Origin of the sequence: Paenibacillus sp. EKM206P (assembly GCF_011066155.1) — a bacterium.
GTDB lineage: Bacteria > Bacillota > Bacilli > Paenibacillales > Paenibacillaceae > Paenibacillus > Paenibacillus polymyxa_D.
On sequence record NZ_JAAMNQ010000002.1, the window covers coordinates 287675 to 403017 of the forward strand.

The following is a 115343-nucleotide window of genomic DNA, read 5'->3' on the forward strand; positions in this document are numbered from 1 at the left end:
GGTATCCGGCCTGGAGTATTCCGATTGCTCAAGGCTCAACTGCGCAGCTCTTTCAGCAAAAGAAGGGGGACCTACAGCGCAAATATTTCCCGCGTTTGGTGCTGTCTGCACCGGAACAGTTTGATGCGATTTGGAATGAATACACTACTGAATTCAACAAGCTGGATGTAAAGGCGTATGAGGAGTTGATCACGAAGGAGGTTGCCAAAAAAATCGAAAATCCCGGTAAAAAATAAAGGAGGAAGCAGCTATGGGCCACTCGTCACCACCACCTGTCACGATCTCCCCGGATCATTTTCCGCCCTCGCGGCGAACCGGCTTTAGGGGATTTATGCACAAGCTGAATCAGCAACGGGCACTAGTATGGATGTCCGTCCCTTTTTTAATCTGGCTGTTCATCTTCAAGTATTTGCCCATCTGGGGCTGGACGATTGCCTTTCAGGATTTTAAGCCTGCCCGCAAGTTGCTCGATCAGCAATGGGTTGGATTAAAGCATTTCCATTTTCTGTTTCAGGATGAACACTTTCTGCGGGTCATGCGCAATACGCTGGCGATGAGCTTTATTAATTTGGTGTTGGGCTTTGTCACCGCTATAACACTAGCAATTTTGCTGAATGAGCTTCGTCAGCTCGTATTTAAGCGGGTGGTACAGACGATCAGCTATCTACCGCATTTTATTTCGTGGGTGGTCGCGGCCAGCATCATTAGTACGGCGCTATCTGCGGATGGCGGCATCATCAATGAGGTGCTGATGTGGCTGGGATTGATTAAAGAGCCTATTCTGTGGCTGGGCGAAGGAAGCTATTTCTGGGGCATTCTCGGTGCATCGGAGGTATGGAAAAATGTCGGCTGGAATACCATCATTTATTTGGCCGCGATGACGATGATTGATCCCTCGCAGTATGAAGCGGCTGAGATGGATGGAGCAGGGCGTTTTCAGCGGATTTGGCATGTGACATTACCCGGATTGAAGCCTGTATTTATCATCCTGCTCATTATGAACATCGGCAATCTGCTGGAATCCGGCTTTGAGCCGCAATACTTACTGGGCAACGGTATGAACGTGGATTACTCGGAGAATCTGGATATTTTTGTGCTGAAATATGGTATCCAGATGGGTAATTTCTCGCTTTCCATTGCTGCCGGGATGTTCAAAACGGTGGTCAGCTTCATCTTACTGTTTAGCGCCAATCATATTGCGAAGCGGTTAGGGGAGGAGAGGTTGTTCTGAAAAAGGAGTGAGTTATGGTGAGGGACGGCCGCTTCGCATGCGGATTGTTCTTCCGATCGCTGTTATCCCCGTATTTTCTTATTGGAATAAAGATCATAGGTTAAAATCCGGGGATAAAGGCGAACGCTCCGCTTCTTCAGAACAATTCCGCCCGCTCCGCTGCTACCCGCCGTAAAGTCACTTTTTTTGAGAACTGAGGGTAGTGGCAAGGGGGGAGCTTAGGGAAGGCGCGTGACTCGCGCTTCCATGGGTAAATGCGCCATGATGGTTGGCTCAGCTTCGCTTTCGCTTGTTTTTAGGACTGCTAGTGGTGGTGATAACAGAAGGTGCGAGCTCATCCATACTACGGGTGCAGGTCAGTGGATTTTTAACAGGCCGCTTCGCTGACCTCATTAACTGCTTGAAAAATAACTTTTCTAATAACAACTGACATTAACAAAATAATTGACACAAACTACAACTCATATCACAGCACCAACAACGGCTCCAATATCAATGATCCTACCCATCGTATGGATTACATGCCTGGGTGCTTAAGCTATTTTTTAGAAAGGAGCGGAAGTCATGGGTAAAGGAAAGGCCGTACACGGGCGATTTCGGGCCCCCTCGGATCGGATTTTTGATGCGTGCAATATTCTGTTTATGCTCTGCCTGATGGTGTTCACGCTGTATCCGTTCTTGAATACGCTGGCGGTTTCGTTGAATGAAGCGAATGATTCGATACGGGGCGGGATTTATTTGTGGCCACGTGAATTCACGTGGAGTAATTATGAATTTGTGTTCAAGGAAGCAACGATTTTCCATGCTACGCTGATTTCTGTATTACGTACGGTTGCGGGCACGGTGACTTCGGTGTTTTGCTGCGCGATGGTGGCGTACACGATCAGCCGGCCGGAATATGTGCTGCGTAAATTTGTTTCGATTGCTTTTATTTTAACGATGTATTTTAGCGGTGGACTGATTCCGAACTTTCTCCTGATTCGTGAGCTTGGGATGCTGGGGACTTTCTGGGTGTATGTTGTGCCGGGATTGATTGGGGTGTTTAATGTGATTGTTATTCGCTCCTTTATTGAGGGATTGCCGGAAGGGATTTTGGAGTCGGCGCGTATTGACGGGGCTGGGGAGTTTTCCACTTTTATGCGCATCGTTTTACCGCTGTGTGTTCCCGTGCTAGCGACGGTGTCGCTGTTTACAGCAGTCGCGCAATGGAATTCCTGGTTCGATGTGTTTTTGTACAATTCGTCATATGAACAATGGAGCACTCTTCAATATGAGTTGATGAAAATACTGCAAAATTCCAACACGTCTGTTAACACTCAGGACTATGCGAGCCAATTCGCTGGTTCGGAAAATCTAGCGAAGTCGGTCACGCCTACCTCAATTCGGGCCACGATGACGATTGTCGCTTCAGTGCCTATTATTTTAGTTTATCCCTTTTTGCAAAAATACTTTGTGAAGGGTATGACCTTGGGCGGTGTCAAAGGATAGTAAATGAAAACCAATGGTGCCAAATACCAATTCCAAAAAATCGGAGTACGGGAGGGATTGCTTTGCGGTCATGTTGGGTTAAGCCTTTTTGTCTGGTACTGGCTGGAGCGCTGTTGTTATCGCCTGTCGGTTGGTGGGGGGCGTCTGTACTAAAGGCAGCTCCGTCTATAGAACATTCCCCGCCCGTTTCGGATACGGTGCTGTCAGCGGGTAATATCCATAAGACCATTGGAACGTATGGATTTGAGCAAGGAAACAGCGACGGCTGGAAACCCCGGGGAACTTATACCCAAATTGCATCTGTCACGGAAGCAGCATATGGCGGCACGCACAGTCTGAAGGCAACCGCCCGCACAGCGGCTTGGAACGGGGCGGAGCTGGATGTGAAGTCGCTATTGCAGCCGGATGTAGAGTATGAAATTAGTGGCTATGTGAAGCTAGATGGTCATTCTGCGGTTCCGAGCATGGTTAAACTTACAGTGGAGCAGCAGCCGACAGACGGGACTACGACATGGAAGACGGTAGCGCAGACGGAGACGGCGGATACATCGTGGATTAAACTTCAGGGGAAATATACTTTTACCGGGGGGATGGATGCATTGAAGCTGTATGTGGAAAGCTCGAATCCCGCGCAGGCCTACTATGTGGATGAGGTAGAAATAACACAGGTATCGAAGACGCCAACGGAGCCGGCCCATGGTATCGTATCCGGGTTTGAAGAGGGTACGGCTCAAGGATGGGTGTCCCGTATGGGAGCCGAGACCGTGCAGGTTTCGGATGCCGATGCACGAAGCGGCTCATACAGTCTGCTGACAACAGGCAGACAAAAGACATATGCCGGACCGAAGCTGGATGTGACTGCTACGATGCAAAAGGGCAGCCGATATACGGTCAGTGCCTGGGTGAAGCTGGCGCCGGGTGAGCAGCCTGCCAAGGTGAGGCTCAGCGTGCAGCGTGATCACCAAGGGAATAGTTCGTATGAAACTGTTGTAGGCGACACGGCTACTACGACAGGGGGATGGATGCATTTATCTGGTACGTATACGCTCGCGCATGATGCAGACACTGTTTCTATGTATTTGGAAACGGCAGAAGGAACGTCTTCCTTTTATATGGATGATTTCGAACTGTCACTTGTACCACCACTGGCTATTGAAAAGGACATTCCTTCTTTGCATGGATTATATGGGGGACAGTTCAGCATCGGCACGGCGATTGAAGCTTTTCAGACCGAAGGGGCTTACGGAGAGTTGGTACAGAAGCATTTTAACAGCGTCGTTGCAGGGAATGCGATGAAGCCAATCTCCTTACAACCGTCCGAGGGACAGTTCCATTGGGAGGAAGCAGACCAAATTGTGCAGTTTGCTAGACAGCACGGACTAGAGATTCGCTTCCATACCTTGGTGTGGCATAACCAAACTGGGGATTGGATGTTCAAGGATAAGAATGGACAGCCGATGACACCGACTGCTGAAAATAAAAAGCTTTTGCTGGATCGGCTGGAGACGCATATTCGCGCTGTTGCAGCGCGGTATAAAAATGTCATCACCGATTGGGATGTGGTGAATGAGGTCATTGATCCTGATCAGCCGGGTGGCATGCGCCGCAGCAAGTGGTATCAGATTACCGGTACGGATTATATTGAAAAAGCATTCCGTGTCACGAGGGAAGCGGCGGGCCCGAACGCACGACTATTCATTAACGATTACAACACGCATGAGCCGAAGAAACGGGATTTTCTGTACAATTTGGTACGTGATCTGCTCGCTAAAGGTGTACCGATTGACGGGGTAGGCCACCAATCGCATATCCGCCTAGAGTTTCCCGCTATTAGCGAGATTGAGCAGTCCATCGAAAAGTTTGCTTCGCTTGGTCTGGATAATCAGATTACCGAGCTGGATATGGGTCTTTATTCCAATGACACAGATCGCTATGAAACGATTCCAGAATCTATGCTGATCCGGCAGGCTCACCGCTATCGGGCGCTGTTCGATATGTTTTCAAGGCAGCAGGATCATATCAGCAATGTGACGATTTGGGGTACGGATGATGGAAATACGTGGCTCAGCACGTTTCCAATAGCCCGGCTGGATAAGCCGCTATTATTCGACGAACAGTTAAAGGCCAAATATGCCTATTGGGCACTTGCTGATTCGTCCAAAGTCCCGCCGTTGCCAGCAGGGAATAACGAATAAATGGTTTGAATACATGCCGGCCTTTGTTATCTCACCTGAACGCAATGGCGGTTTTACGGAAGTATGGATTGGCATGTATGCTGTATCGAACGTCCGCTTATACAAGCATAAAAGCAGGCTGTCCTTTACATTTCACATGTGAAGGACAGCCTGCTTTGTTATCGTAAAGGAATCGCGGTTTATTCCAAGTTAGCGTGTTGGCCAAACATAGATTCGGAGGTCAGCTTGCGCAGCTCCATCGTTCTGAGTACCAGTGCATCACCGTACAACAGCAGGGTTTGCTCAAACAATGAGCCCATAGGCTGAATCGTCTGGTAATCCTTGTTGGAAGGATCCTTGGGTGCACCGGGCAGCTTGACGATGATATTGGCCAGTTTGCCGATGGTAGACTCGGGGGACGTGGTTAGAAGCGCCAGAGAGGCCCCGAGTTTCTTTGCTTTTTCTGCCATGGAGATCAGGCTTTTGGTTTCGCCAGAGCCTGAACCAATAATGAGCAGGTCGCCCTCGCCCAAGCCGGGAGTTACGGTTTCACCCACCACGTAAGCTTGAATTTCCATGTGCATCAGTCGCATCGCCAGCGAGCGAATCATGAACCCTGAGCGGCCCGCACCTGCCACGAATACCTTATTCGCAGCGTTGATGGAGTGGATCAGCTGTTCCGATTCCGCATCGCTGATCAACTGTGGAACCCATTGTAGCTCGTTGAGTACCTCAGATAAATATTGAGAGGTTTCCATTGGGGTTAACCTTGTTTGATGAGCTGTTGCATTTGGGAAGCTACAGCCTTTTTGTCGTCCTCGCCAGTGATACCACCGCCGACGATAACCAGATCCGGTTGAGCCTTCACGACTTCAGCCAATGTGCTCAGCTTAATACCGCCAGCCACGGCAGTTTTGGAGTTTTTCACGACTTGTTTGACGGTTTGCAGTGCTTCGAATGGGCTCTGTCCTTCAGCTTGCAGATCGTAGCCTGTATGCACACAGATGTAGTCAACGCCAAGGGCGTCGATTTCTTTCGCACGTTGCTCAAGGTTTTTAACACCGATCATGTCCACCAGGATTTTTTTGCCGCCTTGTTTTTTGGCTTCTTCTACTGCACCTTTGATTGTTGCATCTTCAGCTACAGCCAAAATCGTAACGATATCTGCACCAGCCTCGGAAGCTTTTAGCACTTCATAGCCCCCTGCATCCATAACCTTCAGGTCAGCCAGCACTTTCAGATTCGGGAATGCTTCTTTCATTGCTTTTACTGCATGAAGTCCTTCATTGATGACAATCGGCGTACCGATTTCTACGATATCAATATACGACTCTACTTCTTTTACCAATGCAATCCCTTGTGGGATATCTACTAAGTCTAAAGCCAATTGAAGTTCCATGTTATTAACTTCACTCCTTAAGTGAATTTGTATTTGATGAACAGGTACATGCTCTGTTGAGTATCACTCTATACTTTGGTTTCATGCACAGGTTTGATTGTAAGGCCCCGGTATCCGGTTGAAAAGTACGCACTAATTCGTAACGTAGTTACCCCCACGATACTATAGCACCATAAAAACTATCCACTAGAGAGCCTATACTTTGTCTTTTTTAGTATTATTTCTATAAGGAGAGTCAACTATTCGTAACCGAGGATTTTGCAAAAATCCCATAAGCGACTGGAATCGAATTTTGCAAAATCCATAACCGTACACAGCAATGTAAGGTTGCAAAAAAAAAGAAGATAGCGATGATTGAATTGACTTCAAGTTAGGTTTTGACTATATTTGCAATATACGGTATGCAAAAATGGAGGCTAGCAGCATAACTGCCCTGAAAAATAGCCATTGGGCTAGGGGTAACCGCAATTTTCAGGCTAGGGAGGCGGGGTCTAATGGAAGAGGTCTTGAACCAAAGGGAAGCCATTTATTTGTTGTCGGACAGTCACGAACTCGATAAAGCTTGTGAGTTGTTTAGACTCAGCTACACACATAATGATTGGGATGAAGCGAACAGAGTAGCAGACTTTCTGCATACGTTGGCTGAAAACCTGTATCACACCCAACTGAGAAATGCTGCAGACGGCAAGTATGAGACATTGGACACCAAACACCCGCTAGTGTTTTATTATGCTTACAGTTATCTGGCGAAGTCTATTTACTATCAGAATATGGGCAAGTATGAGGAAGCTAGAAACTATATTATGAAGTATAGCGAAATGGGCTGGTTTATGGGGCTGGATCAGAGCGGTCACGAAGAAGTAGAGAGATTCCGGTTCCTCGCCAAGGCCAATTTATTTACGATTGAGTTACTTTCGGGGAGAAGGGAACTTTTGCCTGAGTACGTTCAATTTCTTCATGACAATGAAGAGGAGTTACTTCCAGGATTGGTTGGTATTGCGGAAGCGGCTAACTTGAATAATTGGAATATAGACGACCTGCTGAACGATTTTGCTGATGATATTAAAATATTTGAAGGTTATGAAGATAGAGCAAACCGCGTATATTATCTAAAACTGGTCAACCAATTGGCCATTTACCATTTCAAGAAGAAGCAGTACTCCGTTGCCTTAAATTATGTTCTTGATTCTCTGCAATTCTCTGCCAATGTAGAAGTGGATGCCAATTTCAGGACATTGGTTGCTCTGTTTGAGACTTATCGAGATTGGGCAACACCATCACAGCAAGAGCAATACCAAACCATTTTATTAAGGGGGCTTCATGCTGAAAAAGGCATTAATCTCGGTAACTATGGCCTTGGCGTCTCTTAGTATTGCTCTTCCGGTGGGAAATATTTGGGAAGGGTTAGACCCTGTGATTCCTTCAAATCATGGTGTTTTTTCTTTTTCTTATCCTGCTTGAGTTTCAGATTTAGATCCTTAAGCCCGATAGGCCTTTTGTACATAAAGGGAGCACACTTTTACGCATTTTGCGATCCGTGTGCTCCCTTTTTTATGCCAAAATTTATTTTACGACATACGAAGTCAGGCTATTGGCCAGATGTTGCATCGTTTCACTCGCCTTTTGCATACGGTCCATCACTTCAGTGAAAGAGCCTACCAGAGTCGCCTGCTCTTGAGAAGAAGAAACAATTTGCTCAATTTCCTGCTCCATTTGATGAATGGAGTTCTGTACATCCTTAAGGGCCCCTTCAATATCGACCGTCGCCTTTTTGGATTCTACGGATAGCTTGCGCACCTCTTGAGCGACGACACCAAAGCCTGCTCCTGCTTCTCCGACACGCGCGGCCTCAATCGCTGCATTCAATCCAAGCAGGTTGGTTTGATCGGAAATTTCCTTGATGAACACAGCTACCTGATTGATTTTACCCGAGTTTTGCACAGCGATTTGGGTGTTTTTCAAAATTTGTTCACTGGTTGCCTGAAGTTCCTCGGAATGAGCTGCTACATGCTGTACCATATCAATGAGCTGCTCGGTGATGGAGCGGTTCTCGGATACGAATTGATCCAGTTGATTTTTGTTAGTCAAATTATAAGAGGCCGCAAATGCTGCAATGACTTCACCTTTCTCGTCCAATACAGGAATACTGACCATATCCAGAGGAAAACCTAGAATTTCAGCAGGAATGTGGGTCAGGCTGGTCTCACGTCCATTTTTAAGCATGGCAAAATTCTTATAGTCCTCGAGTAGCTCCGAGCCTGTTTCAAAGCCGAGGTCCATACCCTCCGATTGGGTATACATAAGGACATGAGTTCGGTCGAAGAGAGCAAGGGTCACTTTCTCACGCATGATCTGTTGTATGTAGGGAATGGCTGCAATTAATGCATCTATTGTATTCAAATAGATAACCTACCTTTCTTTACTAGGTATATTTTTTATAGTCTCGTATATAGTTGTCGGTCTAAAGATGGATAAAAGTTATAAAGATATTGAATCTTTAAGGAAGTGAAAGCATCAGAAAAAAAGGCATACCATTTCCATTACGAAACGATATGCCTTCTATTTAATCTGAACGTGTCAGTGCTGCGTATAGGTAGTTCACTTGCCGCGTTGCTCGAACAGTTGTGCGATTTCCACAATAACCTTGGTAGCGAGCACCATGTTGTCCACCGACACATATTCAAACTTACCGTGGTAGTTCTCCCCACCTGTAAAAATATTCGGTGTAGGCAGTCCCATGTAGGATAGCTGTGAACCGTCTGTACCGCCACGGATCGGCTTGATAATGGGTTCGATATTCAGCTTTGTCATTGCTTCATAAGCGACATCGACGATATGCTTGACTGGCTCTATTTTCTCTTTCATGTTGTAATATTGATCTCTCAGCTCCAGCGCAATACGGTTTTCTCCATATGCGGCCTGCAGCTCTTTGACTACATTTGTTAAATAAGCTTTCCGGTTTTCAAAGCTCTCGCGGTCAAAATCACGGATAATATAGTACAGTTTAGCTTGTTCTGCGGTGCCTGTAGAATCCAAGAGATGATAGAAGCCATCATATCCGTCTGTATATTCCGGGGCTTCGTTTGCAGGTAACCGACTGTGCAGCTCCATAGCGATTTTGGCAGCGTGAATCATTTTGTTTTTAGCCGTACCAGGATGCACATTCACACCGTGAATGGTAATATGGGCGGCTGCGGCGTTAAAGCTCTCATACTCCAGTTCTCCGAGCGGTCCGCCGTCTACCGTATAGGCATATTCAGCGCCAAAAGCGGCTACATCAAAGCGTTCCGGTCCTCTCCCAATCTCTTCGTCCGGTGTAAAAGCAACGCGAATTTTGCCATGTTGAATTTCTGGATGGTCAATCAGGTAGTGGATAGCTGTCATGATTTCTGCGATCCCGGCTTTGTTGTCTGCACCGAGCAGGGTGGTACCATCTGTTGTGATCAGGGTGTGGCCTTTATATTGAGTCAGTTCGGGAAACTCACGTGGAGAAAGAACCACACCAAGCGAAGCATTCAGCGTGATATCGCCCCCATCATAGTTTTCCGTCAATTGCGGCTTTACCCCTGCACCAGTCAGTTCGGTAGCCGTATCGAGGTGAGCGAGAAAACCGATGACGGGAACCACTTTATCCGTATTGGAAGGAAGGGTTGCCATCACATAACCATGATCATCAATGGTTACGTCTGTCATACCAATGGCTTTCAATTCGTCCACCAAAAGGTTGCCCAATGTAAGCTGTCCAGGTGTAGTGGGGCAAGTGTGGCTGCTTTCATCAGATTGGGTATCTACCTGAACATATGTAGTCAGGCGGTCAATCAGTTCCTGTTTCATGTGGATATCCTCCTTGGTGTCATTTCTATTATGGTAGGTATTTTATCATGATTAGGCTTATAATATGAAAAAAATGGTTGAACCTTTTGGGGATAATAGTAAAATAAAAGTAAAAATAGAGTAAAATCTTAAAGGAGTCTGCAATGCCTACGTTAAAAGATATCGCCCAGGAGGCAGAGGTTTCGATATCCACGGTCTCCCGAGTGCTAAATTATGATGAGACACTGTCTGTATCAGAGGAAACGCGGCGCAAAATTTTTGAGGTTGCCGAGCGTATGAAATATACGACTGTTAAACGTAAAAATGGCGGTATTGGTCGTCAGCCCCGCAAGAAGGCGGAGGGACCCATCCGGTTGGGTATGGTGCACTGGTTTAGCGTGTACGAGGAACTGGAAGACCCTTATTATCTGTCTATCCGGTTTGGCGTGGAAAAAGAGTGCCGCCAAAGCGGGGCACAGCTGGAGCGTATTTTCAGAAGAGAGGACCTGACTGCGCTGAAGGCGTCATCCGAAGGGCTGCATGGGCTGATCGTGCTGGGGCATTTTAGCAGCGAAGAGGTAGAACGTATGCTGGAACTGCCCATTCCTTGCGTTTTTCTGGATCATTCGGTAGAGCGCACAGGGGCAGACTATGTGGTCATTGACCTTGCTCGCGCTACAGCTGATGCACTGGATTATTTGATGGGCGCAGGCCATCGTCACATCGGATATGTTGGCATGGGCAAGGATGAGCAGTCCCATGATTCCGAACGAGTCGAGCTAGATGCCCGCTATGAGACATTTTTGCGGTATCAGGAACAGCACAGGCTGTGCACGTCAAATGATATTCATGTGTGCGGCGGAACGGCGGCAGACGGCTTCCGTGCGATGGAAGCGGCTATTCTGGCAGGACTCGAAAATCTGCCTACAGCTTTCTTTGTTGCGAGCGATTCGGTGGCTATTGGGGTGTTAAAGGCACTGGAGCGGCATCACCTTGCGGTGCCGGAACGGATCTCCATTGTTGGCTTCAATGATATTCCGACAGCGGAATATTTGACCCCATCTCTGTCAACGGTCAAAACACATACCGAACTGATGGGAGAAACGGGTGTTCAGTTCTTGCTGCATACGGTACGCAACGGTCCCAACGAGGTAGGGCGCAAGGTCATCATTCCGACCGAGCTAATGATTCGCAACAGCAGTGCGCCGCTACATACCGATGCCCAATAAAATCAACGTTATGGATTTGGACAGCCCTGCCTTCCGGGGCTGTTTTTTTGATTGTAAAAAGATACAAAAATGGATTGACAATTGTCTTGTAAATGCTTACATTTAACATATATTTATTTTACTAAGTTTTACTCATTATTTTTACTCAAATATTTTACTATGGTATAAGAGTGAAAAATAAAAGGTTGAGGTGACTGCCCATGCGTACCATTTTGCCGTTGAATGACCAATGGTTTTACCTTCCTGAATATGTCGAGAGCGAAGTAAGCGCAGGCATTGATGCGAGTCGGTATGAGCCAGTTCAGCTGCCGCACACGAATGTAGAGCTGCCGTACAATTATTTTGACGACAAGGCATTTCAGTTTATTTCTACGTATAAAAGAGAGCTGGACATTCCGGCAGATGCCAAAGGTAAGCGAGTGTATGTTGATTTTGAAGGAGTCATGACCTATGCCCAGGTATATCTAAACGGGGTAAAAGCGGGGGAGCATAAAGGTGGATATACACCGTTCAGCGTTGAATTGACCGAACTTGCCGAGTATGGTGGCTCCAATGTGCTCACGGTCATTGTCGATTCCACGGAACGGGACGACATCCCTCCCTTTGGGGCAGTCATCGACTATCTGACCTACGGCGGTATTTACCGCGAAGTGCAGCTGCGAATAGTGGAGCCTGTACACCTCGGAACGGTATTCGTTCAGACACCGGAGCCGCTTGCGGCAAATAAGGCGGTGCGCTTAGTCGTGGAGCTGGAGGGCATCGGCGATCAGCAGGACGACTTGACGGTCGCGCTGCAACTGCTGGACGGAGCGAGCGTGAAGGCGGAGACCGAGCTGACAGCGGTGACGGCGGCAGAAGTAACGCTGGAGCTGAAAGAGCTGGGCGACCTGCAGCTTTGGGATATAGATGATCCCAAGCTATATGAAGCGAAGCTGACGCTGCTACGAGGCGGAGAAGCGTTGGATCAGGTGACCGTGCGCTTTGGCTTCCGCGAGGCTGAATTTCAGCCGGACGGTTTTTACTTGAACGGGCGGAAGATCAAGCTGCTCGGCCTGAACCGTCACCAGTCCTATCCGTACGTTGGCTATGCCATGCCCAAAAGAGCGCAGCGTCGTGATGCAGATGTGCTCAAGGAGGAGCTGGGGCTGAATATGGTACGGACATCCCATTACCCTCAGTCCCGTCATTTTCTAGACCGCTGTGATGAGATCGGATTGCTCGTTTTCGAAGAGATTCCGGGTTGGCAGCATATTGGCGGTGAAGCGTGGAAGGACCAGGCGGTGAGGGACGTAGAGGACATGATTATCCGTGATCGTAATCATCCCTCCATCGTCATCTGGGGCGTACGAATTAATGAGTCGCAGGATGACCATGATCTGTACACGCGTACCAATGAGCTGGCACGAAAGCTAGATCCGACCCGTGCTACGGGTGGTGTGCGTTATATTGTAGGCAGTGAGCTGCTGGAAGACGTATATACGATAAATGATTTTGTTCATGATGGTGGGCACAAAAAATATTTGGCGAAGGAAATCCGCAATTTTGATACGTATGACGATACAGAAGGCGTAGATGGCGAAACGACAGGCTTGCGCCAGCCTTCTCTCGTTACAAAGCTGGATCATCCGGTCCCTTATCTGGTAACGGAATATAACGGGCATATGTACCCGACCAAGCGTTTTGACCAGGAGGAACGGGTAATGGAGCATGCACTACGCCATACGCGGGTCCAAAATGCTTCCTATGCCGATGAGGGCATTGCCGGAGCGATTGGCTGGTGTGCTTTTGACTATAACACGCATGCTGATTTTGGTTCCGGTGATAAAATCTGCTACCACGGTGTCATGGATATGTTCCGCCTGCCTAAATTTGCAGCGAGCGTGTACCGGAGCCAGAAGAACGTCGAACAGGAAGTCGTTATGGAGCCGGTCACTTACTGGTCGCGTGGCGAGCGGAATATCGGAGGCATCGTGCCGCTGGTCGTGTTCACCAATTGCGATGAGGTGGAGTTCATCTACGGTCATGAGCGCAAAGGTGTTTATCGTCCGAACCGAGAGAAGTACCCAGCGCTTCCTCACCCCCCTGTCGTGATCGACGAGTTGACAGGCCACTGGGGCATGAAGTGGGAAGACGCTGTATTCATTGGGTACGTAAATGGGCAAGAAGTAATACGTAGATACTATTCACGTAATCCGGTGCCGACAGAGCTGCGCGTAGCTGCAGATGATACAGTGCTGGAAGCCGGCGATTGGGATGTCACTCGAGTGGTAGTCGATGCTCTGGACGAATACGGCAATGTATTGCCGTTCTATGCAGATCCCGTTTCGGTGGAGGTCGAGGGAGTGGGTGAATTGATCGGTCCTTCGAGCTTATCTCTGATTGGAGGACGTATTGCATTCTGGATTCGGTCGAAGGGGGAGGCTGGACAAATTCGTGTGAAGGTTTCTGCGCCTTCCCGTTTCGGTCCGCAGGAATTGAGCCTTCACGTGCAATAATGAAGCAAAGGCAACATACAATCCTACTAGCCACTTTTTATAACGTTTGAGCCTTCCATTATTTAAAAAAGGAGTTGTCCGCAGATTCTGTAAAGGATCTGAGAGGGCAACTCTTTTTTACATATATAGGGTACGTTAATCTATGAGTCTTTTAAATTGTGTCTTATTACTGAGTCACTTAACGTTACGTTCATAGATTGGAAGCATAGAATACACTATCAAAAGCAAGGGAGGTGAAAACTATGGCGATTCTTTTACCTTCGCAATTCTACAATCTTGCTGCTGGTGTGGGTAAGTCCTTTTTTGAAAACCTGAGAGGCGGTAATAATGCTACAATTACCGTGAATAATACGGGTGCCAATCCGGTTGATCTTGTGGTTACCCGTGTCAATGCTCCTGTGATCACTTATGTTATCCCGGCGGGCAACAGTCTAACGTTAGAAGTTGCTTTGCTGCTGGTAGCTGCTCTTCAGGCGACTCCAGTTGGAGCAGTAACAGGTACAATCCAAATTGCTACATCTGATTTCTAACTTGTAACGACCTGACTCTCTAACTCTAGCTTTGCCGAAAGGCAAGGTTAGAGCTTTTTTTGTTTGAAATTTTCTGAAACTTTTTTCATATTGTGCCGATATATACATATAGCATAGCAAACAACAACATCGAAAAGGAGTACCCTGTATGAGCTTTAGCAATCCGGTTTTACGTGATGACATCTTTTTGCGCGAAGATGAAAGAGAAGCTAGTGAACAACGCATGACCATTGGAGGAACGGTGAACAAAACGTTGCTTCTGCTGGTTCTACTCATCGTCTCTGGCAGTATTACCTGGTACATGACCTATGAAGGAACTGTAGAGGTGCTATCTTTGCTTACGGCAGGATTTATTGGTATGGCAGGCGTAGCACTTGCGATATCCTTTTTTCCAAAATCGGCTCCGATACTCTCCCCTGTATATGCGATTCTGAGTGGTTTTGCTTTGGGTGGCGTTTCAGCTTTTATGGAGTATGAGTACCCTGGGATTGTGGCCAATGCCATTTTGCTGACTGTGGGTATCTTGTTCTTGATGCTCTTTATGTACACACAGCGAATCATCAAGGTGACACGCGGCTTTATCTCATTCGTTGTCCTATGTACAATGGCAATTTTTCTGGTGACGCTGGTTGATTTTATGTTGAACTTTTTCGGTATGAATGTTCCGTATATCCATGAAACAGGTTGGCTGGGCATCGGCATCAGTTTATTTATCGTGATCATTGCGGCTTTAAATCTGCTGGTGGATTTTAATTTCATTGAAGAGCAAGCAGATCAAGGCGCACCCAAATACATGGAGTGGTATGGTGCTTTTGCATTGCTGGTGACTCTAGTATGGCTGTATGTACGGATTTTGGACCTGTTGGCCAAGTTCAGTAAGAGGGACTAAGTGCAGGGTGAGAAGAAAGGGATGGCTGAATGCCGTCCTTTTTTGTATTTTAAATAGACGGTTTAAAAATTGCATTTTACGTTAAATACATAGAAGTTGGGTAAAACATTAAGACAGACAGGAGAGGAGTGAGTACATGTATCAAGTAGTGCTGGTTAGGCATGGAGAAAGCGTGTATAACCGACAAAACCTGTTTACGGGCTGGACGGACGTGGACCTGACTGAACAAGGGACTCATGAGGCCATTGAGGCGGGACGTATTCTCAAGGAGGCTGGTTATACGTTTGATTTGGCATTTGCCTCTGTGCTAAAACGATCTATCCGCACGTTGTATCACATCTTGGATGAACTGGATCATCTGTGGATACCTGTGCAGAAGTCATGGAAGCTGAATGAACGCCATTACGGTGCTCTTCAGGGGCTTAGCAAGCTGGATTCTGCCGTTGAATACGGCGAGGAGCAGGTTCATATCTGGCGGCGTAGCCTGACAGTGCGGCCCCCCATGCTGGATGAGAAAGACGAGCGGAGTCCGCATCGGGAAGAGCGTTATCGCAATATTAAGCCAGAAGAGCTGCCGCTTGGGGAAAGTCTGGAGGACACAGTGCATCGGGTCGGCGAGTTTTGGAAGCAGCGGATTGTACCTTTGATTCTCAAAAAGGATCGAGTTATCATTTCTGCACATGGTAACACTTTGCGGGCTTTAATCAAGTATATGGAGAATCTGGACGAAACCGCATTGCTGGATTTGAATATTCCGACAGGTATTCCGCTGGTGTATGAGCTGGATGAGCATATAGATCCCATCCGGCGCTTTTATCTCGGTGATCCGAGTCATGTAGAGGCTAAGAAGCAGGCTGTGGCCAACCAAAGCAAGGTAACGGAGTGAGTTTTCATACACAAAGAGGACAGGGCGCTTCCTCGCATCCTGTCCTCTTTGTGTTGGGTATAGATTAAGCGTTTGCTTCTTCTTCTGATTCCTGGCTGTCTTCCTCTGCGGGAAGTGCCCACACCGACACACTGCCGGCACGAACGGGAAATATGCCGTAGCCATCCTGCCCGATCTTTACGATATGATCGTGATGCCCGGTCAAATCTATCCATTCTTCCCCTGCACGTTGTTTACCTACGAACATGCGCTTTTCCCCGTCATTTGCGTTGGTGATCACCACAGCACATCCGGAGCCTTCCAGCTCAGGCACGCCTTGACGAACCCATCCAATCGTATGGGGATCATCGAAATAATCTTTTTGCTCACCATAAGCTTTATGGTACCGGGCATATAGTAGCGGGTCTAGCTCAGCTTGCTTGCCTTTCACGGGCGTTTGCCCCTGAATACCGTAGTAATCGCCGTAGAACACGCAGGGATAACCGTCCTTGCGCAGCAAGATAAGTGCATAGGCGCTGGGCTTAAACCAGTCCTCCACCCAGGATTCGAGCGCTTCGTGCGGCTGGGAATCATGATTATCGACAAAAGTAACCGAGTTCAGGGGATGGGTATGAACCAGCGTATCCTCGAAAATGGTGCTTAGATCGAAATCCTTGCCACCCAAGGAAGCGCTATGTAGTTTGTAGTGGAGGGATACGTCAAACAGGTCGATTTTATAATCAATGGTATCCAGGAACTTTTGACATGATTCCAGATCCGGTTTCCAAAACTCGCCTACCATATAAAAATCCTGCCCGCGTTTTTTAATCATTTCTGTAGCAAACTCTCGTACAAATTCATGATTAATATGCTTGATTGCATCCAGACGGAATCCGTTGCATTGCAGAGTGTCCACCAGCCATTTGCCCCAGCGGATCATCTCTTTGCGCACATCCTGATGATTATAGTCAATATTGGCGAACATTAAATAATCATAATTGCCGAATTCATCATCTACATTTTCGCTCCAGCTTTTATTTTTACCTAAAATACGATAGATTCCTGTCCGGTCCTGGCTCGCATCGTAATCGGTTCCGTTAAAATGTTCAAAGTTCCATTGAAATGTGGAATACTTCCCTTGTCGGCCGGGGAATGTAAATTTAGTCCAGCCTTCGATATCAAAGGGCTCGGAAATGACCTCATTGCGGTTATCCGGGTTGACCTCGACGACCTTGAATACTTCGGTTTCATCCGCGCCAGCTTTATGGTTCATGACCAGATCGACATAGACGGCCACACCGTGACGAACGCAGGCAGCAACAGCTTCCAGCAGGTCTTCCCTGGTTCCGTATTTGGTGCGCACCGCGCCTTTTTGGTCAAATTCGCCCAGATCGTAAAGGTCATAGACGCCGTATCCCGTATCCTCGGGCGACTGGCCTTTGGTGACAGGTGGAATCCATATCGCGTCAATTCCTTTGGCCTTCAGTTCCGGTGCCAGGCGGGCAAGCTTCTTCCAGTGAGAACCGTCAGCTTCGACATTCCACTCGAAAAATTGCATCATCGTATGGTTCCTTTTCATGTGCGTCCCTCCTTTATATATAACAAGTTACCCACCAAGTGAGGGGGGCTAAACGTCAGACGGTCAATATGATGCTGAATGAAGAACAAGGATCGCTGTATAACGTATGCTAAATCATTAAAATTTGTTATACCTGAGTGTTCATAATGGCTCAATAGCTAGAAAAGGGAACGTGAAAACGGTAAAATGAATCTAACTTAACAATAGTTCGGGTTTTGGGCAAACCGTGGAGCGCAGGCAATAGAAGAAAGGAGGGGTGGACGTGACAGAACCGCAGCAGAACAAGGATGAAGCGAGCAAACCGTTGATAAAAAAATGTACATATTGTCAGAAGATGAAGCCTCTAACGGACTTTCAGCGCAGAACGGGTCGCCGGGCGGGTCCTTATTCCCGGCGTGGTCCTTGCCGTTCCTGCCGGGGGTTAGCCCCGCAGGAACGTGCGGCCACGCCCGCTCCTTCCGGCGAGGAAGCGAACCTCTCGGCTGCTCCCGTGACGCAGCATAGCCTTGAAGCAAATACGGCTGTGCACAGCCTGGAGGCGTCACTACCTATGGAGGCACAGCGCCCCCGCAGGAAGCCGGTCACGGATAAAGCGCGTGAGCGCCATCGGCAACGGGTTCGGCATCTGCTTAGCAGGCTGAAGCCTGCGGATACTCGGGCGTTGCGGCTCAATCGTAATGGCATGATTCGGCTAAGAGGTAAAACCGATCAGGGGAGACGCTGGCATCAAGAGATTGAGCTTGATCTGGCCATGACCCTGGTCAGAGAGCGTATGGCGGTGATTGTTAATCCTTACACCGTGCGCAGACTGTATAGCAACAAGGAATTTCGCCAATATGTGCTTAAGCGTGACCGCTATACTTGTTTCTTTTGCGGAGGCTACGGTGACACGATTGATCATTTACTGCCTCGGGCAAAAGGGGGCCACACGACGCCAGTCAATTGTGTATGTGCTTGCAATGAATGCAATCAAGTTAAGGCTGCCCGCGATGTAGAGGAGTTCATTGAGTCTGGTGTGCCACAGCCGTCTTCTGATGATTTCAAAGCACCTGATATTCCTGATGCTTCTGAAGACACCCTACGTAGGTAGGGCGATTCTGCCAATGCAGCTTGTCCGCCCGCCCCACTAGTGGTGATGATCGGGCATCCGTATGAATATATTTTGAGTTATTTTCATATTATCGAACTGAAACGTACGCTCTCTATTACCCTCCTCTAGCCTAAAACGACCCTTTTTCAAGGGAAACTTGGACAAAAATCGAGCTTATTCTAATTTTTATCTAAAATAACAATAAAAAATTTGCAGAAATTTGTGCAAATTTAAAATTTCTTCGACGATTGTGTTGTGAAAGGTGTAATATAGAGGTATAGGGTTCCGTTTCGGCCTGTTGTAGTCACGAAGGAACGCTTCGTGGGATATTCCGCAGCAGTAACAACAGAATAACGTCTGAGCAATATACAATTGGCATCTGCGATAAATCAGTCTTGCCCTTTAGGGTATAGGCCGGTTTAAGCTGTGCTTCTTGCATGTTTAAGGGCGTGAATTCAATGAACGTTTTATTGCTAGAGTTTATGGATACAGGTTACGAGAGAGGATGGACTTCTATTTTCACAGTAAAGGAGGACGTTCACGCATGTCTGAAAACCAACAAGAGGTGGCAGTAACACAAGAAGCTACCAAAGAGTCTCGGGATGTACTGGACCAATTGATGAAACCGGAGGTTCAGCAATCGCTGACCGTACTGGTAGAGAATCTGCCAAAGTTGACTGAGATGGTTACTTTGATGACCGACGCTTATGATGTAGCTCGCAGTCTGGCAACTGACCCTGTCTTTATCGGAGATATGAAAAACTCCATGGGAGAGTTTGTGAAGCCTGTAACAGAATCGGCTAAAGGATTGGCTTCTGCTGCGATTGAAGCAAATGACCGCGTACAAACTACGGACGGCAGTGTAGGTCTGTTCGGCCTGCTCAAAATGCTTAAAGATCCGAATGTACAAAAAACGCTGCGTTTCAGCCAGGTTTTCCTGGATATTCTGAATGAGCGCCAACGCGAAAGCAAATAATTACCTGATCGAGAACGGAGGATGGACATGTCGAAGCAAATTTTGATCTTGGGCGGCGGATACGGCGGATTGCTGGCCGCTCTTACAGCACGCCAGCATATGGACGCTAGTCAAGCAACCATTACAGTGGTTAACCGCTTTGCGTCACACCAAATTATTACGGAACTGCACCGTTTAGCGGCAGGTACAATTGCCGAAAAAGCTGTGGCGCTTCCTTTGGAAAAACTGCTGCGTAACAAAGATATTATCCTAAAAGTGGATACGGTTTCGGAAATCAAACCGGACGATAAAAAAGTAACCCTGGCAAGTGGTGCTACATTGAGCTATGACGCTCTCGTTATTTCCCTCGGCAGTGAAACGGCTTACTTCGGTATTCCAGGACTGCAAGAGCATAGCTTCACGCTGAAATCCGTGGCAGAAGCCAATCGCATTCGCGCACATGTGGAAGCTCGTCTGGATGCTTACAAGCAATCCGGTAACCAAGCAGATGCTACAATCGTTATCGGTGGTGGCGGTCTGACAGGCGTTGAGCTGGTGGGCGAATATGCTGACAAATTGCCTGCAATTTGTCGCGAAAAAGGTATTAACTACGAAGATATCAACTTGTATTGCGTAGAAGCTGGACCATCTATTTTGGCAGGCTTCCCTCAACCACTGGTTGATCGTGCAGTAACAAGCCTTGAAAAACGTGGCGTTCAAATCGTAGCGGGTGTTCCGATTACAGAAATGAAAGCTGACGAAGTTCTCCTGAAAGACGGACGTTCGATCAAAACGAACACACTGATCTGGACAGGCGGCGTACAAGGTAATGCACTGGTTGGCGCATCTGGTATCGAAGTAAACCGTGGTCGCGCAACTGTGAATAGTGCACTGCAATCGACTTCTCACGAAGACATCTTCCTCGCTGGCGACAGCGCAGTGGTGTTCCCGGCTGAAGGCGAGCGTCCATACCCTCCAACTGCACAGTTGGCTTGGCAAATGGGCGAATTAGTTGGTTACAACATCTTCGCTTATTTCAACGGAGCGAAAATGGAAAGCTTTACACCAGTATTCTCCGGTACACTGGGCAGCTTGGGTAGAACAGACGCGATCGGTACTGTAGGCGCGAATGGCACCCAACTGAAAGGCGCTGTAGCCACTTTGATGAAGGAAGGCAGTAACATCCGTTACTTGTCCCATATCAAAGGACTTTTTGCATTGGCCTATTAATATTTCTTACTTTTATATGCTTTATCCAAAGAGAGTGCAATTCTGTACTCTCTTTTTGTTTTGCAGTTTAATCCATTATAAACCAGTATATGTAAAATGTCATGTGTATTTTTGGATATATGTTGAAAATTATGGTTGATCTGATATTTCTGTGGCAGTACACTAGTAACGAACAATACGAGGAGGGCATTATGAAAATCAGGTTATTAATCTGCTTTATGATTGTATTAAGTTTTGGTGCTACCAACATGAATTTGGTATCTGCTCAAGCTCAAGGACAAACGCCCATACACCTGAAGGTCAATGATCATTACGTTTTATATACCTATCCTGCATCACCTTTTGTGGATAAGAAGGGGAGACTGCTTATACCGCTCCAAGCGGCTGAGGATATACTGGGCGGCAAAGTAAGTTATAATGCAGCGAACAAGACGGCTGCTGTTGATCTGTTGGGGCGTAATGTAACGGCTACGATCGGATCACCCGAAATATCGGTTAACGGCGAACCTATGACAATGGATACAGTCCCCATCATGAAAAGCAACGCGATGTTTTTGCCGGTATCCATTTTGTTGAAGGATACAGATGCGAAGATGGAGTGGGATCCCCAACGTGGCTTATTGAAGCTAAAACATGATAGCTTTACAGAGAGTCCCGTTCTTATGAGGTTTAAGGGACAAGACTTGGCTCAAGTCATTGATGCGAACGCGTTTAATCTTACTTCCTTTGATTGGGATCGAAAAAAAGGCGTATTGGATATTTATGCTACGTACGAGAGCAGCTTATCACCCGACTTCAAGCAAATCGACTTTAATCCCATGATTGTGTACAGCAAAGGGGGCCATAGCGTATATCCTTATTCTAAACCCAGTATGTTTTACAAAGTCCAAATAACCAGTCCTGGTCATTTGGTTTATACGAGAAATATCGATACAATCGATGCGGATAAAGACTATATAAAATATATTACTTCTGTAGGCAGATTGATTGAGTAGTGGAATGTATGTTGCTTGTACATCACAAAAAAGCGACAAAGGCTTAAGGGCCTTTGTCGCTTTTTTTATAATTAAAAGTTAGTAATTAGGTTGCGGTTGTCCTTGTTGCGTATAGTTCCATTGATTCTGTCAATGGACTCTCTGTCTTTAAGGAAACTAATGATGCCATCTGTCAGGTTACTTCTTTGCAAACCTGAGAGTTTATTCCAGTCATCCAAACCTACAAACACATCCACGTCAGCTTTACTGCTGTCGCCTCTTACACTGAAATCAAAGCCAACTCCGGCGTAGCTGCTATATCTGTTGAACAAATCACGTTGGATCGTGTTTGCGTCGAAGGATGAAGCTACATCCCTCAGAGTAACATTGCCTCTGCTATTGGTTGTAAAGGTTGCCAATTTATCTCTATTACTGGAGTTCTTAACCGTACCCTCTACCTCGGCATCTTTATACTCTTTCAAAATATCATCCACGATGTCCTCCAGGTAGTCCTCTTTTCTGCTGTCGGATAGGTCAGTCCATCTGGATTTTGTCATTTCGATGGTCACCGTAATATCCTTTTTGTTACCATCCAGCGTGATATCCGAGTTGGTTTTATAGTCGTCCCTGTGATCATCGTTCAGCTTCTTTTGAAGATCCTTCAAGGAGCTAGAGCTATTTTTGCTTGCTTCATCTTTTAGCGTCTGGTTGTCTTTTTGCAATTGAGCAATGGTAGCGTCTTTCGTCGTGTTTGCTGCTTTCGCTGTGTTGAGCTCTTGAGTCAGCGTCGTAATCTGGTTGTTCAGCGCCGTAACTGTAGACTGATCAATAGGAACGCCGTTGTCAGCAATGACTACGCGTTTGTTTGTTCCATCCCATGTTACTTTTTTATCCAAAGCTGTACCTGCCAGCTTCAGTGGGATATACGTTACGCCATCCAGCAGGAACGGTTCTGTTTTGGCATCAGTAGGAACCTCGGTTCCGTTGTAGATAATTTTGATATTGTTATATACTGCTTGGATCGGCTTAGTCACTTGTGCGGCATATGTGGATTGGCTGAAAAGAGCCCCGGATATGGCCAAGGCGGATACGGCAGTGATGATGACAGGTTTTTTGATAGATTTCAGTGATTTCATTCGTTGGTCTACCCCTTTATTTAAGAATTATAGCCTGGTTCATAGACTAGAGTAACATTAATGCCTACAAAATCCAACAGCTTGGAGAGTCATTATAGGTTGTGCTTATATTGGTTAGACGCAACAGCAACCATAAAAGTTGCCCTGTTTGCGCAAAAGTTTTTCCAAAAGTATCCGAACAACACAAAACAAGCCCGCTGCACAAGACAGCGAGACTTGTAGGTAAAACAGTGCGCCGAAGTTATCCATTCAGGATTATTTGCCGTCCTTCAGTTTGCCTGCTGTTTCCTGAAGATGGCCTTTGGCCTTATCCAGTTTACCTTCGGCTTGAAGGGATTTATTATCGGTAGCGTTTCCGATTTGGTCCTTGATTTCACCTTTGGCTTTGTTCACATTACCTTTGATTTTATCGCTAATTCCGTTATCCTTCATGTTGAAGCCCTCCTTATGTGATCGAACTTTCATTCAGCATGCTGTAGTTAGTCATTACCCGAGCAAGGGTAATACGAAACCAGAGGCTGTATATCACAGACGGGGGTATAATGTTGGATACGGGTTAAATCAGAACGTGAAGTGGGGAGTGAGCGCATGCTCAAAATTTTATTATTTATTCTCGTTATTCAAATTATTTACGTATCGGCGTATACACTGCGCATGATTCTGACGCTGAAAGGACAGAAGTACATTGCTGCGCTCATTAGCACCGTAGAAGTTACGGTCTATGTATTGGGCTTGAATGTTGTGCTTAAGTATCTGGATCAAGTGGCAAGTCTTGCGGTATACGCCATTGGCTATGCATTGGGTATTCTGATTGGAGCATGGATTGAGGAAAAAATAGCGCTTGGTTATGTCACTGTTAAGGTGATCAGCAATGAGATTAATGGAGGAATTGCCAATGCGCTGCGGGACAAAGGATACGGCGTTACAGCCTGGCTGGGCAGTGGGCGTGATGGAGAGCGCCTGGTGATGGAAATTTTGGCTAAACGGAAAAACCAGAATAGGCTGTATCAGTCCATTCTGGAGCTGGATCCTAAGGCTTTTGTCATTACGGTAGAGCCGAAGCAATTTCATGGCGGCTTCTGGACCAAGGCTATCCGTAAATAAACATTTTGGTAAATTGCGCATATTTTTTGGAGCTTGGAGCATATTAATACCCGCACAGGTTGGAATTAACAGTAAGCCGACAGGGGATATTACCCTATAAAAAACCGAGGGGGGATATAGATGTACAGACGCCAGGCCCCGGAAATCATTCCAGAGGAAAATACGGCTATTTGGTCGTGTACAAATGAGGGTTGCAATGGCTGGATGCGAACGGATTTCACCTTTTTGAACGAGCCAGCTTGTCCATTTTGCCAAGCCTCGATGGGGCAGGAAATGCGGATGTTGCCGATTCTCAATCGGGCGGGCAATTCCTTTGTCGCCCAGCGCTCCTAATCCAGGATTCTGCAAGATCCACAATGGAAAGTGAGTACGATGATCACACTGCAATACTTATGAACGTCAAAAGCCGCTCCAGCGACATGCTGAGCGGCTTTTGGTTGTGGAATATTTGATGATCATGGCCTCTCGATGGGCTGCACGGAGTCACGATATACAATATGACCCTGCACCAGGACCCGACCAAAGCGACTGCCGGGATGGCTTATTTTTTTCATCATCGAATCAATTGCGGTACGTGCCATCTGCTCGATGTCTACTCCGACTGTGGTCAGTTGCGGAACAATAAGAGTGGCGTATACATCATTGTCAAAGCCGACCACAGAGCAGTCTTCAGGTACGCGGTATCCCAGAGCAATGAGCTTGTGCACCAGATTGTGAGCGACCTGATCGCAATTACATACAAAGGCAGTCGGCAGCGGCTGAGGAAGCTCCATTTCAACATAAGAGCCTTCGTCGTCCCGGTCACTGAGCACCCACTCGTTACGGAGAGGCAACCTGTGCTCCAGCAAGGATTTATAGTAGCCGAGGAAACGATCCTGAATACTACTGGTGGAATAGAGGTTGCCCACATATGCAATATCCCGGTGTCCCTGGGCGATCAAATAGTTGGTCAGCTCGTAGGCCCCGTAAAAATTATCCGTCACCACGGAGTCGATATCGGCATGCTCATCATAAAAATCGAGAAACATTTTGGGCAGTTCCATGGTTTGTACAAGCTCAATATATGGCTTGCTCACTTGGCCCAGGAGAATGAAGCCGTCCACCTTACGGTCGTAATAGATACGTGGCAGATTAAGCTGTTCCTCGTCTTCGCGATGGAGGATGTGAAGGATGCCGTAGTAGCCGTATGGCTCCAGTGCCCGTGAAATTTGCTGGTAGATGTGCAGATAAAACGATTGGCCAGGGCCGGTAAAACGTTCGGGAATGACAACACCAATGTTATAGGTGAGGCCCTCCTTCATGGACTTGGCAACGGTATTGAAACGATAACCCATTTCGCCCGCGAGCGTCTTAATACGCTCTTTTAGCTCCTCGCTAACCCCATCCTTGTCATTGAGCGCCTTCGACACGGTCACGCTGCTTACTCCCAGCTTATCTGCAATATCCCGCATCGTTACGTTGCTCTTCATTCCTGTTCCGCCTTCCAATTTTAAAAAGATAAGCATCTTGCCTAAATCCAAAGAATGGATGCAAAATGCTGGGGGAATATATTAGTAGCTTAGCTGCCTGTAAAGATACAAAGACTGGCAGCGTAGCTGCCCATAGAACAACAATTAGCCTGCGGGTAACAGTTGTTCTATGGATAGTATACATGGTTCCGCAAGCAGGATAAAGCCTGCGGCTTATGTCTGCTGAGAAGGACGAGAGTGCGCTTTCAATAGCGCTTCATTGTAATGAATCAGATCACGGCGAACAGCGGCGCTGCTGAGAGAGCGCAGCGGGTCGGATGGTGTATTGAAGGTGTAGTCCTCCAGTCGAGCGATGGTGGTCGTCGCTACGTGGATACGGGTGTCACTGGAAGCGTAGTAGATAAAAACTTCATCTTGTTCGTTAACGACTGCACCGTTGCAAAAAATAACATTCGAAACGTCGCCCACGCGTTCCTCATCATAAGGAGCTAGAAAGTGCCCGCCGGGCTTAGCAATGACGCGCGTAGGGTCTTCCAGACTGGTGGCAAAGGTATACAGCACATACCGCAGCCCGGCGGCCGTATTGCGTACCCCGTGAGCGATATGAATCCAGCCGCGGCTGGTCTTAATCGGGGCGGGACCCTGCCCGTTCTTGGCTTCGTACACCGTATGATAACGGCGCTCATCAATGACGGTTTCGTGTTCAATCACGGGCTGTGTAATATCTTTGCACAGGCCGAAGGCAATGCCACCGCCCGAGCCGGTGGAAATAAACCCGTCCTGAGGACGAGTATAGAAGGCGTATTGACCGTCCACAAATTCAGGGTGCAGAACAACGTTGCGCTGCTGTGGGGACTGGGTAGTAATGTTGGGAAGCCGGGTCCATGTACGAAGATCACGAGTACGGACCAGTCCGGCCTGAGCGACAGCACTGGAGGTATCGTGAGGTGGCGCGTCAGGATCCTTTTTTTCAGAGCAATAAATACCGTAAATCCAGCCGTCCTCATGCTTCACCAGCCGCATATCGTACATATTTGTTTCTTCTGGGTCGATATCCTCCCATACTAGGGGGGCGTCAATGAATCGAAATTGATCAATGCCGTTATCGCTCTCTGCCAAAGCGAAAAATGATTTTCGATCCAGTCCTTCGGTACGCGAAACAAGAATGTATTTTCCTTCATGATAGATCGCCCCTGGATTCAATGCCGCATTTACACCCAGCCGCTCCATGAAAAAGGGATTAGTTTGCGCATCCAGATCGAACCGCCAGTGAAGTGGAACATGATGGCGTGTGAGCACTGGATAGAGGTAGCGCTCGTAGATACCATTGTAAAAGGTAGTTTTAACCTCATTAGGGCGTGTAATCAGTTCCTCTTGCTGCAATAGCAGCTCATCGTATTTGCTATGAATCATTGGTTTTCCATCCTTTCTAGCATTTCTATGCAAAATCGGCTGTTGTGATAAGGGCACTTCCAGGGTCCAGCAATCTCTCTCGCATCAGGCTTACCATCCGCTTGAACTGACCAGAACCATTCGCCTCCGGGCCGCGGATCTATGATATATTGCCGAGTATAGGCCCACAGATTACGCACAATTTGCAAAAATCGTTCGTCATTTGTACGTTGAAACGCATTGTAAAAACCAACCATCCCCTCGGCCTGCACCCACCAAATACGTGAGGTGTCTACCCGCTCTCCTTCTCGCTCGTTGATGAGCGATCCGTCTGGCTGAACAGCACGCTCTGCTACCGCATTGGCAATATCCATCACCATGTCCAGGTATTCTGACGGGTAATAACCCAGCACATTCATAGCGTCCTCAATCAACCAGCTGGCTTCGATGTCGTGACCATATGAGGTCAGGTCAAGCAGAGAGCGCCATTCACGATCGAAGAATACCCCCAATCGTCGGGCAGAAGCATCGTAAACGCGACGATATAAAATATCCAGTACGTTCGTCAGTGCATCTCGAACCTCTTCATTTGGCCAGACGCGCAGCAATTGGGTATACGCTTCCAAAACATGAATATGCGTATTCATGGTGATATGCGCGGTAACTCCATTTTCGCTGAGCAGCTCATTAGGCTGCGTGTTCCACAAGCGGTCATATTGCTCGCCGTATGCCTGCCGGGCGGGATCATATCCTTTTTGCTCCAGCAGGTGGAACAGCTCCATAGCTAGTGGCAATGCATTCGGGTCGTCTGTGGCACGTGCATACTCTGCTAGCGCATAGATCGCGAATGCCTGCGCGTATACATGCTTGCACGTGTCCACGGGTTGCCCGGTGTAGTCCACCATCCAATACATTCCTCCATGTAATGGATCAAGCAGGTGATCTCGCAGGAATGTGAATGCATCTCGTGCGGCTTCTGCATAGGTATCTTCCCCTGTTACACGAGCAGCCGCCGAGAAGGACCAGAGTAACCGTGCAGTGGCAATCCCGCCTTTGTCGGCTTGGTTATGAGTGTGCAGATCCACATCCACCTCGCCGTAAAACCCACCGTGTGTCTCATCCTTCAGTCCAAGCCAGAATGGGAGTATGTGTTCCTTCCATTCCTGTCTAATTTCGTCCAGTAGTGTTGCCAAGAGACAAAGCCTCCTTCGGGAAAAATATTAGGTTATCGTTAACTTTACAGAATTATCATATCTAGCTGTTTGTAAACTGTCAACCATGCTAAATTGGTGTTTTTTCATAAGGTGTGACCGATTCCACTTCACAAAAAAAGAATATTGCAATTGACATAGTAAGCGCTAACATAATAAAATGATTTTGTTACTTTAACGATAACCTTATTCGAAAACAACAGGAGGAATCGTCTCATGAAGTTGTCCAAGGTTTTGATGTCATTACTATCTGTGGTTTTGTTAGCGGGGCTGTTTACTGGCTGTACCTCAAAGAAGGATGAGCCAGCTGCCAGCTCTGATCCAAAGGCCGTGGAAGGTGAAATTACGGTTATCACACAGCGGACAGATATTGTGGATACGGTATTTCAGGACTACGCTAAGGAATTTAACAAGCTTTATCCGAACGTGAAGGTCAATTTCCAGGCATTGGCCGATTATGATGGTCAAATTAAAATTCGGATGGGGACCAGGGATTACGGGGATGTTTTGCTGATCCCTGGCAGTATTCCAGTTGAAGAGCTGCCCAATTTTTTCGAACCACTGGGTACTTATGAGGAGATGAAAAACAAGTATACCGGCATTGAAGAACGTACGGTGGATCATAACAGCTACGGTATTCCGATTGCGATGGTTTACTCTGGTGTGATTTATAACAAAAAGGTGTTCAAGGACGCAGGAATCACGCAGCTTCCCAAAACACCGGACCAATTCCTGACAGCGTTACAGCAGATTAAGGACAAAACCAAGGCAGTGCCGCTGTTTACGAACTATGCCTCTGGTTGGGCACTGACCCAGTGGGAGTCTAGTCTGGCAACATTGGCGGGTACAAAGGAATACGTGAATGTCACACAACCGAATACAGATGACAATTTCACAAAGGGCCAGCCTCACTATGAACTGTATAAGGTCCTATACGATGCAGCTAAAAAAGGCCTGATTGAAAAAGATCCAACGACTACGGATTGGGAGACCTCCAAGGCAGATCTTGCTCAAGGCAAAATCGGTACGATGGTGCTTGGCTCTTGGGCAATTGACCAGATCAAAAGCACAGCTCCTAACAAGGATGATATCGGTTTTATGCCATTCCCGACGAATGCCTCCAAGGTACTTGTACCGCTAGCTGGTGATTTTAACCTCGGTATTAACGTAAACAGTGAAAATAAACCAGCGGCCCGTGCCTGGGTGGATTGGTTTACCGAAAAGTCCAACTATGCTGTAGAGCAGGCAGGCAGCATTAGTCCGCTGAAGGGTGCTCCAATGCCTAGCATTTTGAAGCAATACGAAGATCAGGGGGTCGTTTTTGAAACACTTACTCCATCTCCAAAAGGACAGGAAGGAATTGTTGATAAAATCGACAAAATGGGCGAAATTGGTTTGTGGCAGCCTGATTTCAAGAAACGCATTATTGAGGCAGCGGTGGGTAACCGCCCGGAATCGTATGACGCCATTATGAAAGATCTGAACGATGCATGGGTGAAGGCGCGTGCTGAAGTGGCTGCTAAGGAAGCAAAATAGCCATCTGAACTGACGAAAAGAAAGGATCGACGTAGCAGTCGATGGACGGATAGCCAGGAGGTGCAGCATGTTAAAATTTTCGAATCTCAGCTACTCCAAACAAAGATTGGCGATTATTGTTGCCTTTTCATTTATTCCGCTAGCGCTGCTGATCACTTTTGCGTACTTGCCAGTGATCAATATGTTTAAGTACAGCTTTTCGGACTGGAACGGCTATAGTAAGCGTCTGGAATATGTGGGTTTTGAAAACTATATCAAAATCTTTACCGATCCCGAGTATTTCTCGGTGTTTAAGGTCAGTCTGTATTACTTTGTAGCCACGTTTGTACAGATGGGTCTGGCCCTTTATTTTGCAAGCATTCTCAGCTTTCAGACCTGGTTTAAAAATTTCTTTAAAGGCGTTTTGTTTTTTCCTTCCCTGATGAACGGGGTGGCCATTGGTTTTATTTTTCTATTCTTTTTTAAGCCAGACGGCACGCTCGATACACTGCTTCAGGCAGTGGGGCTGGGTTCGTATGTCAAGCTGTGGCTGGGCAACCCGGAGATTATCAATATTTCGCTAGCGGGCACGTCGATCTGGAGATACATGGGCTTTAACTTTATTGTATTTCTAGGTGCGATTTCTTCCATATCCAGTGATCTGTATGAAGCAGCCGATATCGATGGGGCCAACCGCTGGCATCAGTTCCGCTCAATTATTTTGCCGAGCATCAAGCGGATTTTGCAGTTGAACCTCATCTTGGCCATTAGCGGTGCGGTCAGTGCATTCGATATTCCGTATATTATGACCGGTGGCTCCAATGGTAGCGAAACATTCGTCATTCAGACGCTTGATGTGGCATTCAAATACAGCAAGGTCGGTTTGGCCTCGGCGATGGCGGTTGTTCTGCTGCTGATCGTAATCGCTGTTACGCTGCTTCAACGGTTGCTAATTCGGGGAGAGGAGGACTAATCATGTATAAGCTGAAAAGAATACTGGCTAGCAGCATCAAGTATGCGGCGCTACTACTAGGTGCGTTCATTGCACTGCTGCCGATTGTCGTAATTTTGTTTGCATCTTTGAAGACGAAGACTGAATATGCGGCAACCAGTCCTCTGACTCCCCCCGTGAACTGGCTGAATTGGGCTAACTATACCAAAGCCTTTATTAACGGAAATATGCTGACCGGATTTGTGAACACAGCTTTTATCCTGTTGATTTCGATCATCGGAGCCACGTTGACGGGTTCCATGATCGCGTACATTTTGAACCGCTTTAAATTTAAGGGCAAAAGTCTTATGCTGGGTGCGTTCCTGCTCGCAACCCTCATTCCGGGGGTAACGACACAGGTATCGACATTTCAAATTATCAACAAGTTGGAGCTGTTTAACACGCCTTGGGCGGCGATCTTGCTGTATTTGGGAACGGATATTATTGCGGTGTATATTTTTCTACAATTTCTGGATTCCATTGCGGTGGCGCTGGATGAATCGGCCATGCTGGATGGGGCCTCCTATCTGACGATCTACTGGCGGATTATCTTGCCCCTGCTGAAGCCTGCCATTGTGACGGTGATCATTATCAAGGGCGTTAATATTTACAACGACTTTTACACCCCGTTCCTGTATATGCCCAAAACAAGCCTTCAGGTCATATCGACGGCGCTGTTCAAGTTTAAAGGACCCTATGGATCACAATGGGAAGTCATTAGCGCGGGCATTATCATTGCCATAATTCCGACGCTGATTGCATTTTTATCCTTACAAAAATATATCTATAATGGATTCGCTCAGGGTTCGGTGAAATAGAATAACGCTGAACAAAAAAATGGTGAAATCAAGTATCTCGTAGAGAGGGGAATAAACGTATGAATAAATTGAATGTGGATTTGGGAGTAAATAGCGTGCGAATCGTGGGAGACAGTCTGCCGAAAATGCCGTGGCAGGATAAGCCTGAGGGCAGTGAGGCTCCGGTATGGAGACATACTGAGAATCCGGTCATTGGGCGGAATCCGGTGCCGGGCATTGCCCGTATTTTCAACAGTGCAGTAGCTCCGTATGAAGGACGGTTTGTAGGGGTATTCCGGGCTGAAACAATTAACGGACGTCCGCATTTGCATCTAGGCTGGAGTGACGACGGGTTGGCTTGGGACATTGAGACAGAACGGTTGCATTTGGTTGATGAGGAGGGGCATGATTACCAGCCTAATTATGCTTACGATCCGCGTCTGGTCCGCGTGGAGGATACGTATTATATCATCTGGTGTACAGATTTTTACGGTGCAGCGTTGGGGATAGCCCAAACGAAGGATTTTAAAAGTTTTGTACGATTGGAAAATCCATTCTTGCCGTTTAATCGTAATGGTGTGCTGTTGCCCCGTAAGCTAAACGGAAACTTTATGTTGCTATCCCGTCCGAGTGACAGTGGACATACACCGTTTGGCGACATTTTTCTGAGTGAAAGTCCTGACTTGGTCTACTGGGGCAAGCACCGTCATGTCATGAGTAAGGGCGGACAGGGCTGGTGGCAATCGGTAAAAATTGGCGGCGGACCGGCACCGATTGAGACGACCGAGGGCTGGCTGATGTTCTACCACGGGGTGACAGGCACGTGCAATGGGCTGGTATACAGCATGGGGGTTGCCGTTCTTGATCTGGATGATCCATCTAAGGTTAAATATCGTTCCTCCAACTTCGTGCTGACCCCGGAGGAATGGTACGAGGAGCGGGGCTTTGTGCCGAATGTGGTGTTCCCGTGTGCTACGCTGCATGATGCGGACACTGGAAGAATCGCAATTTATTATGGAGCCGCTGATACGTATGTAGGTATCGCATACACGACAGTGTCCGACATTATGAGGTATGTCATCGCAACGGATGAAGTGGTCGGAGACGACCGTGAGTCGGGCCGGATGTAGCATGTAGGAGGGAACGTGAATGCCGGAGGATATGTTTTTACAGCAATTGCAGTCGTACATGGGGAGCAGCCCAAAGCCTCCTGATTTTGATGCATACTGGGAACGGGCGCTACTGGAGCTGGAGCAGCAGCCACTGAAATATACACTGGAGCCTGCTGATTTTGTCTCTCCGCTGGTGGAGTGTTACCATCTATATTTTACCGGAGTGGGCGGAGCAAAGATTCATGGGAAGCTGGCTCGTCCCAAGCATCTTACGGAACAAGGTCCAGCTTTGGCCATGTTTCATGGATATTCCTGCGACAGTGGTGATTGGTTCGACAAGGTAAGCTACGCGGCACACGGATTCACCGTGCTGGCTATGGATTGCCGGGGGCAAGGAGGGCTGTCCGAGGACAATTTGCAGGTTCAAGGAACGACGGTGCGCGGCCATATCATTCGAGGGATTGACGACCCGGACCCGGATCGGTTGTATTACCGCAATGTATTTTTGGATACGGTACAGGCGGTGCGCATTCTAATGTCTATGGAGCAGGTCGACCCTGAACGGATCGGTGCATTTGGCTGCTCCCAAGGCGGGGCACTAACGGTTGCCTGCGCTGCATTGGAGCCGCGTGTCCGTGTGGCGGTCCCGGTATATCCGTTCCTGTCGGACTATAAAAGAGCCTGGGCGCTGGATGCTACTACATCTGCATATGAAGAACTGGTTTATTATTTTCGTTGGTTTGATCCGAACCATCTGCGCGAGGAGGAGCTGTTTTACCGATTAGGCTACATCGACATTCAACATTTGGCAGATCGTATTCGTGGTCGTGTGTTGTTTGTGACGGGGCTGTCGGATATCATTTGTCCACCCTCCACGCAGTTTGCGGTGTACAATAAAATCGTATCAGACAAGGAAATACTCCTGTATCACGAATACGGTCATGAGTATCTACCTTATCTGTCGGATCGTGCCATGAGTGAATTTTTGCGGCTGTAGGGGGTTGAACTTAGCCACAGGCTCCTTTATAGTAATAACTATAACCTTCGTGAATGCGTAATAAATGAATGCCCCATTTGTATAACCTCAATAATATGGTTTGAGGGTCTCTACCAGGAACCGATAAATCCTGATTACAAAAAGTGTACGTCTTGTACATTTCTTGTGGTCAGGATTTTTTTGCGTAATACGAGGGAATTTACATGACAGCAAAGGAGCTAATGTAATGAACTTCAAAGTAGTTATTTTAACGATTGCGACCTTTACGGTGGGGTTGGTGGAGCTGATTATCGGTGGCGTGCTGCCCCAAATTGCACAGGATTTGAATGTCTCCGTAAGTACGGCAGGACAGCTTATCATGATCTATGCGCTCGTGTACGCTATTGCTGGGCCAACTTTGTTGGCGTTGACCGCCAAAATCGAACGAAAACGACTGTACCTGTGGTCGATGTTTATCTTTATTCTGGGAAGTCTGCTGGCCTTCTGGAGTCCGAATTATGCAGTCCTGTTTGTATCCCGTATCATTACCGCTGCAAGCGGGTCGCTGATCGTGACATTGTCACTGACCATTGCAGTCAAAGTGGTGTCCAAGGCTTATCAGGCCCGTGTCCTCGGTGTCATCTCCATGGGGGTTAGCTCCTCCATCGTGCTTGGTATTCCAGCCGGGGTGCTGATTGGAAATGCGTTTGGCTGGCGGGTGCTTTTCCTGATTATTGCCTTGTTGACGGTCGTTGCTATGATCGTTATCAACTTGTTTATGGAACGGATTCCGACGGAACATGTTGTGCCTATGCGTGATCAATTGAAATCCTTAAAAAATGTTAAAGTCATCAGTGCTCATCTGGTGACCACGCTGACACTGGCGGGCCACTACACGCTATATGCGTATTTCACTCCGTTTTTAGAAAATATGATGGGTTTAAATGCTTCGTGGGTTAGTGTGGCCTATTTTGTCTTTGGGCTGGCGGCAGTGAGCGGTGGTTTTATTGGCGGTTCTTTGGCAGATCGGTTCGGCACAGCGAAAAGTATTCTAGTCGTCGTAGGCGTGTTTATCGCCGTGATGTTCCTGCTGCCACTCTCAATCCACTCGGTTTATGTATTTGCGCCACTATTGATCATCTGGGGCATACTGAGTTGGGCCTTGTCGCCCCCGATGCAAAGCTATCTTATTGAAAATGCGCACGATTCGGGTAGTATTCAGCAAAGCTTTAATTTCTCCGCACTCCAGGTCGGGATCGCTCTGGGTTCTGCCTTGGGAGGCGTAGTAATTGAGAATAGTGAATCTGTTGCCACGAACGCTTGGGTGGGTGGGGCATTTGTGATTGTTGCTTTTGTCTGCGGCGTATTTTCCATTACCAGAGCCGGGACATCGCAGGCTGTCAGAGGGCACCACTCTGTTTCATAGTTCGCTGAACCATCGCCCTCTTTTATAATACGAGCAAACATGTTATACTACACACAATTATGAAGAAGGAGGTGAGGTAGGTGAATCACGAGATGCTGAACAACCGTATTAGCCAGCTGCCGATTGCTATGGCTGGCATTGTTCATGCTTTTCCATACAACGGGAGAAGTCTGTCCAATTTTAATCATATGGTTGTAAACATCGCGAGAAGACGCCTACCTTAACTCGAACGGATTGCTGTATCTTCCGAAGAGTCGCGGGGTTGCTCCTGCGGCTCTTTTTGTGTTACCCGGGTAAGGGTCTTCCTAAATAAAGGAGAGCCTGAACATGTATATAGTTAACGGTCAACAATTGAAAAAATACCACGCTGCCAATCTGATTTTGGATGGTGCATCGTTTGATATCCATACGGGAGAAAAGGTGGGACTCATCGGCCGCAACGGAAGCGGTAAAACCACCCTATTACGCCTAATCGCACGCTTGTCCCGCCCGGATGAAGGGCAGCTCGTCATCGCCAAGGATACGAAAATCGGCTATTTACCGCAAATTCCGGCGGAGTTTGAGAGCTTCACCGTGTACGAAACGCTGGCTTACGCCTATCGTGAGCTGAAGGATTGCCGCAATCAGATGAGCACACTGGAACGGGAAATGTCAGATCCGATTGCGGTAGCGGATACGGGTCTTCTGGAGAAGCTGCTGCAATCGTATGCTTCCCTACAGGAACGGTTTGAGCGCAACGGCGGCTATGAAATGGATGCAAATATTGATCAGGTAGCGGATGGTCTGCGTATTCCCAAAGGAATGTATACGCGCAGCTTCGGCTCGCTGTCTGGCGGAGAGAAAACAAAAATAGCGCTGGCATCACAGCTCATCGGACGACCGGATTTGCTGCTGCTGGATGAGCCGACCAACCATCTGGATTTGAAAGGGCTGGAATGGCTGGAGCAATTTTTGCAGGGCTACACAGGCGCGTGTGTGGTTGTATCTCATGATCGTTATTTTCTGGATCGGGTTGCCGTTAAAATGATTGAGCTTGAGGATGGCGAGGCGTTTACGTATTATACGAACTACAGCGGCTACGTTAAGGAAAAGGAAGAACGATTGCTACTGCAATTTGAAGATTATAAGGAACAGCAAAAGCGAATCAAAAAGATGAAAGAGGCCATTCGGCGTTTTGAAGAGTGGGGTCGCAACGGTGATAACGAAAAGTTTTTCAAAAAAGCAGCATCCATTCGTAAAGCACTGGAGCGTATGGAGCTGGTGAAGCGGCCTGTACTGGACCCGCAGGGGGCAGAATTTCACTTAAAACTGGAGGATCGTTCCGGTCGCCGAGTGCTACAGTTTGAAGATATTGTTAAAGCTTATGGAGAGCGTCAGATATTAAGCGGGGCAACGGGCAGCCTGGAATTCGGTGAAAAGGTAGCCTTGTTGGGCGATAACGGCGCAGGTAAAACGACGCTGCTCAAGCTGTTGCTTGGTCAGGAAAGCGTAGATGCAGGCACGGTCCAATGGGGCACGCGCGTAGAGTACGGATATTTGGCGCAGCAAGAGAGAGAACGGAATAGCCGGGCGACTGTGCTTGCTTACTTCAAGGAAGAAGCAGGGGTGGAAGAAGGCGAGGCACGCGGATTGCTAGCGAAGTATTTATTTTACGGTGCCGATGTGTTTAAGCCCGTGAGCATGCTGTCCGGTGGCGAATGGTCCCGCTTGCGGCTGGCGTTGCTGGTCATGAAAAAGCCAAATTTGTTGGTGCTGGATGAGCCGACGAACCACCTGGATATTGACTCACGCGAGGCGCTGGAGGAAGCGTTGGACACCTACACGGGAACGGTGCTGGCGATTTCACATGACCGCTATTTTGTGAATAAGCTGGCTGGGCGCGTGTGGGAGCTGGAGGATGGAAAGCTGACCTTTTATCTAGGCAGCTTTGATGAGTACCGAGCGAAGAAGCGGGAGCTGGAAAACGCCCGCTTGCTAAGTGAGGGGGATGCCGGGGTACGCTTGGCATCTGCAAGTAGAGTCGCATCCGGTGGCGGCTCGGGCACGGCTGCGCATTCTGGTGCAGCGAGCAGGGGCCCAGGGGCGGCTGCGCGTACGGGAGCGACCTCGGGAGCCGATAAGGGTCGTGCTCGCACCGAGTCGGCAGGTCGCTTGGGGGCGTCCGCTGCCGGGTCTGGGGCACGCGAAGCGAAGGCCGCGAAGCCATCACGCCCGCCCGCTGTGTCCAGCGAGCGCTTGGAGCGAGCGATTGCCGCCAAAGAAGCAGAATTGGCGGCGACAGATGCCGAGCTGGAGATGCTCGGCACAAGCGGCGACACGATCCACATGGCGGAGCTGTGGGACGCGCGTGAGCAGCTGCAAGCCGAGCTGGACATGTTGCTCGGCGAGTGGGTTGAGCTGGAGTAGGTGACAGGCTGGTTGCTGAAGATAGGCAACGTATATTTTATAAAGGGATAGCCCTGAGGTAGCGCTGCTGAGGGGCTATTTTTATATGGTAAAGACTAATGAGAGCGTGGGAACGGAATAACCATACATTAAAATAAATTGGTGTTAATTATTTTTTGTTATGTATGTTTACATATAAAGTAATAGATTTACATTTTGAAACATGTGATATTGTTTTATTTGTAAGAAGGAAATAATCACTGTTAGATAAATTTTTATAATGTCAACTAAGATCATACATAAGATTTTCCGTATTGTCATATATGGAAATTACTTGAATAACGATCTGGTCAGGGTGTGGTTCTAAAACTTATTTGATCTGGACGTTCAAGTGAATGAAATTTAAGGCTCATTTGAGCTTCAAGACCGCGACCGAGCGAGTACTCGGTATGAAATGATTTCGTCCATCAAGAAAGGATCCATCTACAATAGGTATTTATAATCCCTTACTAGACTTGCTTGTTGCCAGGTTGTAAAGCGGACTTCGCTATATCTTACTCCCAAAGTCGTTTTCGTGTACTTTTAGGACACGCATCAAAGTTGGATCAAGGCCTTTTATGCATCTTGAATATTGAAGTATATCTTCCAATCTTGAATTCATAAAAAATTAGTTACCAAATAGGTTTTAAATAATACATAATTTAACTATATATAATTATGTATTAGTATATATATTTCTTTTTACTCGATACAAGGAGTTTTGATTAGTCATTTGCAGGATTTTTTTCGGCATAATGCCTGAATAAAGTGTCTAACCATATAAAGAAAATGTCATATGGGATGCTTCAATAGGTGACGATCTGTTGAGATATCTTTCATATAAATTAGCTTCCTAGATTACACAAAATTATTGTATTTATTATTAAAGATGAATATCGAGAGGAGTTTGGGAAAAATGGAAAACAATATTTTTGATTTGGATGTACAAATTAACAAGTCTAAAGGTTCAGTAGAACCTCAAGTAACAAGTTTGGCGTGGCAATGCACCGGAATGTGCGGCGGAACAGCCAACACTTGTGCTGAAACAGCAGGTGTAAAATGTTTTTCTAATATTGGAGCATTGTGTTGAACAGTGTAACCATGGAATTTGAACTCGAATCCTAATCGAATTAGAGTGAAAAATGGAAGGAAGGGGTCTTTTTAGTCCCATCCTTCCCCTCAATTATGATAGATTTGGAAGGAGAAAAAGAATGCCTAATGTTGTTATGGAGGTTCAGCAAATCACTAAAGTGATTGGGAAGCGTCAAGTAACTCACGATTCTTCCTTTCAGCTTGACAAAGGAAAGATATATGGTTTTATTGGTCCAAATGGAGTAGGGAAAACGACGTTGATGCGCATGATGATAGGGTTGATGCATCCTACAAGCGGGCATGAATGCTAGAGAAGTAGAACATCTTTCCGCCAAACGGTAAATAGGTGATGTCCGTAACGAGCTTTTGCAGGGGCGCCTCTGCAAGGAATTGCCGCTTCAGCAGATTTTCTGCTGGATAAGCAGGCTGCAGGCTGCCCAGTGACCTTTCGTTTCTTCATTCTCACGCGGCACTGTAGCCCCTCACGCTGCATCATCCGCTGAACTCGTTTGTGATTCATTCTTTGCTCTGCCCGAAGGAGTGCGGTGATTTTCCGGTAACCATACCGAAACTTATGATGGATGCAAAGCTCCCGGATTTTCTCCACCGTAGCATCTGTGCGCTTTGTCTCCATAGTTGCTTTCCAGCGGTAGTAGGTCGCTCTTGCGATCCCGAGCCATGTACAAGCCTCAGACACCGTCACTTCGTCTCGAATGGATTCGATCCAGGCCACGGCGACTTCTGGTTCCACCTCCTTTCCAGTTCCTTGTACTTTTTTAGCAGGTCCAATTGCTGCTTCAGGAACCGATTCTCCTTTACTTTTTCAAGCTCCGAAGAGTGTTCCGGACCTTTTCTGTAGCTGTATTGTTTACCTACAGGCTGCTCCAGACGATGCACTTCGCCTTTTCGATACCACCTCATCCATGTTTCTAGCTGTGTCTTATTCCGTATTCCCAGTTGCTTCATAACCCCTCTTACCGGAACTCTTGCCAATCTCATTTCAATCGCTTTCATCTTTATTTCTAAGGGATAACTCACTCTCGTTGCCAACGTAAAAACACCTCCAAGGTTATCTCCATATCTTACGACATGGCTTGATTCTCTTGAAGGTGTCTTGATGTGTCTCACGTTATGGGATCAGTCCCCTTTTTTGTATGGTAAAGAGAATGAGAGAGTGGAAATAGAATAACCATATATTAAAATAAATTGGTATTAATGATTTTTTGTTATGTATGTTTACATATAAAGTAATAGATTTACATTTTGCAACATGTGATATTCTTTTATTTGTAAGGAAGATATAAATCATTGTTAGATGAAGTGTTTGTTATCAACAAAGATCATACATACGGTTGTCTACGTGATATATGGCAATATTTCGAGTAGGTGACGATCTGGTCGGGGTGTTGTTCATATAAAATCCTTCTCTTCTATTGCGAGAAGGAAGGCTTTGGCGGGGTAAACATGAACCTCGCTGAAGGCTGATGGTATATCTAAATGAAAGGGGGGAATGCAATGGCTGAAAACTTATTTGATCTGGACGTTCAAGTAAACAAATCTCAAGGTTCTGTAGAGCCTAAAATTTGGAGTATTTGGAATTGCTCTATCGGCTGTGGTGGCGGTAATACATCCCAAACTTGTGTTGAGACATGTTCACCTTGCTTCAGTAATTTAGGAACACTTTGTTAATAAATTTTAGTTGTTTTGCAACTTGCAAAACCTTTATATTGGATAACTATTTAATTTAGCAAAGGAGGAGGGACCTTGAAGTCCCTTCTTCTTCTTTGAGAAAACCTTTGGTTTCCTGGTTGTGAATATCAGAGGCATCCTTATATTTGGATTTAGTAATGGAGGGAAAGTGTAATGTCGGATGTCTTATTGAAAGTTGAAAAAGTATCCAAAAAAATGGGGAAACGGGCTTTATTAAGTGACATTTCCTTCGAGCTTGAAAAGGGGAAAATATATGGTTTCATTGGACCGAATGGAGCCGGGAAAACAACAATGATGCGGATCATGACGGGGTTAATGCATTCAACCAGTGGCTCTGTAAGAATAGCTTCATATGACGTACAGGCGGATCGGGAAAAGGCGCTCTCCAAAGTAGGCGCTATCATTGAGTCCCCGGTCTTTTTTGATTATATGACGGGTAAACAGGTGCTGCGTAATTTGTCTCGGTTGCATCCGAATATTAAATCTTCCGATCGGGAAAAGCATATAGAGGAATTGTTAGAAAGAGTAGGCCTGGATTTGCGTGGAGACGACAGGGTGAAAACTTATTCTTTGGGCATGAAGCAACGCTTGGGCATTGCCCAATCTATGCTGGGTAACCCGGAGCTACTGCTGCTCGATGAGCCTTCCAATGGTCTCGATCCTATGGGAATGAGGGAGTTGAGAGATATTATCCTTCGTTTGCGAAATTCAGAAAATTATGCATTTTTTATCTCCAGCCATCTGCTGGATGAGTTGCAGCAAATGTGTGACGAATTAATTGTGATTAAAGAAGGAACGCTAGTTTGGAAGGGACCCGCAGATCAATTGGTTGAGGAAGGTCAACGGCTAGAGGATGCTTTTATGGAGCTAATGGGATTATGAAGACACTCATTTACAGTGAGTTCGAGAGATTGTATAGCAGAAAATGGTTCTGGCTTCTGATTTTATGTACCCCTGTACTCGCTTATTCCACAGCCAGCTATTTTTTGTATCTCAAGACTTCGGTAGAAGTGTTGTCCAAAGTCTTTGTCATTATAGGCCTGCAAGAAAATTTGTTTTTAATATGCAATATTGCTGTAGCTGCATTAGTAGCGACTCTATATACGGAGCAATTTCGGGGTGGACAGTTGCGTCTAATCTTCATGCGGCGTTTTACTCGGGGACAGATTTTCTGGAGCAAGCTATTGGTTTTACAGGTTTCTGTTCTATTACTCTTACTTATATTGGGTCTGTCTCTTTGGGGTGTCGGAGTATGGCGATTTCCCTATTCTGAAGGCGAAACAAGGCAATATGGAGAGCTTATAATGTATGTATTTCAATATTATGCAAAGGCTTTTGTCTCACTTATGGCTATTGGCTGTCTGTATTCCTATATTGCCATGTGTAGCAAGAGTGTAACCCATGCAATTGGTATTTGTACGACCTATAATCTGTTCTCCTTGCTGTTCGATGGCTTATATCTTAAATTAGCATCTCTATTTTCTCATATTCCCTACATACATGATCTTATAGTCTTTTTATTTATTCCTTATATGCAGTATAGAGGATTGAAGACATCCTTATCCGGAAACCTGTCTGCAAATGGGGCGATTGCCACCGTTGTTATTTTATATCTAATCCTTTTTACATGGGGAGCATATCGTCGTTTTACCAAGGATGATTATTTGTATTAGGAGGATTTTTCTTATGCTAGGAATTTGGCGAAGTGAAATGGAACGAATATGGAATCGAAGATCTACTCTTTTATTATATACAATTTTTCTATTGATGGTTATTGCGAATATTGTCAGTCTTAAAATTAGTGGAACAATGAAATTCCGCTTTGGCGAAGGGATTGCCACTGTTAATAATCTGAACTTGCCGTGGCTTATGATGAGTGAAATTTCCCTATTTCTGATCCTGGCATTGTTGCCTATTTTGTATGTGGATCAGTTAAGCGGGGATATTCACTCCGGGGCGTATCGTTTATATGTACTGCGTCCATACCGTCGCTTTCAATTTTGGCTTGGAAAACTGTTCGCATTATCGGTCACGACGATCGTTTTTACGGGTACAGCCTTGCTCATAGGCATACTGGCTGGTTGGACTATTTTTCCCCGCAGCTTAACCTTTTTTAAATACGGCTCAGCAGAGGCTTCCACCTCATTAGATGCTATGTCATATACACTTGTGTTTTATTTGGTATTAACGTTGGTTTGCCTGGCAAAGCTCATGCTAAGTAGTGCAGTGTGTTTGTTCATATCCAGACCTTTATTCTCGTTTATTTCTATTTTATTTATATCTATGTTTATCTACCCATTTTACAAGCCACTTGTGATGTTAATAGATCCTTTCCAGCAAATTATGCTTGCTTTAAGAGTAGATGGATCTACCAGATTTTGGATGTGTCTAATCGTGATTATATTGATTTGTTCGACTATTAGCTTTGTTCGTTGGCAAAAGAAAACAATTTAAACGTTTGGCTTAGAACGGAGGTTTAATGGGAATGGAAGAGCATCTTTATAAAACCTTGGATTTTTTTATGCTTCGTACTCCTGTGCTACCTATGGAAGAGTTCGGAAAATGCTTTCTAACCAATGTCGGAGAGACTGAAGGAATCAGACAAGTTGCAATAAATCGTCTTACGGAATTATCTCGTAATCCATTTATTCGTGAAGCGTTAGCTGCCTCCAGCCCTACTCTGCTTGAATCTTTAGTACATATCAGCGATCAGGACAATCCGCGCAAACAGGAACAAGTTATCAAATCCTTTATGCGTTATATCACTAGAATGGCTACACGGCCTACGCCGTTCGGATTGTTATCTGGAGTCACTTACGGACAATTTGGAGAGCAGTCTCAGCTCATTTTACAAGAGCCAGATATGTATCGAAAGCGTGCAAGACCGGACATGGAATGGCTAATGAAAGCCGTTGAAATGGTCACAAGCAGTAAGGAGGTTGTCCGCCAGCTGCGGGTTCAGCGTAATACATTAATTTATCGTCAGGGTAACCGGGCTAAAGTTCCCTACACGACAAGATGCGGCAGTATAGTCGGTGGAGAAGATCAGAGTGTGTCCGTTCGTGCGACTCAGGTATTTGATTGTGTGATGGAAGCAAGTTCGACCCTCATACCTTATCAGGAACTGGTCAACCATCTACATAAGACATTTGAAAGAGCTGATATCGAGACAATTGACCGTTATGTATGGCAGCTATTTGAGCAAGAGTTTTTGATATCTGAGCTTATTCCTCCTACCACTACTACCGAACCTCTGGATCATATACGATCCGTCTTGAAATTAGTAACGGGTATTGATGAGTTAAAAGAGAATTTTAATAACATCGCGGATAATATTAATAAATATAATCGTCTCCCTATAGGCCAAGGGGAAGATTCGTTGGAGCATTTAAGACGAAAGATGGGCAAAATGTTCAGTGCAAAATCAAGCTTGCAAATCGACCTTTCCCTGGAGGATCGAGGAGTTGTTCTTCCCCAATGTATCCGTAAGGATGTTGAATGTGTTGCCGAATTACTAACTAAGCTTTCGTCGCGAGAGAATAGACCTTTGGATGAATTTTGTATGGAATTTTTGGAAAAGTATGGTCCATATCGGGAGGTTCCTTTGCTGGAGCTTCTTGATGAGGATACAGGGATGGGTGCTCCGGCAGGCTACAAACATCCATTGAGTAACCGAACACGGCTTCAAAACATGTCACCGTCCCAGTCGAGATCACATCAGGAGAAGCTTTTATTTCAATGGTTCGTATCTTGCATCCATGAAGGAAAACATGAAGTGGTACTTACAGATGCCATGATAGACGAAATGTTAAAAGGGCAGAAATCAGGCAAATGGTTGGCAGCACCTTCTATGGAATTGTTTTTTCAGTTGGTCGCCCCTGATCAGCAGGCTGTAGATCGTGGCGAGTATACTTTACTTCTGGCACCTAATCAGGGGTCAGACGGGGCGGGAAAGACGTTCGGGAGATTTCTGGATTTGTTTGACGAGCCTTTTACTGATATGTTCTCCAGCATTCAATCGGAAGAGCAACGGTTACAGCCTGAAAAGCTGTTAGCCGAAATATCGTATTTACCCAGTTCGGGAAGATCGGCAAACGTAGTATTAACGAAGCAGACTCGCCCCTATGAAATCGCAATAGGAACCAATCATACCCTGCCAAAGGAACAACAGATACATGTTTCAGACCTTGCTGTTGGGGTACGTAATGATCATTTTTATTTGAAGTCGATAAGTCGCAATCGTGAGGTCATTGCTAGGGCTGGACATATGCTCAATGCTGAATTGACTCCTAACATACATCGTTTTCTTTTGGAGGTCAGTGAGGATGGTTATCGCCATTGGTCATCTATGGAGTGGGGATTCGCCACCCATGCTCCTTTTACCCCACGTCTAAGATATAAGCATGTCATTCTCAATCCGGCTACATGGAGAATGACATGGGATGCGGCAACTAGCCCATCCAAGAATATGATTGATTTGGAAAATTCAGTGTATAAATTCCAAAAAGAATGGAATCTGCCACGTTATGTATATATGATTGAATTAGATAATCGAATCCTGTTGGATATGAATCATCCATTGCATGTTGAACAGGTTTGTAGAGATCTTCAATCCAAAGGAAAAGTTACTTTAATCGAACACATAGGTGAAGTCGGTGAAACGCCAGTCTCTCGTAACAGTGGACGCTTGGCGGCTGAATTTGTATTTCCATTTATACGTAAACAGGCTGTAGCAACGAACCATTTTGAGGAGGAAGTTGCTGCCACACTAGATAGAAGGCATGAGGATACAAGTCGCCTTTCCTCAGAGGCAACCTGTACTTATCTTCCTGGTGGTCCTTGGTTCTATGCCAAATTATATGGTATGAACAGTCGCCAAGATGAGTTTATTGGTGGTTATTGGGATGAATTTGTGCGGAAGCATCAAGAGGACGGTAACATCCTTCAGGGGTACTTTATCCGATACGCTGATCCAGATAAACATATTCGTGTCCGGTTTAAGCTACCGGAGTTTCAGGAGGGAAACTTGTTTCTTCCCGTGTTTCATCAATGGACAGAGATGCTTTTAAATGAAGGCATGATATCCAGAGTTGTAATCGATACCTATGAGCCAGAAGTAGAGCGTTACGGTGGAAAGAAGCTCATGATGTGGGCAGAACGAATGTTTTCTTGTGACAGTGAAGTGACAGCCAAATTGGTACGTCTCATTAGATTCAACCAGGCTTCTTTACAGAAGGACGTTATAGCTATTTTAAGTGTGATCAATCTTCTCTACCAGTTTGGTTACTATGAGGAAAGTGCGTTTCAATTCTTAAATCGTCAATTTGACCTCAAAGACTATTTGAAAGACTTTCGCAGGGAACGGAAGTTCTTTTTACAATGGATGGGATCGGATCAGGAAATGACAGCTTCGACTGCATCCAGTCGCGAATCCATAGAAAATATTTTTTATGCAAGAAAAGAAGCAGTAGAGCAATATAATTATATACTCCATGAACAGGAACGGGAGGGGGGGGCTACCAATACAAGAGAGGATATTATATACAGTGTGATCCATATGCATTTGAACCGATTAATTGGAATTGACAGGGATCGGGAGCGCAAAATAATGATCATGGCCAGACATGCTATGAACAGCCTGGTTCAATATCGGGGGAATCGCTAATGAGTAGCGTACAAAAAAGTACAGATCGGAGGACTTCTTCCATATGGAAGTCTGTACGTCAAGGGCTTAAGCTTTTTGCCTTAGTATTTAACATGAATAAGGTCTATATGCTTTCTAGCATTTTTTTGCATATCATTCAAGGTGTGATGCCCGTACTTACTTTGGTTATCATGCAAAATTTACTTAATAGTATTGTTTCTTCTAGTCCTCATGATATCTCTATAATTATGCTACAATTTGGTCTCTTTATATTTATTCACGTTTTAAAAAGTCTAGTTACGATGAGTCAGAGTTATGTAGAGGGCGTCCTTGAATCTGTGCTGTCCAAGTCATTAAATATCATGATTGGAGAAAAATCAGGCTACTTGGGACTGGCGGATTATGAAAATTCTCAAATCAACGACCAGCTAAAGCGGGCTTCCCAAGAAGCTTCCTATCGACCTTACCAATTATATACACAAATGGCCGGTATTTTATCTAGTCTAGTTACCATGCTGTCTTCGGCAGTTTTACTTTTCTTATGGAAATGGTGGGTTGTGGTTATTCTATTTGTGATTTCACTGGTGTCGGTTTACTCGATTTTTAAGTTAAACAAAGAACAGTTTGAAATCTATATGAATCGTACCCCGTTATATCGACAGTCATGGTATATGACCTATTTGCTTACAAATGATCGTGCGGTCAAAGAAGTGAAGATTTTTAATTTGGGTCCTTATTTACTAAAAAGATATGAGAATTTACTGCAAAGATTTTTTGTAGAAGACAGGCGTATATTGGGCAAAAGAGTTAGAATTACTTTCCTGTACAGTTTGCTTGAACTTTCTGTTCTGTTATGGATAGTATGGATGGCAATCCAGGAAACCTTTGTGAAAAAAATATTAATAGGGAACTTATATGGTTATATTCAAGCGATTATGCTAACCCAAAGTCAAATGCAGGCACTAATCCAAGGTATTGTTCAATTTTCACAAAATAATTTGTATATGGAGCAGTTATTTGTATTTCTACAGTTGCCTACATCGGACCCCATTCGGCGTCAAAAGGAACAGGCACTTCTGGATCACCCAAAGAGCAGCACCGGATTTTGCATTGAACAAATTTCAATTGAAGGGGTTTCCTTTACGTACCCGGGTCAATCGAAGGCTTCTATTCAGGACATGCATTTAACAATGACTAAAGGACAAACGATAGCCATTGTAGGGAAAAATGGATCAGGAAAATCGACGCTTATGAAGATCCTGATGCAGCTTTATTCTGATTATAGTGGCGTCATTAAAATTAACGACCGTCCCGTTCAGGATTATGATCTGCAGCAGGTTCAAGACAAAATTGGAGTCGTGTTTCAAGATTTCATGCATTATGAAATGTCAGCACGTCATAACATTGGGTTTGGATCATTAGGGCTTATGAAGCAGGATGAGGAGCTCATCCATGCAGCCCAGTGCGCAGCTATAGACCAGATTATAGCCAAACTTCCACAAGGTTTGGACACACAGCTTGGTAAATGGTTTGAGGATGGCTACCAACTCTCAGGAGGCCAATGGCAGCGAATAGCAATCGCACGGGCTTTCCTGCGTAAAGCAGATGTGTATATTTTGGATGAGCCAAGTTCCTTCTTGGATCCTGTGGCAGAACAGGATTTGTTGGTATTATTTTTGGAGTTGATGAAGGATAGCATTGGTATTTTTATTACTCATCGGATTTCATCAGCACGTCTGGCACATAAAATTGTGGTAATGGACAATGGTTTAATTGTGGAGCAGGGAACACATAAGGAGCTGATGTTACTCAATGGGCTATACGCAGAGATGTACAACATTCAGGCCAGCTCATTCGATGAAGAAGCTTCCTTAATTGAAAGCGGAGGGAGGGTGCTAGGATGACGACGACTTCATATATTTGTGATAAATGGATACCCATTAATTTGGATATGAAGGATAAAGTAACTGTAATCTTACAAGAGATTTCCAATCGTTACAAAGACCCCGATCAAGTGCGTATGTATATGAAAAAAACGCCCCCGATAGAGGCTGATGGGATGAAGATGGACCGTTGGTCAGATGGAAGTTTGGGAAGTGGGTTCACGGGCATCTGTTTGTTAATGGGTCAGTTGGATCGACTATACCCTGAGGATGGTTGGGATATTGTAGGACACCAATATTTAGAGCGAATTCGTATGATCGTGGAGCAAAAGGGTGTCCATGACTTATCCCTGTATAGTGGATTATCAGGTATTTTGCTGGCTATTTACTCTTTATCCAGGAAGGGCACACGTTATCAAGGAATGCTTGATTCCCTTGCCTCCTGGTTCGAAGAGGCTGCTTTACATAGCTTGGCCCTATGTCGGGAGGAATGGGGAAGAGGACAATTACAAATGAGCCAGTATGACGCCATATCAGGCTTTACAGGGATCGGACGCATCGCCATGTTATTTTCTGACCGCCCGACTATGCATACCATATGGAACCAGACGATTGAATTGTTTCAGATAATGTGCAGCGACCGTACTTGGAATGGACATCCTGTACCTGGATGGTATATTACCACGGAGAATCAATTTCAAGAGAATGAAAAGAAACAATATCCGCAGGGAAATTTTAATTTAGGACTTTCGCATGGTATCGCGGGTCCATTAGCTTTTCTGAGCCTGTCTGCTCTTAATGGAGCCGACTCCCTCCCTTTAGTGGGCGATATCAACAGACTGTCACAATTTATACATCATTGGCGTGTTCAGGATACTGAGGGCGTGATTTGGCCTGGGCGTGTTTCCCTTGAGGAATGGGTGGATAACCGTCTGCAGCCTGAAAGCACGCAGTATTATCGTGATTCCTGGTGTTATGGCGTACCAGGCATTGCACGTTCGATCTGGCTGGCGGGACAAGCTCTTCAAAATAAAGATTGGATCGAAACGGGACTACGTGCATACTTGGATATAGAAAAAAGGCTCTATCGTAAAGGAGGACTATCTTCTGCGACATTGTGTCATGGTATTGGGGGATTGTTGCATCTGATCCAGCGTATGTATTCAGATACGGGCCATGAGCAGTTAGGTATGATGCGAGACAGGCTACTAGAAGAAGTGCTGGATATGTTCGATACTAATTCGGCGTTTGGCTTTTATGATCATAGCCTATTGGATGGGAGGCTAGCAGAAGTAGATGAGGCTGGCTTTCTGAATGGAAGTGCTGGAGTTGCCTTGGTGTTGGCTTCATTGATAGGAAATGAAAATCCGGATTGGGACGCTGCTCTTCTAATTCGCTAAGATATGTCATGTTATTCCCTAACCTGAACATAATAAAAGTAAGAAAAGATCCAATCGACCGTTTGAAGGCCGGTTGGATCTTTTTTAACATACTAATTCCTCCTGAGACTCAAGGTATTTTCATTAGCATCCTTCAAGTTGGTTCCACTTACATGGAATCCCAAGGCAGTATTGTTGTACTCCCATTCAATAACCCAATACCTGAACAAAACAGAAAAACAACAGCGAAGATGAGTACCCTTTTACTATATAACCGCCAAACACGGTGTATCGTTTCTTTTCCATAAGGGACGGGTATTAATTGTCTAGTCCCGCATAGATTGACATAGGGGAAAAGGAGGTATGAGCATGTGGAATGGGGTCAAAAAGCTGTCTACACTAGCGGCGATTCTGCTACTAGCGATCATTGTAAGCGCATGCAACAAGGGCGATGATTCAGGTAAGGTGAAAATTGAATTCTTTCAAAACAAGCCGGAGGCCAAGGGTTCTTTTGATAAGCTAATCTCTCAATTCAATCAGGAACATCCCGGTATTGAAGTGACGCAGGTCAACCCGCCAGAGGCAGAGACCGTGTTATTGACCCGGGTTGTCAAAAACGATGTACCTGACATTGTAGGGCTTGGGGCCACCGACACCTACTCCATTTTGGCACAAAGCGGTATTTTTACGGATCTGGCGAATACAGAATTGCCACGTACGATTGATCCGATTTACCTCAAAATGCTTAAGGATGTAACCGGGGTCGATCCCGTGTATGGAATTCCTTATGCTGCGAATGCGAATGGTGTGATGTATAACAAAACGCTTTTTAAGGAAATGGGATTACAGGTGCCCAAAACGTGGGATGAGCTGATTGCAACGGCGCAAAAGATCAAGGCTGCTGGCAAAATTCCTTTCTATTTTACATATAAAGATGATTGGCAAACAAACCTCCCCTTTAATGCGCTGGGCCCGAATCTGGTGGGCATTGATTTTTTCCTGCAACGGCGTGAAAATCAGGTCACTTTTCAGGACAAGTACCGCGAGGTTGCGGAAAAGCAGCTGGAGCTACTGAAATACGGACATGGTGATAATTTTGGCAAAAACTATGCCGACGGTAATCGTGCTTTCGCTAACGGGCAGGGATTGATGTACATTCAGGGCTCGTGGGCCATATCTGAAATTCGCAAAGCCAACCCGAAAGTGGAGCTTGGGTTTTTCCCATTACCGACAGGGAATGACGAAAAGGCGGTCAAGCTGGTGTCCGGTATAGATACACTATTAGCCGTATCGGAGAGCACTCCGCATAAAAAGGAAGCCGAGGAGTTCATTGCCTTCTTATTGAAGCCGGAGAATAGCAAGCAGTACATTACAGAGCAAACGCTGTTTTCGGCGGTGAAGGGAGTTACGCAGGATGATCCGAGTGTGGCGGAGCTGTTGCCGTATTTTAAATCGGGCCGAGTCGTTGATTTTGCCGATCACTATATTCCCAAAGCGGTCCAATTGAATTCTATTGTGCAGGCCTTCCTGCAAAACAGAGACATCGACGCTTATCTGGCCAAGCTCGACCGTGAATGGGATAAGGTAGCTAACCGCCGATAGGAGAGGAGGAGGAGACATGAATAAGCGACTAACGACTTTTTACTGGATGACGGTGCCAGCGGTGCTATTGTTTTTTATATTTTTGACCTTGCCTGCCTTGCAGGGCTTTTATTATTCGCTTACGAACTGGAACGGCTTTGGTCATCAGTATCACTTTGTCGGGTTTAAGAACTATATTAATTTGTTTCAGGACGACAATGTGGGGAACGCATACTGGTTTACTTTCAAATTTGCGATTGTGGTTACCATTGCGACTAATATCCTTAGTTTGCTGATTGCGCTAGGGCTGAATGCTAAAATACGGTTTCGTAACTTTTTCCGGGGTATTTATTTTTTGCCTAATATTTTGAGCGTGTTGATCGTAGGTTACATATTCAATTACTTGTTCTCGAACGTGTTTACGATTTGGGGGCAGAATTTAGGTATTACCTCATTGTCGACGAACATTTTGGGCAGTGAACAACTGGCTTGGGTAGGAGTTGTCATCGTAGCTGTATGGCAGGGAATTGCCTTTAATACGATTCTCTATCTGGCCGGGCTGCAAACCATTCCGACAAGTCTGTATGAGGCGTCCAACCTGGACGGTGCGGGTAAATGGCGCGAATTTTGGAGCATTACCTTTCCGCTAATTGCACCGTTTTTTACGATCAATATGGTATTGGCGATGAAAAATTCTCTGATGGTGTTCGATCAGATCGTGGCTTTGACGAATGGTGGGCCGGGACGGGCCACCCAGTCGATTTCCCACCTGATATACACCGGGGGATTTAGAGGCGGAGAATTTGCTTATCAGTCGGCTAACTCTGTTATTTACTTTATTGTGATCGCGATCATTTCCATCTTACAGCTGCGATTCCTCCAGAGAAGGGAGATGGATAACTGATGAAAACAAGCAGACTTACCAACTGGCCTGTGCTGCTTCTGGTAGCGTTGGGGACAATATTTATCCTGTTTCCCCTCTATATGACGGTGACGATCGCACTTAAAAATCCCGAGCAGATGGCGCATTCCGCCTTTGCCTTTCCGACCGAGCTGCATTGGGAGAATTTTAGTCGTGCAGTAGAAATGACCAACTTCTTCAGCGCTTTTCAAAACAGTGTGATGGTCACGACATCGACGGTCATACTCACTTTGCTAACCAATTCGATGGTCGCTTATGCGATTGCCCGTAATATGCAGCGACGATTTTTTAAGGGATTATATTTTTATTTTGTGAGCGCCATGTTTATACCGTTCCCGATCATCATGCTGCCGATTGTAAAACTGGCCTCGGGCCTTCATATGACTAATTTGTTGGGTCTCATTATGCTGCATACGGTGTATGGTTTGGCGTTTAATGTCTTCGTATATGTGGGTTATATTCGCTCCATTCCGGTGGCATTGGAAGAGGCAGCCACGGTAGATGGTGCGACGACATGGGGGACATTTTGGCGCATTATATTCCCGCTGATGGCACCGATTAGTGCTACGGTGGGAATTCTCACTTGTCTGTCCACCTATAACGACTTCCTGCTGCCGCTCATTATTATCAGCGATGCGGAGCAGTATACACTGCCGCTCGTTCAGTATGTGTTCCAGGGGCAGTTCAATACCGACTTTAATTTGGCCTTTGCCTCGTATCTAATGGCCTTGCTGCCGATGATTATTGTCTATTTGATTGCACAAAAATGGATTATCAATGGCGTTACGCAAGGTTCTGTGAAGTAGGGCGGGAGCCAATCGTTTTAGGCAGACCGTGCCTTACCAGGAAAATAAAAAGGGGCTCCCTATACCACGGTTCACACAGGTATAGAGGACCCTCTTTTTATAGCATTACTATTTAGATGCTTCGCTGTTGCTTGTCAGAGGCTGCAAGGATACGGTTGTCTCTGCTTCCGGGTCGTCCGTTGTATAGTAGAACATATAGATAGAAGCTTCCTTCCCTTTGAAGTTCTTGTAGACATCCACTGCCTTGTTATTGCCGTCTCCGGCGAAATTGGCTGTGATCGGCTTGCCAATGATCCGTTCTTTACCCAGGCTAATATGCGTCTGGTTAATCCCTCCAAAGTGAGCGTCCTCGCTTTCGGTTTCTACGAATAAGTCTGATTCCTGTTTGTAGTAAGTCCACTTCACAGGATAGCCACCGATTTGCGTCGTTAGCGTCTGCTTTTGCTCAGAAATATCAGTTAAACGCTGAGGCGTTTTGTCATCCGAATGGGTCGTAACCTTGTATTTGCCTGTAAAAGTAATGGGAGTGTCCTTGGTAATCACAAGATTGGACGGCCTTTCAAAACGGATTGTGTACAGATCGCGTTCCTGATTAGGTGAAGACCAACGGTTACCCTCTAACGTTGTGCTGTTCACAGAAAGAAAGTACTTTTGATAAGGTATCATGGCGAATTTCTCCTTGCTTCTGAGCGTGACACGGATTTGCGTAGGTGTGACAATCATTTGTTCTAGCAAAACATTCCGATTGCCTTGTTCCAGTGGGATATTCAGCACACTTTTAATCGTCCCGCTTTCCATCTTCTTCTTGCTTAGCTGCAGGTCAAATTTTATAGGTTCATTTATACTTTTTTCGGTTTGCGCATATTGAAGTTTGAAGGTAGTCTGTCCTTCCGGCATATCCGATTTGGAAAAATATTGCTGTGCTGTATACTCCCCGTTATCACCGGGTTTGCCAAAAGCCCCTCCAGGCTGCGACATCACAGGCTTGTCGCCTTTGTAGGCAATAATTTGTGGATTGTCCCATTTCTTTGGTATGGACGAATCGAAGGTAATCGCTGAGGACAGCATTAGTTTATCCTTCCCTTGTTCGAATACCTGTACCTTCATATCTTGTAAGCCGCTACGTTCCAGCTTGAACGTCTGTATTTGAGGCGACCGAATATCGAGCGGCAAATCCAGTTCCTGAACGCTGGTGAGCTCTATATGATCTATGGTTAGCTGCACGTTCTCTGTTTCTTGCTGCGGTGTCCAGTCACTTTCAAAGTACCCGTTGTACCGTTGATTTTTCGGGTCCCATTGCTGAAAGTTATATTCCCCTGCACTGCTTTCCCCCGCAGCACCTTTTAGCGATACGCCTTTGACATTCCAAAACTCGTTCTCTGCCCGTTTTCCGACCTCCAAGCTGTACAGAATCACGGTCCGGTTCTCATCGACAATAGCGGTATGCAGCGTCAGCTTCACTCCGTCTCTGGTTACGGATTGCTCCAAGGGCTGTCCAAGGTCTTGATTTAGTGCCGTCTGAATGCCGCTTCTTCCGTGCAGCAGATTGCCCCAATTATAATGGATGGCGGCATAGACGGGAACGGCAACGAGAAGCGCACTCAGAGAGGCGGCGATAGCTATTTTGCGCCAATTTCTATGTCGGTGCGGAGTGAATGAATCGAAAGTGTCGGTTAGCGTAGGGGCAGTATGCCCTGTCTGTTCCATCCGGTTCCACATCTCATCGAAGTCAGGATAGGCCATTTCCGATTCATTATTTAACTTGCGCTTCAATGCCTTTTCTACGTTGTTCATAGTTCTCTCCTTCCATCTCGGGAATTTCTACACCTGCATCCCGCAGTATTTGCTCCAATAACTTTAGCCCTTTATGAGTCCTCGATTTGACGGTTCCCAGCGGAATTTCCAGCAGTTTTGATATTTCTGCCAGTGTGAAATCATGCATATAGCGGAGGGTCAGCACAGCGCGGATTTTGGCTGGAAGGCGATTCATATAAACGATCCATTCTTCTGTCGATTCGCGTTCTTCCACCAGCTTGTCTACAGGCTTACCTTCCGCCCCGCTAAATAAATAGGGATTAGCCGATACTTTCAAATGCAGGCTTTTCCGGCGTTTAAGGTAATTCAGACAATGATTGACCGTAATTTTCATAATCCAGGCTTTTAGTTGTTCGATCTGTTCACGATTGCTGCGAAACAGGGTGATAAACACTTCCTGCGTTAAATCCTCTGCATCCGATGCGTTATGTACCATGTAGTAGCAGGTTCGGTATACATCTCGTTGATACAAATCAAACAACTCTCGATTACTCTCCAATGATGTGCTCTCCTTTCTTGTGCAGTTTATCTATATAACAACTGAGGCCCTCATAAGGTTCATTTGGTTGCGAAAAGTAAACCGTCTGATTCGATATATTTTGTTTTTCTTCAAATGTATCACACGAAAAAAGAAGCCTGTAAATCTCAAAAGTTCAGATTTACAAGCTTCTTATGTTTTGCAAAGCTAGACTCTACGGAATGAATATTTCCTCACGCAAAACCAGGTTAACAGATAGATTGCCGATATCTTTCTGCTTAGTCAGCCAGTCGTACAAGCGTTCTTCCTTGCGAGCGGGCTGCAAGGATGTCTTCGAGCGCGCTGGGCAGGTCGGCCAATCCGACTTCGCGCTCAACGAGCTGCTCTAGCTGTTCCGGCTTCCATTCGCTGCCAAGTCGCTTCCAGATCGCTACACGGGTGTCGTATGGGCAGAAGACAGAGTCTATGCCCAGCAGACTTACGCCGCGCAAAATAAACGGCAGCACCGTCGTAGGCAGCTTGGTTCCTGCCGTCAGGCCGCTCACGGCAACGGAGCCGTTGTAGGCGATCTGGCTGAGCAGCGAAGCGAGCGGCTTTCCGCCTACAGGATCAACAGCCGCTTGCCAAAGCTGCTTGCTCAGCGGGCGGATGCTCTCCGCGCCGTCGTAGACCTCCTCGCGAGAAATAACCTCGGCTGCTCCGAGCGCCTTGAGGTAATCATGCGCATCGGCCTTGCCACTGCTGGCTACGACATGATAGCCTCTCTTGTTCAGCAAGGCAATAGCTGCCCCGCCTACGCCGCCCGTCGCTCCGGTGACAAGTACCTTCCCCTGCTCCGGAGTAACGCCGTTTTGCTCCAGCCGATATAACGACAGGGCCGCGGTGAATCCGGCTGTCCCGAAAATCATCGCCTCTCTCGGCGTGAGTCCGTCTGGAAGTGGAACCACCCAGTCCGCAGGCACGCGTGCATATTGGCTGAATCCTCCGAATTGAGACACACCCAGCCCGTATCCGGTAACGAGCACCGCTTGTCCTTCGCTAAAGCGGCTATCCTCCGAAGAGACGACGGTTCCTGAGCAATCTATGCCTGGTACGAACGGATAGGATTTGACGATATTGCCATCCTTGCGGGCAGCAAGCCCATCTTTATAGTTGATGCTGGAATAAGCGACACGAATCAATACTTCTCCAGCAGGTAAACTGCTAGCTTCCAGAGAACGCACCTCTGCTTGAACTTCACCGTCCTGCGTCTGATCGACGACAAGGGCTTGAAATGATTGAGTCATCTGTAAAAGCCTCCTTTATTACCTTTTAACCCTATGAATGTCCTATATATTCCCTCTTTAATTCGTGAATTATGCTTAGGAAGCGTACAACAATTTTCACAACCTGTCAGCGGCAATGCTCACAGGCTCGTATTCTATTATACTCTTTAGCTCATAATCGCGTCGAAAAGCCCAGATTTGCCGGTATATTCTTGTAATATCCTGTTTCAATAAAGTTCGATAATCAATTATAAAGAAGGTGATAAATGAATTCTTACACATTTTGCAAACCATTTTACGTAAACGGGATGTATTTTCAGAATGACTATGCTAACATACCTTTTGATCGTTAAATAAATCTATGAAGAAAGGTGAATGAATGACAACCAGAGCACTAAAAAATGGTTCGGTATTGTCCGAAGCCAAGGAACTGAATTTGTTCCGTTTGACATGGCCTATTTTCCTTGAATTATTCCTGTTTATGTTAATGGGAAGCGTCGATACATTCATGCTCAGCTCTGTATCTGATAATGCAGTGTCGGGTGTGGGCGCGTCCAATCAAATTATTTCAATCGCTATCCTTGTACTGGAGGTTATCGGCAACGGCGCTGCTATCGTCGTAGCTCAATATATCGGTTCTAAGAAACTAGTCGAAGCGGCCCAGGTTACAGGTACGGCCATTACGTTGAATTTGATGGTAGGTCTTTTGCTAAGCGTAATTTTTCTTGTGTTTGGTACGCATATGTTGCAATGGTTGAATGTCCAGGGGGACATTCTTACGTATGCGGAATCCTATATGAGCATCGTCGGGGGGGCTGTTTTCCTTCAGGCATTGATTAACGCGCTGGCGGCGACCATTCGTACGCACGGTTTTACCAAAGAAACGATGTATGTATCGGTTTTTATGAACGTGATCCACGTGGTCGGCAACTATGTTTTGATTTTGGGGCATTGGGGAATGCCAGCACTCGGTGTAGAAGGTGCTGCTATTTCTACAGTAGGTAGCCGCTTTATTTGTCTCTTGATCTTCTTCTGGCTGATGTACCGGGTCACTGAGGTTCGTGTCGAGTGGAAATATTACGTTCACTTGTCCAAAAAGTTTATCTCTAAAATATTGCGTATTGGTGTACCATCCGCGCTGGAGTCTATCATGTATCAGTCGTGTCAGCTCATATTCACACTGTATGTGACCTATCTGGGCGCAGAAGCGATGGCGACACGTCAATATGCCAATAATATTTCGAGCTATATTTATTTGTTCAGTATGGCCGTTGGTATGGGAACGGCTATCGTAGTGGGAAGGCTCGTGGGAGCCAGAGAGAAGGATACGGCTTATAAACGTGTATTGAACAGTGTGAAATGGGCGCTACTCGTGACTGTGATTATTGATGCGGTGGTTATCTTTTTCCGTGTACCTTTGCTCGGTTTATTTACAGAGAACCCTGAAATCATTCGTTTGGGAGCGCAAGTCATTTTACTTAGCATTCTGCTAGAAACTGGCCGGACGACGAATATCGTCATTATTAACTCGTTGCGTGCTGCTGGAGATGCCAAGTTCCCGGTTTTTATGGGACTAATCTCTATGGTCTGCATGAGCTTGCCGCTGGGTTATCTGCTGGTGTTCAAGCTGGATATGGGGCTCGCCGGTGTGTGGCTGGCGATTGCTGCTGATGAATGGACTCGTGCTGTCATCATGTATGCCCGCTGGAAAAGCCGGTTATGGGAAAAGCATGCGCTGATCGAGCACGATACACCAGATCAGTCTGCAACGCCTGTTCCAGCACACTGATCCGAGTAGTATTTAGGGCCAACTGGAACCTAGCTTTTCGATAGAGTTGTATACGTGGAGGCAGTTCAAGAGAACATCTTGAACTGCCTCTTTTGCTGCCGGGAGAACCATCCTTTTATACAGTGGCACGATAGGCAATTTTGAAGTTCAACTTATATCATAATGGCTTTCATAAATAGAAGTCTGGTAAATTTACTAAAAAAAAGATATACTTTTGTTGCACTAACGCAGTACATGAAAGACAAGGAGTGTACCGATGAAGAAGCCGACGATTGAAGATGTTGCCCAGAAGGCAGGAGTGTCTAAAAGCACTGTCTCGCAATTTCTGAACAAACGATATAAATATATGAGCGACCAGACAAGGGACCGGATTGCCGAGGTTATTCAAGAGCTGAATTATCAGCCTAACGGGCTGGCCCGCAGCTTGAAGCAGAACCGGACGTTTATGGTGGGAGTCATTGTAGCCAACATTGATTATACGCTGTCGATCCAGTCTATCCGTGCGATTGAGGAGGAATTGCAACTTTTCGGCATTCAGGTGATCATTTGCAACGCCGATGAAAACCCCGACAAGGAAGGCCAGTATATTGAGATGCTCAAGGCCCGTCAAGTGGACGGCTTAATTATCTTCCCGACAGGCAAGCATGCAGACATTTACAACCAGCTCATTCGTGAAAAGTATCCATTGGTGTTTTTGGACCGCTTGGTGGACGGTGTCAATACACGTAGCCTGCTGCTGGATAACGAAATGGCGATTAAGCTGGCGATTCAGGAACTTGTGGCTCACAAGCATGAGCGAATTGCGCTGATTACCTTGCCCCTTGGCTTGAATCGGATTACTCCACGAGTGGAGCGGCTCAGCGGATACAAGAAGGCGTTGGAAGAGCATGGTATGCCATTTCGAGAAGAATATATGCACAGCGTGCCGAGAGAAGAAATCCAGCAGACGCTGAAGGAGCTGTTCCAACTGCCTGAGCCGCCGACTGCGCTGTTGGCCGGGAATGATATCGTGTTGGCTGAGGTGTTGAAGTATGTGAATGCCCGACGTATACGCATTCCGGCAGAGCTGTCCATTATCGGAATTGACGATGCGGAGTTTGCCCATATTTACAATCCGCCGATTACGACCATTACGCAACCGATTGCGGATATGGGGAAGCAGGCGGCAAAAACGCTGCTGTCCAGTATTGAGGAAGGCGGCGAATCGGTTCCGATTATTTACCGATTTGTGCCGGATATCAATCGGGGAGAATCCGTCAAAACGCTGTAGACGAGCATCATGTCTTATATTATAAAATAGCCCGTATTCCTTTGTACGACCTGAGTATGCATATGCTGCTCAGGTCACACAAATGCGAATACGGGCTATTGGAAGTTAAGCCGACTTTGGATGCGGCCTTTGTTGAGCTTGCGCTCATAGTAGTGAAGGTTACGCGGGGGATGATCCCGGACTAATTTGTGCTGGCGCTGAGCAAAAAAGATTCCAGTTCGGCTCGCGTCGGATAGCCATCCATGTCTCCGGCTGACATGACAGCCAGCGCACCAAGTGCATTACCGCGTTTGACTGCCTCTGCCAGGGGCAAGCCTTCCAGTAGCGCGCTGATAACACCTGCGGCAAATCCGTCACCCGCACCGACGGTATCCACGACATGATCTACGCGGAAGCGTTTGACATATCCCTCAGCATCTGCGGATTTGTAATATGCGCCTTCGGTTCCCAGCTTGATGATGACCAGTGAGGTACCACGGTCAAGGTAGAACGAAGCAATATCCTCGGGCGAAGTATAGCCCGTCAATATTTTACCTTCATGAATCCCCGGTAGAAGCCAGTCGCATCCCTCAGATGCTTCGTTAATCGCCTCCACCATCGTTTGTGTGTCAGGCCATAATTTGGGTCTTAGGTTAGGGTCGAAGGATACAGTTTTGCCTGCCTTCTTCATGAATTGCCGCGCATGTCGTGCGAATTCGCGGCATTCAGCGGAGAGGGCAACGGAAATACCTGTAAAATGCAGATGGCGAGCCCCGGCAAAGTAAGCTTCGTTAAAATCAGCGATGCTCAGTGTGGAAGCGGCGGAATGCTTGCGGAAGTATTCCACCTCGGGGTCCCCACTTATAACTTTGGATTTAATCAGCATCCCGGTAGAGTGGTCTTTGGTAAACATGACATTCTGGGTGTCGATTCCTTCCTGACGTAGCGCATCGGCAATGAACTTGCCGAACGTATCCTCGCCGAGTTTGGTTACGAGTCCGGCTCGTAGCCCCAAACGCGACAAACCTGCCGAAACATTCGTCTCTGCCCCGGCCAACGCTTTGGTGAATGAACGCACCTCATCCAGAGAGCCTGCTTCATTGGCGTAAAACATGGCCATCGGTTCTCCGAAGGTAACAGCATCCAATGTTGCGGTCATTTGAATTCCTCCTTGTGTTTAGTAAATTTAATCTGTAAGCGCATGCACCAACTGAATAAATTGAAATTATCACATAAATCGGTTTTTCACAATGATGAAGTTGATATATTTGCTAAAAACTTTTTGGGTAATATAGATAAAAAAATGTGGTTTTGTTTATCAAAAGGTAAAAAACGTGTGAAACTTCGTGTGTATTAAGGGTTTTTCTAGGAAAATCGAAGTTTTAGGTTGACACCCCCTTAGATAATTATTACAATTCTAGCTAAGAAGTAGAGTTAGAAACCGCTTTTATAACAATTCCGTTGATAAAAAAGTTTATCTAAACAGGAGGAATGTTTTTATGGAAATGCGTTATTCAACTCATCCCGAACATGCCAAACATTTTACGACTGAAGAGTTGCGTCAGCACTATCTAATCCAGGAACTGTTTGTACCTGAGGAGGTAAAGCTGGTCTATACGCATGAAGATCGTGTCATTATCGGGGGCATTTATCCCGTGAATAAATCTGTTGCACTGGAAGGTAACGATCAAATCAAAGCGGAAACTTTCCTGGAGCGCCGCGAACTGGGCATTTTTAATGTTGGGGGTAGCGGTACGGTCAAGGTGGACGGTGAAACTTACGAGCTGGCCACAAAAGACTGTCTCTACGTAGGTAAAGGTGGCAAGGAGTTGATCTTTGAAAGCGATTCCAGTGGAAAGCCTGCGAAATTTTATATCGTTTCGGCCCTGGCTCATACCACGTATCCGACGACGAAACAGTCTTTTGCCGATGTACCGTCTGAAAGTCTGGGTTCGCAGGAAACAGCTAACAACCGTACGTTGCGTCGCTTTATCCATGATGAAGGCATTCAAAGTTGCCAATTGGTTATGGGGATGACGACGTTGGAAAACGGCAGTGTATGGAACTCTATGCCGACACATGTTCATGACCGTCGGATGGAAGTATATTTCTACTTTGAACTGGATGAGAACGCAAGAATGTTCCACCTGATGGGTGAACCGAACGAAACGCGCCATCTGGTAATGAAAAATGATGAAGCCGTTATTTCTCCACCTTGGTCTATCCACTGTGGTGCGGCTACGGGCAGCTATACCTTCATTTGGGGCATGGCCGGTGAAAATAAAACATACAAAGACATGGATCAGGTTGCCATGAGCGAGTTGCGTTAATCCGATTAGTGTATTGGAGCGTAAACCTGCAAGCGGCTGAGGTACATGGTCATCCCATTCGTGGAAAGGATCAGGAACATGACGAAAAAGAAAGTTTTGGAACATATCACTTCGGTAGGTGTCGTCGCAGTCATTCGGGGAAACACAGCGGAGGAAGCGTATCTCATGTCTAAAGCCTGCATTGAAGGCGGCTTGGATAATATTGAGCTTACATTTACGACGCCGGATGCGGATCAGGTCATTCGAAGATTGAAAGACGAATTTAAGGATCGGGCAGTGATTGGTGCAGGAACGGTACTGGAGTCACTGACGGCGAGAATTGCTATTCTGGCCGGAGCAGAGTTTGTCGTGAGTCCTTCTTTTGAAGAAGAAACAGCGAAGCTATGCAATTTGTACGCGATTCCTTATATGCCTGGCTGTATGACGCTGAATGAGATCAAGGAAGCCATGAAATTGGGCAGCGATGTCGTGAAGTTGTTCCCGGGAAGTGCGATGGGAGCGGACTTTGTTAAGGCCGTTAGAGGTCCGATGCCTCATGTACAGATTATGCCAACGGGTGGCGTTGATCTGGACAATATGGAAACCTGGTTGCGTAACGGATGTGTAGCCGTGGGAATTGGGGGTAATTTGACGGCTCCAGCCAAGGAAGGTCGCTACGACTTGATCACAGAAAATGCAGCACGTTATGTAGCTAAATATAAAGAAGTACGCGCAGCGCTGTAGGCTTCAGGAAATATAGGTTTTTATACTAATTTGTGATGGAGGCGTAGACATGGGTCTGGACCATTTTTCATTGGATTTTTTCAGTCTAAAAGGTAAAACGGCGATTGTAACAGGAGGCAACACTGGTTTGGGTCAAGGGTATTCCGTAGCTTTGGCCAAAGCGGGTGCAGACCTGTTCATTGTAGCTAACAATGATGAATATGAAGAAACAAGACGTTTGCTGGAGCCAACGGGTGTGAAGGTTGCCTTTTATCAGGCAGATCTGACAGAGAAAGAATCCATTAAAAAAATTGTAGAAGAATGCGTCAATGAATTCGGTAAAATTGATATCCTTGTAAACAATGCAGGTACGATTCGTCGCGCCCCTCTGCTGGAGTATAAAGACGAGGATTGGGACGCTGTCATGGAGATTAACCTGAATGCCGTATATCATCTGAGCCAGGAAGTGGCAAAGGTGATGGTAGAGCAAAAAAGCGGGAAGATTATCAATGTCGCTTCTATGCTTGCTTTTCAGGGTGGCAAATTTGTTCCGCCGTATACAGCGAGTAAGCATGCGGTAGCTGGTTTGACCAAGGCATTTGCGAACGAGCTGGCAGTTCATAACGTTCAGATTAATGCGATTGCGCCGGGTTATATTGCTACGGCAAATACAGCTCCAATCCGTGCGGATGAAAGTCGCAATCAAGAAATCCTGTCGCGTATTCCTGCGGGTCGTTGGGGCGATCCGTCTGATTTGATGGGAGTTGTGGTTTTCCTCGCCAGTCAGGGTTCCGACTATATGAACGGTCATATCTTGGCGGTGGACGGCGGCTGGCTGGTACGTTAAGCAGCGCTGGTCGCATCGAAGTTTATGAACTGAAAGCTGCCTCAAAAGGAAACTATCCTTTCAGGCAGCTTTTATTTTTTCAATGAAGCTATATGCTGAACCTGATTTGGAGTGCTGTGTCGATCTGTCCTATGCATATGGTACGAATGCCTTTATAATTTAATGAGATAAAAATTGCTAGGCTCCAGCCGTACACTTGGTTGGAGCCTTTGAGCATAACACAGATAGATTGGAGAATGGAGAGATGAGTTCACAGCAACACCAACGAGCTTTGGTATACAAATCTTTGTGGCATGCCGGTCCTTGGGTACTTGCCGTAGGGATTATTCTGGTAGGTGCCAATCTGCGCGCCTCGATTACCTCGGTAGGACCCCTTATCGGTTTGATTAAGGATTCTTTGTATATTTCAAATACACTGAGTGGCCTATTAACGACATTGCCGTTGCTGGCTTTTGCCCTGTTGTCGCCTTTTGTAGCCAAACTGTCGCGCCGCTTCGGATCGCCTCTTATTATTTTTGCAGCCTTGCTGCTGTTGACCGCAGGTATTGTGGTGCGCTCAACGTTAGGGGTTACTGCATTATTTGTCGGGACCGCCATGCTGGGACTGGCTATTGCCGTGTGTAATGTGTTGCTGCCCAGCTTGATCAAAGAGGAGTTTCCTCGCAACAGCGGACTGATGACCGGCGTATACTCAGTATCCATGAATGTGGTCGCAGCAACCGCATCCGGGCTGAGTATACCGCTGGCTATAAATGGAGGTATGGGCTGGCGAGGTGCCTTGGGAATATGGGCGATTGTGGGTGTCGTAGGTATTTTACTCTGGGTGCCCCAGCTCCTTAAGGCTCGCAAAACAGCTAATAAAGCAGCAGTATCTGCCCAAACCGTGAATGTGTATAAATCGTCTTTGGCCTGGAAGGTGACGCTGTTTATGGGGCTGCAATCTGCCTTGTTCTATGTTCCTGCCGCCTGGTTTCCTGAAATGATGAGCGGACAGGGAATGGATTCAGAAACTGCGGGCTGGATGCTGTCTGTGATGCAGTTTGCGCAAATGCCATTTACTTTTATTGTGCCTATTTGGGCGGCGCGAGTGAAGGATCAGCGGGTATTGGTTCTGATTATGGCTGCGCTGTATTTTATCGGTCTGGGTGGATTTCTGCTTGGGGCTACACAGTGGAGCGTGATTTGGGTCATATGTATCGGTATAGCGGGTGGTTTTGCTTTCCCGTTAGTGATGATGTTCTTCAATTTGCGGACGCGGACACCGCAGCAGGCAGCAGAGTTGTCGGGTATGGCGCAATCCTTTGGCTATTTGCTGGCAGCGACCGGGCCGACACTGTTCGGTTATTTGCATGATGCGACACAAGGCTGGACCATTCCGCTGCTGCTGCTCTTGTGCCTGAGTGTTCTGCTTATGTTTATAGGGCTGGGTGCAGCCAAGAAACGATATGTCGGAGGCGAGGTGGATGATCAGGCTACAATTTGATGCAGATGGCTACAGTGTGGTTTGTAATGCAGATCGTGTTATGTTGTTGGCTAAAGAATTTGCGCTGTTGCGCTTTCTGTACGATAACCGGAACCAGGTGTTCACCCGTGAACAACTGCTGGATCGGGTGTGGCCGCTGGAGTATCCGGTGGAGCGTACGGTAGATGATCATATCTACAGATTGCGCAAAAAACTTAAGTCATGGGATGGTCTCCGTATTCATACGGTCAGAGGGTATGGCTACAGCTTGACCTTGACTGACGTGCAGCCACAGAATCATCCGTCCTTGCACGATCAGGAGGTGCAAGACGCCGTACATGGACTATTCCGCAAATACCAGCTGTTGGGGCAGGGAAATTCCATCGTAGCGCTGGCTGCCCAGCAGGAGCAGATGGGTTTTGAATTGTCTGTCTTTTATCAAATGTATACCCGTTTTGTACAGGCGGATGTGCCTTGGTTCTTGGAACGGGAGGACTTTGCTCCCGCAGATCGATTGTATTGGATGCTACTGCTATATATGTGCACAGCAGGGGTGACGGATGAGGGGCTTGTCCTATGTGAGCGTGCGCTTTCCAGTGGATTGCTATCTGAAGCGCAGGAGCGGGAATTGCGTATTCTCAACATTCTGGAGGCTTATGTAGAGAACGGACAACCTGAACACGCCCAGGAAGGTCTGCCACTGACCATGATGGTCATGGAACGGGATAATCTCGATAATTTTGTGATGCCTGTTGCGCTGATGGAGATGTATATGCATCTGGTTGCCAATCATATGGAAAAGGCTGCCGAACTGTCTGATCGTCTGGAATGCATGCTGTCGGAGGCCCCGTTTTTGCGCGAGCTGGGCCGTTATCGCATGATGCGCGGGCTTATGCTGTTGCGTACTGGAGATGTGGATAACGCCGAGCGGCTCATGGATGAGGGATTGGATACCCTTGATATGGCTAAACAGGAATTACTAAAAATCAAAGCGGTATGTCAAATTCGCTCGTTCCTGAAGCTTTGCGGTTCCTATCCAGCGCTGGAAGAGAAGTATGCCGCTCAATATGATCAGCTTGACCGGGACAACAGTTTAACACTGCATCGTTCGGCGCTAAGGCGCTGGCTGGAGCAGACAATCTCAATGGCCTGATTTTTTAGCTGTCTGACTTTCCTCTGATATAGACCCGCTAGAATGTTCTTATTGCTAAAAAAAGCTGAAAATGAGAGCAGGGTGAGTAGATAATGAAGGAAAAGAAAGAACTGCAATCCGCGCCTAGCATTTGGCGCAATGGCCGTTTTCGGCGGATGTTTGCGGCACACACGGCTGCTTCCTTTGGCGATTGGTTTGATGCTATCGCCATTCAGGTGCTTGTTGCCTACCGCTGGGAAGCTGACCCTATGCTGATTGCGCTGATTCCGGTAGTGATGGCGCTACCGGGTCTGCTGCTCGGTTCTATCGCGGGCACGTTAGCTGACCGGGTACACAAGGCCCGGCTGATGATCGTCTGCGATGCAGCTATTGCCTTATTGACGCTGGCCATTCTCGCCGTCCCAGGTCCGGTGTGGCTGCTGCCTTTGCTCGGTCTACGCGCGGCGGCTGGCGTATTTCAAATGCCTTCACAGCAAGGCTTGACCCGCACGGTAGTCGCCAGCGACGACCTGTTTCGGGCGACCTCGCTGAATGGGTTGGTCAATCAGGCCTCCAAAGTGGCAGGGCCATTACTGGGCGCTATGACCTTGACTGTGTTGTCTCCCCAGGCATGCATTATTCTCAATGCATTGCTGCGCCTCTGTTCCGGACTGCTGCTGTGGCCGCTGCGCGGAATCGGTCCGGCGCTGGTCAGCGCAGACCAACAAGCTGTTGCAGCCGAGCAGCAAGGAAAGTCGGCTACGCATACAGCGCCTGAGGCTGATGAAGTCCAAATGCGGGAGGAGCATGTTCGCGCATCTCGTTTTTTCAACCAATGGCGTGAGGGCTGGGCGTTCTTATGGCGCAGTCGAATGCTTTTGCATACGCTCATATTCGGACTTTTCGGCTTAATCGCCATTCTCATGATCGACTACCAGTTCCCTACATTGCTGCGAGTGCTCGCTCCGGGTAATGAATCGCTGCTTGGCTGGCTGGTTTCAGCCATTGGTGCTGGCGCCGTCGGTTGCATGCTTGCGCTTAATCGCTTGAATCGCATAAGCGCAGGCTGGGGGCTCGGTGGTGGATATGTGCTGGTTGGCGGAGCAATTGCTGCTTTAGGCTGGGCGCAGCCCGGAACAGGATGGCCAGTCCTACTTATGATCGGGGCTGTGCTGGGCGTGGGCAATGGCCTGTACATTATCACCCAGAACTATATATTACAAGCCAAAACCCCTGCCGATATGGTAGGACGCGTCTTCGGTATCCAAAGTACCGTGATTGGAGCAATCATGGTCGTTTCGCCGCTTGCCGGGGGAGTATTGATCCGAATAGCAGGGGCGGGAACGGCTTTTGTCTGGATCGGGATGACTGTTGGAATCTTGGGCTTGGCAGGCCTGCTGCTTCAATCCGTAATTTGGCGCGAGTCCCTCGCTGATTCTAGCCTGACTACGGAGCAAAATGCAGACCCTGCGTAGTCGAACTTGCGCAATAATTTGCTTTGATTTTCGTCATTCATATTTTTAGCAGGGGAGAGATCATGATGACTCAACAAACTTCAGCCTCAGAGCCTGTGGCACGGTTACTTGAAGGATCACGGGTGTACTTGCGTCCCGTTAACGTAGAGGACACCGAGCTATACTATAATACATTGTTCCATCAGGATGTGCGGAGGCTGACAGGCACACAACGAAGCTTTACCAAGGATCAAATTGCCCGTTATATTGAAGCTAAAGGACAGGATGCCTCAAGCTTGTTGCTGTTGATTGCGCTTCGCGAAGATGATCGTGTCATTGGGGATATAGCCCTGCAGGATATGGACAGCCTGAACCGCAGTGCTAACATCCGTATTGCGATCAATGAGCAGGGAAATCAGGGGAAAGGTTACGGCACTGAAGCGCTTGTACTCATGCTGGGTTACGGATTCGGTATCTGTAATCTGCATCGGATTGAGCTGAATGTATTTGATTTTAATGAACGTGCCATTCGTTGCTATGAAAAAGTAGGCTTTCAGCGCGAAGGTGTGCAGCGGGATGCTTTATTCTACAATTATGAATACCATGATTCGATCCTGATGAGTATGCTGGACCACGAATACCGCAACCGCTATGTGAAAAAAGCAGACAATTGATTCAACACGTTTACACGGGTTTGCAGAAGAGATAAAATTGCTTGTTTGCGCAAATATGACAGACAACATCAAATGAATATATGAATTTACTGAAGGAGCCTGTCACCAAGGCTCCTTTATGTCTTTTTTAGGGGAACCTGCTGCTGATGTTCATTGCTGGACTGGAGACGGATCTGGATCAACTTCGACGTAATTGGAAGCCTGCGGTAGCTGTGGCGGTTGGAGGCATTATTTTACCGCTAATTTGTGGTTTTGGTGTAGGGAAGCCTTTGGATTCTCGGTGCATGAAGGCTGGTTTCTAGGAATTTGGGTGCGCAGTGCTGGATGATGTGCTTGTCGTGGTGCTGCTAGCGGTAGTAATGAATATATTCGGTATGGGTGGAGAAACTTCGCTGGGACTTCTTGTTGGCAAAAGGCTAGTTTTCTTCGTCGTAGCTACGGATTAAATGTTTCCTTTGAGGGAGTAGGGCAGCAGCTCGGATTTGTTGTTGTTTTGACACTGATTGCGCTGGTGACGAAGTTAGTGGGAGGAGGCCTCGGCGCGCGGCTGACGGGCTTCAATAACCGTTCTTCTCTTGCGATTGGCTCCGGTATGATATCACGTGGCGAGGTCGCACTTATTATTGCAGCTACCGGTCTACAGTCGGGTCTGTTGGCACAGCAATATTTTACATCCGTGATCATTGCCGTCATTTTGACAACGTTGGCTGCACCTCCAATTCTCAAGCTGTGTTTTAGCGATAAGAGGGAGACTTCCGCTCACGATACAGAAAAGAAGGCCAGCATTGATAAGTTGTAATGAGAGTATCAACAGGTCATAACAAAAAGACCCTTCGGGTTCAGTTTCTCATAGTGTGCATGGAAAGTCCGATTTTAGAGTAGAGCGGACTTTCCATGCAGCATGAGAACATGGGCGAAGGGTCTTTTTTATGCTAAATGTGCTGCAAGAATAGAGAAATTAGGACTCGGACACCACTGTGAAGCGTTGGTTCAGATGTTGTGGTTTTTCGATTTCGTCCACTACGGCAACTGCATAATCTTCGTAACTGACATAGCTTGCACCTTTGGAATTAACCAACAGTGTGTCTTTTCCTACTTGGTAAGAGCCTGTACGTTTACCCAGTGCAAATTCCGCAGAAGGGCTAATAAAGGTCCAGTTCAGGTCGCTGGTACCACGCAAAATTTCCAGGTTTTTTCCTTGGTTGTTGGCTGTTGGATATACGAAATCAGGGAAGCCAGGAGCGTCTTTTACCAAAAGTGTTTGGGATTCATCAGTGAACAAGCTGCCTGCACCACCTACGACAATCAGGCGAGTACCGGATACATTACGCAGGGCTTCGATCAGTACGTTACCTGCATCGACATGCAGATGCTCTTGTCCGAGTGGAGCGGCAAATGCATTAACAACTACGTCAAAACCTTTCAGATCATCTGTTTTCAGATCAAAAACGTCTTTTTGTACCACAGTAGCACGACTTTCTGTTACTTTGGACGAGTCACGGACGATGGCGGTTACTTCATGCCCTCTGTCTAATGCTTCTTTTACGATATTATTTCCTGCTTTACCGGTTGCACCAATAACTGCAATTTTCATAATAGATAGCCTCCTATAAATATGATGTGGATGATTCATTCGTTTGATCGTAAGTGTACTCAGTGCATTTACGAACTTTAATATGTAACTATTATAGTTACAATATAAAATAAAAGTCAAGCTCTTCTGTTGGGCAAACTAAAGTCCTCCGATTGGAAAGAGAGGAACTCGTTTAAATATATAAGGTAAAACTGAATGAGCAAACTTAAGCCAAAATGGATATATGTAGACCACAGAAAAGAAAGGAAGAGTGAATCGATATGAGTAAAAAAGTACAGCTTGAACCCGCAGCACAGAAATTTGCAGACGATAATGCCAAGCCTCCGTTTCTATATGATTTGGGTCCTGAAAAAGGACGTGAAACGGTCAATGAGGTTCAATCCGGCCCAGCAGACAAACCTGCCGCAGATGTAGAAGATCTAACTATTCCAGGCGGGCCTGGCGGTGAGGTGAAGGTCAGAATTGTTCGCCCACAACAGGTGACAAGCGATCTCCCGGTCATTGTATATATTCACGGAGCAGGCTGGGTATTCGGTAATGCTCATACGCATGATCGCCTGATTCGTGAATTGGCAGTCGGCTCACAGGCAGCAGTTGTATTTCCAGAATACAGCTTGTCCCCTGAAGCTAAATATCCGACGGCGATTGAGGAAATTTACGCGGTCGTTCAATGGGTGGCACAGCACGGACGCGAGCATGGGCTGAAGCCCGATACGCTGACGGTAGCCGGAGACAGTGTGGGCAGTAATATGACGGCGGCCGTAACGCTGCTGGCCAAAGAACGTAGCGGCCCTACCATTCGCCAGCAGTTGCTGTTCTATCCAGTGACGGATGCTTCCTTTGACACAGAATCATATCATGAGTTCGCCACAGGATATTTCCTGAGCCGCGAAGGGATGCAATGGTTTTGGGATCAATATACGACGGATCCCAACGAACGAGCGCAGATCACGGCGTCCCCATTACGTGCCACCACAGAACAGCTCGAAGGGCTACCACGTGCGCTGGTCATTACAGGTGAGGCCGATGTGCTGCGCGATGAAGGCGAGGCCTATGCGGACAAGCTACGTGAAGCGGGGGTGGATGTGACCGCTGCACGCTTTCAGGGCATCATCCACGACTTTGTGATGCTGAACCCATTGTCTGAAACCGCGGCCAAGCGCGGTGCGATCATGCTCGCTACCTCATGGCTGCGCCAAGGGTTTGAGGGCTAGTACACTATAGAGCATTTTAAGGGTGTCGTCGTGTGATTTGATCCAGTTCTTTGAATGATTAGGCTGTCTTCTTCCTGCTGACATCTATTGCAGGGAAGGCAGCCTTTATACATATCTGCAATGAAACCGCTTCACGTTCGTCGAACAGAGTGATAATATAAAATTTGAACGAGTTTGACCGACATTCAGCCTAAGGGGGATATCCATGCCATTTCAGGGACAACGCATTTTACCTGCAGCTAAGCATATGAAGCAGCTGGAGGGTATTTTGGACAGTTTTTATGAGTATGCGGTTTTTCTAGATACGCATGTAGCGCAGCTGCGTAGCCTGTACCAGATGGCTAGAAGTCGCAGCAAGCAAATGCTCCTGCATGCCGATCTGGTGCAAGGCTTGAAGAATGACGAGTATGCGGCTGAATATTTGTGTCAGGAAATTAAGCCATTTGGGATTATTTCGACCCGGTCCGGGGTGATCGCAACTGCTAAAAAGAAAGGAATTCTTGCTGTACAGCGGGTGTTCCTGCTCGATACGATTGCACTGGAAAAAAGCTACGCGCTGGTAGAAAAAACGCGTCCGGATTATATTGAGGTGCTGCCCGGTGTTGTTCCACCGATGATTAAGGAGGTCAGCGAACGCACTGGCATTCCTATTTTGGCAGGCGGACTTATTCGCACCCCTGAGGATGTGGAAGCAGCGTTGGCCGCGGGAGCTACAGCAGTTACGACCTCCAATAAACAGCTGTTCGAACACTATAAGCAATAGCTTTTATTTGTATCAAGTGGGTAACCATACATAATAAGCAAGGAGGCTGGGAAACGATGGAGCAATACATTCTTGCCTTAGATCAGGGCACAACCAGTTCGCGGGCCATCTTGTTTGATCGGCAGGGAACAGTGGTATACAAGGCACAACGGGAGTTCCCACAGTATTTTCCCCAGCCCGGGTGGGTAGAGCAAAACGCCAATGAAATATGGAGCTCTATTTTGGCCGTCATCGCCTCCTGCTTGTCAGAATCAGGTGTGAAAGCCAGCCAAATTGCCGGGATTGGTATTACGAATCAACGGGAAACCGTAGTAGTGTGGGATAAACATACGGGTCTGCCTGTATATCATGCACTGGTATGGCAGTCACGGCAAACAGCCGGGATCTGCGAGGAATTGAAAAGCCGTGGATTTGATCATATTTTTCATAGCAAAACGGGACTACTCATTGATCCCTACTTTTCTGGCACCAAGGTCAAATGGATACTCGACAACGTCGAAGGGGCACGAGCTCAAGCGGAGCGTGGGGATTTGCTGTTTGGTACGATTGATACCTGGCTAATCTGGAGATTGTCTGGTGGTAAAGCACATGTAACAGACTACTCCAATGCGGCCCGCACACTCATGTACAACATTTATGAGCTAAAATGGGATGAGGAGCTGCTGGATATTCTCGGCGTTCCTGCGTCTATGCTACCAGAGGTGAAATCATCTTCTGAGATATATGCGCATACGGTGGATTATCACTTTTTCGGACAGGAAATCCCTATTGCCGGAGCGGCAGGCGATCAACAAGCAGCTCTGTTCGGTCAGGGATGCTTCGACAAAGGTATGATTAAAAATACATACGGTACGGGATGCTTTATGCTGATGAATACCGGAGATGAACCCTGTGACTCGGGACATGGACTGATTACGACCATTGCATGGGGGCTGAATGGTCAGGTGAAGTATGCGCTGGAGGGCAGCATTTTTGTAGCCGGATCTGCTATTCAGTGGCTGCGTGATGGGTTGCGTATGTTCCGCGAAGCCAAAGATAGTGAAGCGTATGCGGCGCGTGTGACCTCCACAGAAGGGGTATATTTTGTCCCGGCCTTTGTGGGTCTGGGCAGCCCGTATTGGGATAGTGACGTGCGCGGTGCGACATTTGGTTTGACGCGGGGAACGACCAAGGAGCACTTTATACGAGCGGTACTGGAATCGCTGGCCTACCAGACTAAAGATGTCCTAACTGCCATGGCGAGCGATTCGGGTGTACCTGTGCGTTCATTGCGTGTAGATGGAGGTGCAGTGATGAACGAGTTCCTGATGCAGTTCCAGAGCGATATTCTCGATCTGCCAGTAGAACGACCTGCTGTGAACGAGACAACTGCACTCGGTGCGGCGTATTTAGCAGGACTGGCAGTTGGGTTCTGGAGCAGTTTGGATGAGGTCCGGGGGTATGCGCAAAGTGATCATACCTTTACTCCGTCCATGAGTGAAGACGTGCGGGCTGATCTTTATGGTGGCTGGAAAAAGGCAGTTCATGCCGCAATGGCGTTTAAGTAGCAGGCAGATTTCCCTTTTCATAGCGTATCGTGTGTGCTACGATATAGATAAGTTAATACTCGTCAGGAGACTTGGAGAGACCATGAACCGCTCGGCATCCGCCGCAGCGATGTTCGTGGTCTTTTTTTGTACCTTATGATGAGTCGGTTGGCAGATTGCATCGTGAATATATACAAAGCTGGAGGGATACATGATGGGAGAACAGGGATTTGCTGCGCAGGAGAGAACCGCTGTCTTGGAACGTATGGGACATGAGCATTTTGATATATTAATCATTGGCGGCGGCATTACAGGGGCGGGTATTGCGCTGGATGCGGCGGATCGTGGTTTGAAGACAGCATTGGTGGAGATGCAGGATTTTGCAGCAGGTACGTCCAGCCGCTCGACCAAGCTAGTGCATGGGGGTCTTCGTTATTTGAAGCAGTTGGAAGTTAAGATGGTAGCTGAGGTGGGGAAGGAGCGGGCAATTGTATTCGAAAATGGTCCACATGTGACCATACCGGAGCGTATGTTGCTTCCTTTTCACAAGGGCGGCACGTTTAACGCATTTACCACCTCTATCGGGCTGCTGGTATATGATTTCCTTGCTGGTGTTAAGCGTAGTGAGCGCCGTCGTATGCTGGACATCCAGGCTACACTAGAGCGCGAGCCTTTGCTGAAGCGTGATGGACTGAAGGGAAGCGGCAGCTATGTGGAGTATCGTACAGATGACGCTCGCCTGACGATTGAGGTCATGAAGGAAGCTGTTACACGAGGGGCGCTGGCGGTGAACTATGCCAAGGCTGACAAGCTGCTGTATGACAAAGGACGAATAAGCGGTGCAAGCGTAACGGACCGGGTAACGGGAAAACCATACGAAATTCGAGCTTCGCTGGTTATTAATGCAGCTGGACCATGGGTAGACACGCTACGGGAAATGGATCGCTCCAAGGAGGGTAAGGTGCTACGCCTGACGAAAGGTATTCACCTAGTGTTCGATGCTGAGCGCTTTCCGCTCAAACAGGCAGTGTACTTCGATACACCGGATGGACGCATGGTATTTGCCATCCCGCGTGATGGAAAAACTTATGCAGGTACGACTGACACGGTGTATGAGGGGGATACGGCGCATCCCCGGATGACCGTCGAAGATCGGGCGTATGTGCTTCAAGCGATCAACGGAATGTTCCCGGATGTGAAGCTGACTGTTACGGATGTAGAATCCAGTTGGGCAGGGGTACGGCCGCTCATTTATGAAGACGGTAAAAGCCCTTCAGAAATTTCACGTAAGGACGAAATTTGGGAATCCCGCTCAGGTCTGATCACGATTGCAGGCGGCAAGCTGACGGGCTACCGGAAAATGTCCGAACTCGTCGTGGATCGTGCGGTACGGGAGCTGGGGGGCTTGCATGGGCAGAGCTTCCGGGCATGCCGCACCAGACACATCCCGATTTCGGGTGGCAGCGTAGGCGGCTCGGCGGGCTGGGACGCGTACGTAGGTAAGCAAACCGCAGCAGGTGTTGCACTCGGCCTGTCGCCTGAAACGGCTAGAGCATGGGCAATCCGCTATGGCTCCAACACAGAGCGGCTGTTTGCGATAGCGGCACGCAGCATGAAGGAGACTACCGAGAAGGAAGCGGCACTGCCTGTGGAAGTGCGTGTCCCGCTCCTGTATGCGATGGAACAGGAAATGACGGTGACACCGTCTGATTTTTTCATACGGCGAACGGGAGCACTTTTCTTCCAGATTGACGAGGTGAAGCGCTGGAAACAGCCTGCCATCGCATGGATGTCCGAACATGTAGGCTGGAGCGCCGCGCAAGAACGACAATATACGGCTGAGCTGGATGCTTACCTGTATGAAGCTGTAACGCCTTTAGAGGTAGAGGTGAAACAAGGTGACGTTAAAGCCATCTAATAGGAACGAGGATGCGTATCCTTTACCGCTCCGCTTCTCTACCATCGTTTCGTTCTCACCGCTGCTTTATGCGGAAAAGGGGCCTACAAAACAAAAGCAGCGATTCTCTATTTTTAAGAGAATCGCTGCTTTTGTTGTATGCAGATTGTTTACAGCATCAAGTGGAACAGGAACGGGGCGGCTGCCAAGGTAAAGAGAGCGGCGAGCACCATCGAGATGCTGGATATCGTCCCCGTCAGCAAACTGAACTCGAATGCTTTGGAAGTGCCCGTACCATGAGCACCGGTACCGAGCAGTACCCCACGGGAGACTTCATTTTCGATACGGAACAGTTTTACAATCACTGGACCGATAATAAGACCGCTCAATCCGGTCAGAATAACGAATACAGCTGTGACCGTCGGATTGCCGCCAATCGTTTGCGATACATTCATCGCAATGGGTGTCGTAATGGAGCGAGGAATCAGGCTGCTCAGCAGCGAAGAATTCAGGTGCATCCACTTGGCAAGCGCCATGGAGGACAACACGGCTACAACAGATCCAGACAGCACGCTAAGCACGATTTGGGTAGCGTGTTTTTTTAACACTGGGAAATATCGGTACAAAGGGACAGCAAATGCAATCGTAGCTGGCTGTAGCAGCATGGACAGCAAGTGGGCGCCCGAATTATAAGAACGGTAATTCACACCCGTCAGCGTCAAAATCAAAATGATAACAACAGGTGTAATGAGCAATGGAGACAAATACACCTTGGGCAGTGTGCGGTACATGCGTTTGGCCATCCAGTAAATAGCGAGTGTCAATACAATACATAGAAGACCGATCATGATGATTTATGCTCCTTTCGTTTACCAAGCAGACTGGCGACCATACCTGTGCAGGCCATCACCAGAAAGGTGCCGAGCAACACGACCAGCATAATGCTCATACCATCGTGTTCCAGCATCGGCCAATAATTCATGACGCCGACAGCGGAGGGAATAAAGAATAATAGCAGCTCGGCCAGCAACCAGTTTGCGCCAACTTCAATCCAGCTTAGCCGGACCAAGCCGGTTTGCAGCAGAATAAAAAGGATTAGCATACCAATGATACTACCGGGTATAGGCAGGTGGAGCCAGGAGACTACCGCGTTCAGGATGAGCGAAAAGGCCATCAGGACGGCGATCTGGAGGGCACCGCGTATGAAGCTTTTCATATATAATGACTCCTATCTTTGTGATCGGTTATTTTCAAACTGTAATGAAATTTTACATCACAAGCTTTCATGAGTAAAATGCATATAAAGAATATAATCTATTCCGTTTATCTATGGGAGAAGGTGTAGCTTTGGATATCCGACATTTACAATATTTTTTGGAAGTCGCGCGGTTGCGTAGCTTTACAAAGGCAGCCCAGAGCATGTTTATTACCCAGCCGACGATCAGTAAGACGATTAAAAGTCTAGAAGATGAACTGGGGGTCGCTTTGTTCGACCGAATTGGCAAAAGAATCGAATTGACGGACGCGGGAAAGGTCATTGAGCTTCAGGCACAAGCAATTGTAAAGTCCTTTCAGAGCCTGTCCTCGGAGCTGAGTGATTTGATGAACCTGAAAAAGGGACATATCCGTATTGGCCTGCCCCCTATGGTCGGATCGAGCTTTTTTCCGCGTGTCATTGGAGAATTCCATAAGGCATATCCTGATGTGACCATTCAATTATTTGAGGACGGGGCGAAGAAAGTGGAACGGGACGTAGAAGCCGGGGCATTGGATATCGGGGTGATCGTGCTGCCCGCAGTTGGAGATATGTTTGAGACATTTCTGTTTGTGGAGGAAAAGCTGAATTTGCTCGTTCATCCTACGCATGCATTGGCAGAGTGCAAGGAGGTACCGTTATCTGCGTTGGCGGAGGAGGCATTTGTACTGTTTCGTGAGGATTTTACGCTGCATGACCGTATCATTGCGGAATGTGTTCGTGCCGGCTTTCAGCCGCGTGTAGTGTACGAAAGCTCACAATGGGATCTGATTAGCGAAATGGTTGCTGCAAACCTGGGAGTAGCTCTGTTGCCGGAGGCCATTTGCCGAGATCTGGATTCTGAGCGCTTGCGTGTTCTTCCATTGGTAGACCCCGTCATTCCTTGGCATTTGGGGATGATTTGGCGGAACGATCGCTACCTGTCCTTTGCCGCCAGAGAATGGATATCGTTCACACAGCAATTGTTGCGGACGGAATAGGGCGGGAAGTAGTCAGTCCGCGAGAAGGTGAGTACGATGCAGAATAAAAAAGCTGCCCTGAGGGGCAGCGATGTAGCTTGCTTCTATGAGTGTGTTTGGTTTATTGCACGCTTGGTGTGAAGGTACTTGTCCATAATACGGTCAAGTCTGGAGGATTTGTCCAATACACGTTCATCTTTTAATCCGTGTAAGTCAGCCATGCGATTCAGTTCACGGCGTTCTTTTTCCATGAGTTTTTCCAATTGTTCGAGGTTCACAAAGCCCACCCCCCATGTCGATTGTAAGGCATGTCTCCACTAGCGGCAGAAGTTTTTTTGATAACGATGTTATTTCCATTTTACCACTTTTTATTAACAATAATCCAGCTTTCCTGATATTTAGCGACTAATATCTATGGTTTTGCCAGTTCTACCCGATTGCGTCCTGATCGTTTAGCTTCATACAATGCCTCGTCTGCTTTTTCCAATAAACGCCTCGATGCAATAACAGGAGAGCTGCCTGCCCCGATGGATACGGTTAAGGAGAGTATGGTTCCGTCATTCAAGAGAAAACATTCATTTTCCACAGCTTTCCGAATCTTCTCGGCAAAGTTTGCCGCCTTTTCAGTATCACAGTCTCCGAGTAGAATTGCGAATTCCTCTCCGCCCTTACGGGAGGGATATGCTCTTGTTGTAGATTCCCGATTTAACAAAATTCCCAGTTGGCTTAAGACTGCGTCTCCGTTCAAATGGCCATACGTATCATTAATTTTTTTAAAGTGGTCAATATCTAGCATCACAAGTCCAAAAGGCTTTTTTGTAGCCTTGGAAGTATGAATTACCTCTTCGAACAGTGCATCAAAAGCACGCGGACTGTATAACCCGGTTAAATGATCTCGATTTGCAGCTTCTTCCAGTAGATGAATGGCCCGCTCAGTTTTTTTGATATGATGCATCATAAAATAGGCGAACAAGCCGCCAAGTGTCTTAATGGTTGTGAATATAATAATAGATCCATAATGGGGATGACTAGCCACATAAAAAGTGGCTAACAGCGACACAACTGTAGATCCAAGCACGGCTGACATCCATTTGCTGAGTTTTAGGATTTTTTCTCGAATAAAGGTAAGGGAAACGGCCAGTGTCATGATGCCATTGACCGTAGCAATCAGGGAAACCTCTGTCCAACTGCCAGTGATGTAAATACGGTACAGGATAATGATCAGGGTGGTTAGCAGACCGGATACCGATCCTCCCATATAAACAGATACGATAATCGCCAATTGGCGCAGATCGACCACAAAATTCCCGGGGATCCATAAACCGGCCATCATTAAAAGAATACCAAACAAGCCCAACATTAAGCCGTTTATTACCCGATGTATATATCTATGTTTTTCCAGGTAACGTTCGTATTTTCGTAAAAGCAAATTTCCAAAGAATAAGAAGCTCGTTAATAACGCAAAATTGTTAATTAATTCTTTTAACATATCCCTATCCTTTATGCTGTAATGAGAGTTGTAGTATCGTGGGGAATAAAGCAAAAGGCCTCGTTTCTATATTTCGGTAAAAAGTAGGCATGAGTGAATACCAATCGACCATTAAACGATTCTTCTGTCCCTTACGTTTCGTTTATCTACGTGGTACAGTGAAAGGACTATGACCGGAACGGGTGATCGTATGAAGGAACCAATTCACATATCGGTGCGTCCACTTGTGGAATATGTGCATCGGAGCGGCAGCATTCATAGCGGCTTTCGATCGAATAGCAGTATGCTCGAAGGAACTCGCGTGCATCAGGTTATCCAGAAAGGTTACAAGGAGCATGACCGCAAAGAGGTACATTTACGTACAGAAATTCAGTATAAGGACGAATTGTTTATCATTGAAGGCCGCTGTGACGGACTGATTGAGCTGGATGGCGTATGGACGGTCGATGAAATTAAATCGATCTCTTTGCCTCTCGAAGATATTCAGGGTGACGGTCAACCCGTACACTGGGCGCAAGCATTTCTGTATGCCTATATGATTGCTCGTGAGGAACAACATCATTCCATGCAGGTCCAGCTTACTTATGTGCAGGCACACAGTGAAGACATTCGCCGATTTAGGCGCGAGCTATCCTTTACTGAGCTGGAAGCTTTCGCGCAGGAGATGATTGCTGGTTATGCACCGTATGCATTCCTGCTGAGAGCACATGCGGAAAAGCGGGATGCCAGCATTGCTATGTTGGACTTTCCCTTTGACACGTATCGTTCGGGTCAGCGAACGCTCGCGGGTTCGGTGTACAAGACGATTGCCGAAGGGGTTAACCTGTTTGCCAAAGCGCCTACGGGTATCGGTAAAACGGTATCCACTTTGTTTCCCGCGATCAAGGCGATCGGTGAGGGGCAGGTTAGGCGAGTATATTATGTAACGGCTCGTACCACCACTCGGGCAGCAGCCGAAGAAGCTTATGCCAGAATGCAGGCCCAAGGGCTGCACATGCATGTGGTGAGTTTGACTGCGAAGGATAAAATTTGCTTTAAGGATGAAAATGATTGTGATGCTGGATCATGCAGCATGTGCGAGGGCTATTACGACCGGATCAACGGTGCGGTATCCGATATTTTGGCGAATGAGACGTTAATGACTCGATCGGTGATTGAGCATTATGCGCGCAAGCATAAGGTGTGTCCCTTTGAATTTTCGCTGGATGTGGCGTATGCCTCGGATGGTATAATCAGTGATTATAATTATGTTTTTGATCCACGGATTTCTCTGAAAAGATTGCTGGAGGAGCACAAGCGAAAAGGTGTCGTACTGGTGGATGAGGCGCATAATCTGGTAGAACGCGGCCGGGACATGTTTTCGGCGGAAATTTTGAAATCTTCTTTTTTGGAACTGAAACGAGAATTTAAGTTGCTAAGCTCGGAGATTGCTGCGGCTGCGAGTGCAGTGAACGCACATATGATTACGCTGCGCAAGCAATATGCAGACACAGGAAAAGCAGTGGAGACAGTAGCGCCGCAAGAGGTGCTGGAGCTGCTGGTGCCTTTTGTGGAAGCTGCTGAACGTGAACTGGTAACGGGGAGTAGTACAAGTCGCGCAAGCAGTGAAAGTACGGCCTACGCATTGCTTCTGGATACGTATTTTACCGCTCAGAATATGCTGCGAATTGCTGCTTTATATGATGAACGGTACGTTACTTATGTGGAAGCGGGACGCAGTGAAGTGAGGGTCAAGCTGTTCTGCCTCGATCCTTCTCACTTGCTGGGACAAGCTATTAAGGGCTACCGCTCAGCCATTTATTTTTCCGCGACGTTGACACCGCTTGCTTATTACCGGGACATGCTCGGAGCAAGTGAGGAAGATTATACGTTACAGGTTCCTTCCCCTTTCCATCAGGAGCAATGGGATGTACGTCTGCTGCCGCTCTCCATCCGTTATCGGGATCGTGAGCGTTCCAAAGGGGCGATTGCGGATATGCTGGCTGCATTGGTTGTGGAACGCAAAGGAAATATGCTTGTGTTTTTCCCGTCCTATCCATACCTGCGTGAGGTATATGAGGAGTTCATGCTTCGGGACGTGTCCGCAAATACGTTGGTACAAAGTCCGGGGATGACCGAACCAGAGCGGGATCGATTCCTAGAGGCCTTCCAGCCTGGGCAAGAGCACACCTTGCTTGGCTTTGCCGTATTGGGTGGTGTGTTTGCTGAAGGTGTTGATTTACCCGGGGATCGCTTAAATGGGGTAGTCGTCGTCGGCGTTGGCTTGCCGCAAATTGGAGCAGAGCGAGATGTGCTGCGGGATTACTTTTCGGAACAGGGACGGAATGGTTTCAACTATGCGTATGTATATCCAGGGATGAACAAGGTTCTTCAGGCAGGTGGCAGGCTTATCCGCACAGAGCACGACGAAGGATTGCTGGTCCTGGTAGATGATCGTTTTGCCAAGGAGCCGTATGCTTCTTTGCTGCCAGATGAATGGAAAAGCTACCGTTTGACGGAGCAAGTGGGATTAAGGAAGGAATGGATAGACTATGAATTTTAATTTTCATAATGACTCCATACGCGGGGTGCTGCGTAGCTTTGGACATGAAGATGCCGACTTAGATAATATAGAGACTTTTGTGACATTTGCGCGCTTGGCTAACGGTATTTTCAGAGAAATGGATACAGATTTGACCAAGTTGGGGGCTTCTCAGGGTCGGATTATTGTGCTTAGCCTGTTGCATTGCCACTCTCCGCATCGCATGACACCGTCAGAGTTGGCGGAAAAGGCTGATGTGACGCGTGGAACCATGACGGGGTTGATCGACGGATTAGAGCGAGATGGCATGATTGAACGTGTGGCTCATGAGAGTGACGGACGGATGGTGACTGTCGGATTAAAAGAGGCAGGACGAGAGCTATTAAGCAAGATAGTCCCTTATTACACGAAGCTGATTCGGTCGTGTATGTCCGAGTTTACGCCGCAAGATCATAAGATGATGAAGGGGTTACTGGGAAAAATGAAAGGCGGTTTTGAGCGGTCCTTGCCGAAATGCTGAGTTCCTAATATAGGGGATAAAGAATAGGAGAGAGAACATGTTCTTTTATACAGATGAGGTCTATGAAGGCCGTGATTTTGGATCAATGGATGCCAGAGAAGGCGAGTGGAGAAATTGTGAGTTTACCCGATGTCGCTTTCGGGGTGTAGAGATGAATGAGTCTCTCGTGGAAGGCTGTACTTTTGTGGACTGTGATTTTACCGGAGCCATTCTGAATGCATCTCACTACAAGGAGTCGGCCTTTACCAATTGTTTGTTCACCAGCGCCAATCTGTTTGTAGTCCGGTTTGATAACTGCAAGCTGGTAGGTTCAGATTTTGCGGGGGCGAATATGGATGGTATCACAATTACGGGCGGAGACTGGTCTTATACAAATTTGCGTCATGCAGATTTAAGAAAACAAGATTTGCGAAAAATACGATTCAAGGAAGCCGACCTATCCGAATGCAATTTGGAAAAAGCAGATTTGCGAGAGGCTGATCTTAGCCGGGTAAGACTGCACAAAGCCCATCTTCAAGGAACAGACCTGCGCGGTGCGAAGATGGATGGTGTGAATTTTAAAGATCTGGACATCACCGGAGCCAAGTTGGATATCGAGCAGGCAGTAGCGGTGGCTCGCTCCTATGGAGCCAAGGTAGAAGGCTAAAAAGCACGGGATACCGATGCTGGTTTTGATCTGGAGTACCCCGTGCGGGTGAAATGGACGGTTGATTCGAAATTGAAGGACTTAATCTTTAGTGGATGCCGGCAGTAGTGGAATTGCTGCTTCCGGGTTCTGGTTTGGCAAATGATCAATTCCCACAGGCTCTAGAGGCTGCTGTGGAACCGTCCAGTTGCGCGCGATATCTACGGCAGTTCGCTGTTCCAGCAAGCGTTTGGCTACTTCATAACATTGATCGACATGCCGATTGCCAATGGTTCGCATAGCAGTAAAGCCAATTGCCGCGGCTAGCCCTTGCCCCAGAAGGGGAACAAACTTGCTAACCTGCTTGGTAGCGATCCGAATGCCCATCTTTTGCAAAATCTGCACGATAACTTCACGGGTGATGAGTCGCCCAATCAGCTTGCTGCCAATCGAAGTGATAAAACCATACACCATGGATTTGGTTTCTGCGTCCAGACCTTCCAGCTGCTTCTCAGATAATCCGAACTTTCCATTAATGGCTGGCAGTAGCTGCATCAAAATGCCAACATCAGCAAGAACGTCAGCCCCTGGAACTGGAACTAATACCGCTCCACCCGAAGCCGCAGCTCTTTTTGTCACCATGGATTTACACTCTTTACGGATCTGCTCCAACTCTTCTATTGTTTGGGCTGTCATATGCATCTCTCCTTCATACGCTTCCGATTAGGACCCATGATTCTACCCTGTTATTACACACATTTCTACCTATCTTAAGCATGGCGCAAGCAAAAAATCCCTGATTCACGCACTATCGCACATTTACTCCTGTGAAGCGATCAGGCATAATGAAGGGTGGTTGCCGATAAGAACAAGCCTGCTTACGGGGATAAAGGAAGGAAGAGACAGATGAGTCAGACAAACGTTTATTTTAATCATGATGGTGGAGTGGATGATCTAGTATCCCTTTTTATGCTGCTTCAGATGGAGCAGGTTCATTTGACCGGAGTATCGGTGATTCCAGCAGATGGTTATCTGGAGCCTGCGACGGATGCCAGCCGTAAAATTATTGATCGTTTTGGACAAAATAAAGGGCCTGTGGAAGTCGCAAAGTCTAATTCACGCGGTAAAAATCCGTTTCCTGCCGCTTGGCGTTTACATTCCTTCTATGTGGATGCATTACCCGTACTGAATGAATCGGGGCGTATGGAAGCACCGCTTTCATCCCTGCCAGCTCATCAGCATCTGATCGAAAAGGTACGCGGAGCTGAAGGCAAAACGCTGTTGCTATTCACTGGACCGCTAACCGATCTGGCGCGGGCGCTGGATGAAGCACCGGATATTGAAGCAAAGATTGAAAAGCTGGTATGGATGGGCGGCACCTTTGAAAAAGGGAATGTGGAAGAGCCGGAGCATGACGGCACAGCAGAGTGGAATGTATTCTGGGACCCAGAAGCGGCATATCGGGTGTGGCAAAGCGGCATCACGATTGATCTGGTAGCGCTGGAAAGCACAAGCAAAGTACCATTAACTCCAGCAGTACGCAATCGTTGGGCTGCCGAGCGCCGATATGAGGGTGTGGATTTCCTAGGCAACTGCTACGCGGGATGTCCGCCGCTCGTCTATAGCGAAACGAACTCAACCTACTACTTGTGGGATGTACTGACCACTGCATCCGTAGGACGCCCGGACATTGTCAAGAAAAAGACGGTGCATTGCAGCGTGATCGCAGAAGGGCCAAGTCAGGGCAGAACGGTGGAACAGGCGGATGGACGTCCTGTGAATCTGGTGTATGATACAGACCCGGAAGCCTTCTTTACGTATATGGCGGATTTGGCCAAACTGGCTGCTCCCAAACGTTACTAAGTCTGGCAATGTACAGACGTGCGGCATAGGGCGATAATACTGCCTAGTGAGACGTACCCATAACATAAAGCCCGTGAACGTTATGCGTCACGGGCTTCTATTGCATGATATCTCTATATATCACAAGCTAATCTCTGTTTCAGGCAGACTCCTGGTATATTTTCAGGGTGAATTGGAGCGTTATCTCCGTCCCGCTACCAGGTTCACTCCTCCCTGTCATCTTACCCTTCATTCGTTTTAATAGATGTTTGGTAATCTGCCAACCCAAGCCTGGATTACCATATGAGGGGGAGTATCCACGGTCATGTTCAAGCCACAATTTCAATTTATTCGGAGATATACCGATTCCAGTATCCTTCACCTTTAATTCCAGTTCAACCTCAGGTGCATCGGTCACAGATCGGGTGGTTGCAGATAAAGTGACGGCTCCTGTGCTTGTAAACTTCACTGCATTATCTACCAAATTAATCAGCACACGGCGAATTTTAGCCTCATCCCCGATAAAAATAGGTGAGCTGGTGAGATTCCAGTCAAGCTTCAACTCTAGATTCCGCTGTGCGGCTACCTCTGTATACAGACTCAATACATTTTCCATCATCGTTCTCAGATCAAACGGATCTTCAATATCATCGATCTGCCTGGACTCTATATTGCTGTAATCCAAAATATTACTCAACAACGTCATAAGCGAGCGACTGCTCGACTCCATGATGCTCATATATTGCTGTTGTTCCTCTGTTAACTCTGTCGTCAGCATGAGGTCGGTGGCTCCCCATATTTCGGTTAGCGAAAACCGAATTTTATTACTCAGGGAAGAGATCAAATCCAGCTTGCTCAGGGCAGAGATCTCAGCATCTATCTTTTCTTTCTCCAGTTCCACCACATAACCCAGAAATACAGCCATAGCCTGTAGGGCCTTCAATTCGGATTCTGTCAAATGTACAGATGGTGCGTCCAAGATACAAATGGTTCCGTAAGCCTGACCATTTTTCATGCGAATAGGGATTCCTGTAAATGAGTGGTTTCCCATGGTTTTAGTCACATCTAAATCGCATGTGTGCGGGTGAATAGTCGTTTCTGAAATCGTGAGGTGATCCGCAGGATGATCCAACACCAGACTGCAATAGCTAAGCTCAAAAGGGAGCACATCCCCTTTCTTAACGAGTATCTCTTCCCGGTTAAATGAATCAACGATTACATTCGTAATCCCATCATTAGCGGCAATAAAAATGGTGTTTACATGTAGAATATCACTTAGCACATCAATGACGTGCGCGGTAGCCTCTTGAATACTATTATAAAAACCTGTAGGTGAAGTAGTCATGTATCTCCAATCCTGATGCAAAGTGGTGGTTATCCAAAAACTTTAGCAGTTTGTGTATCCCATTCTCGATCCTCTGAATGTGCTTTTGGAGCGTATTGTTAATTATACATGATTATTTCATTATAAACCGATCTTTCTACTTCCATTTACCTATTCGCTTGCGCAAACCTTCATTTTTTAGGTCTAATGCTAGCCTTTCTGGGAAGGTTTTTGTTTGTATTATTACACATTCACGAAAATATATGATTATTTTCATTCTATTTTCATGAATTCATATGTAATCTCATGATATGAAAATTGTGTAATAAAATAGGAGGATAGAACCAGTAATATCATGTAAATATTCTATATAATAGGTTCAGAGGTGGAATTATGAATAGACAGGAAGCCCTAGAACACTTCCATAAGACCTATGCGGAAGATGTACTGAATGAGAAATTACATCAGGCAGCGTCTTTATATGAGCATAGAAAAGAGGAACTCATTTTTTCTTTTATTCAATCCTTTCAATCGATCTGCCTACAAGCCAATTTCACAGAAGTGGCCAAGACAAGGATCGGATACATTACTTATTCTATGAGGCGCACGTATCTGGTGGATCGCAACTATAACTATGTCGTCGAAGCCTATGATAAAAATTGGTTCTTTGATCCTCAACCTTGTTATGGAATCTATGATGCAGGCTGGGCATTCAGCTTTTTAGCAGAATTGGAGGATGAATTGAATCAGCTTCGAAAACCTTATATGAACAAGATTTTTCAGCCTGATGTGGAGCGATTTGTACTCCAGGCTGCAGGGGAATTTCATCAATATATTCTGAAATTAGCGAAAGATGCTATTCAGCAGGTTGTACATTTACCTGAATTCAAGGCCTTGAAATGTGAGGACGATTTGGAAGTAAGAATAGGGGAGTATAAAGGAATCAGTGAGGTGGTGTATTCAAGAGCTTATGGAGTACTACATGATTCAACAGGATAATCGTATTACGGAGTATATGTATCCAGTAGGGACGAATCGCCGGCAGTTATTGGAATGGGCAGAAAGCTCATCATGTGCCGATGAAGAATCTATTTTACAATTTTATGTATCAGGTGATGCGGACTATATTGATTTTATAGAGCATCCGTTACCCATCGTTTCGGAACAACTAAAGGAAATCTTTGATATATATCAAGCCGGATTAAGCTGGAAGTTAGTTGTTTTTGCCGATATGCAGCGAATGCAGCAAACAAGGTATTGGCTGGCAAATCCGCCTAGCCTGATGTGTTTATCACCACGCAGTGAATATCATAGGGACGGTACACTGAAGAAAATCATTTTAGATGAATATGCAGTCGAGAATCATAAAATATTCAGGGTTCAGGGTGCCAATCATCATATCATTGTAGACCTCGATGTGGCTGAATGTATTTTGAAGTTCAATCTGGCAGGCTTGAAATTACAAAAGGTCGATACAGAGGGGCCATCTATACAAAGGAGAGTCTAAGAATGAGTGAGAGCTATGTAGTGGATGGGGCACAGATACATTGCAGCTATGGAAGTCATACAGGAAGATTTAGTGTTTCAGCTAACAGGGGAATTAGTATTGGTGACAAACTACAAGGGAATATTCAGGATTTTCACCCGCAGACGCATATCCCTTCTTTCGGAATGTGTCGTAGTATGCATAATCCTGCAGTCTCTTCTGCTAACAAAGGGAATTCCGGGAAAATCATTCCGCAGTCCTGCAAACCGAGCGTTTCTATGCCTTGGTTGAATGGAAAAAAGGATGTATACGTAGATCAATCTCCGGCTCTGATGAGCTGCTCCACGAACTTATGCATGTGGTGTGGAAAAATCTCGTTCACCACAGACGGGCAGGAATAGTTAACAGATTGTAGGATTTGCATCACATGAAAAGCAACCGGGGGGAGTAAGATGGGACTGGCAGGAACTGTGCTGACTTATGGAAATATTAAAGTAAATGCACCGTATGAGATTATCAGGCTGCTTGATTTTGAATTGACACAGAAGATAAATGAGCACGGCAAGGTGTACATTACTGCTCTCATACCGGATGAGGACCATGCGAAGTATGACGGTTTAGCACATGATGAGGATGTGCTAGAGGTATATGAGATGGATGAAGACCGAGGGACAGTTAGCATCTTTAAAGGAATCGTCACCAATATTAGAATTGCATTCAAAAATGGCGTATATCACATGTACATCGAGGCTGCCTCTTTTACATATCTGATGGATCAACAAAGGAAAAACCGTTCGTTTCAAAACGGCAAATTGACATATTATCAACTATTCCGCGAACTCATAGATGCCTATCCACATGGGGATTTTATTGACCTGACGGACAGCAATCAAAAGTTAGATGGCTTTACTATTCAGTATGGGGAGAGTGACTGGGAGTTTCTGAAAAGAATGGCTTCTCATCTACAAACTGGACTGATTGCCGAGATTACGTCCGTGTTCCCGAGACTATGGTTAGGTGCCTCAAAAGAACAGGTGAAAGGTGAACTGCGCAGCATTAACTTTTCCCTCCAAAAAACAAAGTCAGGCCCCCGGTATACATATGCTGAAGTGGAGGATACGAAGCGTTTTGAACTTGGAGATGTCGTCGTGTTTCGACGAAAGCATTGGGTTATTGATCAAATTCATGCAGAGATGAAGCAAGGTATTATGACATATGACTATGTTCTCGTTCCTGAAGAGGGTATTCCGAGGGAGGTCATACATAATCAGTTTATTAAAGGTACCTCTATTGAAGGGAAAGTTATTGATTTAAATAGTGAAAACGAATCCGTTAAACTTCATCTGTCCGTGGATTCCATGCAGTCCAAAGTTGAAGGGTGCTGGTTTTCTTACCCCACTATGTATACCGGAGATGGGATCGGTTGGCATTGCATGCCTGAGCTGGGGGATCATGTCCATTTGTATTTTCCATCTAACAAAGAAAAGGAGGCTCGTGTAGTTCAATCCCTGCGTAAGAGAGACTACAAAGGAGATGAAATCAGTCAACCGTCAAGAAAGCTATTTCATACCAAAACACAAAAAGTGGCGAGATTCGATGATAAGGAATTAGCCCTCTCCACCCAGAAAGACAAGATACTGGTACGCTTAAACCCTGCATCTGGTATTCATGTGTACAGCCATCACGATCTCACCTTTCACGCCGATACAGACCTAGTGCTGCATGGCAAAAAGGTACAGATGACCGCTACTCGCGAAATATCTCTGACGTGCAAAACTAGCTATATCCGAACCGATGGAGCACTTCATATCAAGGCTAGTAAGTTCATGAAAAATCAGGTACCTGATGCCGAACTGAAAGCTTATAAATCCCTGATTCAAGAATTGAAGGGAAAAGGGTATCCGCAATGGGTGCAGAATTTGCTGCTTCAATTTAAAACGGACTACTACAAAGCCGTGGCAGCCGGGGACAAAAAGGGGGCCAAGGAAGCAGCGGCCAAGGCCAAGCAATTGCGTCAGCAGGTGGCAGAAATAGATCGTATGCCTGCCTGGGCCAGAGCGCAAATGCATGAATACACGTCCCAGTGGTGGGAAGCGCATGGAGCCAACGACAAAGCCAAGCAAAAGCAGATGCATCTTCTCGCGAACCAACTGCGTGACAACGTGCTAATCAACGAGCTGATTCGTGGTCATTCAGCCAAATCCTATCTGGATGCGAATCGGCTGGAGGAGCTGTCTGGTCAATATTCAGATGCGGCCCATAAGCTGACCGCTGCCGACCAAAAGGCTATTGCTAAGGAAGCGGCTGCCCTGCGTAGTAAGTATGGCGTGAACAGCCTGCTTGCCAGAGATAATTTGAACAAGCTTGCCAAGAAGTATCCAGACAGCTTCTCGTACAAGCTACCAACTACAGGCGATTGGGATAAGGAGCTCAACGCCGCTTTGCATGATTTTGCGAAAAAATACGGCCTGGAAAATAAGGGCTATGGTCGTGATGTGCTCGCAGTGTACCTGCATCAAGTAGCCAATGGTATCCTTCCATGGCCTAAGGTTAGCAAGGCTGCAACGCCAACAATTCCAGCAACGACAACAACGAAAACAGAACCGGGCAAGAAGCCGCCGACTACTCCTGAAAAGCCGCAGAAGGAGGAACCGAAGCCATTAGATCCCGAGGATTATAAAGATGGATTGGTAGCGGTGAAAACGATTGAAAACTATATAGGTAGTAAGGGCATAAAAGGTAATCAGGCTCGAGCTCTGTACAGAATAAACGATTACACCAATAACAGTATCATTCAAAAGAAACTGTCTTCAAACCGTAAGGCACCCCTTGTGTTTTTCTTTGAAGGAGATGGCTCTTATAGTCACAAACAACTCGATCATCCAGAAGGTCGGTATGGAGCGATGGCTATTGTGGTGATAGACGGCGAGATTAAGTACACAAGTAAAAATGCTAGTACGCTTCCAGATTACGAGAGCAAGGATAAAACTGTTAAAGATGGAGTTTATGAATTTCTAGGGGGAAGACATCGGCATACTTATCCTGCTTTGCGTATTCGAAATGGTGGAATAGTTCCTGCTACCAAGGGAAGCCAAAAAAAGGATTGTACTGCAGATGGAATAAATATACACAAAGGCAACAATAACGATACTGTAGGTAGAGCGACTTCGACAGGTTGTATTACAGTTCATAAAGATGAGTATGTAAGATTTCTTATTTCAGTAGGTGTGATAGAGGACTCATTGGGAAATCATCCTAATGATATAAAAGGACTAGCTATTCTTGATCGGAAGGATAGAACAAAGTGAAGATAATCAGAAACATATTAATAATTATTTTTTTAATCGTGTTAGTAGCGTGTAATGCTTTTGCCAAAGACCCTACTGCCTTTTCTTCGAAAACGGTGGATGTGGCCTCAGAAGTGGTGAAATCATCTGATAAAACGGAGCTTGCTAAAGAGAATAGCAAGAAAGAATGGGCTTTAACTGTAGAAGAAGGCAAAGAAGATCCAGCAGAATTTTTGGTTCAGCTGGAAGGTTCAAAAGTTGAACGGTTCTTAAGTGCCGAGAAACTGATTAGTCTCCTGCAGTCGAAGGAGGATAAAGAGAAATATCGAGATTCCTATATAAGTGTAGGGAGAATCACAGATGATGGGAATCAAATCGCATTCGTATTAGATTTATTTAAAGAAGCAAGATTAATAATACAAATTTATGATTTAGATTCCGGTAACAAAGCAAATGAATTTGAGTTGCCTTATAACCACCCAGTAATTTCTTCTGATTTAACTAAGTATTTATATGAGAAAAAAGATAAAGCGTATATATATGACACGTTAACTGATCAATCAACAGCTATTCAATTAGATGGAAGTTCTATAGATGTAGACGATATTCATCAAGGACAATTTTCACCAGACAGTGCCCAGTTTTGTTTTACTGACAGCCAGCAGAACATTGTTGTATTTGATGTAGCAGATTATAGAATCCTTAAGAAAATCCATATCGATTCTGGTATGGCGATAGTCAACCAATGGGCTCAGAAGAATCAATTAATCTATTCTATTGACTCCATGTCTGTAAATAAAACGTACTTGTTAAATTTAAAAAATGGAGAGGAGCACCTTTTAGGCAAAGGGATGGGACGACCTTTAATGTCTCGTGATAGGTCGGAGTTATGGTTTGAGAAGTTAGACTCGCCGTCTAATTATAAACTGAATATAAATACAGGTTTAGAAAGTAAAGCCGCATCTATCACTATAGTTGATGGGAATATGGCAACACCTGTGCAGTGGTTTTATACTGCTAATGATTTTTCTAAATATGATAGTGAAATAAAAGTGAATCGAATTAAAGCTTCATCCAGTCTAGCAAGTAAAGGCACGCAGACTTATAATGCCAAAAATCTGTTGGATAGAGATACATCTACTGCATGGTGTGAAGGCGTGAAGGGCAACGGGGAAGGAGAAACTATACTGTTAGATCTGGGGTCATTACAGAAGGTAAAGGGGATCGAGTTGATTAACGGATATGCTAAATCTGAGAAAAGTTATCGAGAGAATAACAGAGTTCAAAAACTAAAACTGGAATTCTCAGATGGTTCCTCTCTAGAAATGAATGATTTTAACACACGTAAGAAATTTAAAGAGCCTATTCATACCTCATTTATTAAACTTACGATTTTATCGGTTGAACGTGGGGCGAAATATCAGGATACGTGTATATCTGATCTACGACTTTTCTAGCATTTCTAACAAAGGAGAAGGCATATGAAATGGAAAGAGCCAACGTTTGGTGCAACCCCTATGTTGAAAGCTTTAGCAACCGCTAATGCGCACAGAAAAGCACAGGCTTTTGATCTGGTGGCAGAACAGAAGAAGCAAAAACTGAATTATCCCGACTGGGCCCAAACCTGGATGCGGAAATACAAAGAGGATTGGTACATTGCTCAAGCAAACGGCGACGAGGTTGGCATGCGTAAAGCGCAAAAGCTAGCAGAGGGACTGCGAAGTAAATTACGCGAAATGGCCACGTTTCCCAAGTTGGCTCAAGAGCAGATGCAAAAAGAAACCGTTCGTTGGATGACTGCGGAGGCAAGCGGAGATATCAGGGAAAAGCTGGCTGCTGAGAAGGCGGGACGAGCTATACGAGAGAAGTTGGGTTTGATCGATACGAGTACTAAAGCACCACCAGAAGTACCCGTTACCACCGAATTGAAAGATGAACCTACAAAAACGAACGTAAAGACTCCGGCTGGAAAATGGATACCTGCTGAATTTCAATATAACGGTAGTTCTGAAGCTGAAAAAACATTCAAAAGACGCTCATTAAATTTCACCAAAATGAAATGGAATCAGGAAAAGTTGCATGGTTTATGGGAAGCTACAAAGAAGATACAAGAAACATATGATATTCAGATTGATCCCCGTTTTTTGTTAGCAATTATTGTTCAAGAAGGAACTGGAAGTTTTAACACTAGTAGTACAAATAGGGCGGCTGATGGTGAGCATGGTGCTGAAACTAATTATGCCAAAGATTTGATGAAAGCCAATAGCCTGATATTCGGGAAAATATTAGGATATATATATTATGGTCAGGAATTTAGGCAAGCAGTAGTAAAAAACAATAAATTGAGTGGTATTACAGGCAAAGGAGATGTTTTCCAATACTGTAATTGGTTCACGCCGATTCTTAGAATGAAATCTAAGCGAGTTGAATGTGGCATATACGCTAGCGATAACCGTTGGGGTGAGAGTGTGCGGAAAATATACAATACCTTTAGTGGGAATGAAGCTTCTAACTATGAACAATATTTGTTGAGTCTTGATAAAAGTGTAACTCAGAAAATTGCTGCATCCGAAGGTATTAAGCTTCCTAATTTTAAATTTAAACCTACCCAAAATGGTAACGATAGCAGAAAAAATGATACGAATGAGTGGAGTATCGTCGGTGAAAGATAAATCACAATTCGAAATGAGGAAAAGAAGTGTACAAACCAAGTTACGGTTATTGCATTATAATGCTTATAATGATTTTTGGAGTAACTGCGTGCGGTTCTACAAGTATCAATAATTATAAAAGTGAGAAAACAGTTAGCGTCAAAGACGAGAGCACATGGAACTATCGAAGTGAAAAAGTCGAAAAAGCCCAGAATATTGCTTCTGCCGATCCGGAGTCCCTTCAGGACGACGACTTTGAGGTCTCATATCGATCACATAAGATTGATAAGAATACGGATATTAAAGAACTTATCCATAAGTGGGGTTACAGTGAAGGATTTGAAGCTAACAATAGAGGATATAATAGTGGGAATGGAACATATAGAAGATGGAGTCTGTCCTATCCTAACTATGAGGAGCCAGAAATAAGATTTGTAGTTTTATCTAAGATTGAACTTGAAGGGGAGGAACTGGTGGATGGTGAAAGCTATTTAGTAGCCGTGAGTTTGGAGAATCCCAAGTTTAATACAAAAAGAGGCTTGAAGATCGGTGATACCCTTGGCAAAGTACTACAGCTCTATGGCAAACCGAGTATTGTAACAAATGGGAGTCTGCTTTATTCCAAGAATGGCTTACATTTGAGGATTCAGTGGGATACTGAAACGGAAAAAGTAAATAATATCTTCATAGAATATAATATGGAGAAATCCATAGAACAGCAACGTAGTGCTGATTATGTAGAAGAGGATGCTCAGCCCGACCCTGATCTAGAACCATATACTATTCAAAGGGAACAATCATTTACCACCACTCTTAATGGATGGGGAGAAGTAAAGTTTATATCCACTTTAAAAGATGAGGATACGAATGATCTGATTCAAGCAAAGTTTTTTTTGGAAGTTAACAGTGACAAAAATGTGGAAAACAAGATCCTGTACGAATTCCCCGAATTTTATGGTAACAAAGGTAGAATGATCGACAGGATCAAAGCAGTAAGTTTTAAGGACTTGAATCAGGATGGACGTACAGATATTGTTATTATTGCTGATTATATCACCGGAGTTAATGCACACGGAATAGAGACTCTACCTGTCGCGGGAATTTACTTTCAGAAAAAGGACAAAACGTACACTACCCTGCCTGAGTTGGATAAGAGTATCAATCAAACTGGACATAACCGAACACTTCAAAATGTCATTCAATACGTAAGCAAACAACGTATAAACGTTCAATGAACAATGTGAAAAGGGAGTTTTTTGAAATCAACTTTATAAAACAAAATAAAATACTATTTTTAATATTGTTATTTAGTCTGCTATTGAATGGATGTTCTGAACAACCTACGAATGAGAAGCAGCAAGCAGTTGAACCCATCAAACCTAGCACTCAAATGATAGAGAAAAAAGCTGTGACTGAACCAGAGTCTGCTGCTCAAAAACGAGATCGGAATAGCAATATTGTGAATCCGATTAATAAACGAAATGAAAATTACGCCATAGATTCTAACACATTAGATCAGTTTATAAAGAAAATCCAGCCCCCAAATGAGCAGCTTCAGAAGATATTAAAAGAAGATTTAGACCATGATGGAAAGCCGGAATATGTACTTGCTTTTGGATTAGAAAAAGAGGAGATTTACAACATATTTGTAGTCCGGGAGGATGATGGTTATCACATCATTGAAAAACTAGAGGACCCGGTTATAGTTGTGCATCTAAATACAGATGTGAAAATCATGAAGCTGGATCAAACAGACCAAAAATTTATCGTTGTATACTCTATAGGCGACGGAGGGGCTTATTCAGAGGGATTCTCCATATACACCTTGAAAAATAATCATATCAAGAGTATAAATTCTGATTTTCCTAATGCTACTGGACAAGGAATTCGAACGTTAAAAGATACCGACCATGATGGTGTATTTGAAAGTGTCGATTATTACGAGTTTAGTGACACTCAGGAGCATACCATCGTGGTCTATCAAAAATATGATGGAACAGGACCTGAAAAAAAGGAGGTTTTGTATAAAAATAAAAGTACACAGTTTGTATATCCAAGCGATCCTAAGGCTGTGATATTGAACTACTTGGAAGTTGATTATCTTATGAAGTGGTTTGATTTACCTTTTCCTGAAATGGACCAGCTCACCGATCCGGCAGCAAGGCAAACGTATGATTTTGAGGATGCCATCGATTTATCCGGTTTAGCATATTTATCTTACCCGGTGTTAGAACTGAGTATTAATGAGGTTAGTAGCGATGATAACCGAAAAATATTTTTGGTAAAAGATGATTCATTAGAAGAAAGAGCGAAAAAGGAAATTACGTTTACGTTAGAAAAACAGTCAGATAAATGGAAGATTATGGGTATAGAGATGAACGATAAATCGTAGAAAGCGTGATATCCAGCATGAATTACTTGAAGTACGGGCGAGCTTCTTGCGTCCTATTACTACTCATTTCCTGTGTAGCGCTGAATGGATGCATGAAGGAACAAAATTCTCCAGCAACTAAAACAAATCATGCGCTTTCTCTCCAAAATGAAGATAAAACGATTTCCTATTCGAAAAAGCTGGACACGTTAGTGAAAAAACTTCATATAGTCAACGATGAAAATAAGGATTCTGATACCAGACAAAACAAGCTTGAGGAGTTCACACAGGAACTTAATTCGTTGTTAAATGAGCCTGGAAGTGTAGAGATGAAGGATGAAGAATTAGTAGAAAAGTTCGATAATAATCTCACTATCTTAACAAAATCGTTTCCGTTAAAAAGCGGGCAGCTAAACGTTAGGGTTATGAATTATAGAGCACCTAAAACGGTGACAGGTACGATCGGAGATAAATACACATTTATTCAGTGGTGGAGTACTAAGCAACTTGTACACGCCCAGATGCTTGAGGATGGCGGGCCAGAATTGACTACAGACTTTGTGGTCCGAGATTCAGACAAGGGAATACAGCTGTTGTTAGGGGGATATGTTTCAATATATCATCCAGATCCCGTATTTGTTGCGTTGTGGGAATTCTCCGGGGAAAAATGGACACAGAAAGAAATAGTAACAGATAAGATAAAGCTTCCGGATGCGTGGGAATTGAACGAGGATATAGATGAGCTTATTTTAGAGAATCGACAACATGATAGCATGAGTATCGAGGTTTTAGACCACGGCGATGGTTTCTTCATAAACAGTGATGATTCTGAACAAAACCTTATCATTGAGTTCTCCAAAAGTGGAGAAGTCCGTATTGATTCCGAATATAGCACTGCCTTGAATACTCATAGTGAACGGCAAAGCTTTGAACTCATTCAAGAGGAATATTCAAAAAATGGGATCGTGATTAAATACCCTCAAATTATAAAACTCAAGGATATTGCAAAGCAGAAATCTTTAAACAAAATTCTTAAGGCCGATGCTTTAGAAGGATTACAAAACTATGCGGATTCCAATGCTGGAGTCCATGTCGAAATTGATTATGAGATCAAACGAGAAAATGAACGATTCTTGAGTGTTCAATATACGGGTATTCATTATGTGAAGGACGCAGCCTATCCTACTCATATGTTTTATACGACGAACCTGGATATGAAGCAGGCTTCAAGAATAAGGTTGAGGGATCTGGTAAAGGTCGAGAAACCTTTTATTGAGCTTATAAAAAGCGGGAAGATTACAGCTGTTCAGCCGGAGCAACAAGGATTAATTGGTGATTTCACAAAAGATGATTTGATTCAATTGTTAACAAATGCGGATGTAACCAAAGGTTCGCTTGCGGAAGTAGAAATGGAATCGTTTAGTTATTTCACAAATGATTCATTGGGGATGAGTGTACCTATGGCACATGTGGTAGGGGACCATGCGGAGTATGAAATTCGTTTTGCACAAATTCCAGAGAATATTAGGCAAAATGAGGAACTATGGAGTGAGTTAAGTTCCGTTGAGGATCAGTCTGTTTCCACAGTTGGCGGTGAAAAGTTGAATACCGACCAATATGAAATTGAAGAGTCGCAGTCTTTTCAAACTACTTTCGAAGGCTTTGGGAAAGTGCGGTTTGTATCCACATATGGGTATCCGGAAGGTTTTCGTAAATTCTTTTTCTTCCTATTGGATGACCAAGGACATATTCTGTATCCATTCCCCGATTTCTACGGGAACCGTGAGTGGGTTGCACGTTACGGAGGAGTAGAAGCAGTGGCCTTCAAGGATGTGAATAAGGATGGATTAAAGGATGTTATCATCATTGCCGATGTTGACAACGGGATTCATGGGCCTGGTAGAGTTGACCAATTCCCTATAGCGGACATTTATTTTCAGAAAAAAAATAAAACCTTTACCACGCTCCCTGCATTAGATCAGGCTCTCAACGATCAGGGGCATAATCAAACCATTAAAGGTGTCATTCAATACGTAAGCAAACAACGGATAAACGTAAACTAACCGACAAAAGGGAGCGGTAACATGGGATATCCAATCATCAAGTATAATGGAACGGTTTTATCTCTTAAAAATCCAAAAGTTAAAGTTGTACAGAAAATGAATGAGCATGTGAAAGTCTTTTTGACAGGTGTGTTAACGGGTGCCCAAATGGAAGAGTACACAGATCATATGGAAGCAGGGGCGAAGTTAGTCGTTTCTTATGTGAATGATGATCAAAAGCAGAGTGTATTATTTAGGGGATTAGTCACGCAGTTCAGAATCAAGTTGGTGTCCAATGTAGCCTATTTGGTCGTCGAGGCCCTCTCCTATACAAGCCAGCTGGATGAAGTGCTTCATAGACAATCCTTTCAAAATGTGAAGATGAAGGTGCAGGCATTACTTGAACATGTACTCAAATCCTATCCCAAAGCCAATTGTACGAGCCGCTTAAAAGATCAGCTTTTACAGGAATTTACGATGCAATACGACGAAACGGACTGGTCGTTTCTAAAACGTATAGCGTCTCGGCTTGGTTGGGGACTAATACCTGATCCGATTGGTGAAAAACCTCAGTTTTATTTTGGATTGCCGGATGGCGTCAATCAGCCTGAGCTCAGGCAGTATAACTACTCCATGACGAGAAAAACCAAACCAGGAGCCAGCAAGGATGACAATCTTTTATATTATAAAGTGCAAACGACAGGGGCTAGAGATGTCCTGCTGCAAATTGGGGCGGAGGTTAAATTTAAAGGGAAAGCATTATACGTCCTGCAATCGGTTGCGTTTATACGACATAGTGCTTTGTGGCATGAATATGTGCTGACTACAGCGGATGGAATGAAACAGGATTTGATTGTAAATGAGGACATTCGGGGCATGTCATTGAAATCCAAGGTCATTGGAATCGAGCAGGATCATGTGAAGGTTTTCTTTTATGAAATGGATAAGGTCAAGCCTAACGTCAAGGAAACCTTCGCTTTTCCAACGGCTACATTTTATACATCGGAAGGGAATACGGGATGGTACTGCATGCCGGAGCTGTTTGATTTTGTAGATATCTACTTTCCGACCTCTAAAGAAAAAGACGCTATTGTGACCCACTCGATCAGAAAGAGATCCAAAGGCGGTGACTTTATTAAGGACCCGTCGACGAAGATCTTTATGACCAAGTACCGCAAAGCTATTATTTTTGAGAAAAATGAAATTTTAATCACGGGGAACAACGATGAAGTGGTGATTCGACTGCTGGATGACCATGGAATTGAACTACGAAGCAAAAAGGATATCCGTGTAAAAGCAGACGGGAACCTGGTGTTCAATGCGGGTAATACAATACAGGTCACCGCGAAGGATGCTATCGGTTTAAAATGTAAAACGAGTTTGGTAGAAATGGATGGTAACATCAAAATGACTGGAGAAAAGATAAAGACGCAATAACTAAAATCAACAAGAGAGGGTAAACCAATGGCTAAAGTAACTACAGGAGCAATCGTAAACGAGAAACCGCCAACCCAGGAAGATATGATTCAAGAATGGAAACGTAAAATAAGCAAAGGCGAATATCCTTTTATTCATGTAACTAAGCATAGCACCAAAGGTGAAGAGCGCTAAATATGACTAACGACGACTGGAAGAGGCCCCTAAGGGGCCTTTTCTGCAATCATGGTTCAATATTCTACTTCTTTTTAGGATTCCTACTGTCGATGAACCAAGCAGGTCCTAATACATCTAGGACTTCTTTTTTTTCAAAATCGTAAGCAATGGATATCGAGTGACCTTCATGTCCTTTTATATAGCCGATTAGATAAATCGTGTTATTAACATAGCTACCTATATAGTCATAACTCTTAAATATGAAATCTGCCCTATAGTATTCCTTAATGTACTCTTTTCCAATAGGTATGCCTGTCCGAACGATTTCTTCTTTTTGGCATTCGATGCGTACTGCATGTAAAAGAAAACTCCTAGCAGAATGACAAGTGATATAAAGACAAAAAGCCATAGTTGTTTCTTTTTCAAGTTGAAGTATTCTCCTTAAAATTGAGCTAAATATGCTATAAGCTTTCTTAGGAATAAGGTGCATTCTTATCTATAACCTTACTATTAATAAACCAATCCGGTCCCGTAACATTGACGATTTCTTTTGAGTCCAAGTCATAGGATATCCTAATTAAGTCTGTATCGTTTCCTTTTATATAGCCGTAAAGATGTACTCTTGCAAAGACACTGTTTTCTTCAATATTGTAATTTTTTAATACGAAATCCGTATTATAGTGAGTTTTAATATATTTGATACTGACAGTAGTAGCAGACTCCACTACCTCTTCCTCTTGAGCGGTAGAAAAACCACAACCGCCCAGAATGGTTAATATTATGATGAGAACTGTGCAACATTTAAGGATTGTGTTCATTTACGCAACATTCCCCTAACATGCTATTTATAATTTAATGTGAACTACAACCAGAATGCAGTGAACAATGACGTGGTTCTTATTTTTGTTGCAAATATCTCTCAGTAACAGGAAGTATTTTAATGATATTACTTCTTCATATTTAGGAAAAAGTCATCTGTTAGAGGGCATTTGAATACAGACTTGATTTTAGAATGGCGGAACAATCTTATTAGGATTCCTACTGTCGATGAACCAATCCGGTCCAGTTACGTAGAGTACCTTTTTTTTCTTATAGTCGTAATTTAGTGAGATTATCTGACCTTCATGTCCTTTTATATAGCCACGAAGATAAACGGTAGAGTTAACATAGCCGCCAATAAAGTCGTAATTTTTGTATATAAACTCGGCATTATAATGTTTTCTAATGTATTCTTTTCCAATAGGTATGCCAGATTGGACGTACTCTTCTTTTTGTACATCCTCCGTATATTGCATGTAACAAAAGATTCCAACGAGGATTGAAACTACTATAAAGATGCTTCCCCAATCCTTTTTCTTCTTCAAGTTGAATTCTTCTCCTTAGTATCTCCTGACTATAAACTCATAACATTACTGCTTTTTATAATAATAGTAGGATAGCTCATTTATTTAATAAAAGGATTAGCTCGGTACAACGTTTAAAAATTGTGTTCATATACGCAAATCTCTTCTAACATACAGTTACAAAGTCCTAATCGTTATTAGGTATGAACTGCGACCCAAAATGCAGTAACCAACGACTTTATACTTATTTTTACTTTCAACTATACCGCAAGTAAACAGGAAGTATTATAATGATTTCACTTCCTTAGATTGGAAAAATATATTCTTGAACTGGAATGAATCATATGTGTTTTTTTTTTTGCATACAAATCTTGATATTTAAAATGGTGGAACATTCTTTTTAGGGTATCGACTGTCAATGAACCAATCCGGTCCGGTTACACTAAGCACTTCTTTTTTTTCAAAATCGTAAGCGATAGATATCGATTGATCTTCATGTCCTTTTATATAGCCGATTAGATGAACCGTATTATTAACATAGCTACCTACATAGTCATAACTCTTAAATATGAAATCAGCCCTATAGTATTTTTTGATGTACTCTTTTCCAATAGGTATACCTGTTCTAACGGCTTCTTCTTTTTTTATATTTGATGCGTAGTGCATGTAATAGAGAGCTCCTACTAGGATGAAGAATAAGATGAGAGCAGTAACCCAAATTTTTTTTCTTTTCAATTTTTAGATGCTCCTTTTTTGAAAGTATCAACTTTTTCTAACTTTATAATATATTAGGTGATTAGACAAGGTGGGGTAATAATTGCAGTATATTAGTGAAAAAACATACTGGAAGATAGCAGATGAGGCTTACCTATTGGATATTGATCCAAAGACTTATAAAAATGAAGATATTCCTGGTTGGAGGGTTGTTGATTTAGACGAAAAACTATTACATGACACGAACGGTTCTGGATTTGATGCGACCGTTTTTCACAATGAGAATAGCAATCAGGTGATTATAGGATATAGGGGAACTGAACCAGGGGGAAGACCAATATGGAGTAGAGCGATGGACATAGGAACGGACATTAGCGATGTTGTGGGCGGACGAGCGAAAAATTTAAATCAAGTTCACGATTATTATATAAATAATCAAGAAGAGATAAAAAAGCTCCCCCCACAGGTACAAAGTTCATTTCATCAGTATGAGTCACAGTATCAGGATAATCAATTTACAAAAGCCCAAACACTGTATGACGAAGTGAAGAAGAAGTACCCCGCTGCTGAAATTTCTACGACAGGCCATTCTTTAGGCGGTGCAGAAGCAGAATATATTGCAGTGAAAAATGGTTTATCATCCGTGAGTTTTGCTGCTCCGGGTATTGTACATTTATTGCCTGAAGATCTTCAAAAGAGGGTAAAAGCAGGAGAATTCAAGAAGACTAATGTGGCTTTTGCCCATCCCGGAGATAGTGTTGGTGGGGGAGCCACTAAGGCTAACCAACATGTGGGGGAAACGTATCATATTGGGAGTGATTATAAGACTGCCAATGTAGCCAAGTTTACTATTCCTGTTTCAATTCCCTTGGAAAGAAAAACCGAATTGGAAAGACTAATTCTTGGCCCAAAATGGACTCCTATTGTTTATGTTCCGATTACATTGCCTATGATACAGCAAGATGCATTCACCAAATTCTATAATTCTGTATTAGGTGGAGAGAACACTCATAGCATGGGAAACTTTACGTTTGATGAAAATGGCAATATCAGCAATCCACTGTACACGATGGACGGTCAATTGGTGGAAGGCAATCCACGGGTGCAGGCATACGAGCAAATGCTGGCCGCGCGAGCAGAGCTCAAGGAAGTCATGGGCGATCTGGTTGAACGCTATGGGGGACAAATGGGGGCCTTCGGGCAGTTTGCTGCTACTGCACTGGGTGTGAATTTGATGGGAGCAGGACAACAAGATGGTCGCACCCATGGTGGGGCATATTTTGTGGGCAACAAGAATGCAGGCACAATTCAATTAACACCTGAGGAGCTAAAGCATGCGGCTAATCAGATGCGTTCTAGCTTGCATGGATTTTCCAGTGATACCCGTGCGTCCATTCAGTTATTTCAGGCTCATATCGGGACAAGTGAAAGTCAGTCTTTGACCCCGCTTGCGCATAGTGCAACGGCAACGTTAGATCGGATTAATCGCTGGTATCAGGAATCGATTACGGAGATAGCAGAATATATAGATCGTAAGGGCCAGGAATTTACGATGGTGGATCAATAAGAAAGAGCAGCTGGAAGAACACAACGGGAGGCGAAAGAGATGAGCAGAATATCTTTGAGCCTGGGGGATCTGCGTAGGGCTGTTCAGCAATGCGAGCAGCTAAAGCAAAGACTTCAGCATCAGGAGCAGCAGATGAAAAATATATATGGTAGGCTGCATGAATGGCGGGGAGAATCAGCTGCTGAATTAACACGTAAAATGGAGGTGTTTCTCCAAGGAACCACGGTACGAATACAAGAATTGGACGAGCATAAAGAGCAGTTGAAACGTTATATTCGCAAAATGGAAGAAGCTGATCGGCGTGAGGAGAGACGCAAACGGGCTGCACAATGGTGATACAGGCGGACTGCAATAGTTAGGAGAACATCATGAAAGATCAAAATGCATTTGTCATTTTACTTATATTGAATATCGTTTATGGCTTAACGCTATTTGCCTATCAGGCCATGCTGATGGTGGTCGCATTTTCTTTCGATGCACCAACAGCTGGAGATTATCTCAGCAATTATATTTTTGCCTATGTCATAATGAGCTACCCGATAGGAATATTCATATCATGGAGCTGTTGGTATTTTTATCATCGTTATGCTTTTAAGAAGGCGTATATCATAGCTAACTTTATGCTGCTGTGGCCGGCTACTCTTGTAGTGTCCTCGTGGATTCAATCGGCTTTTTCTTGAAGAGGTTCCCATCTGGCCAGTCAGCTACATAACAAAAAAACCGTACAATCGCTAGGGGACTCCCGCGGGGTACGGTTAAATGCATTTAAGTAAAAACTACATATATAGTAGAAGGAAAAAAATTTCCTCTGGAATGACAACGATAAAACTTTTGGCCAGAGATTTACCGGAGTCTACCTTAAATTACCCTGTGGGCGAATATAGCAGCGTTCGGAAGCTTGAGGATGAGTTAAAAAAGGTGTAAAAATGTTGAAAAGCTACAAAGTTCGACATATTGTTCGCTTTTTCGCATCATATGTGATTGGATTAGGGATTTTTGTTTGCTATTTATCGTATATTTATGTATAATCTATCGTGTTGAAAGATTGATTGTACGTAATATGCTGATGAGGGTGGGTTCATGACGCTGCTCGACAGTAACGAAAGCAAGAAGCGGATGTGCCAGATTTACAATGAAGTTTCAAAGGAACTGTTCGGCTTCGGGACCACGCTGCTGCGGGCCACCGTTGAGAACAACATTGTTACCTTTGTGGCGAAGCACCGGCGTTCTCCACGCTCGGCGGCATTGGAAGTGGAAGCCCCCGGCTTGAAGCTGGAAGTGGATTTCCGAATGTCCATGCTGTACAAGAAGAGACTTCGCGAGAAGCTGATTGAGGATATGGAGCTCGATATAGATGCTTTACTGCGTGATTATGATTCAGCAACGCAGTGGGCTATTACGAACATCATTCTGAAGGAATCCTAATAAAATTGGATATTCGGCTTTTCGCTTCGGATCTATCTGAGGGGAGAACCTGTTATAACGCGCAGCGGGATCAACTTATTCTTTGTTTACGAAGAAAAGTATTCTTGTTTTACAAGAGTACTTTTCTTTTTTGTGTCATAAGGTGTGCATAATAAAAAATAGGGGGAGTTTCATATGAAGAAATGGTTTAAAGGGTTTATGGCTGTGACCTTGGCATCCGTGGTACTGGCAGGTTGCGGCAGTAATGCTACTGGCGGTCAGACAGATGGAAAAGATGGTTTAGCTGATGGGAAAAAGAAACTAGTTATTTCCACATGGGGCTTTTCCGAGGACTTTTTTAACAAAGAAGTGTACGAGCCTTTTGAAAAAGAACATAACGTTGATATCGTGGTCGAAATTGGAAATAACGCGGAACGGTTGAACAAAATCAGTCAAGGCAGCACAGACGTCGATCTGATTTATCTGTCCGATTATTATGCTCAACAAGGAATCCAACAGGGATTGTTTGAGAAGCTGGATCGCAGCAAGGTGCCGAACCTGAACCAAATTTATGATATTGCCAAAGCACCGCTGGGTGAGGAGTATGGTCCTGCTTATACGGTCGGGCGTCTCGGTATTGCCTATAATCCGGAGCTGGTGAAAAAGAATGTGACCTCTTGGGCTGACCTGTGGGGAACTGAGTTCAAAGGAAACGTGACTTTGCCGAATATTACGGCGACTGCCGGACCGATGATGGTAGATGCAGCCTCCAAGGTAGCGGGTAGTAAGGAGTTTAATGAAGACCAAGCCTTCGGAAAACTGAAAGAGCTGAGTCCGAATATCGTTAAGTTTTATAGCAAAACATCTGAGTTTGTGAACATGTTTAGTCAACAAGAAATTGCCGGCGGTCCAATCATGGAAATGTACTTCAAAGATTTGCAGGCGGCTGTGCCAGGAGCGAAATTTGTAGCTCCTAGTGAAGGTGCATACGCAGTAATGAACACAATTAATGTAGTGAAAGGCTCCGACCAGAAGGAACTGGCTGAGGAATTTATCAACTGGCAGCTGAGTAAGGAAGTTCAAGAAAAGTCTGCCAAGGCAAAGGTTGATTCCCCGGTGAATACGCAGGTGGTACTGTCCGGTGCGGATACAGAGGGAATTACGTACGGTACAGAGGTAGTGAACAAGCTGACCAAGCTGGATATGAAGTTCGTTAACGATCATATCAAGGCATGGACAGATCGCTGGAACCGGGAAGTTGCACAATAATGAAGAAGGTTATATTAGATGTAGATACGGGCATTGATGATGCGTTGGGTATTTTACTAGCCGCCAAAAGTGGTCAGCTGGATATCCAAGCGATTACTACGGTATGCGGTAATGTTTCACTTAAACAAGCAACATTGAACACATGCAAAATCCTCGACCTTTTGGATAGACCGGATATTCCGGTTTATCGGGGGGCGGAGGCCCCCTTAATACGTAAAGGCCTGCACGAGCATCGTGTCCATGGAGAAGACGGCATTGGAGGCGCACTGAGTGGAGTAGTCCCAGCCATGTCTGCGTCCGAAGGTTTTGCATCGGATATCATTATTGACACCGTGATGGCTCACCCGGGGGAAGTGACGCTCATTTGCACCGGGCCACTCACCAATCTGGCACTGGCGCTGCTGAAGTGTCCCGAACTGACGGATCACGTCGATGAAGTCATTTTTATGGGCGGTGTTATTCACGGGTGCGGCAATATTACACCTGTAGCGGAGTACAACATGTATGCTGACCCTGAAGCCGCACGAATCGTATTTCATGCGGGATTTGGTCGGTTGATACAGGTGGGACTGGATGTAACACGGAAGGCTCTGCTGACTGCGGATCATATTGCTCGTCTGACCCGCCCAGCAATTCGTAATTATGTAGCTGAAAGCACGTCCGTTTATACCAAGCGTTATGAAGAACGCAACGGGGTAAAAGCCTGTGCGCTTCATGACCCGCTTGCCGTAGGTGTCGCATTGAATTCGAGGTTAGTCGATACCTCGTCGTTGTATGTTGACGTGGAAACCTCCAGTCGTATATGTGACGGACAAACGGTGGGCGATGTGCAGAACCGCCTCAATCATAGCCCCAATATGAATGTATGCGAACAGGTGGACAGCGAAGCTTTTCTGGAGCTGTTTATCCAGGTGCTGAATAAGGAATAACATTTTGATAACCGCAAGGAGCTACCCATGAAGAAAACATACTTGTATTGGCTGCTGCTGCCAGGTCTGCTCTTTCTGGCGGTGTTCATGGTCATTCCGATTGTGTTGACGATCGGTTCGACCTTCGTACAGAACAGCTCATTCACCCTAGAAGGCTATCTCCATTTCTTCAAGGACCCTTACTTTCTGAAAATATTGCTGACTACGCTGGAAGTCAGTGTCGTAACGACACTCGTGTGCGTATTACTTGGCTTCCCGACGGCTTATTATATTTCGCAAAAGGCCCCGCGTCGTAAAGGGATTTTGTTAGCGCTGGCTATCTTCCCCTTGTTGACGAGTCCGGTGGTGCGGTCATTCAGCTGGATGGTCATTCTGGGTCGCAAGGGACTGTTAAATAACGTGCTCATCGGTTTAGGACTTGTAGATGAGCCGCTGAATATTTTGTATACTCCGGCAGCGATGATTATTGGTCTGGTTCATTTGTTTTTACCGCTGATGATTATTTCACTGATTGGTGTACTCGAAAATATCGACGGTGATCTTGTTCATGCTGCTCAGAGCCTCGGGGCCTCCAGATTCAGCGCATTTCGTAAAATCGTATTTCCGCTGTCTGTGCCTGGCCTGATCATTGGAAGCATTCTCGTTTTCGTGGGCAGCCTGACTGCATATACGACACCAGCACTACTTGGAGGAAAACAGCGGGTTATCGCTACATTTTTGTATCAGAACGCGATGACGCTAAACGACTGGTTTTTAGCGTCTGTTATTGCAACAATTATGATTGTTATTACATTTATCGTGGTCGGTCTCTTAAATAAGGCGGCCCATAAACTCAATCCGAAGGGGTAGGTGGATATGCGGGAGAAACATTACGGACTAGGCTTCTTTAGCCTGCTGGTCTTCATCTTTCTGCTCGGTCCGCTGTTGATCATATCGGTCACTTCTTTCGAGCCGGACACGGTATTAAAATTCCCTCCGCAGGGCTTTTCCCTGCGCTGGTATGAAAATATTTTTGAAGTGGATTTGTTTATGTCCACGTTCAAAACGTCCATTGTGGTCTCTCTGCTAGGCAACATTTTGGCACTACTGATCGGTATGCCTGCAGCCTATGCGCTTAGTCGTTTTTCGTTTCGCGGGAAGGATGCGCTGAATGCTTTGTTCCTCTCCCCTTTGCTCATACCGGGTATTGTGCTTGGTTTTACGCTGCTGCGTTATTTGATCATTGTGTACCATTTACCAGTATATGCTGGACTATTGATCGGACATACGGTGATTATGTTGCCGTTCATTATTAGAGTCATTGCATCCAGTTTGTCTAACTTTGATTTTGCGATTGAGGAAGCAGCGCTTAGTTTGGGGGCTGGACGGCTGGAAACCTTTTTCAAGGTGGTTCTGCCCAACATCCGCTCAGGCATTATTGCGGCTATCCTGATTGCCTTTCTGGAATCATTCAACAATGTCGACATTTCCGTCTTCATGACAGGACCGGGCTTCAGCACCCTGCCCATTCAAATGCTGACTTACGTCGAAAATTATTTTGACCCGACGATAGCGGCGATTTCGGTTATGCTGATGATTTTGACCGGTATCCTGATGTTCTTGATTGAACGACTGATGGGATTGTCTTACTTCACTAAAAGGTAATGGAGGCTTCAACCTTATGGCACTGCTTACTCTGGATCGCGTATCGGTCGCTTATGACAACCAACTGATCTTGCAGGATTTCGATTTGCAGCTCGAACGGGGGCAATTGCTCTCGTTGCTCGGACCGAGTGGTTGTGGCAAAACGACCACACTTCGTCTCATTGCAGGATTTCTCGAAGCTAAACAAGGAACATTTTTATTTGGCGATAAGGATTATACTCGGGTTCCGGTGAATAAACGGAACTTCGGCTTTGTATTTCAAAGTTATGCACTCTTCCCACATTTGTCTGTTTTTGATAATGTTGCCTTTGGTTTGCGGTTACGCAAAGTAAAGGAAGATGATGTGAAGCGCCGCGTTATGACGATGCTGGATACGGTTAGCCTGAGGGGATTTGAAAAACGTTTCCCTGGTGAATTGTCAGGCGGACAGCGTCAACGTGTTGCGATTGCGCGAGCGCTTGTGATTGAACCCGATCTGCTGTTGTTTGATGAACCTCTGAGTAACTTGGATGCTAACCTGCGTGTAAATATGCGTGTGGAAATCCGCCGTATTCAACAGGAACTGGGCATCACTACTGTATACGTATCGCATGATCAGGAGGAATGTTTTTCGATTTCTGACCAGGTTGCGATTATGAATAAGGGGAACATCGAACAATTAGATGCTCCATCGACCATTTTTAAATATCCGACGACCGAATTTGTTGCCCGTTTTATTGGGTTTAATAATTTTCTAAGCTTTGATGAGCGTACTGAAGAAGGAGATCGTATTCGACTGAATACAGGCGATCTTACGTTCGGCGTAGCGCGTAATCAGGGTACGGCCCAGCTGGGTGCTCGTCAGGGCGCTATTCGTCCGGATGATTTGGTCATTCGAACAGAAGGCAACGAGACAGGAGAAAATGAGCTCCCCGGTATTATTAAGGTAAGTACTTACCTGGGGCGTAGCTATCAGTATGTGGTAGAAACGGCGAAAGGCAACTTTACGGCTAATCAGGAAATGGATACGCCCTACCTGAGTGGTCAGCGAGTTACCCTGCATTTTCCGGCAGATAAAATGGTGCTGGTCCAATAATCAGCGGGTTCGATGAAGGAGATACATCATGCGTGCAGACAAAATGATTTTACAAGTTAAGGTGTATAACAGTTACTACAAGACGTTCGAAGAAGGTAATGTAGCTATACTTGATGGCAAGTTTATGTATATCGGTCAGCGTGGTCTGGAGTCTTTCGAGGCTGCTGAAATTGTCGAAGGGCACGGGAAATATATGATTCCCGGCCTGATCGACATCCATTTGCATATCGAAAGCACAATGGTGACACCGGCAACCTTTTCCTATGGACTGATTCGCAATGGGATAACGACGATTGTACCAGAACCGCACGAAATGGCGAATGTTTTCGGATTGGAAGGCGTCCAGGAAATGATGGAAGCCAGCAAGGATTGCGTGGCTGATATGTTCTACGGCATCCCAAGCTCCGTCCCGGCAACACCGCTCGAAACCTCAGGAGGCGAGATCGGTATTCCCGAGATTGATGCGCTGCTGCAAACGGGTGAAATGATCTGCCTGGGTGAAATTATGAACTATGTGGATGTCATTCGTGATCCAGAGAGCAAGACGAATCGCATCTTACGCCATGTTCGTGAGCACTACCCGGAGCTGATCATTGAAGGTCATACGCCACAGTTGCTTGATCTGGACCTGCATCAGTTGATCTATGCGGGGATAGGCTCAGACCATACTCACCAAAGTATTGAAGGTATGAAGGCGCGGATGGCTGCGGGGATGTTTATTGAAATCCAGGAAAAATCCATGACCCCTGAAGTGATGGACTATCTTATTCAGGAAGATGTGGCACAACATTTTTGCTTTGTAACGGATGATGTGATGCCAGACTCTTTCGTAGAGCGAGGGCATCTAAACCATATTGTAAGTAAAGCAATCGGAATGGGCATGAAGCCTGAGGATGCCATTTATGCAGCTACGTTTACTCCTGCTGCACGGATGCGTATGCATGACCGCGGAACCATTGCACCGGGAAAAATAGCTGACTTTGTACTGCTGTCGGATCTTGGTCAATTTGATGTGGAGCAAGTCTATAAGGACGGACTCAAGGTATTCGATAAGTTCGAGGAATACCATCAAGCACCAATAAAATGCCGCTTCCCCGCCCACTTTTATCAAAGTGTGAAGCTCAATCCCCTCACGGAGCAGGATTTTACTGTAAAGATGGATGTAGCTGATGGCACACATCAATGCCGTGTTATGATGGTCAAAGATGGCTCTACTTTTACAAGTGAACGGATTGCACCTGCACAAGTAGAGCAGGGGGAACTGGTATGGGAACATGGTGAACATGGACTGATTGCTACGTTTGAGAGGTATGGAAAGAATGGCAACCGTGCTTACGGTTTGATCGGGGGAGATACGATTAAACGTGGGGCAGTGGCAACCACCTATTCGCACGATAACCATAACTTGCTGGTCGTAGGGCATAACAAGCAAGATATGATACTGGCCGCGAATACGGTTCTTGCCAGCCAAGGCGGTTTTTGCGTAGTTGAAAATGGCAAGGTGCTGTCCCATTTGCCTTTAACCGTAGGCGGGATCTTAACAGAAGGACCGCTGGAAATGGTTGCGGCGCATGTGAAGGAGCTGCGTTCAGCCTTGCTGTCGCTGGGCTACCGCCATTACAATCCAATCATGTCGCTGAGCACGCATTCTTTGCCGGTCAGCCCGGCCTTGAAAATTACCGATCACGGCCTGATTGATGTAAATGCTGGCAAGGTTGTACCTTTAATCGTGGAAACTTCAGAGATGCAAGAATAATAAAAGAGCCGACCCTCTTATGGGCCGGCTCTTTTTTGATGCTTTAGCAGACAAAGTTAACATCTTCTATCCTCCTATTGATGTAACCTATGTATAAAAGATAAACAAGTCTTGATTCTGGGTACCCGATTGCACGTAGAGTTTGCTTTACAATTAGTTCATGTAATCTTCATGATTAAAATCGAATAAGGACTTGAAAAACATCGTCACAATGTTATAATTAAAACAGGATTTAGATTAAGTCTAAATTAATTGATTAAGATTTATTGGATTGACGCATGGAATTTTGAAGAAAATCAGACACTACTGCTAACGAGCATCCAAGCTTTACACCAACTATATTTGAACGAGAGGGGATTTTAAACATGAGTACATTAAATCATACGAACGCACCTACACAAGAGGCTATTCAAGAATTGCACAAGGCATTGAATCGTCAGGTAGCTACCTGGTCTGTATTGTACACGAAACTGCATTATTTCCACTGGTATGTGAAAGGACCTAAATTCTTCACATTGCATGCTAAATTTGAAGAACTTTACAATGAAGCAACAGCTAATCTAGATACGATTGCTGAACGATTGTTGGCTATTGGTGGCCGTCCGGCTGCGACCTTGAAGGAGCATTTGCAACTTTCAGCTATTCAGGAGTCCGCAGGTGAGCAGACAGCTGAGGATATGGTGAAGTCCGTTGTTGCTGATTTTAAAACCATCACTGTTGAGCTGGCTAGTGGGATGGAAGCAGCGGAAGCGGCACAGGATAAAGCGACAGAGGATCTTCTTAACGGCTTAAGAGAAGCAATGGATAAACATATCTGGATGCTGAGTGCGTATTTGGGATAACCCATTGGTATAGACTTCCATGTATATGGAGATCAGGTGAACAAGACACACATCCCGTTGGTTCCACTCTGCCACTGGAGTATAATAACGAGAAGGCGTGGAAGACCACAGGCTCTAGAGTCATAGAGCTTCCGGGATGGGGTGTGTGTTATGGAAGTGAAACAACAGCTTTTGCATGAAGCGGAGCAGTTTATATATACATGTTATGAGGAGCTGGGCCGAAGCCGCGATGAAGCGGAGGCCCGGCTTCTTAATATTCGTCACGACATAGAGACTACGGGAATGTATGATCATACGTACGAAGAGCTGGAGCACGGGGCACTTATGGCTTGGCGCAATAGCAATCGTTGCATCGGTCGCTTATTTTGGGACAAGCTTTTGGTCAGGGATGCGCGGGGCGCGTCAGATGCAACGGAAGTGGTTCGCGAGCTCTTGGAGCATATACGCATAGGAACGAATGGCGGTAAAATTAAGCCAACGCTTACTGTATTCCGCGCCTCCAAGCCAGGGCAGCCGAATATCCGCATCTGGAACCATCAACTCATTCGTTACGCTGGATATGAAACCGATCAAGGGGTCATCGGGGACCCGATCTCGGTAGATTTTACCAATACTTGTAAAGACATGGGCTGGCAAGGAGCGATGACTCCTTTTGATATATTGCCACTGGTTGTGGAAGCAGGCGGCCGGCCTCCCGAGCTATATGATATTCCTGAACATTTGGTAATGGAGGTGGCCATTGAGCATCCAGAAATCTCGGGTTTCGCTTCCTTGGGATTACGTTGGTATGCTGTGCCTATGATTTCGGACATGACGCTGGAGATTGGCGGTATCATCTATACAGCGGCTCCCTTTAACGGCTGGTATATGGGAACAGAAATCGGCGCCCGCAATTTTGCGGATACCTTCCGCTATAATATGTTGCCACAGGTGGCTAAGCTGATGGGGCTGGATACGACGAGTGAAACAACGCTTTGGCGTGATCGGGCGCTGGTGGAATTGAATATTGCTGTGCTGCATTCTTTCAAAAAGGCGGGAGTCAGCATTGTCGACCACCATACCGCAGCGGCACAATTCAAGCTGTTTGAGGAACGGGAAGCCAAGGCTGGGCGCGCACTGACAGGCAATTGGACATGGCTGATTCCCCCGCTATCCCCGGCGACAACGCATATTTTTCATAATTCCTACGATAATCGGCTTGTGAAGCCGAATTTCGGAGTTCAAGAGAAGTCGTATATGTCGAGACAGGCTAATACAGCATCAGATACAGTGCTTCAGCAGAAACGCCAAGGCTGTCCTTTTCATTCCGGATAACGATGGGAATGACCTGATTGCTGCATTAGGACTCGAGCTTATCCCATGCAACGATAAATAGGGTAGCCAGTGGTCCTATTAATAGGGAGAGAAAAAACCAATTTAGCCCGCTCCGATTTTTGGATTGTGCCAAGCCGGCATTAATCAAGGCAAGTGTTCCCCACCCTGCATAATAATCTTCTGACATGGTATTCTCCTTTGTAAAAAGGTATAATATCGTACTGTGTATGGTATGAACACATCCATGATTTCATGAATTTAGAGTAAATATCACTTTATATATTCTGGTTTGAGGAGCGAAGCTAAGTTGGAAAGATATCAGGCAGAGCGCATTGTCGCTGAGCTTTTGGAACGGGCTGCTATAGGTGTGACAGTCAAGCTGGAAAAACGTTTTCCTGGTGGAAGGCTGATTGGGGGCAAATATGCTATGAATGCTCACGCCATTACCATGTATACGGACGTTATCGAAACACAGTGTTTACAGATGTTCGGCAGCATTGATCGAGTTGAGGAGTATTTTACAGTTGTGCTTGCACATGAGATTGGGCACGCCGCCGATACGGAATTAGTGGACCTCTCCGATGCGTTGGAGCAAGAGAGTGGGATAGGGACCCGGCAACGACTTGCGCTGCAAATTGAAGAAAACGCATGGAATTATGCGCTTGGGTTGGTGCCTGAAATAGATGCAACGTTTATTTCTGCCGTAATAGACGAGTCCTTGCTGGCCTATCGGGTCCCGATTATGGAGCAGTCTGACATTGCGTAACAAAGATGATCCGAGAGCCGTCAGGCTCTTTTTTTGTTGATTAAAACAGACGAGATTGGGTCGGATGATCTAAAGGAGTAGCTTTTTAAGCTGCGACACGCGTCCCTGGGATAGTTCGAGCATTTCGGCTAATTCTTTTTGAGATACATTTGGGTGCTCCTGCATGAGCTGTTTTAGTTTATTCAGGAGATCATTCTGATTTCTGTAACTCCTTCTTTTCTTGGGCTGGACAGGACGTGCTTCACTCAAATGACTAGAAGGATTATCGCTCTTCAGATTTTCAATACAACTTTTGCATATCAGATGATCCCTGAAATAGCTCAAATGATCTACGGCACCACAAAAATAGCAAGAAACCCCCGTATACTTGCGAATCATCAGTCCCTCTGGGGTAATAAAAAAATCGAGGGCATCTCCAATATTAATATTCATAGAATTGCGCAGCTCCTTAGGCAGCACAATGCGGCCTAAATGGTCTAATGGCCGTGTCATTCCTGTGTTCTTCATCATTTTTCCCCTTTCCTGAAATGCGCTTATAGTTGTAGGAATTGTATGTATATATGCTGGAAGTACAAAGCGCTTATATTACAGTTTGTTTTGGTATAGCTATGCTGAAAAAAAAGCTCCGGCATGACGAACAATTACGTCTGCCGGAGCATTGTACAGCCAATGAATCTAAGATGTCATGTCGAACTACTGTGGGTTGGTTGTCCAAATACCGGCTACTTTTAATTGAACTCGTGGAGGCAGTTTCAATGTGGCTAATGTCAGATCGGCCAAATCCTGCGGTTGAAGCATGCGATCCTCATCACCAATAGGTAATCCTGCGTTTGCCGCCAGTTCTGTATTGACAGTGCTTGGAGTCAGCGCGGTGACGCGAATGTTAGATTTGCGAACTTCCTGCATCAGTGCTTCCGTGAAGCCCATCAAAGCAAATTTGGATGCGCAATATGCCGAACCTGTTGCAAAACCTCGTTCTCCTGCCGTCGAGGAAATATTAATAATGTTTCCGCTCTTTTGCGCCAGCATGCTTGGAAGCACAGCATGTGTGACATAATAGGTTCCCATCAGGTTTACGCGAATAATACGTTCCCACTCTTCGGGGTCCATCTCTGCGACTGTGCCAAAGGTAGCAATGCCTGCATTGTTGATCAAAATATCGACAGCGCCCAGCTCATGTTCCAGTGAAGCTACAGCGGCAGCGGCCTGTGCGCGATCCGATATATCTGCAACAGCACTCACCACTTTCACACCGTATGTACTCCCCAGTGAATCCTGCAGCTTTTGCAGGTCAGTCAATGTGCGTGAAATTAATCCAAGGTTAACGCCTTCCTTAGCTAAAGTTTCGGCAATTGCTTTACCGATTCCTTTACTGGCTCCTGTAATAATAGCTGTTTTATTCTTAAGTTCCATTCAGTCTCCTCCTTATTAATCTATAATGTGGTTGTGCATCTGGGCACATGGTTACATTATACAAGGTTAAACTCATTGAACCAAACTTCGCCTCTGATGAGGCATTCATTTAGAGGTCTCTATTTGGAAATATAAATATCCCCTGAAGTGGTTTCGACCTTAATCACGTTCACACTACCGGGAACAGATTCGGGAGTATTGATATTCCCAGAGTCAGAGCGGACATTATAAACACCTTTAAAATCGGGAGCTTGCTTAATCTTCACGTCACCAGAATCAGCATTCACTTCCAAGTTGGCTACGGCACGTTGCGTAATATTTGTCTCCCCTGAGGTTAGGGAAATAAGGCCATTACCGCTATAATCACGAATGGTAACATCACCTGAAGTAAGCTTTAACTCCATATCTGCTGCAAGCTGACTGGCTGTAAAATTGCCGGATGTTAAATTTGCGATCAGGTGGGTACTTTGGAGGTTTGTAATCTCGGCAGTGCCTGAAGTAGCGGTGATGGAAGTATTCTGCACGGAGGCATCCTGAAGTTTTACATTCCCTGAATGTGCATCTACCTGTAGGTCAGTTAGTGTTTCGCCGGAGGGCATCTCTACGGTAATCGTTTGATCCAAATCAGGAGTGATCGAGA

At 45.7% G+C, this 115343-nt stretch carries 109 protein-coding genes, 1 pseudogene and 1 riboswitch (2 of these 111 running past the window's edge); of the genes and pseudogenes, 79 read left to right on the forward strand and 31 right to left on the reverse strand.

Features of this window, described 5'->3' with window-relative positions:
- From G9G53_RS05005 to G9G53_RS05020, 4 genes are all read left to right on the forward strand, one after another.
- Positions 1 to 236, forward strand: partial view of an ABC transporter substrate-binding protein gene (locus tag G9G53_RS05005; protein ID WP_029518712.1) — the 3' portion only. It extends 1432 nt beyond the left edge of the window; 236 of the gene's 1668 nt are visible here — the last part of the coding sequence; the start codon falls outside the window, past its left edge; its stop codon occupies positions 234 to 236.
- Between the two features lie 14 nt (positions 237 to 250).
- Positions 251 to 1231 carry an ABC transporter permease gene (locus tag G9G53_RS05010; protein WP_029518711.1) on the forward strand — a complete coding sequence of 327 codons (981 nt, stop codon included), beginning with the start codon at positions 251 to 253 and terminating at the stop codon, positions 1229 to 1231.
- Positions 1232 to 1795: 564 nt separating this feature from the next.
- A complete protein-coding gene (locus tag G9G53_RS05015; protein ID WP_029518710.1) occupies positions 1796 to 2719 on the forward strand; it encodes a carbohydrate ABC transporter permease in 924 nt (307 codons plus the stop codon).
- Positions 2720 to 2781: 62 nt separating this feature from the next.
- Positions 2782 to 4914 carry an endo-1,4-beta-xylanase gene (locus G9G53_RS05020; RefSeq protein ID WP_165145779.1) on the forward strand — a complete coding sequence of 711 codons (2133 nt, stop codon included), beginning with the start codon at positions 2782 to 2784 and terminating at the stop codon, positions 4912 to 4914.
- A 179-nt stretch (positions 4915 to 5093) separates the two neighbouring features.
- On the opposite strand, the gene hxlB is transcribed toward G9G53_RS05020, so the two are convergent.
- Both hxlB and hxlA read right to left on the reverse strand, forming a co-directional pair.
- On the reverse strand, positions 5094 to 5651 hold the full coding sequence (gene hxlB, locus G9G53_RS05025) for a 6-phospho-3-hexuloisomerase (protein ID WP_165145782.1): 558 nt from the start codon (positions 5649 to 5651) through the stop codon (positions 5094 to 5096).
- A 5-nt stretch (positions 5652 to 5656) separates the two neighbouring features.
- Positions 5657 to 6292, reverse strand: a complete 636-nt coding sequence (hxlA, locus tag G9G53_RS05030) for a 3-hexulose-6-phosphate synthase (RefSeq protein WP_029518706.1) — start codon at positions 6290 to 6292, stop codon at positions 5657 to 5659.
- Between the two features lie 494 nt (positions 6293 to 6786).
- Here hxlA and G9G53_RS05035 point away from each other — a divergent pair, with 494 nt between their 5' ends.
- The gene (locus tag G9G53_RS05035) at positions 6787 to 7662 is read left to right on the forward strand and encodes a DNA-binding protein (RefSeq protein ID WP_165145785.1); all 876 of its coding nucleotides are present in this window, start codon (positions 6787 to 6789) and stop codon (positions 7660 to 7662) included.
- Positions 7663 to 7855: 193 nt separating this feature from the next.
- Here the strand turns inward: G9G53_RS05035 and G9G53_RS05040 are convergent, their stop codons facing one another.
- Together G9G53_RS05040 and pepT are read right to left on the reverse strand one after the other, a co-directional pair.
- Positions 7856 to 8692, reverse strand: coding sequence for a methyl-accepting chemotaxis protein (locus G9G53_RS05040; RefSeq protein ID WP_165145788.1), 837 nt, complete (start codon positions 8690 to 8692; stop codon positions 7856 to 7858).
- Between the two features lie 198 nt (positions 8693 to 8890).
- Positions 8891 to 10126: a peptidase T gene (gene pepT, locus G9G53_RS05045; RefSeq protein WP_029518703.1), complete on the reverse strand. Its 1236-nt coding sequence runs from the start codon at positions 10124 to 10126 to the stop codon at positions 8891 to 8893.
- 143 nt (positions 10127 to 10269) lie between these two features.
- Here pepT and G9G53_RS05050 point away from each other — a divergent pair, with 143 nt between their 5' ends.
- From G9G53_RS05050 to gpmA, 5 genes are all read left to right on the forward strand, one after another.
- Complete coding sequence (locus tag G9G53_RS05050) at positions 10270 to 11334, forward strand: LacI family DNA-binding transcriptional regulator (protein ID WP_165145791.1); 1065 nt, start codon at positions 10270 to 10272, stop codon at positions 11332 to 11334.
- Between the two features lie 200 nt (positions 11335 to 11534).
- Positions 11535 to 13829: a glycoside hydrolase family 2 protein gene (locus G9G53_RS05055; RefSeq protein ID WP_165145794.1), complete on the forward strand. Its 2295-nt coding sequence runs from the start codon at positions 11535 to 11537 to the stop codon at positions 13827 to 13829.
- A gap of 242 nt (positions 13830 to 14071) precedes the next feature.
- On the forward strand, positions 14072 to 14359 hold the full coding sequence (locus G9G53_RS05060) for a hypothetical protein (RefSeq protein ID WP_029518700.1): 288 nt from the start codon (positions 14072 to 14074) through the stop codon (positions 14357 to 14359).
- Between the two features lie 148 nt (positions 14360 to 14507).
- The gene (locus G9G53_RS05065) at positions 14508 to 15248 is read left to right on the forward strand and encodes a Bax inhibitor-1/YccA family protein (RefSeq protein ID WP_013312532.1); all 741 of its coding nucleotides are present in this window, start codon (positions 14508 to 14510) and stop codon (positions 15246 to 15248) included.
- Positions 15249 to 15384: 136 nt separating this feature from the next.
- Positions 15385 to 16134: a 2,3-diphosphoglycerate-dependent phosphoglycerate mutase gene (gene gpmA / locus G9G53_RS05070; RefSeq protein ID WP_029518698.1), complete on the forward strand. Its 750-nt coding sequence runs from the start codon at positions 15385 to 15387 to the stop codon at positions 16132 to 16134.
- Between the two features lie 64 nt (positions 16135 to 16198).
- On the opposite strand, the gene G9G53_RS05075 is transcribed toward gpmA, so the two are convergent.
- Entirely contained in the window at positions 16199 to 17692 is a 1494-nt protein-coding gene (locus tag G9G53_RS05075; protein ID WP_039271815.1) for an alpha-amylase, read from the reverse strand.
- 262 nt (positions 17693 to 17954) lie between these two features.
- Between G9G53_RS05075 and G9G53_RS05080 the strand changes: the two genes are divergently transcribed.
- The 4 genes from G9G53_RS05080 (at position 17955) to G9G53_RS05095 (ending at position 21962) form a co-directional block, all read left to right on the forward strand.
- The gene (locus G9G53_RS05080; RefSeq protein WP_165145797.1) at positions 17955 to 18782 is read left to right on the forward strand and encodes an HNH endonuclease; all 828 of its coding nucleotides are present in this window, start codon (positions 17955 to 17957) and stop codon (positions 18780 to 18782) included.
- A 544-nt stretch (positions 18783 to 19326) separates the two neighbouring features.
- Positions 19327 to 19758, forward strand: a complete 432-nt coding sequence (locus G9G53_RS05085; RefSeq protein WP_165145800.1) for a DUF1641 domain-containing protein — start codon at positions 19327 to 19329, stop codon at positions 19756 to 19758.
- A 27-nt stretch (positions 19759 to 19785) separates the two neighbouring features.
- On the forward strand, positions 19786 to 20967 hold the full coding sequence (locus G9G53_RS05090; protein ID WP_013312527.1) for an NAD(P)/FAD-dependent oxidoreductase: 1182 nt from the start codon (positions 19786 to 19788) through the stop codon (positions 20965 to 20967).
- 191 nt (positions 20968 to 21158) lie between these two features.
- Positions 21159 to 21962 (forward strand): copper amine oxidase N-terminal domain-containing protein, encoded by an 804-nt coding sequence (locus G9G53_RS05095; protein ID WP_165145803.1) that lies wholly within the window; start codon positions 21159 to 21161, stop codon positions 21960 to 21962.
- Between the two features lie 71 nt (positions 21963 to 22033).
- Here the strand turns inward: G9G53_RS05095 and G9G53_RS05100 are convergent, their stop codons facing one another.
- A complete protein-coding gene (locus tag G9G53_RS05100) occupies positions 22034 to 23077 on the reverse strand; it encodes a stalk domain-containing protein (RefSeq protein ID WP_039271810.1) in 1044 nt (347 codons plus the stop codon).
- 255 nt (positions 23078 to 23332) lie between these two features.
- On the reverse strand, positions 23333 to 23509 hold the full coding sequence (locus G9G53_RS05105; protein WP_068939077.1) for a CsbD family protein: 177 nt from the start codon (positions 23507 to 23509) through the stop codon (positions 23333 to 23335).
- 156 nt (positions 23510 to 23665) lie between these two features.
- Between G9G53_RS05105 and G9G53_RS05110 the strand changes: the two genes are divergently transcribed.
- Both G9G53_RS05110 and G9G53_RS05115 read left to right on the forward strand, forming a co-directional pair.
- Positions 23666 to 24181, forward strand: a complete 516-nt coding sequence (locus G9G53_RS05110; protein ID WP_013312523.1) for a DUF2179 domain-containing protein — start codon at positions 23666 to 23668, stop codon at positions 24179 to 24181.
- A 120-nt stretch (positions 24182 to 24301) separates the two neighbouring features.
- Entirely contained in the window at positions 24302 to 24514 is a 213-nt protein-coding gene (locus tag G9G53_RS05115; RefSeq protein WP_025721956.1) for a cold-shock protein, read from the forward strand.
- Positions 24515 to 24636: 122 nt separating this feature from the next.
- Here the strand turns inward: G9G53_RS05115 and G9G53_RS05120 are convergent, their stop codons facing one another.
- From G9G53_RS05120 to G9G53_RS05130, 3 genes are all read right to left on the reverse strand, one after another.
- Positions 24637 to 25650, reverse strand: a complete 1014-nt coding sequence (locus G9G53_RS05120) for a substrate-binding domain-containing protein (RefSeq protein ID WP_029518692.1) — start codon at positions 25648 to 25650, stop codon at positions 24637 to 24639.
- A gap of 213 nt (positions 25651 to 25863) precedes the next feature.
- Positions 25864 to 27063 carry a glycoside hydrolase family 130 protein gene (locus G9G53_RS05125; protein ID WP_165145806.1) on the reverse strand — a complete coding sequence of 400 codons (1200 nt, stop codon included), beginning with the start codon at positions 27061 to 27063 and terminating at the stop codon, positions 25864 to 25866.
- A complete protein-coding gene (locus G9G53_RS05130; protein WP_165145809.1) occupies positions 27060 to 28235 on the reverse strand; it encodes an AGE family epimerase/isomerase in 1176 nt (391 codons plus the stop codon). Before G9G53_RS05130 ends, G9G53_RS05125 begins: the two co-directional genes overlap by 4 nt.
- A 234-nt stretch (positions 28236 to 28469) precedes the next feature.
- On the opposite strand from G9G53_RS05130, the gene G9G53_RS05135 reads away from it, so the two are divergent.
- The 10 genes from G9G53_RS05135 to G9G53_RS05180 all read left to right on the forward strand — a co-directional run bounded on the left by G9G53_RS05135 (position 28470) and on the right by G9G53_RS05180 (position 38897).
- Positions 28470 to 29789, forward strand: coding sequence for an ABC transporter substrate-binding protein (locus G9G53_RS05135; RefSeq protein ID WP_029518689.1), 1320 nt, complete (start codon positions 28470 to 28472; stop codon positions 29787 to 29789).
- Between the two features lie 67 nt (positions 29790 to 29856).
- The gene (locus G9G53_RS05140) at positions 29857 to 30741 is read left to right on the forward strand and encodes a carbohydrate ABC transporter permease (protein WP_039271802.1); all 885 of its coding nucleotides are present in this window, start codon (positions 29857 to 29859) and stop codon (positions 30739 to 30741) included.
- Positions 30742 to 30743: 2 nt separating this feature from the next.
- Positions 30744 to 31577 carry a carbohydrate ABC transporter permease gene (locus G9G53_RS05145; protein ID WP_023990883.1) on the forward strand — a complete coding sequence of 278 codons (834 nt, stop codon included), beginning with the start codon at positions 30744 to 30746 and terminating at the stop codon, positions 31575 to 31577.
- Between the two features lie 59 nt (positions 31578 to 31636).
- Complete coding sequence (locus tag G9G53_RS05150) at positions 31637 to 32686, forward strand: glycoside hydrolase family 130 protein (protein WP_165145812.1); 1050 nt, start codon at positions 31637 to 31639, stop codon at positions 32684 to 32686.
- Positions 32687 to 32705: 19 nt separating this feature from the next.
- Positions 32706 to 33665 (forward strand): alpha/beta fold hydrolase, encoded by a 960-nt coding sequence (locus G9G53_RS05155; RefSeq protein WP_165145815.1) that lies wholly within the window; start codon positions 32706 to 32708, stop codon positions 33663 to 33665.
- A 57-nt stretch (positions 33666 to 33722) separates the two neighbouring features.
- A riboswitch (purine riboswitch) is annotated at positions 33723 to 33822 on the forward strand.
- 69 nt (positions 33823 to 33891) lie between these two features.
- Positions 33892 to 35070, forward strand: coding sequence for an MFS transporter (locus tag G9G53_RS05160; protein WP_165145818.1), 1179 nt, complete (start codon positions 33892 to 33894; stop codon positions 35068 to 35070).
- 80 nt (positions 35071 to 35150) lie between these two features.
- Positions 35151 to 35294 (forward strand): RAxF-45 family protein, encoded by a 144-nt coding sequence (locus G9G53_RS05165; RefSeq protein WP_165145821.1) that lies wholly within the window; start codon positions 35151 to 35153, stop codon positions 35292 to 35294.
- Between the two features lie 103 nt (positions 35295 to 35397).
- The gene (gene abc-f, locus G9G53_RS05170) at positions 35398 to 37476 is read left to right on the forward strand and encodes a ribosomal protection-like ABC-F family protein (RefSeq protein ID WP_165145824.1); all 2079 of its coding nucleotides are present in this window, start codon (positions 35398 to 35400) and stop codon (positions 37474 to 37476) included.
- Between the two features lie 934 nt (positions 37477 to 38410).
- Positions 38411 to 38584 carry an FDLD family class I lanthipeptide gene (locus G9G53_RS05175; RefSeq protein WP_155271705.1) on the forward strand — a complete coding sequence of 58 codons (174 nt, stop codon included), beginning with the start codon at positions 38411 to 38413 and terminating at the stop codon, positions 38582 to 38584.
- A 121-nt stretch (positions 38585 to 38705) separates the two neighbouring features.
- Positions 38706 to 38897 (forward strand): ATP-binding cassette domain-containing protein, encoded by a 192-nt coding sequence (locus tag G9G53_RS05180; protein WP_165145843.1) that lies wholly within the window; start codon positions 38706 to 38708, stop codon positions 38895 to 38897.
- On the opposite strand, the gene G9G53_RS05185 is transcribed toward G9G53_RS05180, so the two are convergent.
- Both G9G53_RS05185 and G9G53_RS05190 read right to left on the reverse strand, forming a co-directional pair.
- A complete protein-coding gene (locus tag G9G53_RS05185; protein ID WP_165145846.1) occupies positions 38894 to 39337 on the reverse strand; it encodes an IS3 family transposase in 444 nt (147 codons plus the stop codon). The two genes, G9G53_RS05180 and G9G53_RS05185, sit on opposite strands and share 4 nt — an antisense overlap.
- On the reverse strand, positions 39286 to 39636 hold the full coding sequence (locus tag G9G53_RS05190) for a hypothetical protein (protein WP_165145865.1): 351 nt from the start codon (positions 39634 to 39636) through the stop codon (positions 39286 to 39288). The genes G9G53_RS05185 and G9G53_RS05190 overlap by 52 nt, the downstream gene beginning before the upstream one ends.
- 465 nt (positions 39637 to 40101) lie before the next feature.
- On the opposite strand from G9G53_RS05190, the gene G9G53_RS26235 reads away from it, so the two are divergent.
- The 10 genes from G9G53_RS26235 (at position 40102) to G9G53_RS05240 (ending at position 52511) form a co-directional block, all read left to right on the forward strand.
- A complete protein-coding gene (locus G9G53_RS26235) occupies positions 40102 to 40275 on the forward strand; it encodes an FDLD family class I lanthipeptide (protein ID WP_194362209.1) in 174 nt (57 codons plus the stop codon).
- 174 nt (positions 40276 to 40449) lie between these two features.
- Positions 40450 to 41178 carry an ABC transporter ATP-binding protein gene (locus tag G9G53_RS05200; RefSeq protein ID WP_029518680.1) on the forward strand — a complete coding sequence of 243 codons (729 nt, stop codon included), beginning with the start codon at positions 40450 to 40452 and terminating at the stop codon, positions 41176 to 41178.
- On the forward strand, positions 41175 to 41969 hold the full coding sequence (locus tag G9G53_RS05205; protein ID WP_029518679.1) for an ABC transporter permease: 795 nt from the start codon (positions 41175 to 41177) through the stop codon (positions 41967 to 41969). The genes G9G53_RS05200 and G9G53_RS05205 overlap by 4 nt, the downstream gene beginning before the upstream one ends.
- Before the next feature lie 13 nt (positions 41970 to 41982).
- Entirely contained in the window at positions 41983 to 42750 is a 768-nt protein-coding gene (locus G9G53_RS05210) for an ABC transporter permease (protein WP_165145868.1), read from the forward strand.
- A 31-nt stretch (positions 42751 to 42781) separates the two neighbouring features.
- Positions 42782 to 45961 carry a lantibiotic dehydratase gene (locus G9G53_RS05215; protein ID WP_165145871.1) on the forward strand — a complete coding sequence of 1060 codons (3180 nt, stop codon included), beginning with the start codon at positions 42782 to 42784 and terminating at the stop codon, positions 45959 to 45961.
- A gap of 281 nt (positions 45962 to 46242) precedes the next feature.
- A complete protein-coding gene (locus G9G53_RS05220) occupies positions 46243 to 47844 on the forward strand; it encodes an ABC transporter ATP-binding protein (RefSeq protein WP_165145874.1) in 1602 nt (533 codons plus the stop codon).
- On the forward strand, positions 47841 to 49223 hold the full coding sequence (locus G9G53_RS05225) for a lanthionine synthetase C family protein (protein WP_039271784.1): 1383 nt from the start codon (positions 47841 to 47843) through the stop codon (positions 49221 to 49223). Before G9G53_RS05220 ends, G9G53_RS05225 begins: the two co-directional genes overlap by 4 nt.
- Positions 49224 to 49571: 348 nt before the next feature.
- Positions 49572 to 50804: an ABC transporter substrate-binding protein gene (locus G9G53_RS05230; protein WP_165146388.1), complete on the forward strand. Its 1233-nt coding sequence runs from the start codon at positions 49572 to 49574 to the stop codon at positions 50802 to 50804.
- A 16-nt stretch (positions 50805 to 50820) separates the two neighbouring features.
- Complete coding sequence (locus tag G9G53_RS05235; RefSeq protein ID WP_165145877.1) at positions 50821 to 51687, forward strand: carbohydrate ABC transporter permease; 867 nt, start codon at positions 50821 to 50823, stop codon at positions 51685 to 51687.
- Positions 51687 to 52511, forward strand: coding sequence for a carbohydrate ABC transporter permease (locus tag G9G53_RS05240; RefSeq protein ID WP_165145880.1), 825 nt, complete (start codon positions 51687 to 51689; stop codon positions 52509 to 52511). Before G9G53_RS05235 ends, G9G53_RS05240 begins: the two co-directional genes overlap by 1 nt.
- Before the next feature lie 108 nt (positions 52512 to 52619).
- Here G9G53_RS05240 and G9G53_RS05245 read toward each other — a convergent pair whose 3' ends face one another.
- From G9G53_RS05245 to G9G53_RS05255, 3 genes are all read right to left on the reverse strand, one after another.
- Complete coding sequence (locus tag G9G53_RS05245; RefSeq protein ID WP_165145883.1) at positions 52620 to 54305, reverse strand: DUF4179 domain-containing protein; 1686 nt, start codon at positions 54303 to 54305, stop codon at positions 52620 to 52622.
- A complete protein-coding gene (locus G9G53_RS05250; protein ID WP_029518671.1) occupies positions 54265 to 54825 on the reverse strand; it encodes an RNA polymerase sigma factor in 561 nt (186 codons plus the stop codon). The genes G9G53_RS05245 and G9G53_RS05250 overlap by 41 nt, the downstream gene beginning before the upstream one ends.
- Positions 54826 to 55082: 257 nt before the next feature.
- The gene (locus G9G53_RS05255; protein WP_165145886.1) at positions 55083 to 56090 is read right to left on the reverse strand and encodes an acrylyl-CoA reductase family protein; all 1008 of its coding nucleotides are present in this window, start codon (positions 56088 to 56090) and stop codon (positions 55083 to 55085) included.
- A gap of 358 nt (positions 56091 to 56448) precedes the next feature.
- Between G9G53_RS05255 and G9G53_RS05260 the strand changes: the two genes are divergently transcribed.
- Together G9G53_RS05260 and G9G53_RS05265 are read left to right on the forward strand one after the other, a co-directional pair.
- Positions 56449 to 57858, forward strand: a complete 1410-nt coding sequence (locus tag G9G53_RS05260; protein WP_165145889.1) for an MATE family efflux transporter — start codon at positions 56449 to 56451, stop codon at positions 57856 to 57858.
- A 256-nt stretch (positions 57859 to 58114) separates the two neighbouring features.
- Positions 58115 to 59128, forward strand: coding sequence for a LacI family DNA-binding transcriptional regulator (locus tag G9G53_RS05265; protein ID WP_029518668.1), 1014 nt, complete (start codon positions 58115 to 58117; stop codon positions 59126 to 59128).
- Between the two features lie 181 nt (positions 59129 to 59309).
- Here G9G53_RS05265 and G9G53_RS05270 read toward each other — a convergent pair whose 3' ends face one another.
- Entirely contained in the window at positions 59310 to 60266 is a 957-nt protein-coding gene (locus tag G9G53_RS05270; protein WP_039271772.1) for a sugar kinase, read from the reverse strand.
- Between the two features lie 340 nt (positions 60267 to 60606).
- Here G9G53_RS05270 and kduI point away from each other — a divergent pair, with 340 nt between their 5' ends.
- The 8 genes and pseudogenes from kduI to G9G53_RS26805 form a co-directional block, all read left to right on the forward strand.
- Entirely contained in the window at positions 60607 to 61437 is an 831-nt protein-coding gene (gene kduI, locus G9G53_RS05275) for a 5-dehydro-4-deoxy-D-glucuronate isomerase (RefSeq protein ID WP_029518666.1), read from the forward strand.
- Positions 61438 to 61515: 78 nt separating this feature from the next.
- On the forward strand, positions 61516 to 62160 hold the full coding sequence (locus G9G53_RS05280; protein WP_029518665.1) for a bifunctional 2-keto-4-hydroxyglutarate aldolase/2-keto-3-deoxy-6-phosphogluconate aldolase: 645 nt from the start codon (positions 61516 to 61518) through the stop codon (positions 62158 to 62160).
- A gap of 49 nt (positions 62161 to 62209) precedes the next feature.
- Entirely contained in the window at positions 62210 to 62986 is a 777-nt protein-coding gene (gene kduD / locus G9G53_RS05285) for a 2-dehydro-3-deoxy-D-gluconate 5-dehydrogenase KduD (RefSeq protein ID WP_029518664.1), read from the forward strand.
- A 244-nt stretch (positions 62987 to 63230) separates the two neighbouring features.
- Entirely contained in the window at positions 63231 to 64469 is a 1239-nt protein-coding gene (locus tag G9G53_RS05290; RefSeq protein WP_165145892.1) for a CynX/NimT family MFS transporter, read from the forward strand.
- Entirely contained in the window at positions 64450 to 65601 is a 1152-nt protein-coding gene (locus G9G53_RS05295; protein ID WP_165145895.1) for a winged helix-turn-helix domain-containing protein, read from the forward strand. The genes G9G53_RS05290 and G9G53_RS05295 overlap by 20 nt, the downstream gene beginning before the upstream one ends.
- Positions 65602 to 65693: 92 nt before the next feature.
- On the forward strand, positions 65694 to 67055 hold the full coding sequence (locus G9G53_RS05300; protein ID WP_165145898.1) for an MFS transporter: 1362 nt from the start codon (positions 65694 to 65696) through the stop codon (positions 67053 to 67055).
- A 62-nt stretch (positions 67056 to 67117) separates the two neighbouring features.
- Positions 67118 to 67708: a GNAT family N-acetyltransferase gene (locus tag G9G53_RS05305; protein WP_165145901.1), complete on the forward strand. Its 591-nt coding sequence runs from the start codon at positions 67118 to 67120 to the stop codon at positions 67706 to 67708.
- 131 nt (positions 67709 to 67839) lie between these two features.
- Positions 67840 to 68507 (forward strand): annotated as a pseudogene (locus tag G9G53_RS26805) (cation:proton antiporter); the annotation flags it as partial.
- Between the two features lie 159 nt (positions 68508 to 68666).
- On the opposite strand, the gene G9G53_RS05315 reads toward G9G53_RS26805, so the two are convergent.
- Positions 68667 to 69302 (reverse strand): NAD(P)-dependent oxidoreductase, encoded by a 636-nt coding sequence (locus tag G9G53_RS05315; protein ID WP_029518658.1) that lies wholly within the window; start codon positions 69300 to 69302, stop codon positions 68667 to 68669.
- A 260-nt stretch (positions 69303 to 69562) separates the two neighbouring features.
- Between G9G53_RS05315 and G9G53_RS05320 the strand changes: the two genes are divergently transcribed.
- The 4 genes from G9G53_RS05320 to G9G53_RS05335 all read left to right on the forward strand — a co-directional run bounded on the left by G9G53_RS05320 (position 69563) and on the right by G9G53_RS05335 (position 74723).
- Entirely contained in the window at positions 69563 to 70516 is a 954-nt protein-coding gene (locus G9G53_RS05320; protein WP_165145904.1) for an alpha/beta hydrolase, read from the forward strand.
- 205 nt (positions 70517 to 70721) lie between these two features.
- Positions 70722 to 71279: a glycerol-3-phosphate responsive antiterminator gene (locus tag G9G53_RS05325; protein ID WP_165145907.1), complete on the forward strand. Its 558-nt coding sequence runs from the start codon at positions 70722 to 70724 to the stop codon at positions 71277 to 71279.
- Positions 71280 to 71335: 56 nt separating this feature from the next.
- Positions 71336 to 72826: a glycerol kinase GlpK gene (gene glpK, locus G9G53_RS05330; protein WP_165145910.1), complete on the forward strand. Its 1491-nt coding sequence runs from the start codon at positions 71336 to 71338 to the stop codon at positions 72824 to 72826.
- 193 nt (positions 72827 to 73019) lie between these two features.
- Positions 73020 to 74723, forward strand: coding sequence for a glycerol-3-phosphate dehydrogenase/oxidase (locus tag G9G53_RS05335; protein ID WP_069010982.1), 1704 nt, complete (start codon positions 73020 to 73022; stop codon positions 74721 to 74723).
- Between the two features lie 149 nt (positions 74724 to 74872).
- Here G9G53_RS05335 and G9G53_RS05340 read toward each other — a convergent pair whose 3' ends face one another.
- Together G9G53_RS05340 and G9G53_RS05345 are read right to left on the reverse strand one after the other, a co-directional pair.
- Positions 74873 to 75550: a CidB/LrgB family autolysis modulator gene (locus tag G9G53_RS05340; protein ID WP_029518653.1), complete on the reverse strand. Its 678-nt coding sequence runs from the start codon at positions 75548 to 75550 to the stop codon at positions 74873 to 74875.
- The gene (locus tag G9G53_RS05345) at positions 75547 to 75918 is read right to left on the reverse strand and encodes a CidA/LrgA family protein (protein WP_165145913.1); all 372 of its coding nucleotides are present in this window, start codon (positions 75916 to 75918) and stop codon (positions 75547 to 75549) included. Before G9G53_RS05345 ends, G9G53_RS05340 begins: the two co-directional genes overlap by 4 nt.
- A 131-nt stretch (positions 75919 to 76049) precedes the next feature.
- On the opposite strand from G9G53_RS05345, the gene cidR reads away from it, so the two are divergent.
- Entirely contained in the window at positions 76050 to 76937 is an 888-nt protein-coding gene (gene cidR, locus G9G53_RS05350) for a cidABC operon transcriptional activator CidR (RefSeq protein ID WP_328801165.1), read from the forward strand.
- Positions 76938 to 77020: 83 nt separating this feature from the next.
- Here the strand turns inward: cidR and G9G53_RS05355 are convergent, their stop codons facing one another.
- Both G9G53_RS05355 and G9G53_RS05360 read right to left on the reverse strand, forming a co-directional pair.
- Positions 77021 to 77194, reverse strand: a complete 174-nt coding sequence (locus tag G9G53_RS05355) for an aspartyl-phosphate phosphatase Spo0E family protein (RefSeq protein WP_013312483.1) — start codon at positions 77192 to 77194, stop codon at positions 77021 to 77023.
- Positions 77195 to 77328: 134 nt separating this feature from the next.
- Positions 77329 to 78405: a diguanylate cyclase gene (locus G9G53_RS05360; RefSeq protein ID WP_165145916.1), complete on the reverse strand. Its 1077-nt coding sequence runs from the start codon at positions 78403 to 78405 to the stop codon at positions 77329 to 77331.
- A 169-nt stretch (positions 78406 to 78574) separates the two neighbouring features.
- Between G9G53_RS05360 and G9G53_RS05365 the strand changes: the two genes are divergently transcribed.
- Genes G9G53_RS05365 through G9G53_RS05375 form a run of 3 tightly spaced genes read left to right on the forward strand, consistent with a single transcriptional unit; the run spans position 78575 to position 82092 of the window.
- On the forward strand, positions 78575 to 80947 hold the full coding sequence (locus tag G9G53_RS05365) for an ATP-dependent DNA helicase (protein ID WP_165145919.1): 2373 nt from the start codon (positions 78575 to 78577) through the stop codon (positions 80945 to 80947).
- Positions 80937 to 81446: a MarR family winged helix-turn-helix transcriptional regulator gene (locus tag G9G53_RS05370; protein WP_104497668.1), complete on the forward strand. Its 510-nt coding sequence runs from the start codon at positions 80937 to 80939 to the stop codon at positions 81444 to 81446. Before G9G53_RS05365 ends, G9G53_RS05370 begins: the two co-directional genes overlap by 11 nt.
- Positions 81447 to 81483: 37 nt before the next feature.
- Positions 81484 to 82092 carry a pentapeptide repeat-containing protein gene (locus G9G53_RS05375; protein WP_165145922.1) on the forward strand — a complete coding sequence of 203 codons (609 nt, stop codon included), beginning with the start codon at positions 81484 to 81486 and terminating at the stop codon, positions 82090 to 82092.
- 81 nt (positions 82093 to 82173) lie between these two features.
- On the opposite strand, the gene G9G53_RS05380 is transcribed toward G9G53_RS05375, so the two are convergent.
- On the reverse strand, positions 82174 to 82767 hold the full coding sequence (locus G9G53_RS05380) for a hypothetical protein (protein WP_165145925.1): 594 nt from the start codon (positions 82765 to 82767) through the stop codon (positions 82174 to 82176).
- Positions 82768 to 82977: 210 nt separating this feature from the next.
- On the opposite strand from G9G53_RS05380, the gene G9G53_RS05385 reads away from it, so the two are divergent.
- Positions 82978 to 83934 (forward strand): nucleoside hydrolase, encoded by a 957-nt coding sequence (locus G9G53_RS05385; RefSeq protein ID WP_013312477.1) that lies wholly within the window; start codon positions 82978 to 82980, stop codon positions 83932 to 83934.
- Between the two features lie 139 nt (positions 83935 to 84073).
- On the opposite strand, the gene G9G53_RS05390 is transcribed toward G9G53_RS05385, so the two are convergent.
- A complete protein-coding gene (locus G9G53_RS05390; protein WP_165145928.1) occupies positions 84074 to 85258 on the reverse strand; it encodes a GAF domain-containing sensor histidine kinase in 1185 nt (394 codons plus the stop codon).
- A gap of 372 nt (positions 85259 to 85630) precedes the next feature.
- On the opposite strand from G9G53_RS05390, the gene G9G53_RS05395 reads away from it, so the two are divergent.
- Genes G9G53_RS05395 through G9G53_RS05445 form a run of 11 tightly spaced genes read left to right on the forward strand, consistent with a single transcriptional unit; the run spans position 85631 to position 98685 of the window.
- The gene (locus tag G9G53_RS05395; RefSeq protein WP_069010977.1) at positions 85631 to 86236 is read left to right on the forward strand and encodes a hypothetical protein; all 606 of its coding nucleotides are present in this window, start codon (positions 85631 to 85633) and stop codon (positions 86234 to 86236) included.
- Complete coding sequence (locus G9G53_RS05400; protein WP_165145931.1) at positions 86220 to 86744, forward strand: hypothetical protein; 525 nt, start codon at positions 86220 to 86222, stop codon at positions 86742 to 86744. The genes G9G53_RS05395 and G9G53_RS05400 overlap by 17 nt, the downstream gene beginning before the upstream one ends.
- Positions 86745 to 86746: 2 nt before the next feature.
- Positions 86747 to 87124 carry a DUF4280 domain-containing protein gene (locus tag G9G53_RS05405; protein WP_029518643.1) on the forward strand — a complete coding sequence of 126 codons (378 nt, stop codon included), beginning with the start codon at positions 86747 to 86749 and terminating at the stop codon, positions 87122 to 87124.
- 51 nt (positions 87125 to 87175) lie between these two features.
- Complete coding sequence (locus G9G53_RS05410; protein WP_165145934.1) at positions 87176 to 90031, forward strand: phage baseplate assembly protein V; 2856 nt, start codon at positions 87176 to 87178, stop codon at positions 90029 to 90031.
- Positions 90028 to 91467 carry a discoidin domain-containing protein gene (locus G9G53_RS05415; protein ID WP_165145937.1) on the forward strand — a complete coding sequence of 480 codons (1440 nt, stop codon included), beginning with the start codon at positions 90028 to 90030 and terminating at the stop codon, positions 91465 to 91467. Before G9G53_RS05410 ends, G9G53_RS05415 begins: the two co-directional genes overlap by 4 nt.
- Positions 91468 to 91491: 24 nt before the next feature.
- Entirely contained in the window at positions 91492 to 92682 is a 1191-nt protein-coding gene (locus tag G9G53_RS05420) for a hypothetical protein (RefSeq protein WP_165145940.1), read from the forward strand.
- 26 nt (positions 92683 to 92708) lie between these two features.
- Complete coding sequence (locus G9G53_RS05425; protein ID WP_029518639.1) at positions 92709 to 93896, forward strand: hypothetical protein; 1188 nt, start codon at positions 92709 to 92711, stop codon at positions 93894 to 93896.
- Entirely contained in the window at positions 93893 to 95053 is a 1161-nt protein-coding gene (locus G9G53_RS05430; RefSeq protein ID WP_029518638.1) for a hypothetical protein, read from the forward strand. Before G9G53_RS05425 ends, G9G53_RS05430 begins: the two co-directional genes overlap by 4 nt.
- A gap of 17 nt (positions 95054 to 95070) precedes the next feature.
- Entirely contained in the window at positions 95071 to 97095 is a 2025-nt protein-coding gene (locus G9G53_RS05435) for a DUF4163 domain-containing protein (protein ID WP_165145943.1), read from the forward strand.
- 21 nt (positions 97096 to 97116) lie between these two features.
- Positions 97117 to 98511 carry a contractile injection system protein, VgrG/Pvc8 family gene (locus tag G9G53_RS05440; RefSeq protein WP_165145946.1) on the forward strand — a complete coding sequence of 465 codons (1395 nt, stop codon included), beginning with the start codon at positions 97117 to 97119 and terminating at the stop codon, positions 98509 to 98511.
- 27 nt (positions 98512 to 98538) lie between these two features.
- Complete coding sequence (locus G9G53_RS05445; protein WP_023990839.1) at positions 98539 to 98685, forward strand: hypothetical protein; 147 nt, start codon at positions 98539 to 98541, stop codon at positions 98683 to 98685.
- A gap of 64 nt (positions 98686 to 98749) precedes the next feature.
- On the opposite strand, the gene G9G53_RS05450 is transcribed toward G9G53_RS05445, so the two are convergent.
- The 4 genes from G9G53_RS05450 to G9G53_RS05465 all read right to left on the reverse strand — a co-directional run bounded on the left by G9G53_RS05450 (position 98750) and on the right by G9G53_RS05465 (position 100745).
- Positions 98750 to 99157, reverse strand: coding sequence for a hypothetical protein (locus tag G9G53_RS05450; RefSeq protein ID WP_238437811.1), 408 nt, complete (start codon positions 99155 to 99157; stop codon positions 98750 to 98752).
- Positions 99141 to 99485, reverse strand: coding sequence for a hypothetical protein (locus tag G9G53_RS05455; RefSeq protein ID WP_029518635.1), 345 nt, complete (start codon positions 99483 to 99485; stop codon positions 99141 to 99143). The genes G9G53_RS05450 and G9G53_RS05455 overlap by 17 nt, the downstream gene beginning before the upstream one ends.
- Positions 99486 to 99674: 189 nt before the next feature.
- Positions 99675 to 100031, reverse strand: coding sequence for a hypothetical protein (locus G9G53_RS05460; RefSeq protein WP_165145949.1), 357 nt, complete (start codon positions 100029 to 100031; stop codon positions 99675 to 99677).
- A 357-nt stretch (positions 100032 to 100388) separates the two neighbouring features.
- On the reverse strand, positions 100389 to 100745 hold the full coding sequence (locus tag G9G53_RS05465; RefSeq protein ID WP_165145952.1) for a hypothetical protein: 357 nt from the start codon (positions 100743 to 100745) through the stop codon (positions 100389 to 100391).
- 82 nt (positions 100746 to 100827) lie between these two features.
- Here G9G53_RS05465 and G9G53_RS05470 point away from each other — a divergent pair, with 82 nt between their 5' ends.
- The 12 genes from G9G53_RS05470 to G9G53_RS05525 all read left to right on the forward strand — a co-directional run bounded on the left by G9G53_RS05470 (position 100828) and on the right by G9G53_RS05525 (position 112524).
- Entirely contained in the window at positions 100828 to 102291 is a 1464-nt protein-coding gene (locus G9G53_RS05470; protein ID WP_165145954.1) for a hypothetical protein, read from the forward strand.
- A 39-nt stretch (positions 102292 to 102330) separates the two neighbouring features.
- A complete protein-coding gene (locus G9G53_RS05475; protein ID WP_039271722.1) occupies positions 102331 to 102627 on the forward strand; it encodes a WXG100 family type VII secretion target in 297 nt (98 codons plus the stop codon).
- Positions 102628 to 102659: 32 nt separating this feature from the next.
- On the forward strand, positions 102660 to 102971 hold the full coding sequence (locus G9G53_RS05480; RefSeq protein ID WP_165145957.1) for a hypothetical protein: 312 nt from the start codon (positions 102660 to 102662) through the stop codon (positions 102969 to 102971).
- A 400-nt stretch (positions 102972 to 103371) separates the two neighbouring features.
- Positions 103372 to 103716, forward strand: a complete 345-nt coding sequence (locus G9G53_RS05485; protein WP_029518631.1) for a hypothetical protein — start codon at positions 103372 to 103374, stop codon at positions 103714 to 103716.
- 174 nt (positions 103717 to 103890) lie between these two features.
- Complete coding sequence (locus G9G53_RS05490) at positions 103891 to 104964, forward strand: ABC transporter substrate-binding protein (protein ID WP_165145960.1); 1074 nt, start codon at positions 103891 to 103893, stop codon at positions 104962 to 104964.
- On the forward strand, positions 104964 to 105893 hold the full coding sequence (locus G9G53_RS05495) for a nucleoside hydrolase (RefSeq protein ID WP_165145963.1): 930 nt from the start codon (positions 104964 to 104966) through the stop codon (positions 105891 to 105893). The genes G9G53_RS05490 and G9G53_RS05495 overlap by 1 nt, the downstream gene beginning before the upstream one ends.
- Positions 105894 to 105920: 27 nt before the next feature.
- Positions 105921 to 106742: an ABC transporter permease gene (locus tag G9G53_RS05500; protein ID WP_013312457.1), complete on the forward strand. Its 822-nt coding sequence runs from the start codon at positions 105921 to 105923 to the stop codon at positions 106740 to 106742.
- A gap of 6 nt (positions 106743 to 106748) precedes the next feature.
- On the forward strand, positions 106749 to 107537 hold the full coding sequence (locus tag G9G53_RS05505) for an ABC transporter permease (RefSeq protein WP_165145966.1): 789 nt from the start codon (positions 106749 to 106751) through the stop codon (positions 107535 to 107537).
- A gap of 16 nt (positions 107538 to 107553) precedes the next feature.
- Positions 107554 to 108612 (forward strand): ABC transporter ATP-binding protein, encoded by a 1059-nt coding sequence (locus G9G53_RS05510; protein WP_165145968.1) that lies wholly within the window; start codon positions 107554 to 107556, stop codon positions 108610 to 108612.
- A 28-nt stretch (positions 108613 to 108640) separates the two neighbouring features.
- Complete coding sequence (locus tag G9G53_RS05515; RefSeq protein WP_029518626.1) at positions 108641 to 110368, forward strand: adenine deaminase C-terminal domain-containing protein; 1728 nt, start codon at positions 108641 to 108643, stop codon at positions 110366 to 110368.
- Positions 110369 to 110733: 365 nt separating this feature from the next.
- Complete coding sequence (locus G9G53_RS05520) at positions 110734 to 111210, forward strand: Dps family protein (protein WP_165145971.1); 477 nt, start codon at positions 110734 to 110736, stop codon at positions 111208 to 111210.
- 150 nt (positions 111211 to 111360) lie between these two features.
- Positions 111361 to 112524, forward strand: a complete 1164-nt coding sequence (locus G9G53_RS05525) for a nitric oxide synthase oxygenase (RefSeq protein ID WP_165145974.1) — start codon at positions 111361 to 111363, stop codon at positions 112522 to 112524.
- Between the two features lie 25 nt (positions 112525 to 112549).
- Here the strand turns inward: G9G53_RS05525 and G9G53_RS05530 are convergent, their stop codons facing one another.
- Entirely contained in the window at positions 112550 to 112711 is a 162-nt protein-coding gene (locus tag G9G53_RS05530; RefSeq protein ID WP_165145977.1) for a hypothetical protein, read from the reverse strand.
- A gap of 120 nt (positions 112712 to 112831) precedes the next feature.
- On the opposite strand from G9G53_RS05530, the gene G9G53_RS05535 reads away from it, so the two are divergent.
- The gene (locus tag G9G53_RS05535) at positions 112832 to 113290 is read left to right on the forward strand and encodes a hypothetical protein (RefSeq protein WP_029518623.1); all 459 of its coding nucleotides are present in this window, start codon (positions 112832 to 112834) and stop codon (positions 113288 to 113290) included.
- 69 nt (positions 113291 to 113359) lie between these two features.
- On the opposite strand, the gene G9G53_RS05540 is transcribed toward G9G53_RS05535, so the two are convergent.
- The 3 genes from G9G53_RS05540 to G9G53_RS05550 all read right to left on the reverse strand — a co-directional run.
- Positions 113360 to 113797 carry an AbrB/MazE/SpoVT family DNA-binding domain-containing protein gene (locus G9G53_RS05540; RefSeq protein ID WP_029518622.1) on the reverse strand — a complete coding sequence of 146 codons (438 nt, stop codon included), beginning with the start codon at positions 113795 to 113797 and terminating at the stop codon, positions 113360 to 113362.
- 186 nt (positions 113798 to 113983) lie between these two features.
- Positions 113984 to 114703 (reverse strand): 3-ketoacyl-ACP reductase, encoded by a 720-nt coding sequence (locus G9G53_RS05545; RefSeq protein ID WP_165145980.1) that lies wholly within the window; start codon positions 114701 to 114703, stop codon positions 113984 to 113986.
- Positions 114704 to 114822: 119 nt separating this feature from the next.
- On the reverse strand, positions 114823 to 115343 hold the 3' portion of the coding sequence (locus G9G53_RS05550; RefSeq protein WP_165145983.1) for a DUF4097 family beta strand repeat-containing protein. It continues 331 nt past the right edge of the window; the window shows 521 of its 852 coding nt (coding positions 332–852); the start codon falls outside the window, past its right edge; it ends in the stop codon at positions 114823 to 114825.

Excerpts from the sequence above, each read along its gene's own strand:
- G9G53_RS05420 (WP_165145940.1), top strand. The coding sequence starts at position 91,492 with ATGAAATGGAAAGAGCCAACGTTTGGTGCAACCCCTATGTTGAAAGCT.
- G9G53_RS05305 (WP_165145901.1), top strand. The coding sequence starts at position 67,118 with ATGATGACTCAACAAACTTCAGCCTCAGAGCCTGTGGCACGGTTACTT.
- G9G53_RS05240 (WP_165145880.1), top strand. The coding sequence starts at position 51,687 with ATGAAAACAAGCAGACTTACCAACTGGCCTGTGCTGCTTCTGGTAGCG.
- G9G53_RS05280 (WP_029518665.1), top strand. The coding sequence starts at position 61,516 with ATGACGAAAAAGAAAGTTTTGGAACATATCACTTCGGTAGGTGTCGTC.
- G9G53_RS05340 (WP_029518653.1), bottom strand. The coding sequence starts at position 75,550 with ATGATCGGTCTTCTATGTATTGTATTGACACTCGCTATTTACTGGATG.
- G9G53_RS05175 (WP_155271705.1), top strand. The coding sequence starts at position 38,411 with ATGGAAAACAATATTTTTGATTTGGATGTACAAATTAACAAGTCTAAA.
- G9G53_RS05520 (WP_165145971.1), top strand. The coding sequence starts at position 110,734 with ATGAGTACATTAAATCATACGAACGCACCTACACAAGAGGCTATTCAA.
- G9G53_RS05445 (WP_023990839.1), top strand. The coding sequence starts at position 98,539 with ATGGCTAAAGTAACTACAGGAGCAATCGTAAACGAGAAACCGCCAACC.
- G9G53_RS05360 (WP_165145916.1), bottom strand. The coding sequence starts at position 78,405 with ATGTTAAAAGAATTAATTAACAATTTTGCGTTATTAACGAGCTTCTTA.
- G9G53_RS05490 (WP_165145960.1), top strand. The coding sequence starts at position 103,891 with ATGAAGAAATGGTTTAAAGGGTTTATGGCTGTGACCTTGGCATCCGTG.
- G9G53_RS05095 (WP_165145803.1), top strand. The coding sequence starts at position 21,159 with ATGAAAATCAGGTTATTAATCTGCTTTATGATTGTATTAAGTTTTGGT.
- pepT (WP_029518703.1), bottom strand. The coding sequence starts at position 10,126 with ATGAAACAGGAACTGATTGACCGCCTGACTACATATGTTCAGGTAGAT.
- G9G53_RS05225 (WP_039271784.1), top strand. The coding sequence starts at position 47,841 with ATGACGACGACTTCATATATTTGTGATAAATGGATACCCATTAATTTG.
- G9G53_RS05110 (WP_013312523.1), top strand. The coding sequence starts at position 23,666 with ATGCTCAAAATTTTATTATTTATTCTCGTTATTCAAATTATTTACGTA.
- G9G53_RS05440 (WP_165145946.1), top strand. The coding sequence starts at position 97,117 with ATGGGATATCCAATCATCAAGTATAATGGAACGGTTTTATCTCTTAAA.
- G9G53_RS05390 (WP_165145928.1), bottom strand. The coding sequence starts at position 85,258 with ATGACTACTTCACCTACAGGTTTTTATAATAGTATTCAAGAGGCTACC.
- G9G53_RS05410 (WP_165145934.1), top strand. The coding sequence starts at position 87,176 with ATGGGACTGGCAGGAACTGTGCTGACTTATGGAAATATTAAAGTAAAT.
- G9G53_RS05010 (WP_029518711.1), top strand. The coding sequence starts at position 251 with ATGGGCCACTCGTCACCACCACCTGTCACGATCTCCCCGGATCATTTT.
- G9G53_RS05405 (WP_029518643.1), top strand. The coding sequence starts at position 86,747 with ATGAGTGAGAGCTATGTAGTGGATGGGGCACAGATACATTGCAGCTAT.
- G9G53_RS05055 (WP_165145794.1), top strand. The coding sequence starts at position 11,535 with ATGCGTACCATTTTGCCGTTGAATGACCAATGGTTTTACCTTCCTGAA.
- G9G53_RS05065 (WP_013312532.1), top strand. The coding sequence starts at position 14,508 with ATGAGCTTTAGCAATCCGGTTTTACGTGATGACATCTTTTTGCGCGAA.
- kduI (WP_029518666.1), top strand. The coding sequence starts at position 60,607 with ATGGAAATGCGTTATTCAACTCATCCCGAACATGCCAAACATTTTACG.
- G9G53_RS05500 (WP_013312457.1), top strand. The coding sequence starts at position 105,921 with ATGAAGAAAACATACTTGTATTGGCTGCTGCTGCCAGGTCTGCTCTTT.
- G9G53_RS05510 (WP_165145968.1), top strand. The coding sequence starts at position 107,554 with ATGGCACTGCTTACTCTGGATCGCGTATCGGTCGCTTATGACAACCAA.
- G9G53_RS05370 (WP_104497668.1), top strand. The coding sequence starts at position 80,937 with ATGAATTTTAATTTTCATAATGACTCCATACGCGGGGTGCTGCGTAGC.
- G9G53_RS05320 (WP_165145904.1), top strand. The coding sequence starts at position 69,563 with ATGAGTAAAAAAGTACAGCTTGAACCCGCAGCACAGAAATTTGCAGAC.
- G9G53_RS05155 (WP_165145815.1), top strand. The coding sequence starts at position 32,706 with ATGCCGGAGGATATGTTTTTACAGCAATTGCAGTCGTACATGGGGAGC.
- G9G53_RS05125 (WP_165145806.1), bottom strand. The coding sequence starts at position 27,063 with ATGATTCATAGCAAATACGATGAGCTGCTATTGCAGCAAGAGGAACTG.
- G9G53_RS05335 (WP_069010982.1), top strand. The coding sequence starts at position 73,020 with ATGGGAGAACAGGGATTTGCTGCGCAGGAGAGAACCGCTGTCTTGGAA.
- kduD (WP_029518664.1), top strand. The coding sequence starts at position 62,210 with ATGGGTCTGGACCATTTTTCATTGGATTTTTTCAGTCTAAAAGGTAAA.
- G9G53_RS05380 (WP_165145925.1), bottom strand. The coding sequence starts at position 82,767 with ATGACAGCCCAAACAATAGAAGAGTTGGAGCAGATCCGTAAAGAGTGT.
- G9G53_RS05270 (WP_039271772.1), bottom strand. The coding sequence starts at position 60,266 with ATGACCGCAACATTGGATGCTGTTACCTTCGGAGAACCGATGGCCATG.
- G9G53_RS05200 (WP_029518680.1), top strand. The coding sequence starts at position 40,450 with ATGTCGGATGTCTTATTGAAAGTTGAAAAAGTATCCAAAAAAATGGGG.
- G9G53_RS05505 (WP_165145966.1), top strand. The coding sequence starts at position 106,749 with ATGCGGGAGAAACATTACGGACTAGGCTTCTTTAGCCTGCTGGTCTTC.
- G9G53_RS05515 (WP_029518626.1), top strand. The coding sequence starts at position 108,641 with ATGCGTGCAGACAAAATGATTTTACAAGTTAAGGTGTATAACAGTTAC.
- G9G53_RS05050 (WP_165145791.1), top strand. The coding sequence starts at position 10,270 with ATGCCTACGTTAAAAGATATCGCCCAGGAGGCAGAGGTTTCGATATCC.
- abc-f (WP_165145824.1), top strand. The coding sequence starts at position 35,398 with ATGTATATAGTTAACGGTCAACAATTGAAAAAATACCACGCTGCCAAT.
- G9G53_RS05530 (WP_165145977.1), bottom strand. The coding sequence starts at position 112,711 with ATGTCAGAAGATTATTATGCAGGGTGGGGAACACTTGCCTTGATTAAT.
- G9G53_RS05115 (WP_025721956.1), top strand. The coding sequence starts at position 24,302 with ATGTACAGACGCCAGGCCCCGGAAATCATTCCAGAGGAAAATACGGCT.
- G9G53_RS05205 (WP_029518679.1), top strand. The coding sequence starts at position 41,175 with ATGAAGACACTCATTTACAGTGAGTTCGAGAGATTGTATAGCAGAAAA.
- G9G53_RS05255 (WP_165145886.1), bottom strand. The coding sequence starts at position 56,090 with ATGACTCAATCATTTCAAGCCCTTGTCGTCGATCAGACGCAGGACGGT.
- G9G53_RS05450 (WP_238437811.1), bottom strand. The coding sequence starts at position 99,157 with ATGCACCTTATTCCTAAGAAAGCTTATAGCATATTTAGCTCAATTTTA.
- G9G53_RS05160 (WP_165145818.1), top strand. The coding sequence starts at position 33,892 with ATGAACTTCAAAGTAGTTATTTTAACGATTGCGACCTTTACGGTGGGG.
- G9G53_RS05485 (WP_029518631.1), top strand. The coding sequence starts at position 103,372 with ATGACGCTGCTCGACAGTAACGAAAGCAAGAAGCGGATGTGCCAGATT.
- G9G53_RS05220 (WP_165145874.1), top strand. The coding sequence starts at position 46,243 with ATGAGTCAGAGTTATGTAGAGGGCGTCCTTGAATCTGTGCTGTCCAAG.
- G9G53_RS05210 (WP_165145868.1), top strand. The coding sequence starts at position 41,983 with ATGCTAGGAATTTGGCGAAGTGAAATGGAACGAATATGGAATCGAAGA.
- G9G53_RS05435 (WP_165145943.1), top strand. The coding sequence starts at position 95,071 with ATGAATTACTTGAAGTACGGGCGAGCTTCTTGCGTCCTATTACTACTC.
- glpK (WP_165145910.1), top strand. The coding sequence starts at position 71,336 with ATGGAGCAATACATTCTTGCCTTAGATCAGGGCACAACCAGTTCGCGG.
- G9G53_RS05395 (WP_069010977.1), top strand. The coding sequence starts at position 85,631 with ATGAATAGACAGGAAGCCCTAGAACACTTCCATAAGACCTATGCGGAA.
- G9G53_RS05375 (WP_165145922.1), top strand. The coding sequence starts at position 81,484 with ATGTTCTTTTATACAGATGAGGTCTATGAAGGCCGTGATTTTGGATCA.
- G9G53_RS05100 (WP_039271810.1), bottom strand. The coding sequence starts at position 23,077 with ATGAAATCACTGAAATCTATCAAAAAACCTGTCATCATCACTGCCGTA.
- G9G53_RS05140 (WP_039271802.1), top strand. The coding sequence starts at position 29,857 with ATGTTAAAATTTTCGAATCTCAGCTACTCCAAACAAAGATTGGCGATT.
- G9G53_RS05455 (WP_029518635.1), bottom strand. The coding sequence starts at position 99,485 with ATGAACACAATCCTTAAATGTTGCACAGTTCTCATCATAATATTAACC.
- G9G53_RS05325 (WP_165145907.1), top strand. The coding sequence starts at position 70,722 with ATGCCATTTCAGGGACAACGCATTTTACCTGCAGCTAAGCATATGAAG.
- G9G53_RS05230 (WP_165146388.1), top strand. The coding sequence starts at position 49,572 with ATGTGGAATGGGGTCAAAAAGCTGTCTACACTAGCGGCGATTCTGCTA.
- gpmA (WP_029518698.1), top strand. The coding sequence starts at position 15,385 with ATGTATCAAGTAGTGCTGGTTAGGCATGGAGAAAGCGTGTATAACCGA.
- G9G53_RS05400 (WP_165145931.1), top strand. The coding sequence starts at position 86,220 with ATGATTCAACAGGATAATCGTATTACGGAGTATATGTATCCAGTAGGG.
- G9G53_RS05480 (WP_165145957.1), top strand. The coding sequence starts at position 102,660 with ATGAAAGATCAAAATGCATTTGTCATTTTACTTATATTGAATATCGTT.
- G9G53_RS26235 (WP_194362209.1), top strand. The coding sequence starts at position 40,102 with ATGGCTGAAAACTTATTTGATCTGGACGTTCAAGTAAACAAATCTCAA.
- hxlB (WP_165145782.1), bottom strand. The coding sequence starts at position 5,651 with ATGGAAACCTCTCAATATTTATCTGAGGTACTCAACGAGCTACAATGG.
- G9G53_RS05060 (WP_029518700.1), top strand. The coding sequence starts at position 14,072 with ATGGCGATTCTTTTACCTTCGCAATTCTACAATCTTGCTGCTGGTGTG.
- G9G53_RS05540 (WP_029518622.1), bottom strand. The coding sequence starts at position 113,797 with ATGAAGAACACAGGAATGACACGGCCATTAGACCATTTAGGCCGCATT.
- G9G53_RS05365 (WP_165145919.1), top strand. The coding sequence starts at position 78,575 with ATGACCGGAACGGGTGATCGTATGAAGGAACCAATTCACATATCGGTG.
- G9G53_RS05525 (WP_165145974.1), top strand. The coding sequence starts at position 111,361 with ATGGAAGTGAAACAACAGCTTTTGCATGAAGCGGAGCAGTTTATATAT.
- hxlA (WP_029518706.1), bottom strand. The coding sequence starts at position 6,292 with ATGGAACTTCAATTGGCTTTAGACTTAGTAGATATCCCACAAGGGATT.
- G9G53_RS05385 (WP_013312477.1), top strand. The coding sequence starts at position 82,978 with ATGAGTCAGACAAACGTTTATTTTAATCATGATGGTGGAGTGGATGAT.
- G9G53_RS05235 (WP_165145877.1), top strand. The coding sequence starts at position 50,821 with ATGAATAAGCGACTAACGACTTTTTACTGGATGACGGTGCCAGCGGTG.
- G9G53_RS05260 (WP_165145889.1), top strand. The coding sequence starts at position 56,449 with ATGACAACCAGAGCACTAAAAAATGGTTCGGTATTGTCCGAAGCCAAG.
- G9G53_RS05290 (WP_165145892.1), top strand. The coding sequence starts at position 63,231 with ATGAGTTCACAGCAACACCAACGAGCTTTGGTATACAAATCTTTGTGG.
- G9G53_RS05120 (WP_029518692.1), bottom strand. The coding sequence starts at position 25,650 with ATGAAGAGCAACGTAACGATGCGGGATATTGCAGATAAGCTGGGAGTA.
- G9G53_RS05315 (WP_029518658.1), bottom strand. The coding sequence starts at position 69,302 with ATGAAAATTGCAGTTATTGGTGCAACCGGTAAAGCAGGAAATAATATC.
- G9G53_RS05300 (WP_165145898.1), top strand. The coding sequence starts at position 65,694 with ATGAAGGAAAAGAAAGAACTGCAATCCGCGCCTAGCATTTGGCGCAAT.
- G9G53_RS05085 (WP_165145800.1), top strand. The coding sequence starts at position 19,327 with ATGTCTGAAAACCAACAAGAGGTGGCAGTAACACAAGAAGCTACCAAA.
- G9G53_RS05075 (WP_039271815.1), bottom strand. The coding sequence starts at position 17,692 with ATGAAAAGGAACCATACGATGATGCAATTTTTCGAGTGGAATGTCGAA.
- G9G53_RS05105 (WP_068939077.1), bottom strand. The coding sequence starts at position 23,509 with ATGAAGGATAACGGAATTAGCGATAAAATCAAAGGTAATGTGAACAAA.
- G9G53_RS05035 (WP_165145785.1), top strand. The coding sequence starts at position 6,787 with ATGGAAGAGGTCTTGAACCAAAGGGAAGCCATTTATTTGTTGTCGGAC.
- G9G53_RS05475 (WP_039271722.1), top strand. The coding sequence starts at position 102,331 with ATGAGCAGAATATCTTTGAGCCTGGGGGATCTGCGTAGGGCTGTTCAG.
- G9G53_RS05345 (WP_165145913.1), bottom strand. The coding sequence starts at position 75,918 with ATGAAAAGCTTCATACGCGGTGCCCTCCAGATCGCCGTCCTGATGGCC.
- G9G53_RS05295 (WP_165145895.1), top strand. The coding sequence starts at position 64,450 with ATGATCAGGCTACAATTTGATGCAGATGGCTACAGTGTGGTTTGTAAT.
- G9G53_RS05495 (WP_165145963.1), top strand. The coding sequence starts at position 104,964 with ATGAAGAAGGTTATATTAGATGTAGATACGGGCATTGATGATGCGTTG.
- G9G53_RS05015 (WP_029518710.1), top strand. The coding sequence starts at position 1,796 with ATGGGTAAAGGAAAGGCCGTACACGGGCGATTTCGGGCCCCCTCGGAT.
- G9G53_RS05180 (WP_165145843.1), top strand. The coding sequence starts at position 38,706 with ATGCCTAATGTTGTTATGGAGGTTCAGCAAATCACTAAAGTGATTGGG.
- G9G53_RS05430 (WP_029518638.1), top strand. The coding sequence starts at position 93,893 with ATGAACAATGTGAAAAGGGAGTTTTTTGAAATCAACTTTATAAAACAA.
- G9G53_RS05215 (WP_165145871.1), top strand. The coding sequence starts at position 42,782 with ATGGAAGAGCATCTTTATAAAACCTTGGATTTTTTTATGCTTCGTACT.
- G9G53_RS05145 (WP_023990883.1), top strand. The coding sequence starts at position 30,744 with ATGTATAAGCTGAAAAGAATACTGGCTAGCAGCATCAAGTATGCGGCG.
- G9G53_RS05135 (WP_029518689.1), top strand. The coding sequence starts at position 28,470 with ATGAAGTTGTCCAAGGTTTTGATGTCATTACTATCTGTGGTTTTGTTA.
- G9G53_RS05150 (WP_165145812.1), top strand. The coding sequence starts at position 31,637 with ATGAATAAATTGAATGTGGATTTGGGAGTAAATAGCGTGCGAATCGTG.
- G9G53_RS05265 (WP_029518668.1), top strand. The coding sequence starts at position 58,115 with ATGAAGAAGCCGACGATTGAAGATGTTGCCCAGAAGGCAGGAGTGTCT.
- G9G53_RS05245 (WP_165145883.1), bottom strand. The coding sequence starts at position 54,305 with ATGAACAACGTAGAAAAGGCATTGAAGCGCAAGTTAAATAATGAATCG.
- G9G53_RS05090 (WP_013312527.1), top strand. The coding sequence starts at position 19,786 with ATGTCGAAGCAAATTTTGATCTTGGGCGGCGGATACGGCGGATTGCTG.
- G9G53_RS05545 (WP_165145980.1), bottom strand. The coding sequence starts at position 114,703 with ATGGAACTTAAGAATAAAACAGCTATTATTACAGGAGCCAGTAAAGGA.